An 83,167-nucleotide genomic window follows, 5' to 3' on the forward strand; every position below is an offset into this window, starting at 1 on the left:
GAACGTTATATGAGAAATATATGTACTTGCGAACTTTAAAAAGAAATTTAGACTTATTGTTGAATGATGAAAATAAAAAAGATCGTCAAAGTTATTTATAATTTAATATCATTAGTTTACTAATAGATGAACAATTACCATCACATCTGGCTTTAGAAGGAATCAAACTTAAAACTGAAGAGGATAAGTACCTAAGAGAAGCAAATAAAACATACGAATTGATATACAAAGAATTCGTAGAAAGCAAGGAAATAATTAGCGATGAGGAAATTAAAAAAATGAGTTCCGAATTGCTTAAGACCTCAACAAATCTTCTTACTGTTACTAATAAAATTTAAGTATGAATAACAAGTGAATTGGTAAATCTTAATGGTAAGTAGAAAACAATAAGAAAGGCGATTTTATGTGGACGAGTTTGCTCACTATAAATTGAAGATTGATGCTAAACCCAGTATGTTTCATGGCAAGACAGTTAGAAAAAATCTAACTGATACTCTATGGCGTAAAAAAATCAGGGCTGCAATTCTTGAAAGAAAGAAACACAGGTGCGTGATTTGTAATTATACTCCTCACATCAACGATTTACGAAGACTTCATGTACATGAGGTAGAAGAATATGATTTTGAAAATGGGGTTGTTAAGTTACTAGATCTAAACTTGATATGCGTAGACTGTCATTCATTTCAACACTTCAAACGATCTCAATTGGTTCTAACTAAAGATCAGTTAGCTAATCTAGCCAAACATTTTTGTAATGTGAATAATTGCACGATGGAGGATTACAAACAATATAGGCAAAGTCTAAAAGAAAAACGTTTCAATGAGATTCAGGAAGAGATAAGACGAGAATTGCAACATAAAAAGCCGGTAGGGAAAAAACATAGTACTGATATAAGGTTCGCAATCCTAGGTGATATCCCATATAAAGATTTAGTTATTGAACGCTTAAAGTATAAAGGCGTATATTACAACCTACAAGTTAAAGACAAGGGTTTATCCTAGGAACTCTTGTCTAAATAAAATAGGAATTTTAAAGAGAATACAAATACAAAAAATATGCATAAAATTATTGACTCATAATGTGATCTATAGTATTATTAAGTTAACCAATAAAGACAACAAAAAGAAATGAGGGGAAATAATGGAGTTAGTAAGGATAGCTATGAAGAAAGACTTGGAAAATGACAACTCTTTAATGAATAAATGGGCAACAGTAGCTGGCCTTAAAAACCCCAATCCTCTTTATGACTTCTTAAACCATGATGGGAAAACTTTTAATGAATTTTCTTCAATAGTCAACATTGTTAAGAGTCAGTATCCAGACCGTGAATATGAATTAATGAAAGATTACTGTTTAAACCTAGATGTTAAGACAAAGGCAGCAAGAAGTGCATTGGAGTACGCCGATGCAAATATGTTTTTTGAAATAGAAGATGTTTTAATAGATTCTATGATTTCTTGCAGTAATATGAAAAGTAAAGAATATGGAAAAGTGTATAAAATACATAGAGATCTGTCTAACTGTGATATTACTGAATTTGAGGCAGTGAAAAGACTCGGTAAATTAAATATTAAAACACCTGAAATGAATTCTTTCTCAAGACTCTTGCTGCTTTATCATTATTTAAGCACTGGTAACTTTTCTCCGATGGCCCAACTTATAAAACAAATTGACCTAAGTGAGATTTCTGAAAACATGTACATTAGAAATACATATCAAACAAGAGTTCTTGTTCTAATGTCTAATATAAAGCTAAATGAAAATTTATTAGAGGAGTGCAGAGAGTACTCTGAAATGGCTTTGGAAAGTACAAATATCCAGAGGTTTCAGGTTTTCAGCTATTTAACAATTGGTAACTCTCTTTTATTTTCGAATTATGAATTGGCTCAAGAAAACTTTTTAAAAGGGCTAAGCGTTTCTGCTCAAAATGAAAATTACAACACGATTTTCCAACAGGCACTCTGCTTCTTAAATAATGTTTGGCGCAAAGAAAATAAGTGGATTAATTTCGATTCTGAGTCAATTATGGATTTGCAGGAACAAGCTCATTGTTTTATCAACTTTAATGAAAATTCCAAAGCAAAAAAAGTTTTGGATAAACTAGACCTTTTACATCATAACGATAATGAGATTGCAATGCATTATTATTTGAAAGGGAGACTTGAACAAAATAAAGCAAGTTTCTATTCTTCAATCGAGTATTTTAAAAAGTCTAATGACAAATTCCTTATTAGGCTGCCGTTGTTAGAACTGCAAAAAGGTGAAAATCAAAAACTTTTAGAATTACTTTTACTTTAAAGGAGGTGAGACAATGAAAAAACTTATTATGGCTTTAGTTATCTTAGGCGCACTAGGCACTTCTTACATAAGTGCAGATTCTTCAATCCAACAAGCTTCAGGTGATTATGAGGTTGCTGGAATGCCACGTGGAGCATAAAATCCATTGACACATAAAGTTATTAGTATTATCATTTTACTTAATTAAATTAATCAGAGAAAAGGAAGACGTTTGGCTCTTTTGAGCTAAGCGTCTTTTGTAGTTTTAAGGCCATCACTTAAATATTAAGTTTTTATAACATCTAGTGATCAACTCCAGGTACATACACCCTAACTAAAAATGAAATGCATTACAAAGCAGCACATTCGCAAAAAAAATTGCGTGGAATGTGCTATTTGTCGTTAAAAAAATCTTTACTTCCCTTATGTAATGCATTACAATTGCTATAGATGCAAAAGATAAAAAATATGTATATAGGAGGTTGGTGGTATGTCCGCAATTAGTTACTTAAAAAACAGTATGACAATGCATAAAACCATTTACCAAAAGAAAGTTGAAAGCTTAGTTAAAAATGATCTATTCTTTCAAGAAAAAAGCATTGAAAAGTCAAAAATAATGAAGAATGAAAATGTTAGAAAACAACTAACTAAAGGATACATGAAATTGCTAAGTGAATACAAGGAGGATTAATGATGCATGTTGTAGAACTTAGGTCTACAAATCATAAAGATATTGATGCCGATTTTGTTTTAAATGCAAAACAAACTTACATAGAGAGTGTACTAAACATAAGAAAAATGATTGTTAATGCAAAAACTGAAGATGATCTACATGGTGCAAAAATAGAGATAGCAGCGTTATTAAAAGATCTAAATAGAGTATTATTAGGTGGAGATGGATTAAAAAGAAGCATTGAAAATAATCCACATTTTATATCCCTAATACATTTTGCTAAGAATTTAAAACGACACATTGTAATTGAATTTGAAGAGTTTATTTATCAACCATAACATATACGCACTGCAGTCTATAGTATACATAAAAAATAGGAGGTTGACATGTCAGAGCGAATAAAACAGCTAATGGTCAAACGTGGCATCACAATAGAGGAATTGTCAGGGGAGACAATGATTGATATTCAGACATTAAACAAAATCATTGAAATGCCAGATGAATCAGATGTTACAACCATAAAGCTTATCGCTCTGGTATTGAATGTCTCTATTGATGAGTTATTGGATGAGAAAGGAGGAGAAGATAATGCAAAATAAAGTTAAACAATTAAAAAATTATGCGGTTTACGATGATATCGAAGGCTTTTTAATCAATAAAGATATAAGAAGTAGCTCTGGGAATTCTAACTATATGATGCCTTCCTCAACTACAAGAGTGTCTAATACCAGAAAGAATTATGAAGGGGATATTAAGCAGTTCTTTAGTGTGATTAAAGGGAAAGATGTCAAAAGTCTAGTTCCGGACGATTTAGTTGTAAGTAAAAGCGAATTGAGCAACTATGTTAAGTATCTTCAGGAAAAGGGATTAGTTAATAATAGTATTAACAGAAAAATGACCTCTTTGAAGATGCTCTATACATATTTAGAGCATGATTATAAAGACTATATTGATCTGTCGGTGTTCAATACTGTTGAAAGGCTTAAAACAGTAACTAAAAACTGGGATAAAACAACCCAGACAGAAGCGGAAAGAATTGCCCAGGATATGTATATAAATGAAAGACAGAAGCCTTTAATGAAAAAGCTGTTTGTTAAATTCGCCATCAGAACTTCTTTTCGTGTAAGTGCGATTTTGCGCGTAAGATGGAAAGACATACAGCTTGATGAAAGTACAGGCCATTATATAGTAACAGTTATTGATAAAGGATCTCAGGTTGTGTCTACAGGCATTAACCAGGTATTTTATGAGGAATTGTTGCAGCTGAAGGAAGAGGATGACAGCGAAACTGAATTGGTTTTTCAGGGGCTTTCGGAACAATCTTTACGACACTCCTTGAAAAGGTCGAAAAAAAGGTTAGGTATACCTCCTGAAAGAGAATTAGTCTTACACTCATTTAAGGGGGTAGGAATTGACTATGTCTATGAGAATTCTGGTCACGATTTACTTGCAGCAAAAGAACAAGGAAATCATAAAAACACATTAACGACAGAGAGATATATGAGCAGAAAGATTAACATAGCGAACTCTGCTGGTGTAACAATGGATGAAAAAATCGATATAAAACCACTATATGAAGCAACTCAAGAGGATTTTATTAGTTTTTTTGAAAACGCTGATCTTGTTACATTAAAAAAGTTTATAAAGCATGTAAATGAGCGATAATCATTTTTTCGGCATATTACTCAGTTCAAATGATAATTCTTCTTGATTAACCAGATTGCCTTTGGTAACTTTAAATTTAGCAACATGACATGAGGTGAAAGGCTATATGACAGTGATCTTTGATCAGTCTGCAAATGAGAAACTGCTTTCAGAAATGAAAGATGCTATCTCGAAAAATAAACACATAAGATCTTTTATTAACGATATTCAATTAGAGATGGCTAAAAATAAAATTACTCCAGGGACAACACAAAAATTAATTTACGATATAGAAAATCCAGAAGTCGAAATTTCTAAAGAATATATGTACTTTTTAGCCAAGTCACTATACTCAGTTCTGGAAAGTGAAAGATTTAATCCACGAAATTACTTCACAGAAACGGATATGAGAGAAATTGAAACGTTATGGGAAGGATCTGTGGAGGAAGATGTAAAATTTCCGTATACATTCAAACAAGTTGTAAAGTATTCGGATGATAATTATTTCTTCCCAATCACTGCTAAAGAGTTGTTTATGCTATTTGAAAATAAGTTATTGCACTATAATCCTAATGCTCAAAGAACGAACAAAACGAAAAAACTAGAGGGCTCAGATATTGAGATACCTGTACCGCAGCTCAATAAACAATCGGTTGAAGAAATAAAGGAACTGTTCTTAGAGGGGAAATTAATTAAATCAGTTTTTACCTTTAATGCACGTGTAGGAAGTGCAAGTAGTGGTGAAGAATTAATATATGATGAAGACAGTATGTCACTTACAGTGACTGAAGACACCATTTTAGACGTTTTAGATGGGTATCACCGACTAATAGGCATTACTATGGCTATAAGACAACATCCTGAGTTAGATCATTTGTTTGAAGAAACCTTTAAAGTGGACATCTATAACTACACTCAAAAAAGGGCGAGAGAGCATTTTGGGCAACAAAACACAATAAATCCAGTGAAGAAATCTAAAGTAGCTGAGATGAGCCAAAATGTTTATTCTAATAAAATTGTTAAGTTCATTCAGGATAATAGCATAATTGGTGATTATATAAAGACAAATGGAGACTGGATAAATCAGAATCAGAACTTACTTATAACTTTTTCTGACTTCAAAAAGGCAATTGAAAGAAGCTATTCTAAAAAAGATTTTTCTACTCAGGCAGACATATTAAAAACTGCAAGATACCTTACATCTTTCTTTGATGCTTTAGCTACACAATATGTAGATGAGTTCTTAGGTGATATAGCAAAAGAACGGAAGAGAAGTTTTGTAAACAACTATTTGTTCTTTAATGGTTATGTGGTATTAGCTAAGAAATTGCAATTAGATGGTGTAAGTCTGGACGATTTGGAAAGTAAGATTAATGATGTTTTAAGCTCTATAGACTTTAGTAAGAAAAATAAGTTGTGGGATGAATTAGGTGTAGTAGACAAGAATGGAAACGCTAAGTCACCACAAAAGATATGGAATTTCTTTAACAATTTAAAAATAGACGAGTAATTACTTAGGAGTTGTTTGCTGCAATGTTCAATAGTGAGATTAAGGAAAAATATCTAGATACCTTATCTGAAGGTATGGTTTTGCAGATGAGACCTATTTTTGCAAAAGCAGAGATTACTGAGACTTTATATAATAAGGACATTTATGATTTCACATCAATGCAAATTTTAGAGCTAATACGATCATTCGATCAAACCACTATCGGTAGTGTTCGTAGAACCTTAGCATTATTGTCATTGTATATTGATTGGGCAATTTCATATAAGTTAAGTAAAGGATTAACCAATTTAGCAAGAACTATTTCAGAAGAAGAGCTTTATGAGTGTCTTGGGGATAAAAAATTATATATTACTTATAGTGAATTAGAGGAAATGGAAAGTCAATTAGTTAATTATCAATCTAAGGCTGTATTAAGACTGTTGTTTGAAGGGGTTTCAGGTTTAGCTCATTCTGAATTGCTAAGTTTAACGAAAAAGCAAGTTGAGGATGCAATGCTAAACGGTAACGTTTTAACTCTGTATGACTCAAAACACGGTGAACGAAAACTAAAAGTAAGTAGTGAATGTCTTGTTATTGCCTTAAATGCAGCTCAAGAAACTAAATATAAATTAAAGAATGGGAAGGCAAAAGGCCAAACAAAAGAAGTCTTTTTAGTTGAAAATGATTATGTAGTTAAAACAAAAAGAACGTCCAATAAAGGAGACGGCCAAGCAAGCAAATTTGTCATAACTAATCTAATTACTGATATATCTGAGTTCTTTAAAATTAACTTTTTAACACCAAACACTATTGTTAGATCTGGTCATTTGTATAGAGCATATCAGCTTTATAAAGAGAAAGGGGTTATCGATAACTCTGTAAGGTATCAGATTATAGATGACTTTAATTTAAGAGTGAAATCCAAATATCGAGCAGTGTATTCAATGCAAGATTATATTAATGAGGAAGAAGTTAATAAATATTACGCAGAAGAACTAGGTTTAAAAGAGACGACCATTTAAATATGAAATCCATTTGACTATTTTGGTTAAATGGATTTTTTTTATCTCAAAAAATTGTGAAAAAATTCGCATTTCGACAAAAATAGACAAAATAATCACTTTAAATACATGTTTAAATGTAGTAAGATGGTCATGTAAACCATATGGTTTACTAAGGAGGAGACCAAGACCAAAGTCTTAGTCGTTTCAATGCCTTTCAACCTTGAATTCATAGAGGTCTTCGACATTACAATCTAAAGCAGCAGCAATTCTTTTTGCAGTTCTAATAGACATGTCCACTTTAACCAACCGATTATAGTCGCTCAGCTGCTGTTTCTTGATCCCAGTTATCTCTGAAAGTTCATTGATTGTAATGTCTTTCTTTCTACATAGTTCAGGTATCAAGCATTGCCCGATCTCAACTTTAATCATAATCGGACATCCTCCTGCGTTCTGTTATGGAAAGACATAATACATATCATACCATACGAAGCCGATAAATAACCACTAGCATAACACCTACTTTCTATGTATAATGATTATACAAAACAGAACGCACGTTCCCTTAATGACTTAAGGGTTTATCACAGAAAATTGAACATAGGAGAATGAGGATGGCAGGTTATTTAAACAATATTGCACTGAGTCTGGAGATTGTACTCAAAAACAAAGCAGATAGTCCAGAAGTCTCTGAAACATTGGTAGCCAGGATTTGTGAAAATTTACTTTTATCTAAAGAAGTCTCGTTTTTAAAAGCTGACGGATCAGTTGAAAATTTTAAATTAAATGATATGGAATATGAAATAACAAATACAGAAGAATTGCCTGAGTAAAAATAAAAAAAAGAAAGACTCCGTTAAACATAATGTAAACAGCAGCAAGAGGAGAATGAAGGTATTGTTTTGAATATATTTGTTGATCAAGATAATTACAAAGAGGTTAGTCTAAGACTTACAAAAAAATTGCTGACTTCAGAACATTATCAATTCCTACTTGGTTTCAAGGGGGAGAAATTAGATATTACAATTTCAGTTACACCACAAAGCCTCGTTAAGCTTAGGGATGACATCAATGAATTGATCTTTATGTTCTCAGATTAAAATTAGATTCGGTCACATAAATTGGCCGAATCTAATTGACAGATATTAATTGCTGGGTTATAGTTTATACAAATACAAATAATATGTATAAAGGAGTTGATAAAGAGAGCTATGTTGCTTGATGAAAAGCTCGAAAAATTAATGAAAACGGTTTTGCGATTAAAAGCATATAAAGAAGAGGAAAATTTACGAAGGGTCATCGGAGAATTTCATTCAATAATTGATTATGCTTACGAGGGGATGTATATAGCTGAAGATATGTTAAGAGAAGAAGAAAGTAAGGGTAAAGAAGTAAGTACATATTGAATTGTGTAATTTTCACTCAGGAAACAAAATTAAAATTAGTGTATAAAATGTAAGTTTTATTGAGATTGGAATTATAGGAGAATGCGGAATGAAAATCCCAACAAGGATAGAGAGAGCTATTGAAGAAGCGTCAACTCACTTTGAAATAGCTGTTAAGTACAGTGGAGAAATTCGTGAATGGTTAAGCAGTAGAGGAATAGCAAACGATGCAACATTTGATATGTTAATAGATTGTATCGAAGAAGGAGCGGGGGATGGAGAAGATTTTAAAGTATTTCTTGAAAGCCACACTAAAAAAGAATTGACGCAGGAAAACAGTCTTTTTTAAGAATAAGGAGGGCGCGGAGTGATGAACGTTAAAGTGAAGCGTATTGAATATAAGCTTTGGTACGAAGTTGAGTTCGGTTGGAAGCATTTCAGTTTCGGCGCCAATGATGATAAAACTGCATTGGAATACGCGGAGGAATACGTAAATAATAACAACCTCATAAATTATAAAGTGGAAAAAATAACGAATGAGAGATTGTTTTGGACTGAGGAGGACGTGAAGTGAATCCTGAAGAAAAGAACGAATTGAAGTTCCGAATGATTACGCCAGGGGGAAAGGTATTTCCGGTTAACCCTTCACCCATTGAAAATTGGGATAATGATATTTGGAAAGGATTTAATGAACAGAAACAGGTTTTCGATGCAGAGATTAAAAAGGCATTTGAACACTGTAACGTACCACTGGAAGAAGCAATTAAACGGGCGGAATTAGCCATAGATAAGAACGACAACACTGTTCTGACAATAGACAAAACGATCAGTTTTAATCCATATAAACCTGAATTTTTATATTCAGAAGGAAAAGCAATACAGAGAATCAAACGACTTTATGAGGAGGGTGCAGAGTGAAAAGCACTGAGGATCCAGTACCAATTGATTTTAAAAAATGGAATCAGAAAGATAAGGATAAAAGCAGCACTCACAATCGTTATGATGGTTACGATCATACAAGTCACTTTTAACTCGAAGAAGCTTAAATATTGAAGGGGGAAGGGATATGAAAAATAAATTACAACAGATTAAGGAAAATATTAAATTTGCCGCAGAAACAGAAGGCAATGAATACAGAATTATAAAAGAGGATCTTGACTGGTTGATTCAACAGGCGGAGAAGGTGGAGACACAAAGTAGTTTTTTAGGTCAAAGAAACAATTCAGAAGTGGATGTAATCGAATGTCCTCATTGTCAACATTTGATGGGATATGACGATTATATCGAAGTTGGTGATATGTCTGGTGAGTTTAAAATGGACTGTGAAAAATGTCAAAAGCCTTTCGACGTAGATTTTTGCAGTATGTTTTATTTCACAACTGAAAAGCCGAAGGAAGAGAAATGATTATTGAGCTGGATCCTAATATTAATGGATCCAGTTAAAAGATGCATTTTATTTAAAAAAGGATGGTGATTGAATGGGAATGTTTGATAGCTTTATTGGTCAAATTAAATGTCCTAATTGTAAAAATCAACAGAAAACAGAAGTTCAGTTTAAATGGGGTGAATGCTTACTATTAGACTATGAGTTGGGAGATGTTGTTTCAGGAGCGCCAGAAGGTTTATATGTCGAAGATGATTGGTTTAACGAGCGGTGCTCAAACTGTAAAACAGAATATATGCCGAATGTGGTTTTGAAAAACGGGAAGGTTATTTCATTTATTAGCAAAGAGGAGCTTCAAAGAACAGACATTTCTCAATTAAAAGATATCCCATTAAAACAATGCTAAGACTCAAAGGTATGAGAAAGATAAAATCGTTGCCAAGGGTTTTACTAAAGAATCAGTCGATTTCAATAAGCAGCCATTTAAGGAGAACCAGATTATAATGGCCTTTGAACGTGAATGGAAAGTTGCTAAAGGATGGAGAAAGGACTTCAACCCAGAAAAAAGCAGTGAGTTTATTAAACTTTCCGGTTGTGCAATAAGGAAATCTGATTACTGGTTCGTTTATATAGTTGTAGATGCTACAGGATTAAAACGCTTCGTGGAAGTATCCGACAGAATTAAATATTGGTCAGACAATGATGATAGGTACGGCAATATGCTATTCAGTGAAACCTATGGAATTAAAGATGAACACTTTTTATTTAGCGAAATTTTTTGATAGGGAGGGAACTACATGGAATCTAAACATGGAATGAGTCAATATCGTTTAAATAGAGCAAAATGTTATGCCCAGTCATTTCTAGAAACAGTATCAAAGATTGAATTTATGTACCAACTTTCTCTTCAAAAGGCGATTGATCCAGACATTGCAGAAACTTATATTGCTAGGAATATTAAAGAAATCGATAGGGAATGGGAGGACTTTAAAAGTTATATTGAGCAGCGGGAGGACATGAGGGAATTAGATTAAGTAAAGGAGTGAAAAGATGGAAGTGTTACAACCAAATCAATATTTTGACATGATTAAATCAAAGAAAAATAAGGTTACAGACAAAGAACTTAAAAGATATTACGACAATTGCTTGGTGTTACTCAATAAGTATAAGCAAACCAATCAAATTAAAGCTGCTAAGAAACTGATATTCCACTTAGAATCAATTGAAAAAGAACGGGAGATTGTAAAGCTTGGTATTGATACGTTTGTTTATCGAGATGATATTGAAGAATACATAGATAACATTGCAAAAGATACAGTCAAAATTATTGAGCTTGAAAATTACGAACGTGAAATCCCTGATGATGTCATCATCAAATACAACAAAGTGAAAGACAAATTGGATCGTTTTTACGTGGTGTTTACAGATTATACGGGGAAGGTTGAAAGGCAAATCGAAAAAGAACGAAGAGATAAAGATCCAATTTTATTTGGCACTTTTCAAGATGAATCGAGCGGTACTTTGATTGAACGTTTTTATTTCATAGGTGACTGGGAAGATGAATATTGCGATCTTACTTTAGATAAGATGATTTCAGAAGTACAGGAAGCAAAAGAATCTAATATTGCAATGACCATCAATACACCCCAAGATATCCAGCAATTGAAGAAGCAGTTAAACAACATGGACAAGATAGCAAATGGGTTTAGGATGAATAATCCCAGATTTGCAGTGGTTAACGAAAAGAAAAATTGGTTTAAAAAGCTGTTCAAAAGGACGAAGTGATGAAAAGAACAGTTGACCTTACTGAAAATAGAGAGTTCATGAAGATCGGAAGTAACCAAAGCAAGTCATTATTGAAAAGGTACATAAAGAAGCGAGTATACCCATGGAGTGTAGAAGCAGAAGTAAGACAGAACGACCTTTATAGTAACGGCTTATTGTTAACTGGAAACGGCTCTGAAAGGGAAAAACAAAAGGAGTCAGCAGCCTTTGAAAAGACGTGTCATTGTTGTGGTAAGTGGGATTCATTCCATATGACGATAACTAAATCAACTCTGTGTAAAAGTTGCGAAGAAATGCTTGATTACAGTGTTGTGGGCAATGTTCCTTGGAGGAAGCAGTTTGGATAAAAGTAAAATTTTAAAGAGAGAGGAAGAGGAGAAATGATTAAAGGGATGGTTAAACATGAGCTGCTTAAAACAAATGATGGAGTTTAAAGGTTGGCTGAAGATACCTTGTGTGGCGGTTTTTCTCTTGGTATTAGAACGCCTGAAGGGGCTGACTGGAGATATATCAGTGATGAGCTTGGACAGATGTTAATCAAGGAGCTTTCTGGGGAGAAGGAATAAAATATATAGGAGGTTATCGTTTGTTAAAAGAAATAACAATATTTGACCTAGATAAAATCAAACCAGGAACTGAAGTTAAAGTGATCTGGTATAAAGGGTCAGAAATGGAGTATACGCATCATGGCGAGGTTATCATCAATAATGGAGAAAAGTTCTTCTATAATTACGTTGATAAAGAAGGCCATGTCGGTCATTGTTATGTGAACGCAATTGATTTGAAAAACTATCCTGATAGTTTAATTGTTGAGATTATATCTAAATAAAAAGACTGTTTTAAAGAGAAAGGAGCTGAACTATGGCAATTGATTTTGCAAAGCTAAATGATCCAGAATGGAAAAAGCAGTGGGCTGATGAAAGAAAAGAACGTGAGCGACAATTAGAAAAACAAGAAACACTGAGAAAGAAGACAGTTTGCTTTACCGGTCATAGACCAAATAAATTGGGTGGCTATGATATGAAAAATCCCACAATGCTCAAACTCAAAGATAAGCTGCTTGAAGTGATTGAGGAGTTAATCATAAAAGAAGAGAAGTCCAGGTTTATAACTGGAGGAGCGTTAGGGACTGATCAGGCTGCTTGCTGGTGTGTACATATTCTAAAGAAGAAATATCCCCATATCAAAAACATAATTGCAACACCTTTCAAGGAACAAGATAAAGTTTGGTCTGCAGACCAAAAAATGTGGTACAAACGTATGCTTGATGTGACAGATGAGATTATTAATGTTGAAGAATTAGATAAATATAAAGTTAGCGGAGATAAACCAGGAGAGTTTTCGCCGGCTAAGATGCAAAAACGAAATGAATACATGATTGATCACAGTGAAGCAATAGTAGCTGTTTATGATGGAACTAAAAGTGGTACAAGGAACTGCTTAAATTATGCAAGGAAAACTTACTTAGGACATCAATTATGGAGACTTCATCCTGATTTTAATTTTGAATTAGATATTACTTACATTGCTTAAAACAAGAATAGGAGGATTAAATTGAGAGAAATAAAGTTTCGGATGTATTCAATAAAGAAAAAAGTTATGCACTATTGGGATCATATAAAACAGTTCCAGTTGGCAGTGCTCGATGATAATAATGAAAATGAAAAATACAGCTCTTGGATGCAATATACCGAATTAAAGGATAAGGACGGCCGGGAGATTTATGAGGGGGATTGTTATACCGCAAAACATAAGTCAGGAAAGGTTTATACAGGTAAGGTCAAATATGACTTATCGTTTGTTTTTGATATTGAGGGTTTTGAAGAATTATTCATTAACGGAGTAGGAGCCATGAAAACAAACCGTACCTTTGATATACATTCGTTTATCAAATGGTTTGATGAAGTCGAAGTCACCGGCAACATTTATGAAGATCCTGAGGTTTTGGAGGCGGCAGAATGAAGGAAATTAAATTCCGTTCATGGATTAAAGACAAAAAAGAGATGCTTTATGAATTTACCTTAACACAACCAACGGTTAGCCATTGTAAATCAAACATCCTCATGCAATACACGGGGCTTAAGGATAAGAAAGGGAAGGAAATTTATGAAGAGGATATCATCCAAACATCTTATATGAAAATGAGAGGCTGCGCATACCGATGTGTTTTCTCAGCAGAGTTCGGTGGATACCTATTTGATCCTTTTGTAATTGGAGATAAAGATGCTCCTTTATTGGGCATCGAGGAGTTTGCTCAGCAGTGGGAAGAAGTCAAACATGGTGAAGTTATCGGGAATATTTACGAAAATCCTAAGCTTTTGAGTAATTGAATAAAAGGATTACTTTATGCAGAATGGAGGACAAAAGGATAGGATACATCAAATACGTATTTGAAATCGCCTGGTTTAACTTAGTTTGGTTTAAATGGCACCTTGGAGCGGACATAAGCATTTTTGACAGCTGCGGATGGAATACATATAAATACTTAAAGAATAAAAATAAAATAAATGGAGGTTATAAGGGTGATAAAGAGGAATCTGCTTAGCAACCACGTTGATGAGATTATTGGTGAATATTACGCTGGCAAAGGATATTTAGTCCATAGCATTGACCGCCAGAAAAATGGACAACTAATCGTTGTTACGGAGCGAGTAGCAGAGGAGAAGGAGCCGGCAAAAGTTGATATCGCATTTGATTTTGTACATAAAAGATCGCACAGGAAGAAGCGTTTAGCATAAAAAAGGCAAAGAGGGATTAACACTCTTTACCGTTAGGTTTCTTTTTTAGACGATCACAGATAAATTTCATTATACTGATAGCTATTGCTACAGATCCAATTATTAATGTGATTTGAAGGATGAATATTACTCCGAAATTTATATCCACATTGTCAAATAGGTCACTGGAAAAGGAAAGCAGCTTATGAATACCCAAGGCAAGTACGAAAAATGAGAGGCATATTACGACAAGGGATGCTTTGGAATAAACTTTAGCATGGTCAAAATTATAAATTGCTATTGATACAAATAATAAACCCGTAGCGATCTTGTGGGATAGCGAATCATTCGCCGAAAATGATTGCACTACTATGCTGATGATAAATCCAGTAATACCGATTGCTTTACTCAAGGAATCACCCACTCTTATGTAAGTTAGGTATGAGTTTACCAATTAAAGGGGATTTTCTCAAGATGATACACATTAAAGTTAAATTAAAATCGTGATTTTAAACAGATAGGAGGAAACGGATGAATCAAGATATTCAGTTTTTAAAAGAACTTCAGCAAGAGTTGAAAACTCAAGATACCGACGGTCAAGCTGCACCACGATTTTGGACAGTCGGTGATTATGAATGGGTCGAAGTCCGGGAGGAAAACGCAGAGCGCTATTCTGTTTACCTGCCATATATTGCAGAAGCATATGTTTTAGATGATTATCTAGAAGAAATTGGAGAAGATAGTGAGCTGGCTAAGGAAGCTTTAACAGAGCTGCAAGAAATTGAGGATGACTATGACGAAGCTATTGAGTGGATTAAAAAATACATAGATGAAGAAGCAGAATTAATTCCAGAAAGAAAGGTTCACATTATACATCCAAATACAATGTTTTTGACCAAAGCAGAAGCGAAGAGACATATCAAATTGAATAAGCACCACTATACTTCAGAAGCCCATACTTACGCTATGACAGCTTGGAGAGCGCCGAAAGTTGAAAGGCTGATTACTATTCTTGAAACATTTGATTGGGATTCAATAGAGACTTCTAAATAAAAGATAGTTTTTAACCAGTCTTTTAGTGGGTTCGCTACCCACATAAATATTTATTTTGTAGATAGCGAATGAACTTTAGAATGCCCAGTTAAAGTCTGAAACGCCGTTTATCATGAAAATGGTCGGGATACTCATTTTGTTTTAGATTACATTTAAACACAAAGTAAGTAACTGAAGAAAAGAAACAGTCAAAGATTTTATCTAATGCCCAGTTCATGAAAAAATCCAAGAATAATTCCATTTATTTCACCTCCGAGACAAAAATGTCCAGTCTCTTTTATATGGCAAGCGTATGACAAGCTGCTTGTATTAATAAAGGTGAAATGAAGCTTGGAAATTTAAAAAGGATTGAAGAAAAATCGCATTAAAAATAAAATATTTATTTTATTTAAACCCTTTAGCGCTTAATTCTAGGTGGAATTAAATTAATTAAAAAGAACAAGTATCAAGTACATGCTTATATCCATAAGTTAGGGCTGAGAAAGTTTAAAGGGGAGTAATATTTATGCAAAATAAGGGTTACGCTGAAGATTATATAAAGCCTGATGGATATTATATGTTTTGCAGTGCAGGTAAAGTTATAACTCAACCTTATGTTATTTATTTTGATCCTGAAAGACGTGAATATATTTATCAAGGATTAGGGAATTGGACTGACACGGGATTCCGTTGCTATTAGTTCATTTTCAATCAAAGAACTTCATCAGGAGGAAACTTTTTTAGTTGTATCATCTGCCTGATGTAGTTCTTTTTCGAGGGATACACGTAACTAATTGAATCATGTACTAAATATTCAATTTATATTTAATGGCTAGGCTCTAAGGAATTATGTAACGGAGAGATTATACTCTCCAGGAGTCGAAGGAAGGTATGCGGAGTTTGCCGTGCTTAGTCTTAAATCTGTGTTTAACCTTACATAAAATAGGCTCAATAAATACATATTCATCAGATTCAGACTTTACTTGCTTCATAGAATGAAACTTGCCACGTTCTGCATGTGGCATGAATTCCATAAAACCAGCTGCAGTTCCATCGGGGTAGGATAGAAGGAATTTTATATCCTTTTTGGTGTAGCCGGTAATAAGAACTTCGGTGTAATCGTAATTGATCACTTTAAGCCAATTATGTGAACGTTTATTGATCTCATAAGGGGAGTCAGCTTTTTTGATTACGATTCCCTCTAAATTCTTTTCTTTGGCCAGGTTGAAGTAAGCTAGTCCGTTACCTTGAATTCCTTCTATTACAAAGGCATTAGGATGATTTAGCTCAAGTGAGTTCAGAACTGCTTTACGCTCAGTGATTGGCTTGGCTGCAATTGACTGGCCGTCTTTGTAAATAACATCAAAGACACAGTAAACAATCTTATGGGCTGATTTTTTGGACACGAATCGTTCCATTACAGCCTCAAAGTCAGGAGCGCCACCTGGGGCAGCTACAATAACTTCACCATCGAGCACCGTTCCATCTGGGATATCTAAATCCAAGAGTTCAGGAAACTTGCTTGTTACTTCATTATTGTGACGAGTATATAGCTTAATCTGATTATCAAATTTAGAAAGGATGAGTCTGATTCCATCAAATTTGAGCTCAGTGATATAGTTCTCGTCGTCAAATGGCTCTTTTATTGAATGCAATAGCATTGGCGATACAAACAAAATATCACCTCCTACTTAGAACATATTAGCTAAGAGAAGGTGATATATAAAGCGATATGGCAGTGGTACTTAATGGGATTCAATGAGCTCAGGTGAATTGTTTTTAGGTGAATTCACTAATGATGAAACCTGGTAAGCTTCCATGTCATCAGCATCATAAGGCTGCAGTAAGCTTTGAAGATAGTCAGGATCAGTATTTTTAGGATTCAGCCATTCCTTTTCATTGTCATCAGTAAGGATAACTGGCATCCGATCATGAATGTCTTCCATAAGCTCATTTGGCTTTGTTGTGATGATTGTGCAAGTGTACAACGGATTGCCTTCTGGCGTGTTCCACTTTTCATATAATCCGGCAAAAGCAAAGAGATTGGACGATTTAAGTTTAATCCGCATAGGAATCTTAGTCTTTGGATCAAGGCGTTTCCATTCATAAAAACTGTCAGCTGGGATGATACAACGTTTGCTTACGAGTGGTTTTCGAAAGCTTGGTTTCTCGGCCAATGTTTCGGCACGAGCATTAATCATTTTATAACCGATCTTTTCGTCTTTAGCCCAAGGAGGGATAAGACCCCATCTAAGTTTGCCCAGCCGGTTGTTTGATCCGTCGTTAATGATTGTCAGGATGTTTTGTGAAGGAGCGACATTATAGCTTGGGTGATATTCACCTTCAGGTAAGAATTGATCTATGTTGAATTGCTCAATGATGTCATCAAACTCAGAAAATAAAGTGAACCTGCCACACATGTTCATCATCCTTTAGGGTTTTTGAATATTGTACAGGCTTGATACACGAAAATCAAAAAGGAGGAATGTGATGCAGCAGCAAACAGTTGAGGTTAAGGAAGTTGAAGTGTTGATCAGGGGAATATGGAGAAAGAAAAAGTTCACTGATATTCAAAAGGGGCAAACCTTTAAGATTGAGGAGAACGGAAGAACAAAGAAGTACATAGCAAGGACAGATCCTTATTGGGATGACATGTATGAGACTTACATAATTGATTTGTTGGATAAAAATAAAATTAGAAGATCTAGATAAAACAGAGATTTTATAAAGATAAAAATAAAATTAAAAAAGGGGAATTTTAATGAGTTATCAATTTGAAAAGAATAAGCTATACGCATATTTAGGTGAAGAGTTAGTTGAAGCACTTAAAAGGAATGAAGCTATTATTGCAGGTGGGGCAATTACAAGTCTATTTAATAATAAAGAGATAAATGATGTGGATATCTATTTTAGAAGTGATAAAAAAGCATGTTCATTCTTAGAAGAGTGTTGGAATAGCAATGTCTATGTAACATCACACACTAAAAAAGCCACGTTATTTATCAAAAAAAGACTAAAGCTACAAATGATCCACTTTAAATTTTTCTCTGATGCTGAGTCAATTTTCAATACATTTGATTTTACAGTCTGCATGGGAGCTTTTGATTTTAAGACCGAAGCTTTTACTCTACATGAAGATTTTTTGAAACATAACTCGCAGAGAATTTTAAAGTTTAATAGCCAAACTGCTTTTCCAATTGTCTCATTGTTAAGAGTGCAAAAATACATAGATAAAGAATACACAATTTCTAAGCCAGAATTCATTCGTATTGTGCTAACATGCATGGACTTAACCATTAATACATATGAAGAATTGAAAGATCAAATGGGAGGTATGTATGGGATAAACTATGATAAATTGTTCGAAGACGAAAAAGATGAAGACTTTAACCTACGAGAAGCTGTAGACAAAATTGCTGACATGGTTTTAGACGAAGACTACTTTAAAGAGCCGGTTAATTTAGAGTTTAATGACTTAGACGATCTTTTAAATGACATTAATAAGAGTCCAGTTATGACGCTGAAGATTAATAATGATCAGTATAGAATTGGTCTTGATGGGTTTCTAAAAGAATCTGTATCAGCGCCATGTACTGAAATTAAATTAGATACAAAGGATTTCTTTGATAAAACTAATTTCTATAAATTTGTAAGAAAACAGAACGGGAAATTAACGAGCTTTTATGATAAGAACTTTGAGTATGTGATAGGAGAAGAAGCTAAGGCTGAAGGAGTAATAGATAGTTGGTCGAACTGCGGAAGGTTATTTTTTAATGAAAAGGCAGCGATCGAACAATCAACTTACTATGGAAAGGAAGACGGAGTACTTATTGAGGTGAAGATTAAAGAAAAGGATTTTGTAGATGCGGATAGTGGTAAAGTTGAGGCCACAGCATGTCAAGTAATTAGAGAAGTTTCAAAAGACGAGTGGAAAGAATACATAAGTGCCAATAAGTCTAAATAAAAACGATATTTTATACGGATAAGGGGGTGGTACTAATGTGACTGCTTATAAGATGAAAATAGAGAATAAAAATAAAATTATATAAGGAGAGTTGTTAATTGTTGAAGTTTAAAAACAGAATAGAGGAAAAAGAGGTTAAGGGGGCAGAGAAGGCGAGCTTTGGCGGGCCTAACCTTCTCTACCTGACACTTCGCAAGGTTACGAAGCTATATAAGTATATCACAGACAAGAAGTCTTTTCCAATCATAGTTACTTCATTGTTTGCATTGTTTAATCCCAATTCAGTTCTAGCTGCAGATAAGTATAGTAATTTTGAAGAGTTGAAAGCAAATGAGTCACCTTTGAGCTATAACATTTTAACTTCCGATGTTGATAGGCGTGTGCTTATTTTGGCTCCTCATGGTGGAGGTATTGAAGGAGGGACTAGCGAGCTTGCAAAAGAACTGAGTAAGTCTTACTCTACCTATCTATTTGAAGGTTTAAGGATACCAGTAGCTTCTGAACTACATATTACAAGTACAAATTTTGATGAGCCCAGAGCTTTAGACTTATTAAACAAGCATGATTTAACAATCTCAATTCATGGGTACGCATCAAGTGAAAAACACACATTAGTCGGTGGGACAGACAGAGCACTAGCAGCAAAGATTACATCATTACTTATCGATGCCGGCTTTTCTGCAGAATTGTTGGCTGAGGGCTCCCGTTTAGCCGGTACGAATGAACAGAACATTGCTAATAAAAGTAGCACTGGTATGAGTATTCAACTTGAAATAAGCACTGAACAGCGAAGAGAAATGTTTAATACTTTTACACTGGCTGGACGGAATGGGACGCAGAATCAAGTTTTTTATGACTATATTGCTGTTCTAACTAAATTCATTAATGAAAATGTGTATTGTATGGCTGGCGTAGCACCATGACATTGTTGAACAAATCCATGCGCTACTATGTTGACTTTGATCAGTGGGGAATAAATGTCTTTAACTCGAATCCAATTGAAACAACTAAAGGATTTAATGAAGCTCTTAATTATGCATCAAAAAATAACTTTCCTATTGTTGAAATTCCAAAAGGGAATTTCATTATTGATTCTGTTAATACATTAAATCAACGCAATCCTGAGATTGGTGGAGGAATTAAAATCCCATCAAATATGGAGCTTCTTTTAGATCCAGAAGCAGTATTTCGAGTTAATCCTAATGGATATCAGGGCTATTCTTGTTTTTATATTGGGCTTGCAGAGAACGTAATAATTAGAGGAGGTCGAATTATAGGTGACCGATATCAACATGACTATTCACTAATTGATACCAATAGAAAAACACATGAATGGGGGTTTGGGATACATGTTCATGGGAGCAAAAATGTTTTAATTGAAAATGTTAAGATCTCAGATTGTATAGGAGACAACGTTTGGATTGCGGCACACGGAATGATGAATTACCCAGGGGTGGTTTATACACCTTCCAAAAGTGTGACCGTAAGAAAATGCGAACTGAAAAGAGGGAGACGGAACAATTTAGCTACTAATGGTTGCGAAGGATTATTGGTTGAAGACAGTGATATAGAGGAAGCTGGAGGGGATACAATTGGCCCTCAACTAGGTATTGATTTAGAGGGCTATGGAGAAAACGGAAAGAAGTATGATCATCCTTACGAGTTAACGATTACTGATTGCAGGTTTAGAAAAAATGGTCGAGGTTCGGTTACTGCTCATACAAGCGGTAAAGTTTCCATCAAAGATAATTACTGTGACAATGTTATTTCATATGGCTACAGTACGGATGTGAGTATTAAGGGTAACAAGATAATAAATGAAGGAGACTCTAAAGAGTATGGAATAGACTCTGTAGGCGTTTCGAGCACTGAGACTGGCAACAGAATTCAAATAACTGACAACAATATTCAAGGATTTAAAATAGGCATGATGATTAGAGGGAAAGGGGTATCGATTGATAATAATACTGTAAAGAATGCTTCAAATTGTGCAATAGCAACACATATGGCCGAAGATGTTTCCATTTCAAACAATAGAATACAGGAAAGCGACTGTATTCAGATCCAGGTGAGAAATTCATCAGATATTAAAGTTAACAATAATAAAGGCAAAGGCACAACTTCATCATATGCAATTAAAGTGATGGATTCTAATGATGTCACATTCTTAAATAATACGTTCTCGAATCTATATGGAGGTCTATATTGTGAAAGGTCTCAATCTGTCAGAATAAAGCTAAATGATTTCTTATTAAGTGGAAAAGGTTACGGGATATATTGGGATAAAGATTCAGAAGTCTTCCTGACAAGGAATGAGATATTTGAACCAAGAAATGTTGCAATTATGGGAGCAACTGATATGTACAATATCAGAATAAGTGATAACCAGATATATAATTGCAAAGCAATCATTGCAATCCACTTAATAGGTGGTTCTGAGCATATGTTAAGAGGAAATGAAATCATGTTTAACAGAGATTCAGATCAAGGTTATGGGATATATTTAAACGGGACAAAAAAGGTTCGTTTAATTAGAAATGATGTTCAAGGTATTGGTTCAAGAATTCTTTCGCATCCATATGCAACGTTTAATGCTTCAGGTACAACTTTAATACATAATACATATGATACCGGCACACTTAGATTAGCATTAGACGATACAGTAATTGATTATAAATAAAAAACACAAATAAGAACACTTGTTCCCTTTTATGGTTTGGTATATAATTTAGTAGTACCAAAAAATTCAAAACAGGGGATGAGAGTATGAGTGAACAGAAACTTAGAATCGGAGAAATACGGTATGAGGTTTATAATGATTATGATCCATTCACTGAGGAGTATTTAGGGAAAAATCTAGGAAATGCTTATTTTATTGCTGAAATTGAAAAGGAAAATGTGGCGCAAGTAGGTAACAGGAAAATTAATTATTCAAATGAAGTTGAAATTGGTTTTGGTGCTTTTGGAGAAGAAACACAAGAGAAAATAAAAGAGCATCTTCTAGCTGCATATAGTTTAATAGCAGAAGGTGCAAAAGACTATGGTCTAGAAGAATTTTAATTAGAGTCAAGCTGGGCTAGTCTAAGATTAGCCCAGTTATCATACGAATAAAGGGGTTAACTGAATGCCAAACATCATTTCTAAAGAGCAAGATGAAGCAATTAAATACTTTAGAAACAAATTGAATTTGTCAGACAAAGACTTATACATACCGTTGATTAATTTTGAACTACTTAGAGACAAGAACGAACAATATGCCAATGTCCTTTACGAGCTGTATAAAAATGACCCTTATTTGTTTATCAGAGCATTAAAAGAGGGGTATGTGGTTAATCAACCTATTGAATTTGATGAGGCCATTGTACGTTTCTTTAATGGAGAAGAGTTAGCTATTGTACATAAAACAACCGGTAGAAGATACAATGTAAATGTGAAAATGAAGCAGCTACCCGACGGATTTACATTCCAAACAATGGATATGTGGTTATGGAGTGAAATTGTGTAGCCTAAATAAAATATTATGAGTTAATTTCTTAGTAATAGTTTATAATCATTTCATGAAATAGAATTTCATGGAGGGATCTTATGTATAAAAGGGTTTTGGTAATAGGAAGTGTTGTTTCAATTTTTCTAGGACTAATCGGATTTCTTTCGGATTTTGTTACTTTAACGGAAATCAGTTTGGTTAATTGGATACAACACAACCTGATTGAATCGATAATAATGATTATTTTAATAGTAGGAATTGTCTATTTATTTGGCAAAGTAAATGGCCTAATAAAAGAAAATGACAACCTCGTAAACGAAGTAAATAGATTAAATAGTTATATGGCAGGAAATCTAAGCGATACTGATAAAAAACTCTTAAAGCAATTTAATGAATCCTTCTCTGACCAAATGTTTTATTTTTTTGAACTGTTACAAGATAGTCGGCAAATAATATTTGATCAAGTAAATGACTTTGAAAATAATATAAAATGGTTTTCCTCTCCGCAAAATAAATTTATGAATGATCAAATTGAAAAATCAAAAAATAATTTTTTGAAATCATTTTCTGACTTCTTGGATTATTTTTTCGTTGGTACTATTGTTACTGGAAACAATGGATTTGCTAGATTTAAAGCAGCTTCTGAAAAAGAAGAGCAGACTTACAAAGATAAATTAGAAAACCTCTATAATAATTGGGCTGAATTTTGTACTATTGTTAAACAAGAAGCACCTAAGTTTGATATTCATCGAGAAAAAGAAGAACACACCGGCTAGGGATTCCCCTAGCTTTATAAAATGATAATTTTATTCATATTAGAAAGATTACAAATGAGATACAAAAATAAAAAATATAAAAGTTTATAAAACATGTAGACAAAGATAAAAAATATGTATATAATAAAATCAAGTTAGAGGGAAGGAGGCGAATTACTTGGAGGTACTTGGGATAACAGAGAAGGCATTAAGCTATTACAGAGAAAACGTTAAAGGCAATAAGACTATTACTCCTGATCAGGCACTGTTAAAGATGATAAGGAATGTCACACTTGTCAAAGAAACTCATCCTGAGCGAGTTAAAAAACGTTTATTTTACAAAGAGTATGCTTACGGAAATATGACAATCAAGGTTAACAGAAAAAAGCAAGTGTTTGAAATTGTAAATAAGTCAGGATGCTTTTCTGACCAAAATGATTGGAAGTTCCCAAAAAGAAGGTATATAGAACTTAGTAAAGAACTTGGAATCAAAGACTGTAAGTTTAGTAAAATTACATATTCAAAGAAAAATCACAATAGACAAAAATAAAAATAGAGGATGATAAAAATATATGACAGAAAACAAAACGGTATTACGCGAAGCAAATAACATTGTAACAATTGAAGGAACTTTAGCTGAAGTACGACACACTGAATGGAAAAATGGAAATGGACTAAATATTGAATTAGACATTGAGGTTGCACCTAACGAAGTACATACAGTTAAAGGCTTTTCCAAGTATAAGAAAGATGATGGTACTGATAATGCAGTTGCAAAGGGGTATCAGACTATTGTAAGTGAGTATAAGTCAATCGCAAAACACGGTAGAGATGAAGCTGACAAAGTAAGAATTACTCAAGGTAAAATTAGCTTAAATGAGTATTATTCACATGGGAATTTTAAATCATATCCACAATTAATGGCTAACTTTGTGAACAGACTGGATGCTAATGAAGAATTCAATCCCAGAGCAGAATTTGATGTTGAGGTGTTTGTAAAGAATGTAACCGAAGAAAAAGTAAAAGGGGAAGAAACAGGTAGAGTTAATTTAAATGGCTATATCCCTGTGTACAACGGAAAAGTAATTCCTTTTACATTTGTAGTCACAAAAGAAGGCTCACAATATGTTGAAAATAATTATGAAAAGGGAAGTACCGTTAACGTTTTTGGGAAGATCATTAATTATAAAGAACAAAAAGTAACAACCAAAGTAGCGGCATTTGGAGAAGATAAGAAAGAAATTACTTCAATTACAAGAAGAGAGTATCTAATCACAGGTGGTAATGATCCTTATGATGAGGATAGTAAGAATGCTTTTAATGCAGATGCAATTAAAAAAGCGTTGACTGAAAGAGAGATTTATCTAGACGAGCTTAAGAAAGAAGGTAGTAAAGAAAACAATAAAAAGTCTGGGTTTGGTGGAAGTGCTCCTAATAACAAGCCTTCAAAGCCGGTTGAAATTTCAGATGATGATCTACCTTTTTAAAAATAAATAAATAAATCGTTATTCTAATACATAGCTGGGGTGAGCTCCGACTCACCCAACAAATTTAAAATAAAAGGAGAACTAAAATGGCAATCGATATTTTCAACCCACAAGTTTCTGTAGTAGCAAAAGGATTAGAAGGAAAAGTTATCACAATCTACGGTTCTAACAACTTAGGTAAAACTAAGCAAAGCACTCGGATGAAGAAACCGTTATATCTGCCATTCGAAAAAGGATTAAATGCCATTGCCGGTGTCCAATTCATGCCTATCAATAGTTGGGCTGATTTTAAAAAGGTAAACAAACAGTTAACTAAAAATGCTGAAAAGGCCAAAGAAATGTATCAGACAATCATTGTAGATGAAGTAGACGCTTTTGCTAAATATGCGACTAGATATGTCTGCGAGCAATATGATGTAGAACGGATTAAAGATGGTAATGATGGGTTTGGCCTTTGGAAAGAGTATGAAACTGAAGTATGGGAAGAAATCAATAAATTAATTGGCGTAGGATTTACGGTTATCTTTATTGCTCATGCTGCTGAAGACAAAAAAGGCAAAGTATATCCGAAGGGGGATAAACGAGTTTTAGCTCCAGTAATTGATAACAGTGATATTGTTCTCTATCTAAGTTCTAATGGTGTTGATGAAGATAGAAAGGTAATTAAATCAAGCGCCTGGTTGGCTGAAACTGCAGAGCATTTTGCTCGTAGCCGATTTGATTACATTGACACATACTTACCTGAATTTACTGCAGAAAACTTAGAAAAAGCAATTATTGAGGCAGTCGAGAGACAGGAGCAAGCAGAAGGAATTGTTGCTGTTACATACGAAGAGCAAAAACAAAACAACGCTTCAGAAGAACTTGATTTCAACTCATTAATGGATCAAATTAAAGAAATTGGCATGAAGCTTAATGAAGAAGGTCGTTTAGAAGAAGTTAATGAGATTACAGAAAAACATTTAGGTAAGGGTGTAAAAGTTACTGAGTGCAGCCGTAAGCAAGTAGGTGTCATGTCTGTAATTCTAGATGATCTAAAAGACCTTCTAGCTGAATAAAAGAGGAGGGATTATTCTCTCCTCCTTATTAGGAGTGATTATTTGGGGAGACAAGTTAAATGTCCATATTGCGAGACCAAGTTAGACAAAGACTCAGCCATTCCTTATAAAAAAAGATATTACCATGAAAAGTGTCTCAATACCTGGAAGAAAGAAGCAGATCATAGAAAAGAGTTAATTCAATACATATGCAATTTATATGGTCTTACATCTCCAACTGGCATGATGTTGAAACAAATTAAAGAGTATCAAGAGGAATATGGGTATAAGCTTAAAGGCATTGAACTAGCGCTTAGATACTTTTATGAAACTTTGGACAATCAACCCAGAGAAGGAGATGGCATTGGAATCGTTCCTTTTGTATATGACGAGGCAAAGCGGCATTACATTAGACAAAAAGCCATACGAAGATCAGCTGAAGACCCAAAGAATCATAAAAGAGAAGAAATTACTTTGGTCATAAAAAAAGGAATGAGAAAGAAAAGAGGGTTAGTTGATATCTCAACGCTATAGGAAGGAGAGTCCATTTGCTACAAGACAAACAGGCAATAATTCAAGTTTTAGGGAGCATTTTAAAAGATCCCACAATCTTGTCAGAGAGCAATAAATATAAGATAACTTCGGATGATTTTCCTTCAAGGTTTCATTCAATATTATTTTTTGCCATGAGCAACCTATTTCATCAAGGAACTGAAGTATTGAATGAGGTTGAAATAGATGGATATCTAAAGGATTACGATATTCAATATAAAATTTTCCATGATAATAACGGTCTTGAATATATAGAAAGAATTCAAGAGTTGGCAGTTGTCGAAAACTTTGATTACCACTATAAAAGATTAAAAAAGTTTAGTCTGCTTAGAGAAATGGATGGCTTGGGATTCGATATTAAGGAAATATATGATGAATCTCTGATTGACCCAAAAGAACAGGAAAAGATGCAAGAACAGTTTGATAAGAAGTCGATTGATGAAATTTTGACAGCTTATGAAATGAAGATTGTAGACATAAAAGAAAAATTCAGAACTTCATCTGAAAGTGTAGGAATCCAGGGCGGAGAAGGTATTAATGAATTATTGGATTCATTCGAAGAGTCGCCGGATATTGGAGTTCCATTAAATAGCGAAATGCTCACCTCAATTTTTCGCGGATCACGGAAGAAGAAGTTCTATCTGCGCTCAAGTATTACAGGTGGCGGTAAAACAAGAAACATGGTCGCTGACGCTTGTCGCTTAAGTGCAACCGAACTTTATGATCCTAAAAAGAAGGAATGGGTATCAAACCCATGGAGTGAAAGTTCTACGGTTATTTCAACAGAAATGATGGCCGAAGAATTGCAAAGCTTAGCACTTGCCTACATTAGTGGTGTAGAAGAGAAAAAAATCCTTAGAAACACAATCAATGAACAAGAAAAACAACTTGTGCGTAAGGCTGCTAAAGTTCTTCAAGAGTCTAACATATGGTTCGAACATCTGCCTGATTTTAATATTCAGGAGATTGAAAGAACCATTGAAAAGAACGTCATTAAAAACAATGTAGAGTACGTTTATTTCGATTATATTCATTCATCAGTAACAATTTTTTCAGAGATGAGCAAAAAAAGTGGGGTCAACTTAAGAGAAGACCAAATTCTTTTACTTATGTCGGATAAGTTAAAGGGCTTATGTAACAAATACGATGTCTATATGATGAGTGCAACTCAGTTGAATGGTGATTGGAAAGAAGCATGGTTAAAAGGACAAGTAATAGATGCTTCTTACTTGAGAGGAAGTAAGGCCATCGCAGATAAAACAGATGCTGCAATGATAATTCTTCCTTTAAGTAAAAAAGAGAAGGATGCAATTGATCCAATCTTAAAAGAAGGATTTTATCCAGAGCCAAATTTTGTTACACATGTATTTAAAAATAGGGGGAATGAGTATGACAAAGTTAAAGTCTTCTCCCATATCAATATGGGCAACATGCGGATTAAGGACTGTTTCACAACAAATCTTGACAATGAACTAATCACAGTTGAGAAATTGAATATAAAAGTAGGATGAGGGGTGTAGCGCCCTTTGAAGTATGATAAAGACAGAGTAAAAGAAAGCCTGACCATCGAGGATATACATAAGATTTTAAAAGATTTAGGTAGTGAGAACAATCAGTGGGATCAACAAGGAAACCCTATTTACAGAACCGTTTGTCACAATGCTTCTGGTGGGAGCTATAAGCTGTATTACTATCATGAAGCAAAACAGTTTCACTGTTATACAGAGTGTGGAGATAATTTTGATGTCTTTGAACTTGTAATAAGAGCAAAAAGCCAAAAAGGAATTAATATCTCTTTTAATCAGGCTATCGAATATGTTGCTAAAATAGCGGGAAGAACGTTTGGATTCGGGAATAGAGAGACATACATAAACAATGATTTGATTGATGACTGGGAATGGATGGGGAAGTTCAAAAAAAAGAAAAAAATACATATTGAGCTCCCCAGCTTTAATGAAACGGTTCTAGATGTATTTGTGCCTCATCCTCACCAATTGTGGCTAGGTGAGGGAATAAGTCACAAGACATTAAAAGAGTTTGAGATTGGGTACTATTTTAGACCACATACAGAAGGGATTACCATACCTCATCGGGATTTAAATAATAGATTGATTGGTATACGTAGGCGCTCAATGATTAAAGAAGAAGTTGATGCAGGCTATAAATATATGCCTTTAAAAGTTGGAAATACCTTATATAATCATCAAACGATGATGAATCTATATGGATTACATAAAACAAAAAGTTCGATTGAAAGGTTTAAAAAAGCACTAATTTTTGAATCAGAAAAGTCAGTATTAAAATGCCAGGACTTTTATGGAGAAGCAAATTTCACGTGTGCAGTCTGTTCAAGCAATATTTCTAATTTTCACCGGGATATTTTATTGTCTCTTGGTGTTGAAGAAGTTTTTATTGCTCTAGATAAATACCGACCACCAAAAGAACATGAAACAGAGGAGAAATATCAAGCAAAACTGGTTGAATATCAGAAAAAAATTCTTAAACTCGCAGCAAAATTTACTCCTTATGTTCGTGTGTATGTTTTGTGGGATTATGAAGACTTACTGGATTATAAGGACAGCCCAGCTGATAAGGGAAAGGAAACTCTAGAGGAGCTAATGAAAAGGAAAATTGAGATTGGCACAGATGAAGGGGGAATTTAATGGAGTATAGACTAATTGGCGACAACGATTATAATTTCGATCCTTTGGCTACTATCTTGAAAAATAGAGGCATAGAAGATCCAAAGCTGTTTGTTAATGTTGATCAAAGTTCAGTTATTCATTATTCAAAATTAAATAATATCGATAAAGCTGCAGATTGTCTGATTAAGCATTTAAAGAATAAAAATAAATTGTTTGTTCAGGTAGACAGTGATGTTGATGGATATACATCCAGCTCAATCATTATAAATTACATAAAGAAGATTTGTCCGAAAGCTAATATACATTACAGAATTCAAGATGGGAAAGAACATGGAATTTTTATTGATACAGTTCCTGATGATGTTGACTTAGTCATAATCCCAGATGCAGGCTCAAGTCAATTTGAGGAACATGAAACTCTTAATAAGAGAGGCGCAGATATAATCATTATTGATCACCATGAATGTGAACGAGTGTCTGAACATGCGATCGTAGTAAATAATCAACTTTCACCTAATTATTCAAATAAAACCCTGACAGGTGCAGGGATGGCCTTAAAATTTTGCCAAGCAGTAGATGAAAAGCTAAATAAAAATGAAGCTGAACAATTCTTAGACCTTGTATCTATTGGTAACATTGCAGATTCGGCTGATTCAAGAAACCTTGAAACCAGGTATTTTATGTATGAAGGCTTGAAGAAAATTAAGCATCCATTATTAAAGAAGCTATTTAAGAAGCAAGAGTTTTCAACCAAGGGTGACAAGAACATACAGAATACACAATTCTTTATTAACCCCTTAATTAACGCTGCCATTAGGGTTGGAAGCAGTGAAGAAAAAGATCAAATGATGAGAGCATTCTTACTTTCTAAAGAAAAGGTTCCCTACAAAAAACGTGGACAAAATGGTACTGAGCTTGTGTCAATTCATGATGACACGGTTAGGATTCTAGGAAATCTAAAGGCAAAGCAGAAACGAATTGTTGATGCAGCTGGAGCTGAAATTAAAAATAGAATAGAGGAGAAAAATTTAACAGCGAATAAAGTACTCATTGTTTACATTGAAGGGATTCTAGATAAAAGCCTAACTGGACTGGTGGCCAATCAGCTTGCAGAAGAATATAAAAAGCCGGTCTTGTTAGCTAGGAACGATCCAAAAAAAGGTAAAGAGATCTTGAGTGGCTCTATACGAGGATATGACAAAGGGTTTATAAAGGATTTTAAGAAAGTGCTTATAGATACTGGATTATTTGAGTTTGTTGAAGGTCATCCAAATGCAGCTGGTTTTGCAATTAGACGAGAGAACTTAATCCTGGTAAACGAAGCGCTAAATGAAAAATTTAAAGACATAGATATCGAAGAAGATATTCAGAATGTTGATTTTGAGATACCAGCAAAACGATTGAGAAAAGAATTTATCCTTCAACTTGATGGTTACAAAGACTATTGGGGTTACAAAGTAGAAGAACCATTAATAGCAATAACGGATCTTGAAATTGATGTCGAACAAATTGAACATTTAGGAAAAAAGAATAAGACAACAGTTAAATTCAAGCATGGTGATATTGAATACATAAGATTTAAAAGCGATGAGAACTACTTTAATCAGCTTACAGAATCAAATGGAACGTTAGTCATAAATGTAATTGGTAAAGCAAAGGCAAATGAATACAAAGGCAAGAAAACACCTCAAATCGAGATTTATGAATTGGAGGTGGTTCGCACAAAACAAAAAGAACTTGTGTTTTAAGGGGGAGAAAAGTTGATAGGATGTCACTGTCACACTGATAAAAGTAACATAAGACTACTTGATTCAACAAACTCAGTTGAAGAATTGCTTAAGACAGCGGTTCAGATGAATTATAAAGGGTTAGCTATTACTGATCATGAGGTTCTTTCAGCACACTTAGAAGCAATTAAGACTGTCAGAGAAATGAAGAAGAAAGGGGATATGCCTGCAGATTTTAAACTCATATTGGGGAATGAAGCATATTTAGTCGATTCAATAGAAGAAGTCCGCGATAACTATAAGTCAGGACAGACAAAGTTTCCTCACTTTTTAATGTTGGCAATTGACCCTATAGGACATGAGCAGCTAAGAATACTGTCTTCACTAGCCTGGGAAAATTCATTTTACACAGGAACGATGGAAAGAGTGCCAACAGTTAAAAAGGATGTAGAAGAGCTGCTTAGCAAAAATCCAGGACACATTATCGCTACAACAGCTTGTCTCGGCTCTGAGGTGAATATCAATTTACTCAGAATCAAAGAATGCGAAGAAAGCGGAGATATTCAGTCAATCAAGCAGCACAAATTAAAAATTCATGAGTTTATTACATGGTGTATTAAAGTCTTTGGGGAAGATAAGTTTTTTATTGAGCTTCAGCCAGCTTTAAGTGAAGAGCAAATTTATTGTAATAAGAAACTTGTTGATATAGCCAACGGCTATGGATTGAAAATGATTGTCACAACTGATGCACACTTTCTTAGACCGGAAGACAGGGCAATTCATCAAGCCTTTTTAAACGCCAAGGATGGAGAGAGAGAGGTCGACTCTTTTTATGAGGCATGTTTTGTTCAGAATGTTGATGAAATTCATGAGAGAATGGGCTACATGGACAAAGAAATCATCAATGAGGCCATTGAAAACACATTACTAATTGGAGAGATGATTGAAGACTATACTATTGAGCACGAACCAATTATTCCAAAAATGGCTTTACCTGAGTTTGAATTATCCCATTTGTTCAAGCCGGCTTATGAGAAATATAAATATATAAAATTAATGGCAGAATCTGATGAAGAACAGGACAGGTATTTGTTAAAGCTAATTGAAGATGGTTTTAAGGCAAAGTTAATGAAAAAGGATATGTCTAAAAAAGAGTTGTACTCAATTTTAAAACGGATTGATTTAGAATTGGGTGAGCTATGGGAAATTAGTGAGAAACTAAAACAGGCCATGTCATCTTATTATGTTACCGTCCGAGAAATCATCAATACAATTTGGGATGATGAATGTGGAGGGGACAGCTTAGTTGGAGCAGCAAGGGGGAGCGCAGCAGGTTTCTTAGTAAATTACTTGTTAGACATTACGCAAATTAACCCAATGCAGTACAACCTTCCTCATTGGCGCCACATACATAAATCGAGACCAGATTTGCCAGATATCGATATTGATACTGAAGGATCTAAGCGTCCAAGAATCTTAAAAGCATTAAGGGACAAGTTTGGAGTAAAAAGAGTACTGCAGATTTGCACTTTTGGAACTGAGAAATCTAAATCTGCACTTCAAACTGCTTGCAGAGGCTTAGGGATTGATAACGATATTTCTCAATATTTAAGTGGAATGATTCCATTTGAAAGAGGAGCCAACTGGACTCTCTCCGATTGCTTCTTTGGCAATGAAGAATTAGGAAGAAAGCCTATTAAGGAATTTATTAGAGAGGTTGAGGGATATCCTAATTTGAAAGAAACCTGTCTTAAAATTGAAGGTTTAACTAACAAACGATCTTCTCATGCAGCTGGTGTTCTAATATTCAATGATGAATATACCAAATCAAACGCAATGATGAGGACACCAAAAGGAGCATATATCACACAGTTCAATATGGGCGACAGTGAAGCAATGGGTTCAGTTAAATATGATTTATTGACTATTGAAGGCTTAGATAAAATTCGAGTAGCTTTAGATCAGCTTATTGAAGACAATCAAATAGAATCTCAAGGAACTTTGAAAAGAACTTATAATAAGTATCTGCATCCAGATACTTTGGAGTACAACTCTAAGAGAATATGGGAAATGGCTGGCGAAGGAGAAATAATGGATTTGTTTCAGTTTGATACAGAAGTGGGCAACCAATCCGTTGTTAAAGTTAAGCCGAAAAATTTATTGGAAACAGCTGTAACGAATTCTTTAATGAGACTGATGTCAGAAGGAGAAGAACAACTTGTAGATACATATGTAAGATTTAAAAAAGACATCAACCAATGGTATCAAGAAATGAGAGATCACAATTTAAGTTCAAAAGAAATAGATGTACTAAAAAAACATCTATATAAACCAGAAGAAGGTTTATACGGGATAGCAGATACACAGGAATCAGTTATGATGCTATCCATGGATAAAGAAATTGCTGGATTTAGCATTGAAGAGTCTAATAAGCTAAGAAAAGGGATAGCCAAAAAAATCAAAAAAATGATTGATGAAATAAAGAAAATGTTATTTGAGAAAGGGCGAAGCTTAGGAACATCTGAAAACATGTTGAAATATGTTTGGGATGTCCAATTTAAAAGACAATTCGGATACTCGTTCAGCACTCTTCATACTCTTGCTTACTCTATTATCGCTCTTCAAGAATTAAACCTTAACTATAAATACAACCCATTGTACTGGAGTACAGCGTGTCTAACTGTAAATAGCGGTGGTATTGAAAGCGAAGAAGATCAGGCTACTAAAAAATCAGCGGCTACAAACTATGGGAAAGTGGCCGCAGCTATAGGGAATATTAGAAAAAGAGGAATCAAAGTTGATTTACCTGATATTAATAACGCAAATTTTGGTTTTAAAGCAGATATAGAAAGTAATTCTATTGTATTTGGATTAAAAGGAATGAATGGAATCGGAGACGATGTTGTTCATCAGTTAATTGCGAATAGGCCATACAGTGACTTTAACGACTTCATGGAAAGAATGTTTAGAAGTCGTATCCTTAAAAAGGGACAAGTAATTCAACTAATAAAAGGCGGTTGTTTTGACTCTTTTGGTAATAGACAAGAAATAATGAAATCTTTTATTGGACAGATATCTGAGCCTAAAACCAGGCTTACTTTATCAAATTTAAAAATGCTAATTGAAAATGATATTGTTCCCCAAGAGTATGCCTTAGAAGTTAGATTCTTTCGTTTCAAAGATTACATTAGCAAAAAGATATACAAGACAGTGAAATCTCCAAAAGACAGGCTTTTCTTATTAGATGATATGTCATCCAACTTTTATAATCAGCATTTCAGTGAGAGCGGAATTGTTGACATGATTAATGGACAGCTAGTTGTATCAGAAAGAGTGTTTAGAAAAGAATATGACAGCAAAATGTCCAAAATCAAAGACTGGATAACAACAGAAGAGCCACTGAAGAAATTGAATGATTGTTTATTAATAAAAGAGTGGGAAAAATATGCCGATGGATCATTAGGTAAGTGGGAAATGGATTCATTGAGCTATTATTATAATGACCATGAGCTTTCTGGAGTTAACTTTGCCAAGTATGATATTGCTGACTTTTATAAACTGCCAGAAGATCCGGTCAAAGGTAAACCTTATCAATGGAGAGGGAAAACTCTATATGAATATGAGACCACACGGATTATAGGCACTGTTTTAGATAGGGATAAAAACAAACATACAATTACTCTTCTAACACCTACAGGGGTGGTTACAGTTAAACAGTGGTCGGGCAGCTTTAGTCATTACAATAAACAGATTTCTAGATCCATTGGTGGCGGAAAGAAAGAGGTAGTCGAGAAATCTTGGTATACCAGAGGAACATTGCTCATGTTTACTGGTTTCAGAAGAGGTAACAATTTTATTCCGAAGGTCTATAAAGATAGCATATATAATCACACTGTCTGCAGAATCGATTTTGTTGATAATGAAGGCAATATGAGCTTGACAACTAAAAGGGCAGAAATATAAATTTTAACTGATGAGATGATAGGAGAGATGAAAATTTTCAAAAAACTTATAGACAAAAATAAAAAATATGTATATTATAGAATTAACGAAATAACACTTTTTGCTACAATTGGTTTGTTAGGAGTAGGGCTCGTATATAGCACTAAAAACTTGTATACACATCAAGCCAATCAAGTCTCAATAAAAGAGTCATTTTATTCAGATAAAAAAGAGGTGAGACAAAAACTTCTTCACGAAATTGACGTTCCAAGAATCCTTCCCAGGCTAAAAAGTGAGGAAGAAAAGCAGGCTGAAAGTAGAAAAAAGTATCTAAATGCGACGATTACATATCTAACAGAAGAAAATAAAAAAGCAGCAAAACATACAAAAACAAAAAATGTGCAAAAAACTAATAAAAAGAGAAGTAAAGATAAATCAGCTTCAAAAAGTACTTATGCCAAGGCAATGAAGAGTCATGAAGTTGTAGCCACTGCTTACACAGCGTTTTGTTCTACAGGGTGCACAGGGAAAACAAGAACCGGCTATGATGTATCAAACACATCCTATTACAATGGAAAAAGAATAATCGCTGTTGATCCAGAAGTAATTCCTTTGTATTCATTAGTTCAAGTTTCATATGAAGGGAATAGCTTTCAAGCATATGCAATAGATACAGGAGGGGACATAAAAAACAATCGTATTGATATTCTGATGGACAGTGAAAAAGAAGCCAACGCATTTGGTCGTAAAACTGTCAGAGTTAGCTGGTAAATCGATCCAAATGACTGAAAGGTATAAACATTTTAAAAATTCGTTCGATGCAATACATAACATGAAATATATCCCAAGGAAAACTATTACATAGAGAGAGTGAAGAGGATGTTCATTTTAGATAAAGAGGCCAGGGTCAAATCAACTGGGGAGTGTGGGGTTATTGAAGCCATTTACCCTGAAACAAAGACAGTGGAACTTTGTTATTATGATGGAACTTATGATGAAAGGAGTTTTGATGATGTTGTTATGGCAACAAGTAGTTAAAATTTCAAGACAAAATTAAAAAATAGGGTGAGATAAATGAAGTGTATTCAAATTGAAATGTCATTTACAGACGAATATGGACAGGTAACCAAATTAAATAAGACTTATAAACCGTCCATTATCGAAGAACATAAGGGCGAAATTCCAGGATTATTGTTAGATGATTTCAAGAGGTTTTTGTCGTCACTTGGATTTAATGAAAAACAGGTATCTAGAATAATAATAGAATATTAAGAGGTTTTTTATTGAAGGGAGGTGGTATTAAATTGCCTAAATACTGGAGTTATCCTGTTGGACTAGCTGTAGAGATTAACAATAATGCACGTTATGGATGCCCACATCATGTTGGGAGAAAAGGAAAGATTATCGAGCATTTACATTCAGTTACATATGACTATGCAGTTAGCGATGAAACAGGTGACATTACTTACTTTAAAGAACATGAATTAACACCACTAAAGGGAGGTTTAACTTATGTTTAAAAAAGGTCAAAAGGTGATTGTTGATTTTACAGATGAGATTGGAGCTGTTGCGAAAGTTGATTATCGATACAATCAGGTGGAAGTGAAGTATCCTGATGGTACTTACCAGGTTGTTGGATTTCATAAAATAAGAAAGGTGGAGGATTAATGGCATTAATTATCTTGGAGGGGCCTGACTGCTGCTTTAAATCAACAGTTGCATCAAAGCTAAGCAAAGAAATGAAGTATCCAATTATCAAAGGTTCAAGCTTTGAGTTGGCCACAAGTGGAAATGAGAAGTTATTTGAGCACTTCAACAAATTAGCTGACGAAGACAATGTGATTATTGACCGGTTTGTTTATTCTAACTTAGTTTATGCAAAGAAATTCAAAGATTATTCGATCCTTACAGAGCAACAGCTTAGATTTATTGAGGATAAAATTAAAATAAAAGCGAAGGTTGTATACTTACATGCTGATCCAGGCGTTATTAAGAAAAGGTTGAGTATACGTGGAGATGAGTACATAGAAGGAAAAGATATAGATTCAATTTTGGGGTTATATAGAGAAGTTATGAGCAATGCGGGATTACATACATATTCATGGGATACTGGACAATGGTCAAGTGACGAAATTGCTAAAGACATAATCTTTTTAGTGGAATAGGGGAATTTATGAAAAAAGTAATTGCGATTGACATGGATCAGGTATTAGCTGATTTACTTAGTGATTGGGTAGCTTACATTAACACACACGATGATCCTTTTCTCAAAGAAGAAGACATCTTTTGTTGGGATATAAAAAAATATACAAATACCAACAATAATGTTTATAGACATTTAGATTACGATTTGTTCCGAAATCTTGATGTTATAGAAGGCAGCCAAAGAGTAGTAAAAGAGCTGATGAAGAAATATGAAGTATATATTGTGACTACTGCAACAAACCATCCAGAGTCCCTTAAAGCAAAGCTTGAATGGCTCACTGAGCATTTTTCATTTATCCCACATAGCAATGTAGTGCTTTGTGGCAATAAAAGCATAATTAAAGCAGACATCATGATAGATGATGGAATACATAACTTGGAATCATTTGAAGGAATGAAGATTCTATTTGATGCTCCCCATAACAGGAATGATAACAGATTTATTCGTGTTATGAACTGGGAAGAGATTGAACGAAAATTACTTTAAAATATCTCATTTAGCCAGAAAGGAAAAAACAGTGGAACGTTTTATTAAAAGATTGTCAGCTTCTTGTGAGTTAACAATTCATCACAAGATATATCAAATTATGAACGAAGCAAAAACAGAGTTTGAAAAAGTGCTAAAGAAATTAAAATAAAAGATCAATTTTATTTAGAATGAAAATAAAATATATGGAGTGGTTAGATGAATGTATTGAGTTTATTTGATGGAATGAGCTGTGGACAGATTGCGCTGAATAAGTTAGGGATTGTCGTAGACAACTATTTTGCTAGCGAAATAAAAGAAAATGCTATTAAGGTTACTCAGTATAATTACCCCAATACAATTCAACTTGGAGATGTAAAGTCGTTAACTGATGAAAAACTTGAATCCCTCCCAAAAATTGATTTATTGATTGGTGGAAGTCCATGCCAGGATTTAAGTCCGGCAATGAAAAAAAGGAAGGGGCTAAAAGGCAGCAAATCTCAACTTTTTTGGGAATACATTAGGGTTCTAAATAAAATTCAACCAAAGTACTTCTTGTTAGAAAATGTAGCTAGAATGAAAAATGAAGATAAAGAGGTCATAAACGAGACTCTTGGAGTAAAGCCAATTAGGATTAATTCAAAACTTGTTTCGGCTCAGTTAAGGGATAGATTGTATTGGACAAACCTACCTAACGTGTCACTTCCAAAAGACAGGGGCATTAAATTAGAACATGTCTTAGAAACTGGGTTTACTGATCGAGAAAAATCGAGGGCATTGTTAGCTAGTGATTCAAGGCCTTTAAAATCAAAGGAAAAAATGTGGCATAGATATAAAAACACAGGCTTTACAACCATTGTGTTTGAAAATGGAATAGAAGATACACATAATATTAGGTACTTGAATCAAGTTGAACTCGAAAGGTTGCAAACTGTACCATCTGGTTACACGAAAATTCTTAACAGAAATCAAGCAGCAGATATCTTGGGAGATGGTTGGACGGTAGATGTTATTGCGCACTTATTTAAAGGACTCAAAGAGGAATACATAATGAAGGAAGTTAACTTGGATTCAGCACAAAATATAGAGCTTGATGAATTATACATTGAACAAATAACTGTATAAAATTTGTCTTTTATACAAATTTAAAATTAGAGGAGTAGATCGATTGGATAGTTACCCAGAGTCCCTAAAAAAAGAGACAGAGGAGATTAAAGAGCGTGTTAGGAATGGAAATATCAAAGAAGACAGGATTAAAGAAATTGCAGAAACGACAGTTGAGTTTTTGAAATCAGAGGAGAAAAGACATAAATACTTTTCTGAAGTTGCTGCAGCTATGGCTGATAACTTAAGTGAGTTTTTCAAATCGTATCTAAAAGGAGAGTGAATATGCTAACTGATCAAGAAAAAATTGACTTGGTAAACGCTCTTGATTTTGTAGTTATTGAACCACATACACAATGCATTTACGTACATAACGATGAAAAGACCAATGGAGTATTAGCTAAGGTTTTGCACACTATTTCAGTAGATGAGTATATTGAGAGCTTTAAGAAAGGGAGTCTAATTGATATCTTTCCAGCAGCAATGCAAGAAGCCGGTGCGGAAGGATTTAAAGATGGCCAGTTTGTGATTATGCCAAAGAAATTTTATGTTGATCAATGTTATGCGATGAGTAAGGAAATCGAGCGGTTAACTAACCTAATCGATCTACACAATATCAAACCAAAAACATATCGAGGCTTGATTCATTAAATTGTTTCAAGAAAAAACGAAAGGATAAAGGGATGTTTATTGAAAAAGTATTATGTAAGGTGTAAAGACAGCAAAGGTGAAAATGCGTCTCTAGTTATTGAGGCGCTATCACCTGAACATGCAAAAGAACAAGCATACGAAGTACATAAGGTAAGGGATATTTATAATATAAGCCTGGGAGAAGGAAAGTCAAGGAATTACCTAGAGCGAAAATATTCCCCATACATAAAAAATGACAACGGCAAGGCTATAACTATCTTTTCATAAGGGAGGGCGGCTCCATGCGAATATCTGATCCAATAAAAGAAACTCTCGTACAAAATATGGATCAACTTAGTAGTAAAATCGATGAGTTGTTCATATACCTTGAAAATGAGTTACCTTCAACAACTGAAAGGCAATGGAAAACTATAGACAAAAAATTCGGTGAGGTTTTTACTAAATCTAACGAATTACAAAATTACATAAGTTGTTTATAAAGGTGAGCAATATCCCTTTGAGTTAATGACATCTGTGATACTTATTATTCAAAATCGCCTTTGTTTCTTAACAATTATTTATATGATTGGTAGCATTTATTAAAGAAAGAAGGTGATTTATGAGATTGTCTGTTTGATAAGTATTGGTGCCAGATGAGAATTATATTTTTACAAAGGGGTTATTTTAATGAACAAGTCTTTTTATCGAACGATTATAGCATTAGTTGCCGTATTTGTGCTGGCCTTTGCAACATTTCCTCAAAATAGTGATGCAAAGAGTACAATCTCAACAGATAATATTGACAAGGATAAGGTAAAATCAGAAGCAGAATTTATTGCAGATCACACTATTGATGTGAGCAAAAAGACTAAGGAAAAACTTCTTTCAAAGGCAAATAAGGCAATTGAAGACGGAGACATTAAGTATCATAAATCAAACGAAAAAGTATTTGATAATGCATCAGTTAGGGCTATCAAGTATGATGATGGTACAGTAACTTATTCAGTTTCTTATTTATACATGGACACTGAAAAAGTAGATAGAGTTAGTTCATTCAATATTTCATTTGATAGCGAAATGAATATAGAAGAATACTATGAAGTTGATATGAAGAAAATAAGCAGCACTCAAAACGAAATGACTTATTGGGTTAATGGCGTTAAGGATGAAGACAAGTCTGGTGTTTTTGAAACAGAAAAATCTTCAGAAGATCAAACAAGCTCATCTAACATGATGAGTACTCAAAGTTGGACTGGATGTGTATCAGATTGCTTAGGTGATAAGAATATTAGTCAATGGGCAATCACTGGTTTAGCTATTTTATGTGGAGCTGCATGCACAGCTGGTGTTCCAGCAACAGCAGGAACTGCTTGCTATGCTTGTGTAAATACTGCTGGTATTATTGGTGTAAATGCATTCTTTGATTGTATGGAGAAGTGTAAATGATCAATATCTTAAGTAAAATACTATTTATTTTGTCTGGTTGTGCATTGTTGATCTTTGGGATAATTTTAAATAATGGATCAATGGCTTTTGGATTGTTTGCCTTATTCTTCATAGCGGCAATAATTGTTCGTGTATTTCATAAACGAACTCAAGACCATTAGCAGCAGCCGTATTGTACTGTAGGGGAGGAAACTCTCCTACTCTTGAAAAATAGTTAAAAAAACAATAGACAAATACAAATAATATGTATATAATTAAAATAAATTAAAGGCAAAGGGAGAGGGTTAATGAATCATATATGTGAAATCTGTAAAGAGTACATAAACGGAAAAACAATTTGTCTAAGGATCAAAGATGATAAAACTTATGAAGATTTCAATTGCTGTGAAGATTGTGCCAAAGTGTATTTCGAAAGAGTGAAGAAGGAATGCAGCAATTTAAGCGTTAAAAAGACATTAGAATATTTAAGGCTAAACAACAAATACAAAATAAGTGGATAAAATATCCCTTTTATCGTGATTTGTTTTCAAAAGTAAAAACGCCATAAAAAATTCTTATGGCGTCTGTCGAACAGGGAGGTGCTTATACCAAACTAGATTGGAACCCCCTCTGGATAACCACCAAAGAAAGAAGCTCCAACAATGATTAACAAAATGAATAGCACCACGATCAAAGCGAAGGAGCTGCCATAACCGTTTGAGTAACCGTTATTTCCGTTAGAGTATCCACCGAAGAATCCCATATTTCCACCTCCTTTAGGGAGATAGAACATGATATGCGGAACGATATATTTCGACATGGATTTAAGTCTATATAAGAAAAAATGAAGTTTTTGTCTAAAATTCAGCTCAATTGATAAGAAAGGGATGATCAAATGAAAAATACATGGTTCATCAGTGATCCACACTTCGGCCATAAGAATATCATCAAATATGAAGGTGATAAACGATCATTTAAAGATACTGAGCATATGGACAATGTGATCATTGAGAATTTCAATAAAACAGTTAGCGAAGGTGACAAAGTCTTTTGGCTTGGAGACATGTTCTTCTGTAATTCTAAAAGAATCGAGTACATAGTAAGTCGGTTAAAGAAAACTAGAAACATCCTTATTAGAGGAAATCATGATAAAGGAATTTCAGATACAAAGTTTAGAAGATTTGGTTTTGATCCACATAGGATGTATCTCTATGAGGATTACATCCTTACTCATGAACCAATTTCCCAGGAGAATATGAGCAGATTAATTGAGGATTTTAAAGTTTGCTGCAATGTGCATGGGCATACGCACAGTGAGGAAACTGGTCTAGAAAAGCTAAGTCATGTATGTGTAAGTGTTGAGAATACCGACTTTAAACCAGTTACGATGGATTGGATAAATACAAAAAGGTGGGAGGGTGTAAGAAATCCTTATTGGAAATAGAAATTAATTTCCCGGGTAAGCGCAGTAAACGACAAATCCAAACAGAAAACGAGGAGTTGCTAACAGTAAAGTCTGAATAAAATTCAATTTTTAAAGAGACTTATAAGGAGGTGAATATGTGGGCAGACATCAAGCCAAATTTGAAGGCAAGATAATCAATAAATCATATGGATTGGATGTACTTGGTCGTTTTTCTGAAAACGAGAAGATAGAATTCAACTGTTTCTTCGAAGGGATTATTGATTTAGACCCAATTGAAGTTGGCGGCAAAGTATATATCCCTGGTTTTAATGAGTACGTAGTTGTTACTGACAGACAACGCAACACAAAGAATGAATGGACGTATCAGACTGATAAGATTATTAAAACAATTGAAGACAAAGAAAGCTTTGAAAAGGCGATTCAAGAGCAAGCAAAACTTGAAGAAGAATGGCAACAGCGTGTCAGACAAGAGAATCAATTTGTTAAAGAACAAAATGATAATCGCAAAACTTCCTGGTGGAAGAGACTAATCACTAAAAATTAAGGGAGAGACTTTTATTGAATAAGGATACAAAAGATATTTGGAACGGTTTCTTTATTGGATCAGGTTCGTTAATCGTAGTTGGATTACTTATTTTTGTTGAAGCGTTGACTATGTCACTAATTGTTTATTACGGATTAAATCATGTGCTAAATCCCTTACTCATCGATACATACAACATTCAAAATGTTCATGTCACATTACCTCATGCATTTGTTATTGGTGTTTTACTCAATGTATTTGTCAAAGGTGTAAGGTCAAACCAGGAAAATGAGGAGAACATCTTCAAGAAAGCCGGTAAGTCTTTACTTCATTCAGCTTTAGCATTGATTGTTCTGTATGTGAGCACTTTGTTTATCTAAGGAGGCCTCAAGATGAGTGATGATAATGCTGCAAAGATTATTTCAAAAAGAAATCAACTGGTGAAATAGTCGGCGAAATGAAAGTTACAACTTTACCTGCTGAAACCATTTTGTAAAACGACAACAAATCTAAATAAAAGTTTTATTTTAAACCAATTTTGCCAAAGGAGAGTTAGATATGATCTTAAAAGAAATTGCTGTTTATGAAGAAAAATTGAATAATTATTTACCGAAGGAAACGAGAATGGTGCTTCATTACAAGAACATTGAAGCTGTTGAGAATGAGGACTTGATTACAATAAACACTGGTAAGAATTCAACGGCGTATAAGGTGTTTGATTTAGACGAGTTGCAAAAAGACCCACTAAAAATGAAATTGACAAGCTATGAGGGAGAAACAAAAGTGGTTAGTGTGAACATTAATAAAATTCATTTCAACATAGCTGGAGACCAGGCAGTTAAATTAGAATTCAAAGTGCTCAAATCAGTAGTTACAGTTACTAGTGTCGGCGAACCAGGAATTTATTCATTACTTTAAAAGGATGATTTTAAAGAGAAAGGAAACAATTTTGATGGATACATACGAAGTAGTTGGTTGCCGGTTTAGACATTATAAAGGGGGTCTATATAAGGTTATTGGAGAGGTAATTCATACTGAGACAGAAGAGAAGCTTGTTACAAATGAAGACATGGATGGCATTCAGTGGGCAAGGCCTAAAGACATGTTCTTTGGAAAAATTGTTGTTGATGGAAAAGAGGTAAATAGGTTTACAAAAATCAATTAGGAGATGATGTAATAAGATGAAATTCTTTGAGGCGTGTGACCCATATTACGCTTTAATTAAAGCAAATACAAAGGAAAAGGCAATAAAGCTATATACAAAAGAAGTTGCAGATGATGACGGTAACTTAAGAGATGAGATCAAAGAAGTTGGTATGGTGTACGCAGCTGTTAAACATAGTCGAACAGTAACCGAGAATCAAGAGCTATCTCCAATATCAGATGTTCTCGAAGAACTCCAAAGTAATGAAGAAAGAGTTTTGATCATAGACGGAAGTTTACTATAAAGAATAAAAATAAATTAAAGGATGATGAAAATGAAATATGGACTTTATTGTATGGGATCACTTGTTAATACGTATGATGATGCAATTGAGGCTCATAATGATGCTGTTTATGCTCAAGAAGAAAGCGGAGTACCGCATGAAGTAAGAGAAATTCTCTAAATTAAGAGGAGGACATTAAATGATTCAAGGATTTTATAAAGATCAGAAACTTCACCTTTTGGAAGATCCTATGCAGCAGTACACTGTCATGAAAGTTGAAGAAAATGCAGTATGTGTTTACCGATGGATCGATGACTATAGACACAAAATTGAGAGATTTACAGATGTTGAAGAGGCTAAAAAGCTCCTTGGGGAAGGATGGCCTAAACAATAACAAAGGAAGATACAGAAATTTATTCAGAAACAATTGGAGGACGAATAGATGTCGGAAAATAACTATAGGCCGTCAGTTCCTAGATGGGTTGGCGATATACTAGAGCTAGACAAGAAAAGAAGACAAAATCAGTACAGAGGCTCACTAACGTCAGGGCAAGAGAAGAAGGACTGGGATGAGTGGAAAAGTAGGTATTCAAGGAAATTAAAGTATGCAAGATTGAACGGATGGACGATCGAAGAAGAGTAACGATTTTTTAGGGAGGACGAATAGATACAGCTCGATTTTAGATAAAATCAAAGCTTTATTCAAAATAAAAACAAAAAATAAGGAGATGTAAAATGGGGGCAGCTAGACGTATTGATCCAACTCAACCATATGTAAAAAAGAAGAACATTATTAGCTTTACAATAGCCACTGAGAACACTCATATTCATTTAGCTGATGGACAATCTTTTCCTGTATTAGAAGGAGAGATTATTGCGACTGACCAACAGGGAAATCAATTTGTTGAATTAGAAAAGAATCTAGATGATTACGTTCCTGTTGTTGAGAAAAAGAAGAGTTCCTTATATGAAAGTATGGCACAGGGCTACATGGAAATGGGCGACATTAATCGTGAAATATCTGAAGCATTCAATCTTGTTGAAAATGAAGCTGAAACAGTGACTACAGATTTAATTACAGGGGCATATAACGATAAGTGATCATTACATATGAGAGTAAAACTGGCAATGTAAGAAGGTTTGTAAAAGCGCTGCAACACAAATTAGATATTGAGACCATTGAAATAACTGATGATACGATCATCAATCAAGAGTTCATACATATTACATATACGATAGGCTTTGGGGAAGTACCTGAAAGGACTTTGAGTTTTATCAATAAGAATAAAAATAAAATAAGAGGAGTTGCTGTTAGTGGTAACAAGGTTTGGGGTGTTAACTATGGTTTAGCTGGAGACAAGCTTTCAGCTAAGTTCCACACACCATTGTTATTAAAGTTTGAACTTAGTGGAACGAGAAAAGACTTACAGAAGATCATTCAGGAGGTACAACTTATTGACAAACACAATACCAAAATGGATCAAGCTCAATAATGAGATCATGATTCATAAAGATGGGAAGTATCAATTCGAAAAGGATAAGGAGGCAGTACATAGTTACTTTGTTGATTACATAAATCAAAACACAGTCTTTTTCCATGATCTAAAAGAGAAACTTGATTATTTGATTAAAAATGATTATTACGAAGAAGAATTCTTAGGCAAATATACTTTTGAACAGATTAAATCAATTTATAAGATTGCTTACAGTTACAAATTCAGATTTCCATCTTTTATGAGTGCGTTTAAGTTCTACAATGACTACGCATTGAAGACAAATGATAAAACAAAGATCCTGGAGAGGTATGAGGATCGTGTCTCAATTGTAGCTTTGTATTGTGCTGATGGTGATTACGAGAAAGCAGTTGAGGAAGTACATACTATGATGAAACAAGAATATCAGCCGGCAACACCTACTTTCCTTAATGCTGGACGTAAGCGAAGAGGTGAAATGGTGAGCTGCTTCTTACTTGAAGTAGGCGACAGTTTGAATGATATTTCACGTGCTATTGATATCTCCATGCAGCTTTCTAAGCTAGGCGGTGGTGTAGCGCTAAATCTAAACAAATTAAGAGCTAAGGGTGAAGCGATTAAAGACGTAGAGAATGCGACCAAAGGTGTAGTAGGTGTTATGAAACTTCTAGATAATGCTTTCAGATATGCCGACCAAATGGGTTGATTTGGCCCCTTTCATCAGTAATGGTGATCGAAAACCTCTTTAATTCATGGGAACTCCTACAGGGACAATCATGAGCGAAGCAAGACTAAGTCTTGAACGTGCAACGACTAGCCGAAAGGCGTAGGCTGCAAGCTATTGGCAGTCGAAACAGGAGGCGCCCTTAGAGGGTGAAGATATAGTCTAACCTTCATGGTAACATGAAGCAGCCGTATGGCGGGGCGTGCTTAGCGAACACGTTTGAATGGTCTGCAAAGACAAGGATCAGGAGCAGTTTATCTAAGTGTATTCCATCCAGACATTACAGACTTCCTGGATACCAAAAAAATAAGTGCTGATGAAGATGTTCGAGTTAAAACACTGTCTATTGGTGTAGTTGTTCCTGATAAATTTATTGAACTTGCAAGGGAAGACAAGGATTATTACATGTTCTATCCGCATTCAGTATACAAGGAATATGGACAGTATCTTGATGAGATGAGCATCAATGAAATGTATGATGAGCTTGTCGAAAACCCTAGGGTTAGAAAAGCTAAAGGGAATACACGGAAGCTGTTAGAGCAATTGGCCATTCTAAGAAGCGAATCTGGTTATCCGTATATTATGTTCGCTGACAATGTAAATAAAGTGCATCCAAATGAACATATTTCAAAAGTGAAGTTTTCAAATTTGTGCGTTACTGGAGAAACACTTCTTTTAACTGAGAATGGATATGAAAAAGCAGCCGATCTTTACAAAAAGCAGAATGATCTTAAAGTGGTCATTGATAACAGAACAAAAGATTTTGCAGTCGGTAGCAAAGGTACTTCAATTGTAGATGCAATTCCGATGCAACTGACCAAAAAAGATGCGGAAATATTTAAAGTCAAAACGAAGCAAGGATATGAAATTAGGGCAACTGAGTGGCACAAATTCTATGTGAAAAGAGATGGTGCAATTCAAAAGCTCCAATTGAATCAACTGAAAACGGGCGATAAATTATTAGTCCAATCAGGTGAAGGGGCATACGGTGACATTCATGAGCCTGATCTTGCTTATATCATGGGTATTATTGCTGGTGATGGAACTATTACCGATAAAACCGCCAAGATTTATTTATATGACAATAAAAAAGTCCTTGAGCAGAAAGTTACTCATGCTGTACACCGGGTTATTCAAAAGCACAAACTTGATCGTGTATATAAACACAATACATCACTGGCTCCAACATTTAATATGTCCAATCCAGAAAAACAAGATTTGCTCTACATGAATAGTACTGTCTTATTTGACATCTTGAAGAAGTTCGGTATGAACAAAGAAACAAAAACAAGAGTCCCAGAATTCATTTTTCAAGCTAATAAGGAAACGCAAGCAGCTTATTTATCGGGTCTATTCCAGACTGATGGTTGCGTAAATGCAAATCATAAAGCCAAAGCATTAACTATTGAGTTAACATCCATCAACTATGAGAGCCTTCAGGACGTTCAGAAGCTATTACTGAACATGGGTGTCTATACAACGATTTATTCTAACAACAAGCGCTCACAAGAACTCCTTCCTGATGGAAAAGGTGGTTCCAAGCTTTACAATGTAAAACCAATACACAAAATCAGTATTCAAGATAGGAACTCGAGAGAATTATTTATGGGTATTGTTGAAATGAAAGAATACGATATTTATAAATTCAATTTGCTAACTGAGACACTACGACATAAATCAAGAAAGCCAAAGCATGATTTTACAGCTGAAATTGTTAGCATTGAAGAAGACGGGATCGAGGATGTTTATGATACAACACAAGAAGACTACCACTCTTTAATCTTCAATGGGATTGTTACAGGCAACTGTTCTGAAGTCCTTCAAGCATCACAAGTGTCAGTTTATACGGATTACGATAAAGAGGATGAAATTGGCTTAGATATCTCCTGCAATCTTGGCTCAATGAACATTGTAAATGTAATGAGTAATCAATCAATTGCTTCAACAGTCAGAATAGCAATTGACTCACTGACAACTATCACAAGGAAAACAAACATTGTAAATGCTCCAGCAGTTGCGAGAGCAAATACACTAATGAGATCAATTGGTCTAGGGCAGATGAACCTCCATGGATTTCTAGCTCAAAATAATATTGCTTATGAAAGTGAAGAAGCTAAGGATTTTGTTAATACATACTTTATGATGGTTAACTTCTACTCTCTGCAGCGTTCAATGGAAATTGCACGAGAAACAGGGGAGACATACTACAAGTTTGATGGTTCGACTTATAAATCAGGTGAGTATTTCGAAAAGTATGTAACAAATGATTATAGCCCTCAGTATGAAAAGGTTAAAAAGCTATTTGGAGATCAACATATTCCTAATATTGAAGATTGGATGAAGCTTAAAGAAGATGTGATGAAATATGGTCTGTATCATTCGTATAGACTTGCTATTGCACCTACTGGAAGCATCTCATATGTTCAATCATCTACAGCAGGTGTAATGCCAATTATGGAGAGAATTGAGGAACGTACATACGGAAACAGTAAGACATATTATCCAATGCCAGGTTTATCGGCTCAGAATTGGTTCTTCTATAAGGAAGCATACGACATGGATATGTTTAAGGTAGTTGATCTTATTGCAACAATTCAGCAGCACGTTGACCAAGGAATTTCATTTACGTTGTTCCTGAAAGATACGATGACAACGAGAGACCTGAATAGAATAGATCTCTACGCTCATCATAAGGGAATTAAGACTTTGTACTATGCGAGAACAAAAGATACAGGGCAGGAAGGGTGTCTGTCTTGTGTAGTTTAAATAGTAGAGGAGTCGGCACTCTGTAATGCTGCCTGACTCCTGGGTTCTAAATTAAAGTCCTCTTGCTTTAACAAATGCTTGGATATCTTCACCATCTTTATTTGTTACACGGACTTTATAAGTACCTTCTATATCTTTTACGTAAAAGGTTGTTTCTTTGAACTTTCCTGGTTTCACTGTAATACCGTCTGCTATTCTCTTGCCGTCAGGGTTCGTAATTTTGTACTCAAAAGGGTAGTCTCCATCATTTGCAATGTAAACTCTGATTTTGTCTTCTTCACTACCAAAATAATCGAAATATAAGTTTCCTGCAGCTGTAAAATAACCAGTTTCACAAATTAAAGTACCACGGTCACATCTAGGATCTTCTAAAGGATTTATGACTTTCACAGGATTTTGAATCGACTTCGCTGAAACAGCAGTACTACCAATAGTAGGTATTAGACCTAAAGCTAAAGCACCAGCAATAAATTTCTTTTTCATTTTTTATTCCTCCCTTAATAGTGAATATGTTGCATTATAAAATTTACAACATTTATAAAATATTCCCTTCTTTTTACAAGTATTGAGGGAGGAAAAATATTTAGGAGGTCACATTTTTGTCACAACTAAACAATAACAAGCAGTATACAGCAGCAAACTGGTCAAAGCATGAAGACGATTTTACCCAAATGTTCTATAACCAAAACGTGAAACAGTTCTGGCTTCCAGAAGAGATTGCTTTAAACGGCGATCTCCTCACATGGAAGTACCTCGGAAAAAATGAGCAGGACACTTATATGAAGGTACTTGCCGGACTTACGCTTCTTGATACAGAGCAGGGGAATACGGGGATGCCGATCGTGGCTGAACACGTAGACGGCCACCAGCGGAAAGCGGTGCTGAACTTTATGGCAATGATGGAGAACGCTGTCCATGCGAAGTCGTACTCTAATATCTTTCTTACATTAGCCCCAACCGAGCAGATCAACGAAGTGTTTGAATGGGTTAAAAACAATAAATTTCTTCAAAAGAAAGCAAGAACAATTGTTTCAATTTATAAAGCAGTTGAGAAAAACGATGAAATTTCTTTATTCAAAGCAATGGTTGCATCTGTGTTTCTGGAGAGCTTTCTTTTCTACTCAGGGTTTTATTATCCACTTTACTTTTACGGGCAAGGGAAGCTTATGCAAAGTGGAGAAATAGTCAACCTTATTATCCGTGACGAGGCGATACACGGAACATATGTTGGTTTGTTGGCTCAGGAAATTTATAAGAAGCAAACACCAGAGAAGCAAAAGGAATTGTACGAATGGGCTCTAAGCTTACTGCAGGAGCTTTATGAAAATGAATTAGAGTATACAGAAGATGTCTATGATCAAGTTGGCTTAGCTCCGGATGTGAAAAAATTCATCAGATACAACGCAAATAAAGCTTTAAACAATCTGGGCTTTGATCATTGGTTTGAAGAAGAGGATGTTAATCCAATCGTTATTAATGGATTGAGTACTAAAACTAAGTCGCATGACTTCTTCAGCCAAAAAGGGAATGGGTACAAAAAAGCAACGGTGGAGCCATTAAAGGATTCAGATTTCATTTTTACTGAGAAAGGGTGTATTCAATGAGATTGATTAAATTAGAGCAGTCTAATTGCAATCCATGTAAAATGGTGTCCAATTACTTAGAGCAAGCAAATATTCAATTTGAAACAGTTGACGTTACACAGGAACCAGAAGTGGCAGCTAGATTTGGTGTTATGGGAGTACCGGTAACCGTTTTGCTGAGTGATCAAGGAGAGGAAGTAAACCGAAGTATTGGTTTTAAGCCTGATGAACTTGATGAGTTTTTAAAGGAATTACGATAAAAGGGTAATTTTAAACAAACTTAAATTAAAAGGAGCTAATACATAATGCAAATTAAAATCAAATATCTAGATGAATCACAAACAAGAATCAGCAAAATCGAACAGGGAGATTGGATTGATCTTCGAGCAGCTGAGGATGTAACGATCAAGAAAGATGAATCTAAACTTGTCCCATTAGGTGTTGCAATGGAGCTGCCTGAAGGTTACGAAGCACATGTCGTCCCTCGTTCAAGTACATATAAGAACTTTGGCGTTATTCAAACAAATTCAATGGGTGTTATCGATGAGTCATATAAGGGAGACAACGATTTCTGGTTCTTTCCTGCTTATGCCTTGCGTGATACTGAAATTAAGAAGGGTGATCGTATCTGTCAGTTTAGAATCATGAAGAAAATGCCGGCGGTTGAATTGGTTGAAGTTGAGCGTTTGGAGAATGAAGACCGTGGTGGGATTGGATCAACCGGTACGAAGTGAACAAAATAAAACCTTGGCTGTCTTCATGTTGGAATTGTCCAATGTGGCTACAGCCAAGGTAATACACTCCTTAACAGGTTTTAAAAAACACCTATTTTTTTATTAGATATATAGAGAGAGTACAACTCGTCGTCTATAAAACCTGTGTATTCCTCAAGATTGACATCATAAGCCTGTATATCGAGAATATTCACATCTTCATTTGTTGATTCTGTGTAACAAATGATTTTATTTATTTTGATATTGTTTGAGGATTTAAAGTGACTAACCAAACCATATGATGCACTGCTAACAAGCGATTTAAACGATGTTCCAGGTTCTTTGTTGGAATCATAAACATGAAGAATGTTTTTATCAATTTCTAAAGTGTATGTAAAAGTCCTACTATGTTCAGAAGAATTGTAAGAAAGGTCGGTAATTGTTCCTTGAACGACGGGTTTTTGGGTAATATTCATTCAACATCATCTCCATCTATAATAATTTGTACATAAAAAATTATACCAAATCATTGGAAAAATAGATAATAATTACTCTTGATATTTAAATAAAAGAATACTTTTATCTAAAATCAATAAGGAGGAAAGAGATCATTAACAACAAAGAAAGAGCTTTACAAGCAAAATATGATGACATGCTGTATAGGAACGGTCTTTGTTTTGGATTTCTTCAGTTACAAGGACTTGAAGATGAATTTATTGAGCATATGAGACAAGTTGCTGAGTATGAAAAAGATCTTAGATACAAAAGTGCAGCAACTAATTTTCTGAAGATGATTGACCAAAATAAAATAGGCGGGTGATTAATTGTTAAAGGATAAAAATAAAATAATAAAGAGTATTGAAAAGATCAATAAACTTGAAGAGGGATTGGCACTATTTGAAGAAGGCGACGAAGAATATTTAAGTGTATTAGTGAAAATTCAGGGGCTATATGATGAAATCTCAGATACTGCTTTAGAGTGTTTTAAAGATATGACTACAAAAATCAGGAAAACTGGTCAGAAACGAATTGAAAAGGGGATAGATCAGTTGCCACATGCAATTAAAGAAAGTATTGCTGGTCAAGTGAATGGTTTTAAAGGGGAGCTATTCGAATAAAAGCAAGTATTAATGGTGTTGAATTTGAGGGTGAGTAATAGCTAATCAAACACAAATATAAAATTAGGAGATGTTTATTATAACATATGTAACTTTATTTCTAGCAGTTTATCTATTTGTATTAAACCTTAATGAGGTCAGGTTGATTATTCGAGGGGAAAGCAATACTTATATAAAAGTAAATAGTGTACTCGATAATTCAACTTCAGAAGATGCAAAACGAAATAAGAATTTAATTTACCTGTTTACTTTGCTTAAGGGGATTTCTTTAATCATCCCCTCGGCATATAACGGTTTAATTATGCATGAAAATATCCTTATACTCTGTTGGACAGCATTTTCAGTTATATACACAGTCCTAAGCATGTTTAAGGTTTTAGACGTGTTGGAGGGCGAAGCAGTAAGCCGAAGTAAATATATTTATCTGTTCTACGTCTTCGGAAACATTATCTTTGCTTTGTGTATTATTTATCATATAATGTGAAATTGTGTTTAGCTGCACTCATTATACGGCTCAAGTCCTTTTAGCATAGGTCTTGAAGGATGTCTTGGAGAGTTTTTCACAGTTAAAAGCTTGTCAAAATGAGTTTTTATTACATAAACCTGATTCTGATTCGCTTCTTTAAGCAACAACATAAAGTCATTGCATTGTTTAATATGGAATTGCTTATCAAATAAATCAGGGCAATCTCCCCAAGCCAAGACGACTTTTTTTGAATCTTTTACAAGGGAGCTCAATACCTGCCGATTAGTTGCCATTACTGTATCAAATAAATTTTTGTTTTCGTTTTGTAAGTTTTTAATTAGAGAAGATAACAACATAGAATTAGTTTCATAAAAAGGATAAAGATTGGCAATATGAATTGTGCCTACTTCGTTTAGGGAGTGGCTGAATTTACAAAGCTTGTTTATGGTTAGGTCAGAAACATCCCTACCTGCCATACTTGGATTTAGCATTATATAAACAAAAGAGGAGTCTAAAGAGTTGTTTAACTTTATCGATAAACAGTACCTAGCTTCAATGGAATCTGTTAATCTTTCAGTTTTACACTCAATAACTTTGCTAACAAACTCCGGCTTATACTTATAAACAGGCATAACTGACCATCCCTTTCCAATTTATAACTAAGAATATCTTACCAAAGTGTGTAAATGAAAGGAAGTTAATTTTAAATGACTCAATTCGATAAACAATACAACTCAATCATAAATGACATTATAAATAATGGAATCTCAGACGAAGAATTTCAAGTAAGAACAAAGTGGGATTCTGATGGAACACCGGCTCATACACTAAGCGTGATCAGTAAACAAATGAGATTCGACAACTCAGAAGTTCCTATTTTAACGACAAAAAAGGTTGCCTGGAAAACAGCCATTAAAGAGTTACTCTGGATTTGGCAGCTAAAATCTAACGATGTTAATGATTTAAACAAGATGGGTGTACATATCTGGGATCAATGGAAACAAGAAGATGGCACCATTGGACATGCATATGGATTCCAGCTGGCCAAGAAAAACAGAAATCTAAATGGAGAAAAGGTTGATCAGGTTGATTATCTTCTGCATCAATTGAAGAACAACCCATCTTCACGGAGACACATTACAATGCTTTGGAATCCTGATGAATTAGACTCAATGGCCTTAACACCATGTGTATACGAGACGCAATGGTACGTTAAACAAGGAAAACTCCATCTGGAGGTAAGAGCACGGAGCAATGATATGGCGTTGGGAAATCCATTCAATGTATTTCAGTATAATGTGTTGCAGCGCATGATTGCTCAAGTCACAGGTTATGAGCTTGGTGAATATATCTTTAACATTGGTGATTGCCATGTGTACACACGTCATATAGACAATTTGAAAATCCAAATGGGAAGAGAACAATTTGAAGCGCCTGAATTATGGATCAATCCCGAAGTCAAAGATTTTTATGATTTTACAATTGATGATTTCAAGTTAATCAACTATAAACATGGGGACAAGCTTTTATTTGAGGTAGCGGTTTAATGCTATCTCTTATTGCTTGCTGTGATAAAACTCTAGCCATTGGATATCAAAACAAATTACTGTATCATTTGCCTGCTGACATGAAACACTTCAAAGAAAAAACTGAGGGGAAAATATGTATTCAAGGAAGATCAACATACGAATCAATTATCAGCATGACAGGTAAGCCTCTACAGAATAGAAGGAATATTATACTTACTAGGGATCAGAACTTTAAGCCAGATTATTCGTCCTTTGTTTATCATTCAATTGAGGAGGTCTTAAAGCTCATTCAAGGGCAAGTTAACACTGATGAGGAAGTGATGGTGATAGGGGGAAGTATGATTTACAAAGCATTCTTGCCCTACGCTGATAAAGTGTATTTGACAATTGTTGACTCAGCGTCAATAGAAGCAGATTCATATTTTCCTATGTTAGATGATCGTTGGAAATTGACTAATAAATTGCATAATAAAACCGATGAAAAGAACAAATACAATTATTCCTTTCTAACTTTTGAAAATAATTATAGACAAAGATAAAAAATATGTATAATATGATTATGGGAGGGTGATGAGACAACAGTTTTTTATTTAAATCATAAAAACAAAAAATATGTATTTTGATAAAAATATATTTTATTCAAACTTTAAGGAGGTGATTCATTGGAGGTAGGAGACAAAATACATAGCACAAACGAACAGATAAGAGCCTTGGAGGAAAAGAAATATCAAATTGAAACAACTTTACTTGAAAAACAGAGGGATCTTTTAAGGCTTGAAACACAGCAAAACAAAGAGAAGCTTGAATTGTTATTCGAGCTAAGCGAAGTCTTAACCCAATTGGAAGATGAAGAATGGGTAAGCTGCACAATTGCTTTACGTATTATTAGAAGAAATAAAAGAAAGTACTTGGAGCTTTTTGAACTGGTTAACGAAATAGCATACATAAATAGGGATAAATTTAAAGTTCTTCATGATGAATTCTTTGATCTGAAACAACAATTAAATGATATCTGAGGAGTTGACGGAATGGAAAATAAATTGCTGATCAATAATGCAAATACGGTATTCGAAAAGAAGGGCGATAAATATTTCGGTTATAAATCCCGTTTTGGAGATATCGTTATTGGCGGAGCATATTCTTATAGATTTGTAGTTCACTACGCAAAAACGAATCAAGACGTTGTTATTATACCTGGCGATGTGAATACGGTAACGACTCCGGTCTGTACGACGCTAGAGCAACGTTTATGGCAGCCAGAGAAAAGCACACAAATATGCCGCGATGAGATCGTTGAGCAGGCAAAGGAGGACGAATAAATGAAACCAGAAAATTTACGGATTATTAAGGGGCATGGATGGTATAAAAATTTTGTAGGCCATGTTTATGAAATAGTAGAAGAGGACTTTATACAAGAAGCATATTTGGTTAAAACTTGCTACACAACTGAAGACGACATAAGAATGAAATTGTGCATAGTTTTTAAGGAAGACTGTGAAATTGAAATAAGTGAAAAAGTTGTTCAGTAAAGTGATTATTAAATAAAATCTGTATTTTATGGAAAGGAGTAGCGAGCTATGGAGAAAATCAATGACAGGTATAGGATTAAAATACCTTGTCCAAAGGGAATTTCAGGGTGTGCGGTTTGTCATTATGTGTGGATAGACGAAGAAATATATGACCAGATTCACGATTGTTATTATGATTACTATGGCAAAAAGCCAGACCCAACATCTGTGGTTCAATTACATAAACAACTGCCGAGAGATATTCATTTGTTAGCTAAAGAATGGGGATGGAATGACACAGAGGTCGGAGAAAAAATTTATAAATGGCTGAGAGAAGAATGTTGTAGGCTTTAGATTGATGATCGAGGTAATTTTATGAGAGTTTCTGAGGTGAATACAATGCCATTAGTTCTGTACGGGTTTGGAAGAGAAGTATAAAAAGGGAGGGGATTAACCCCTCATAAAAATTAATGGAATTGCCCGCCCATATTTTGTTGCGCTAAGCGAACTAAGCGTTTAGTGATTTCTCCACCAACTGAACCGTTTGCACGAGATGTAGTCTCAGCACCTAATTGAACACCAAACTCAGAAGCTATCTCAAGTTTCATTTGTTCAATAGCTGAAGCTGCTTGAGGAATTAGTAAATCATTATTGTTGTTTGATCTTGATCTGCTTTGTTGAGCCATCTTATTCATCTCCTAAAGTGTAATGAAAACAAGCTTGTTTGAATCATATTATGGAGACTTTTTCAGGGATTATACACGTTTTTACAAAGAGAGGGTGATTTTAATGTCTATTGGCCATGGAGCATAAATGAGCACGTACTTTATCATAGGTTTAGATAGGGGGGATACATATTGTCACATTCATTTTCGTTAGTTCTTAGCAACAAACTTCCCTTAAGAATGTTAATTAAACGTTGTGAAATTGACTTCAAAATGCAATTAGGTAAACCAGTATTGGGATTCTCCTCTGGGGTACAGGAAGACATCGGTTTATTTCTAACTGTAAGCTCAAGACAAATCGAATTTCGCTTTTTGCGTAAAGGAAATTTTAGAGCGGCACTCAAGAAGGTTGAAGATTTCATTGGTAAGCAATTTCAAGGTGAAACTGTTGGAGTTGTTTACCATGATAGCTTATCAAGGTTAAGAGACATACCAAAAGTTGATGTTATTAATCTGAGGTAAGAGGAATTAAAATTCTAATTTTATTCAGGGAGGGCTATGAATGATAAAGTTTAGTGGTAAATCAGTGCGGTTTGGTAGTGAAGATGATCTTGAAATTACGGGTGACTGTAAGAAAGATTGCATTTCTATTAGTCACGAAACGGATGGAGTAGGTGGATTAACAACGATATACGTAAATGGTAACTATATCTGCGTAGATACAAACACTTTAAAATGTGAAGTAGTTTCTGAATAAAATGTTGATTTTATTTAGAAAAAGGAGCTGTATTACATCAATTTGGAATGGAATTATCGTCTTTTCATAAACGATGTTTTCTGGAAGGGATATGGAGGATATCCGACAGTGCAACAAATCGAGACGGAAAGAAGATCATATAAAAATTCAGGGTTTTATAAGAGTGAAGAAATTAAGATTGAGATTGTCTGACTTTATAAAGGGGATACATATATGGAAAACACAGTTGAGCGGTTTGATTGGTGGGGAGTGACTTTAACCGGTAAGTATAAAGCAGTTAAGACTTTATACCAATTGATGGACATCAACAAAACATTGTTCGAGAATCTCTACAAAGTGCAAGCAAACACAATTGAAGAGCTTGTAAACAAATTATATGAACGTGTTCCTGAGTATGAGAAGAAGTTTTTGGAGTTTATCAATTCGCAGCTACCTAATCTGAGGGAATGCTTACAGTTCGAGCTGCCTTATAATCCTCAACTAATATCCAGCATTGAATACGAAATCTACATATCTAGTGCTGAAATTGATTGCGAATACCCCTTTGATGCTAGAGATTGCATAATTACTTTCTTTCAACGTGTACCAGAAATAATCGATTTGCACAAGGAGGGGTTTAAGTGCAGAAGAAATTAACCTGGTTTGATTTAAATTATAGAACTGATTCAGAGTCTAGAATTAGCTGTTGTTTACTGCGACTGTTTGACCTTATAAAAGAGAGCTTGCACATATACTTCAATATAAAGAATTCTAAAGATATTATGATTTTTTGTCCCAGGCTAAAAGACAAAGCAAGGATAACCTTTTTGTTGAATGGTTTATAAATAAAGGAATTCCTAAATTAAAGAGTATTAACTTTAACAACTTGCCAAAAGATGACCGTTTTCTTGCAATGTTGGAACTTGATGAGTATATCTTAAAAAGCGAAATGGACTTTGCAGATCTAGAAGAAATAAGAAGCTGCATAATTTCATTTGTGAGCAGTCTTCAACAATACATTGACCTATGTAAGGAGGAGTTAAATGAAGAATACAGAGTTTAAGATAACAAGTTTCTTAGATGAATATAAACGAAGAGACGAGATGCGAAGAGATTTTATTATTCATGAAGGCTACACTGCTATCAAAGAGATCATTAAAGAAGTTAATAAAAGGGGATCGCTAAATGAGGCCGATATTTATTATGGAACACCTAAACCACAGCTAAGTTTCTCGGATGTTGAATTAGGTTACATGCTTACTTCAATGATGGAATATGCAACAAATCATGTAGGAAATCCAGTTGATGAGGAATGTGAATTTGAAAATAAACTGGCTTACTTTGAGTATAAGGACGAGATAATTCAGATTTTTGAAGTGTATGGGCAAGGTACTGACAGCTGGTTTTCGAAACCAAGTGACGGTACCATTGATAAACTGAATAACACAGCTTACGGAGTGTATTTGATTCAGTTCGATGATTTCATTAATTACATTAAAAATAAAGCTAGTGAGAGCAACAAACTTTCTTCAAGTAGCACAATCTTAAATGACATTACTGACAGATATGCAGTCGAAAGAGGTTCAAAGTAGATGATTGTTACAGCATGGGTTTTGTTGATTATGTTTGGTCTATTCGCTTTATCAGATTTGAACTTAAATGAAGATGAAACAAAGCATATCAAATTCTTCATTATAATGAAATTTGTTTCTGTCTTTATAGCTGCGATCGCTGCAGGGGTAATTTGGGGAGGGTTGTTTCAATGAATAAGCCAGTACTGACGTTAACCTATGGTCTTGGTATTGTAGAAGCGTTTATTATGGGTTTTACCATCGCTCAGAAGTATTTTGTTCCGGCCATCATAAGTGGGGTTTTGACTTTTATCATCGGTTATTTCCATGTATGTAAAGGCTCAAAAACTGAATAAAACCGGTCTTTTATTTAGAGTAAAAATAAAATTAGTGGAGGTGGAGAAAATTAACGAGGTATATTATTCAATTCATACACTGTATAACAAAATGGATAGACAAATGAAAACAGTAAAGGAGGCCATTGAAGAAAAAGATTTGCAAAGAGCGCATCGTAACTTAATTAACTTAGCTGACAATAATGAGGAATTAATGCAGGAAATCAGGTGGATCAAAAAGGGAACCACCGTGTAAGTTAATTGATCAATTGTCTGCGCTCTTTAAAGTTCCATACATACAGCTCTTCAATAGAGCAACCTATAGCATCAGCAAATGTCATTGCTGTTCCAATATTCATATTTGATTTAACACCACTTACATAATCATTAATACGTTGTTTAGGTAATCCAGTACGTTCAACAAGGTCTTCAATTGAAACGCTATATTCATGCATAAGCTCATTGAGTCTTGAATCAACTGGTTTCCATTGTTTTTTCACTATGTACACCTCTTTCAGCAACGATTTTAGCACATACATAATTTACCTTCAATATAGATTAGGAGAGTGATTGATTGGGAGCAAACAATCAAGGGAAAGTTTTTGAAGCGAACATTGAAAAATCTGCAATAGATCAGAAGTTATTCTTCTACCGGATTAAAGACGTTAATCCAATGTTCTTGAAAAGGGGAGCAGCAGTATCGAAAAACAAATATGACTGTTTTTTGCATTTTAACGGGTACTTGTTTCCTTTTGAACTTAAATCAACAAAAGACAAGTCTATTTCCTTCAGCGAGAAGATCATAAAGCCTCAGCAGATTAAATATTTAAAGGAAGCAACACAATACCCAAACATAATCCCTGGTTTTCTGTTTCAGTTTAGAGAGCCGGAAAACAAAGTTTATTTCGTACATATTAATGATTTCCTTGCATATAAGAACATAGCTGAAAAACAGTTGAAACATACATATAAGAATAAAGTAAACAAAGCCAGTATCCCGATTGCAATTTGTGAAGAGATCGGTACAGAAGTGCAATGGATGAAAAAGAAAGTGAATTATACATATTATCTAAACAAACTTTGCGATGATTTGATAAAGAAATCCAAGTTATTGGACAACCCACTTAATTCATACATTGATGACAAGTCATCTATGGGAGTGGTGCATCAATGAGCAAACGAAGAGAATGCCCAGAAAACTATAAAGTAACCACAGACATTACTAAGGATGTAGAAAATTGGGTGAATGAGGTGATATCATCTAAGGAATTTTATGATTTTGCAGCTACATTAATGTACAAGTATAAAAAAGCATAAGGTGAAACAAGTATACCTGTTTTTCCCATGGTATACTTGTGCTTATATACAGGCATAAAAGATAAAGCAATATGGAGGTTATGATCTATTGCTTATATTAAAGGGAGATCAAAAGCTAAGCACGGACAATATAATGCATTTGATTGGCAAAATTAACGCATTAATTTATGCCAGAGTATCAACAACAGATCAAGCTAATAAGGGTTTCTCAATTGAGTCACAAATAGAAAGGTGTAAAGAAAGAGCAATCTCTAAATTTGGATACAAGGAAAGTGAAATAATTGCGTTGGTTGAACCGGGGGGCATGGGTGATGATCCAAATCGACCAGCTCTTAATCACGCTTTATATTTATTAGAAAAAGGACTAGGGAAAAAATTCATTGTATTACACCCAGATCGTCTAACTAGAGATAACACCTTACAGGGTGTGGTATCAAGAAGAATATGGGGTATGGGTGTTGATATCGAGTTTATTGAATTTGAAGTTAATCCTCATGATCCTGAATCAATGCTGATGTACAACATTCAAGGTTCAATTGCACAGTACAATAAGGCGAAAATTCATGCTAACTCAAAGCGAGGAAGATTGGCTAAAGCAAAGAAAGGTGAGTTCCCTTCATTTAAAAGGTTGTACGGATACAAATTTAACACAGTGACAGATCTTCCTGAGTACAACGAAGAAGAAAAAGAAATTTTGCTTGAAATGAAGGATATGCTCTTAAACAAAAAAATGTCTTCGAATGAAATTGCTAAAGAGCTTTCAAGAAGGGGGGTTGCTGCTCCTAATGGAAAGACTTGGTATCAGGCAACTGTAAGTAGAATGTTGCAGAATGAAGATTACACAGGTGATTTTTATTATGGAAAGTCAAAAGTTGTTCAAATTAACGGTAAGAAGAAACAGGTGCCAACAAACAAAGACGAATGGATATTGATAAAGATTCCTCCGATGTGGGATAAAGCTACACGAGAGCAAATCATTGAGCGGTTGAAGAGCAACTTTAAGGGAAGAAGTCGAGCTACTAAAGACTATTTGCTGAAAAACAAGGCGAAATGCGGTCGTTGTGGAGGGGCATGCGGCTCAGGAATAACTTCTAAGACTAAATCAGGCGTATATAAGTATTATTCTTGTAGAGCAAAGACTGCAAAAGGATACCAAAATGGCAAGAAAGTTGTTTCATGCGAAGGTAAGAACTGGAGAGTTGATATCGTTGATGAAGTTTTTTGGAATTGGTTTATAAAACTCATGAAGAACCCAGAGAAATTTTTAGAATCATTTTTAGAGGAAGCCTCTGATCAAAAGAAAATCGATGAGCTTAAAGCAAAAGCAAGTCGATTAGAAAAACAACTTGGTGAGATAGATGAAGAAATTGCAAATTATGTGATTCTTTTTGGAAAAGGGAAAATTAAAGAGAGTATGTTCGACCAACTGTCTCAGCCATTGGAACAGAACAAAGAGCATATTGAGAATGAGATTAAAATAATTAATTCACAATTGGTTGCAAATAAACAAACTGAAGACAAAAAACAAAAAATGATTGAGTATATCGGCTCGTTCTCTAAAATGATTAAAAATGAAATTACAATAGAAGAAAAACGGCAATTCCTTGATTTCTTCATTGAAAAAGTAACTCTGTTTGATGATGATCACATGGAAGTTGTATGGAAAAGTTCTTCACTTAATAATGAAAACAGCCATGTGGATTTTCTTAACGGCGAGCAGGGAGGGGAGTTTATAAACTCGCATAAAAGATTAAACCATATTCAAGCATATGGAAGACAAACAGCATGAGTTTATTTTGATACTCGCCGGATATTCTCGGGAAATGGATCATTTTCTCTCGCTAAACCCGGGTCTCCAATCAAGATTTCCCATCTCCATTGATTTTCCGGATTATTCTGTGACCCAGCTCATGGAGATTGCGAAACGAATGATCGATGAAAGGGAATACCAGCTCAGTCAAGAAGCGGAATGGAAATTGAAAGATTACTTAATGACAGTGAAAAGCACGACAAGTCCCATTAAATTCAGCAATGGACGTTTTGTCAGAAATGTGATCGAAAAATCGATCAGAGCACAAGCCATGAGGCTTTTAATGGGAGACCAATACTTAAAAAGCGACTTGATGACAATCAAAAGCCAAGATCTTTCCATTAAAGAAGAAGCATCTGGATCTGCATAGACCTCTCAGTTTTTGAGAGGTCTGTTTTTTGCTTGTATTTCTGCTTTTCAAAGCAATCGATTTGTGGTATACACATGCAGGGTTTGGTATGATAATACTACTGCCCAATATGCAAAAGAAAGGAACATCCATTTGAACGAACAAGAAACGATTCAGGAGAAAGCCATTTTAGTCGGATGTCAGCTGCCACATATCACAGATGAGCATTTTGAAAATTCTATGGAAGAGCTAGCATCTCTGACAAAAACAGCAGACGGAAAAGTATTGACCAGCGTCACGCAAAAACGGAACAGGGCTGACGCCGCTACATATATAGGAAAAGGGAAGGTAGAAGAGCTGAAGGCGCTGGTGGAAGAGCTTGAAGCTGATCTCCTCATTTTTAATGATGAACTGTCGCCAAGCCAGCTGAAGTCATTAGCAACAGCAATCGAAGTGAAGATGATTGACCGCACGCAATTGATATTAGATATTTTCGCAAAGCGGGCGAGAACAAGAGAAGGCAAACTTCAAATTGAGCTGGCTCAACTCCAATATGCACTGCCGCGTCTGACGGGACAAGGGATCAACCTCTCCCGGCAAGGCGGAGGAATTGGTGCGAGAGGTCCCGGAGAAACGAAATTGGAAACCGACCGCCGCCATATCAGAAATCGCATTCATGAAATCAACACACAGCTTTCAACTGTCATTCGTCATAGAAGCCGATACCGAGAAAGAAGAAAGAAAAACGGTGTGCTTCAAATTGCGCTTGTCGGCTATACAAACGCGGGGAAATCAACATGGTTCAACCGCCTGACGAGTGCTGACAGCTATGAAGAAGACCTCCTGTTTGCCACGCTGGACCCGATGACCAGAAAAATGGTCCTGCCAAGCGGCTACAGTGTTCTTCTTTCAGATACAGTAGGATTTATTCAGGATCTTCCAACGACATTGATTGCTGCATTCCGGTCAACGCTTGAGGAAGTTAAAGAAGCGGATTTGATCCTGCATTTAATTGATTCTTCAAATGAGGATTATGCGGGACATGAAAAAACAGTCCTTCGGCTGCTTGAGGAACTTGAAGCAGACGATATCCCGATGCTCACGGCTTACAATAAACGTGATCAAAGACTGCCTGATTTTATACCGTCCGCCGGAAGGGATCACATTATGGTCAGTGCGAAATTTGAGGACGACGCTGAAACCTTTAAAGAAGCGATTCAGCACTATTTGCGCAAAGAGCTGTTAACGTCTTTTGAAGCACATGTGCCGGCAAGTGAAGGGAAACTCCTTTCCAGAATCAAATCGGAAACAATGGTAGACCGTTTCTATTTTAATGAAGAAAATGAACGGTATGACATATCGGGCTATGTCCAAGAAGAGCAAAGTATCATCGGTGAATTAAAGAAGTATATGTAGGAAGGAAATATAAAGACATGTTTGACACATTAACACACGGAGAATTACTGAAAAAAACGGCAATGGAAGTGGAAGCGGACATTGCCGGCGTTCATAAACAAATAGAAGAAATCAGCGAGCGAAATGAATGGAGAGTGCTTCAAAGCTATAGAAAACACAAAGTAAGCGACACTCATTTCACGCCGTCTACTGGATACGGCTACGATGATATCGGAAGAGACACGCTTGAAAGCATATATGCGGATGTGTTTGGCGGAGAAGCGGGGCTTGTAAGGCCGCAAATCATTTCAGGCACACATGCCATCTCGATTGCTTTGTTCGGTGTCCTCAGACCGGGGGACGAGCTCCTTTATATAACGGGCAAGCCGTATGATACGCTAGAGGAAATTGTGGGCGTCAGAGGCGGAGAAAACGCTGGATCATTAAAGGATTTTCAAATCGGCTACAATGCTGTTGATCTGACGGAAGACGGAAAGATAGACTATGATGCAGTCGCCGCTGCGATTAATCCGAAGACCAAAGTAATCGGCATTCAGCGCTCAAAAGGGTATGCGAATCGCCCTTCTTTCTTAATTAGTGAAATAAAAGAAATGATCCGTTTTGTAAAAGAAATCAATGAAAACCTGATCGTCTTTGTGGACAACTGTTACGGAGAATTTGTGGAAGAGCTTGAGCCTTGCCATGTCGGAGCAGACCTGATGGCGGGATCTCTTATTAAAAATCCCGGCGGCGGTCTTGCGAAAACAGGCGGTTACCTCGTTGGAAAAGCGAAATGGATTGAAGCTTGCTCATACCGTATGACGTCACCTGGCATCGGCAGAGAAGCAGGGGCGTCTCTTTACTCGCTCCAAGAAATGTACCAAGGCTTCTTTTTGGCGCCTCACGTTGTGTCTCAAAGTCTAAAGGGAGCGGTGTTTACAGCGAGATTCCTTGAAAAACTCGGCTTCACTTCAAACCCGAAATGGGATGAGAAAAGAACGGATTTAATACAATCCGTTGAGTTTTCTGACAGAGAAAAGATGATTGCTTTTTGCCAGGCTATTCAATTTGCATCGCCAATCAATGCTCATGTGACGCCTTATCCGGCCTATATGCCAGGATACGAGGATGATGTCATTATGGCAGCAGGCACATTTATTCAAGGAGCAAGCATTGAATTATCAGCTGATGGCCCTATCCGCCCGCCGTATGTAGCGTATGTTCAGGGAGGATTAACCTATTCGCATGTGAAGAATGCCATATGCAGTGCAGTGGATTCATTGATGGAAAAGCAATTAATTTAAATTTTTTAAAAATTTCTCTAGATTTGATGTTAAGAATCCTTACATCTTATTGACACAAAATATAACATCACCTATAATGAAACTAAGTTAAGAAAAGGAGGAAATTGAGATGAGTGATAATATTCGCCGCTCAATGCCTTTATTTCCAATAGGAATTGTCATGCAGTTAACGGAGTTATCAGCAAGACAAATTCGATATTATGAGGAAAATGGACTGATATTTCCAGCCAGAAGTGAAGGGAATAGACGATTATTTTCATTTCATGATGTAGATAAACTGTTAGAAATCAAGCACCTGATAGAACAAGGTGTAAACATGGCAGGAATTAAACAGATTCTGGCGAAGGCGGAAGCCGAGCCGGAGCAAAAACAAAATGAGAAGACGAAAAAACCAATGAAACATGATCTGTCTGATGACGAACTGAGACAGCTCCTGAAAAACGAGCTTATGCAAGCCGGCCGTTTTCAAAGAGGGAATACATTCCGTCAAGGCGACATGTCCCGCTTCTTTCATTAATCCGTTAGCAACTGTTTTGCTATATACATTTACCTTTTAAGAGGAGGAATTTTACCAAATGGCAAAGTACACTAGAGAAGATATCGAAAAATTAGTAAAAGAAGAAAACGTGAAGTATATCCGCCTTCAATTTACTGACATTCTTGGAACAATCAAGAATGTTGAGATTCCTGTAAGCCAGCTTGGAAAAGCGCTTGATAATAAAGTCATGTTTGACGGTTCTTCTATTGAGGGATTCGTTCGTATCGAAGAGTCAGACATGTACCTGTATCCAGATCTAAATACATTTGTTATCTTCCCATGGACAGCTGAAAAAGGTAAAGTAGCACGTTTCATCTGTGATATTTACAATCCAGATGGCACACCTTTCGAAGGTGACCCGCGAAACAACTTAAAACGGATTCTGAAAGAAATGGAAGACCTCGGCTTCAGTGATTTCAACCTTGGACCGGAGCCTGAATTCTTCTTATTCAAATTGGACGAAAAAGGCGAGCCGACGCTTGAACTAAACGACAAAGGCGGATATTTCGACTTAGCTCCAACTGATTTAGGAGAAAACTGCCGCCGCGATATCGTACTTGAGCTTGAAGAGATGGGCTTTGAAATCGAAGCATCTCACCACGAAGTAGCACCTGGTCAGCACGAAATCGACTTTAAATATGCTGGAGCAGTCCGCTCTTGTGATGACATCCAAACATTTAAACTAGTTGTCAAAACAATTGCCCGCAAACACGGCCTGCATGCGACATTTATGCCAAAACCATTGTTCGGCGTGAACGGTTCAGGTATGCACTGCAATCTATCACTCTTCAAAAATGGTGTTAACGCATTCTTTGATGAAAGCGCAGATCTTCAGTTAAGTGAAACAGCAAAACACTTCATTGCAGGTATCGTGAAGCACGCAACAAGCTTTACAGCAGTAACAAACCCGACAGTAAACTCTTACAAACGTCTCGTTCCTGGCTATGAAGCACCTTGTTATGTAGCATGGAGCGCGCAAAACAGAAGCCCGCTTATCCGTATCCCGGCTTCCCGCGGCATCAGCACACGTGTTGAAGTACGCAGCGTAGACCCAGCTGCTAACCCGTACCTTGCACTTAGCGTATTGCTTGCTGCAGGATTAGACGGAATCAAAAACAAACTGGAAGCGCCAGCTCCAATCGACCGCAACATCTATGTGATGAGCAAAGAGGAGCGCATGGAAAACGGAATCGTTGACCTTCCAGCAACACTTGCGGAAGCGCTAGAAGAATTCAAATCAAACGAAGTCATGGTCAAAGCGCTGGGCGAGCACCTATTCGAACACTTCATCGAAGCAAAAGAAATCGAATGGGATATGTTCCGCACGCAAGTACATCCTTGGGAACGCGAACAGTATATGTCTCAGTATTAATCTTTCAATCCCTTGGCACTATTGGTGTCAGGGGATTTTTAAATTTTGGTCAAAAGATTAAGAGAACAATATTTTTGGTCCTTGACCAAAATATGACCAAAAAAATTTGAAGTTATGAATCTAACTCCACAATTGAGGACACGTATTTCTCGTAATCCTTTATTCGATTTTGGTCAAGCTTCTTACTAATATGTGAATAAACATCGGCAGTTACCATCATGCTTTTATGTCCTAAGCGTTCTTGAATGTATTTCATATCAGCGCCTGACTCTAAAAGTAAAACAGCATGTGTATGCCGTAATGCGTGGATAGGCATTTTATTTATGTCAGCTCGCTTTAAAATACGATTAAACGCATTAAAAAGGGTGGACTTAGGTAAAAAATTCCCGTCAACTCTGCAAAATACTAAATTGAGATCATGTTTATAATCATCCTGTAACATTTGTTTATTCTCAAATTGCCACTTCTTATGTTTTTGTAAAGCAGCAGAAAGGGAAGCACCAATTGATATTCTTCTTTTGGATTCATAAGTTTTAGTTTCGCCGAAGAGTTCAGCAGCTGTTTTTGCAGAAAAATCTAGGGTGTTTTTAATGTCTATGTAATTCTCTCTTAAGTTGATATCTGTCCATTGAAGAGCAGCAGCTTCACCTTTACGCATACCGGTCTCTATGAGCGTTCTAAAAAAGATGTAATATATATAGTTATACTTATATGCTTCCTGAAGAAATTTCGGAATATCCTCAGAAAGCATGTATTCGAGTGTACCTTTTTTCTTTTCATTCTTATTTGATATTGTGGCCCCGTAACAAGGGTTTTTTTCTAATTTTCCTATGATGACAGCTTTACTAAAAGCATTAAACATTGTACCGTGTATAATTTCCACAGTGCGTTTGCTGTACCCCTGATCAGTTAAAAAGTTAAGGAATTTTTGATACATAATAGGTTTAATATCTGTAATCTTGATGTTTTTGAAGTAAGGAAGAATATGATTCTTGATGTTTCGTTCGTGGAGTTCATATGTATTCTTTCTAACGGTGTCTTTTTTGTATTCATGTAGCCAACTAAATAAAAATTGCTCAAGCGACATGGTTTCTGTATCAAATTCAAATCCTGCAGCTATTTGCTTTTCTTGTTCTGCAGCAGCTTTTTGAGCTTCTTTCTTTGTCTTAAAACCACTCTTTGATTTTATTTTATATTTTAAAGTAAAAGGGTCCTTGAAGGAGACACGATATTCCCACTTGTCTCCTCTTTTTCTGAATGTAGCCATATTTACCTCCTGAGAGAATTTTAAGTATTATTATAATTAACTGTAAAAGGAAATGGGTTCGAATTATTTTCGTAATTTTGTTTTTCTTCAATCCAGTCTTGCAACAGTCCTTGACGATAGAACGTAGATTCATTACCACACTTTGAACAATAACGAGCATTACCGTCTAGTATTGATTCACAACTTTGTTGAACAAAGTTCCATCCTGTGTCATCTGTTTGATATGTGTCGGCGCATTTATTAATTAAATATGCACTGCAAATTTTACATATATCACCTTCGTGATTCACTTGTTCGTTTTGGCATTTAGGACAAATAAGTGCTCTTCCATTTTTGTCTAATTGGTAACCACTATATATCAACTCTGTTTTCTCCTTTTTATTTATTAGTTTGTTATTTCCACAAATAGGACAATATTTTGCTGATTTATTAACAAAAGAATGAGCACAATTACGGCAAAATATTGAATTTTTTATAGTTGAAATAAATTGTTTAAAACATTTTAATTGAAGGTTAATCATTGGCATAAACGTATTGTATAAATCAAAACTTAATGATTTTAATCTTACCTTTGCAGCTCGCTTAGATATTTTGAAATAGTTAATTAATTCAGCTTCCGTTTTTATGTCTAAATGTTTAACTAATACAGCAGGAGCGAGTACATTTCTAGCAAATGAGTTCACCTCGTTTTCTAATACTCTATACTTTGATTCAGTCATTTTACTTCTTCTTAGTATAGTTTCCTCGAGTTCAACAAGATGGTTCATATATATATGGCCTATTTCATGCATTAAAGTAAAACGGATTCTTTCTGGTATCATAATTGTATCGTTATAAGCAATTGTGTGGTTTATCCCATCATAAATGGTGTAACCATCTTTACTTTGAAATGCCTCTATTATTTCAGGGATGCTCATTTCGTGTATTTCTGCTAATTCAGAATACGAAATTAATCCCCATTTATTTCTTTTGATAATTTGGAATGGGTCTATTGGAAAGTCAGAAATATTTTCGTTAGCAAAAAAATAACTAACTTTCTGCATCACTTTAGTGTACCGAGCTTTTTTAGGAAATTTCATTCATCCATCGCTTCTTTTCCTCGTTGTTGCATTGTTTTTATTAATGCTTTTAAAGCATCCTTTTGTCCAGTATTCAAATTGTTTATATCTCTTGCAATTGTTCTTACTTCTTCATCAAATTCATTTAAAGTAGATTCGTTATTATCTCTTCCAAGAAGAAAATCAATCCCCACGTTATAAAAATCAGCTATCTTCTTTAACATTTCGACGCTAGGTTTTGCTATATCATTTTCCCATGAATTATATCTTCCACGTTGAATTTCCAACTTATCTGCCACTTGGTACTGACTCAACCCTCTTTGTGATCTAAGTTTTTTTAGATTTTTACCTAAACTCATAATTGTCCTCCAGAAAAAAATTTTCCATTCGGGGTTGACGGATAATTAAATTATCCATTATAATCAGAACTACCGAAAGGAAGGTGGTGGATAAAGTGACCAAAAAACGCCAATACTTTTCTAAGTGTCGCAAAGCCAAAGGCACACAAGAGTATGTGGCAAAAGAAAACGGTATTTCAACTGTCTATCTGCGTATGATTGAAAATGGAACATTTACTCCTGGCAGAGATCTAATGTTTCGATTATGTTATTATTTTGATCAACCGGCAGATAAATTATTTCCGGATTACTTTTGTAATACGTCTCTTAAGTATGCCAAAAGCGATAATTAAATTATCCATATTTGGATTATAGATAATTTAATCGCACTAGTCAACGGTTTTCTATTTTTTTTACTACTTTGGATAATTAAATTATCCGTTATGGAGGGGAAATGAATTGCATTTAAAAATAATTAATAACAATGGAGATTTGATGGTAGAGAGTCGACAGGTAGCCAAATTGACAGGGAAACGACATACAGACTTAATTAGGGCTATCAAAAGTTATTTAGATATTTTAACCGACGCAAAATTGCGTCCGTTAGAATTCTTCGTTCCTTCAACTTATGAAGACAATAAGGGAGAAACACGATTATGTTATCTTTTGACTCGTAAAGGCTGCGACATGGTTGCAAACAAAATGACAGGTGAAAAAGGTGTTTTGTTCACAGCTGCTTATGTAACAAAGTTTGAAGAAATGGAAAACAAACTTAAGCCCAACATTCCTCAGTCATTACCAGAAGCTTTACGGCTTGCTGCTGACCTAGCAGAAAAGAATGAATATCTTCTTTTGGAAAATGCTCAGAAAAATCAAATGATAAATGAGCTACAACCTAAAGCATCTTACTATGATTTGGTTTTACAGAATAAATCCTTACTTTCAATCAGCAAGATAGCTAAAGACTATGGGATGAGTGGAACTAAGATGAACAAACTTCTCCATGAGTTAGGAATTCAATATAAGCAGGGCGACTGTTGGCTGCTATATCAGAAATACGCTGATAAAGGTTACACACAAAGTAAGACTCATGCAATCGACTCTGATAAAAGCAAGCTTCACACTTATTGGACTCAGAAAGGCCGGTTGTTTATCTATGAAACCCTAAAAAATAAAAAAGGTATACTTCCGATAATTGAACGAGAAGAACGTGCATCGTAAGGAGGTGAATAAGAATGATCGAATTAACGATGAAAGCTGATTCTGATTTATTTAGAAACAATTTATATGATTTGCTTCAAGAAGTAGCAGCTTCAATAATCGAGGACAATCGAAAAGAACATGAACTTCCTTATATGATCAGTAAAGCTCAACTAGCTAAATACATTTTTAACGTCAGTTCACAAACGCTTGACGCACATGTCATTTACAGGGAGGACTTTCCTAAATTTAAAGTAGGGGAAAGAATACTATTTCCTCGAGACATGGTTTTAGAATGGATTCGAAAAAATATGGAAGCTGTTGACTCTATAAAGACGAGAGATTAAAGGAGGACCAAAATGAAAGAACTACCCGCACATGTTGAAGAAAGACTTTACGAATTTTTCATGAAGTACTCTGTACCACGGATTCTTAAAAAGGAGGCTAAGATGAAAAATGCTCTTAAGCTTGCTGCTTTCTTTGCAGAATTTGAGCAAAAAATGATTAAAAAGAACCGATTAAAGGTTGCTAATTTCTCTAATAGACAAATGGTGAGACAATGTCATGTCTACTTAGAACTGAAAGGATTTGAAGAATGAATCTAAATCAATTTCTTAAATCAGATAAGGAAAAAGCTAAACGTAAATTGGCATCCACACAGTTTCTGCTGAACGAATTGCTTCCAGATGAAATAGAGGACAACAATTTCGATGAATGTATTGATCTCTGTTTGTCAGCTGCTGAAATGTTCAAGGAAATCAAACGGATGCATCATCCTGAACAAGTCGTTCAGCTACATGAAGTTGCAACTCAATTTCTTAGTAAAGGTCTTGATGTCTCAATTGTAAAGAGGCCTGTATATGAATCTTGAGCATCCGATCATAGAGGATGCCGATGAAGAAGTAAATAAAAAAAGCCCACACGGCAATGTGGACTAAAAACAAACAAGCAACTCCATTTTAAATGGATCTCTCAACAAAATCAAATAGAGGAAGGTGTCTCATATGAATCCTTTACAGGACTTTGAACTAAATGAAATTAACAACGGCGAACTGTCGGGAGACCGTCCACAGTTTGAAATTACTGATATGAACAGCCTGAACTGGGCTTTCCGGAAAATAGCTGCACTGAAGTCGCAGGAAAAGGAAATCAAAGCACTGGCAGCCACAGAAAAGCAACGTATTGAAGAATGGGAAAGGCAGGAGCTTAAGCCTTTAGCTGACAGTCTTTCATTTTTTGAAAACCTGGTTAGTGTCTATCATACAAAGCAACTGCAGGAAGATCCGAAGGCAAAAACACTTTCCACACCTTATGGGAGATCTAAAAGCCGGACAACCAAAGCAACGCCTAAAGAAGTGGACAAGGAAAAACTTCTGCAGCATGTGAAGGATGCCGGTATGGAAGAGTTTATAAAAGAGTCTGTGGCGTGGGGTGATCTTAAAAAGACACTCACTGTCACCGAGCTTGAAGGTAAACCAATAGTAATAGATTCAAATGGACAAGCTGTCCCGGGCGTAGAAGTGCAGCCGGAAACAGTCAGCTTCAAAGTGGAGGTGTAAGGGATGTTTCAAGTAACAGACGCGCAGCGTGAAAAGGAAAAAGCAATTGTGGGCTTTATCGGTCCGAGTGGTTCCGGTAAAACAGCCGGCGCCCTGCTGGTAGCTTACGGAATGATGCGTGAAGCATACCCAGAAGCAAACGATGAGGAAATCTGGTCAAAGATTGGTGTCGTTGATACCGAGCACCGACGTGCAAAACTATACGCTAATTTGCAGTTTGATGAAATTCGCATCGGCAGCTTTAAGCATATTGATTTTACGCCGCCCTATACAACAGAACGTTATCAAATGGCTGTAGAGGCGATTAAAAACGCCGGTGCTGAGGTTGTCGTGATTGATTCACTTTCACACAACTGGCAGGGTGAAGGCGGAATAGTTGAAACCCATGGCAGCATGTCCGGGAACTCGTTTCAAAACTGGGGCAAGCTTGCGCCGGAAACAACCAAACTTATTAAGACATTGACGCAAAATGATGTCCACATCTTGGCGACATTGAGAACAAAAACGGAGTATGTAGTGGAGCCTGATAGTAACGGCAAAATGGCTCCGCGTAAGGTTGGGACAAAACCTGTACAGAAAGATGAAATGGAATACGAGTTTATGCTCAATTTCAATATCGACATTGATCATATGGCTGAGACGTCAAAAGACAATACGAGGATGTTTGAAGGCTCTTCAATAAAGCTAAACCCAGAAGTCGGCCGCAAACTTTATCAGTGGCTTGAGCTTGGCATTGACGTAAAGGCGGAGGAAGAAACAGAGCGCGTGGGCTTAATTTCTCAGATCAAAACGATGATCACTGAAAATGAAAAGGCTGCGCAAATGATTGAGGAGTTCCAAATCAAAGCCAACCAGAAGCTTGATCAATGGAATATCAAACTTGCAAGGGCTGCTATTGAAAGAATAAACAGCGTACTTGGAGGTGAGCCAAGTGAAAAATGATTCAAAGCTCGAAGAGATTCGAGGGCATGCAACTATATCTGATGTGCCCTGGTTAATTTCAGAGATTGATAGATTGAATAGTGGCATAGACAGTGTAATTTATGATTTGCGAAATGAAGACATCACCGATCCGCATGTAGTGGATTCAATTACTCAAAATCTTTTAGCTGTACTAAACGGCAAATAAAATTAACGAAAAATTGGAGGAATTAAATATGTTCACAGTAGACCACAGCAAAGGCGAAGCATTTGAACCAATTAAACCAGGAGAATATGAGGCGACGGTTATTAACTTTGAAGCAAAAACGGCTGCATCTGGTAATGAGCGTCTTGTCGTAGATTATGAAATTCGCTCTGACGTTGAGCAGGCATGCCAGGGCCAGAAAATCCTATACGACAATTTCACTGTTACAGATAATGCAATGTGGAGATTTCATCAAGCATCAAAGGCCGCAGGCTTCCCGAACGGAATGAAATTTAAGGATCATATTGAATGGGCCAATGCATTCCTCAATAAACCGATCCGCCTAGTTGTCGGAGAAAGAGAGCATAACGGCAAGAAATATCCAGAAGTCAAAGCGTTTAAGCCGTCAGAAGCGCCGGCGCCAGATACCGGCTCAATTACAGTGAGCGATGACGATGTACCATTTTGATCTCAAGAAATACATTTGAGGGAGTGTATAGCTCCCTCGTTTTTAAAGGGGAGTTAATACATGTACGATTTTAAAAATATACCGCAAGAGCTAAAAAACGCCCCTCAGTGGATTCTATGGCGTTCGGAAGAGCGTAACGGCAAAAAAACGAAAGTGCCATATCAGATTGACGGCAGCATGGCTCAATCAAGCAATAAGAGAACCTGGTCCACCTTTGCCACTATCATGAAGTTTTTCAATGAACAGGAGTATGACGGCATCGGCTTCATGTTTTCTAAAGATGATCCGTTCATCGGAATAGATATAGATCACTGTGTAAATGACGGTGTTCTATCTCCTTTCGCTCAGGAAATCATCCGGACGATCAGCAGCTATACTGAATACTCTCCGAGTGGTGAGGGTGTTCATATTATCGCGAAAGGTAAGCTCCCATTACGCGGACCGGGCACAGGGAGAAAAAATATAGATAAAGGCCTGGAAGTATACAGGCATGGCCGTTATTTCACATTCACCGGAAACAGCCTTGATGTTGGACCTGTTCAGGAACGATCAGAAGAAATCAAAACTATCTTTGATAAGTACCTGACAGAGAAGGAAGAAGCAAAAACGGTCAGTACCCGAACACAATCCGTAAGTGATATGAGTAATCTTTCAAACAAAGAAATTTGGGAAAGAATGTTCAACAGTAAAAATGGAAAAAGCATTCAGGACCTGTTTAACGGCCAGCTGATTAATGGCGATCATTCTTCCACGGATATGGCTTTATGTAATCACCTGGCATTCTGGACGGACAAGGACGCATCAAAAATGGATTCTATGTTTCGTGAATCAAATTTGTTTCGCGAAAAGTGGGACCGGCAGCATTCAGCCGACGGAGCTACATATGGAGAAATGACTATTGCTGCAGCTATCTACTCGACCGGCCCCACAATATCCGACCTGATGGAGCAGCAAGAGCAGCCGTATGAAGTGTATTTCTCGCAGCCGCAGGCCTCACAGGTTGCTGACACAGAGGAAATCATAGACACGCCACCGGTCTTTCATCTGACTGAGCTAGGGAACGCTGAAAGGCTTGTATATTACCATGGCAAGAATATCAGATACTGTAACGAGCTGGACTGGTTAATCTGGAACGGGAAGATGTGGGAGGAAGACAGCAAGAGGCAGATTGAGGCATTAACTGCCCAAACTCTCCGGGCCATTTACGGGGAAGCGAAGGCCACGGAAGACGGCTATAGAAAAAAGCAGCTTAACGATTGGGCTAAAAAATGTGAGCGTCGCAATATTCGAATGAACACCATCCTGGATACCCGGCCAATGGTTGCTGTAAGAAAACAAGAACTCGACTCTCATAAATATCTGTTTAATTGTGAGAATGGTGTGATCGATTTAAAGACTGGTGAATTGTTGCCGCATGATCGTGATTTTCTGTTCACTAAAATTTCATCAGTGGCTTATCAAAAAGATGCCGACTGCCCAAACTGGAAGTCATTCTTAGAAAGTATTTTTATAGATGAACAAGGTCAGCCAAACTATGAAATTATTAATTTTATGCAGAAAGCTATTGGCTATTCATTGACCGGGGATACTACGGAACAAGTCATGTTCTTTCTGTTTGGTAATGGCCGTAACGGTAAATCAACGTTTATCAATACAGTTCAGCAGCTGCTGGGCGACTATGGCCGGCAGACGAACAGCGACACATTCATAAAAAAGAAGAATGATAGCAGCATCAACAATGACATAGCCCGACTCGACGGGGCGCGCTTTGTGTCGGCCGTTGAGAGTGAAGAAGGCCAGCAGCTGTCCGAGTCGTTGGTGAAGCAGATCACCGGGGGCGAAAAGATGTCCGCGCGTTTCTTACGCCAGGAGTATTTTGAGTTTACCCCGGAATTTAAAGTGTTCTTTACGACAAACCATAAACCAATTGTAAAAGGCAGCGATGAAGGTATCTGGCGCCGTATCCGGCTTGTTCCATTCACTGTTACTATTCCGAAAGAAAAAGTGGACAAAAAGCTCCCGCAGAAACTTGCTGCAGAAATGTCTGGCATTCTCAGGTGGGCGGTGGAAGGCTGCTTGAAGTGGCAGAAGGAAGGGCTTAAGGAACCAGAAGTGATCCGAAAAGCAACGGAAGGTTACCGCGAGGATATGGATATTCTCGGACCATACATGGAGGAAAGATGCATCCTGCATCCGACTACAAAAGTAGAAGCTAAGGAGCTTTATAAAGACTACAAAGACTGGTGTTTTGAGAATGATGAGATTGAACTGAAGAATCGTGCGTTTTATCGGCAACTTGAAATCCGTGGATTTAAAAAGTACCGCGGTAACTATAACAAAAATTATTTTGATGGAATTGGCTTAATAAAAGAAAACCGAGATTTATACAAACAATTAAATCTATTCAAACACGATCAGAATAAATCAGATTTAAAAAGTAACAAAAATAACGTCACAAGTATTCAAAGGAAAAGGCTATAAACATTGGTATGACAAGGGTTCTGAGTGTTTTGTTAAATTATGGTGTTACTTTTGTTACTTAAAAACCCTGTTCCTCTCACATGAAAATTAATTAATAAAAAAATAATATATATATACTATATAGCCTTAAATATAAAAATGAGTAACAAAAGTAACAAGAGGGGCTTGATCCCTTGGGAGAGTATGGGTGAGCTGTGTTACTTAAAAAGTAACAAAAAGTATCAAATAAGGTGTGAGCAATTTGCATCCAAAAAAAATATGCTCTGATATGGCGTTTTTGGGATCACCTTTAATACTTGATGGAAACGATCTTTATATTGAGAATCCTGAGAAAGTCTATCCGGAGCTTGAGGCGTTTGTCCAATCTTATAAAAAACGAATTATCCTGTATTTAAAAGGTGAATACTCGGATCATGAACATAATGTGAAACAGACTATAGATAAAATCATTAATTATTTCATGGGCATTGATCAAGATATTAATAGAAAAATAGATGACTGGTTCAATCATGATTATGAATCAGTTATGAAGGTGATGAAATTACTTGTTCTCTTTTGGGAGAACGGCTAGAGGGAGCTAAAGGAATCCGTTTCTAACTTTGAAAGCGAGGAAACGGACCTGCTTTCCGTAGAAATTTATGATCGGGCAATGTCGTATTTTAAGGGGAAGAAAGCATGACAATTATTCACTATAACTATTCGGAAACAGAGTTAAAAGAAATTCTGGACAGCATGATCATTATTGTGGATACAAGAGAACAAAAGAATCAGCATGTTCTTGATTATCTTCGTAAAAAGAAGGTGGCAATCAAGTTCAAAGGAATGAAAACAGGTGATTACTCGGCCATGATTCCCAAAAATGATGAATTGGGAATCAGCCGTGATATGTATTTGAATGCAGCCATTGAACGAAAAAACGGAGTGGACGAGTTGGTGCAGTCGATTAAAGACCGTTCTCGATTTGAAAATGAATTAATTCGGGCGTCCAGGCATCCGTTCACTCTTCTTGTGGAAGACCTGGAAGGGTACCAAAAGATACTCAACGGAAAATATCGTTCAAAGTATGAACCAAAAGCGCTTCTGGGTAGCTTGAAAACATTTGAGGTCCGTTACGGCTTTTCAACTGTTTTTCTTAGCCCTAACGCTACCGGAAATTACATTTACCATCACTTTCATTATATGGCCCGGGAATTACTGAAAGGTGGGCTTGTGTAAATCTTTACTCAATAAAAACCAAAGGGAGGAAGTAACATGGCATTTGTAGGTTTTGAAGAATCGAAGGAAGTACGGCAGCTGGCTGAAAGCATAATTGACGAGCACCACCCGCATTTAAAAGACGCTAAACAGCAGATTGGTTTTTATCTCCGTGAAGGTAACAGCAAATGGGCAGGAAAGGCGAAAAAATGCACCGCGTTTGAACGTCATATGACGGATTACATGCTATTCGTGTTTATCAATAAGGCTGCATGGAAGACGATGCCAGAAGAACAGCGCGCAGCCCTGGTAGATCATGAGCTTTGCCATTTTACTCGAGAAGAATGGGAAGAGCCAGATCCGAAAGACCAAAGTAAATGGGTGACTGTATACGGCGCTGCCACTGATCCAGACAGCTGGGGAATTCGCGAACATGACGTTGAGGAATTCTCTGAAATTATCGAGCGCCATGGTTTATGGGATACCGGTGTTGAAACATTTGCCGAGGCAGTCCGTGAAGCTGATCACCAAATGACCATTTCAGATGTGCAGCGTCTATCGAGGGTGAAATAAATGGGGGTAGTCAGAAACTTTATATTAGGGGATTTTGCATGCATTGGAACCGAACGTGAGTTCGTTTTGGTTATGAAAAATAAAATATATGGTCCTTATGAGAACAGCAAGTTTAAAGCCATGTTATATGCATTGGAATGTGGCTTAAAAAGTGAAAGGACAGCGAAATGATTATATTTATTGGCTCACTATTCGTTATTAATTCAGTGGCTCTTGCCTTATGGATTTGCTTAACAGAACGACGAATACAAAAATGGGAACGCGAAAAATAGAGGAAAGGAGGACGGGTGTGACAGAACAACTTTCATTCCTTCATCCTGTGGATTTGAAGGCAGTCCGAAAAATTGTGATCAAAGAACTCAAAGATTATCGAGCTTTGAAAGTACAGCTTGAGAATAAAAAGGAATCGGTTGACGCTGGCATCAGCCCGTTTCCTTCTATCAGAGATTCTTTCATATTAAATGAACTGAAGGTCAAACAGATGGAAAGGGCGTTAGAAAACAGCCTGGACGATGAAGAACGGATGATCATTGAGAAAAAATACTTAACCGCTAGCCAAACAAAAGACATTCATATATACATGGAACTTGGCATGAAGAAGGACACCTATTATGAAATAAAACAGCGTGCCATTCTACGTATTGCCACAGCACTCGGGATTATCTGAGTGCTCTTTTTAATTAAATTGGGTATAAAGTTTAGTTGAGATGTACTTGATCATGAAATTGTAGGAGTAAATAACCTATTTTATGGAAAATGGTGTTTATTTAATTTTGACTGTGATAGTCTTGAGCCTTGGGAGGGATTAAAAGGTGAAAAGAAAAATCGTAAGCTTGTTTCTTGTATTCAGTTTAGTTTGTGGATTTGCACTACCTTCTTTTGCGAAAACCTCTACGAATAATGAAAATGTACCACCTGTTAATGGAATGAAGATTATTAATCAGTCTGAGGATGCTTCAACTTATACAATGGAACTTGACGGCAAGCAATATCTTATTGATCAAAAGACACTTGATAAAGGCACGTCTAAAGAAGCTATCAAGGTCGATCAATATTTATTAACGGAGGGCTCAAAAAAGTTAGTTGATACGGCTACCGTTAGAGTCTCTGAGGTAACCAGAGATGCTTCGGTTATGGCTTGCAGAGGAAAGCAGAGTGTGAGAGTTAAGGTTCCAATCGTACAGGTTAATATGAATTCATGTAAAATCAAAAGCTTTTTAAATATCATTGAAGATGCAGATGGAGCAGCCGGAGCCATTGCTGGTATCGCTGCATTGCTCAGAACGTTACCAGGAATCTCTGTGTATGCAGGTGCTCTTGCTGGAGCATTGTGGGCAAGTAAATGGGCGATAAAGAAGGTTTCCGATAATGGTAAGTACGGGATCTCATATCATTGGTTAATTGGCACAACAGTTATTGTTCCATGGAGAAATGCATAAACGAGGTGTTAAATAATAAATGAATCGTATATTAGTTTCAATTGCTATAATCATATTCATAATTGAATATTTTATAGCTCCACTCACACATTTAGACACAGGGAAGTACGGTACGTTTATTGGTTTGATCTTATTGAGCATTGCTGTTCTAAGATTAGATGATAATAATAAGAAATGAATCAAAAAGGACAGGATAAAACCTGTTCTTTTTTTGTTTTGAATCATTAATCGCCGACAAATTCCCGACAAAACAGGGGACATTTTAGGGGACAAAAAGGGGGACTATTTATGTTTGAAATCTCGATAAACTTAACATATCAACGAAATACGATAAATAAAACTTATCGAAATACACGGGAGAAGCGTCTTTCCCTTATCAAGACGAATTCGGATACGGAACAAAGGTGTTGAGGAATGAAGCCAAAACGAGAGGAACATTCTGAGCCTGGATAGCAGCTAGTCTGAGGCGTCCGTATCGGGAGGATAGTAATATCGTATTTCATTGATCGGTCTTACTATACTTGGCTTCCTCTCGGAGTATGTGTGAGATCAATTCAATTAAGCTATTAGCATAAGGGGGTAAAGATTAGCTGGCTTGATGAGGATTTTTTGCCAAATGGTTAAAACTTCTAAAAAAGTGGACGCTTTCGTTCGACAAATTCTGCAAATAGTTCCATTGTAATGCATTTTGGGAGATAATTAGGCGAGGGGGTGAGGATATGGCGTTTACTGAAGAATTAGATCAGAAAATTAAACAAGCAATAACTTCAAAAGTAAAGGGTCCTTGCGATAAATGCGGCAACTTTGGATTTGAACTTCTAGATGGTACGGTAAGATTAGATTTACAAAACAAACCAAACGTAATAGAAGTTGGTGGACCTAGTGTTCCAACCATTGCTCTTGCTTGCAATAATTGCGGAAAAATCGATCTTTATGCAGCAAAAATATTAGTCCCGTCTGAATTTTAATTTTAAAAGCATCCTACGGGGTGCTTTTTTGTCATAATAGTGCCACTCATTTGTGAAGGATGCTTTTGTTCGACAAATTTCGCAAATTGTTCCTTTGTCTTTTTCTTTCACCGATAATAAGGTGGGAGGAGATTAAATGAGTTTCGAAACAAAATATCTTATTAGATGGGGTATTCCTGGATGGATGTTTCTTTTTTGGATAGTATTAAATCTTTTTATACAAGACCACAATTTAGTTATAAATAAAATCAATTTTGATCAACTTAGCAAAATAATTGGGATTTTAATATCTTTTGGGGTTGTAGGTGTAGTAATAGGATATGTCTTTCATCAATTATATTTTTTATTACTTTGGATTCTTAACAAAGATATTGATAAAACTGTAAACATGGTCAGAAACTATCCAAAGCCAAGGAGCTGGGGCAAGAATCAAACCAATGATTACTTCCATTTGGAATACACTTGGCATAAACAGCTATTGAAGGTAAACGATGAGGCGAGGGTCTATATCACTGATCGATACAGATATTTATTATCAACTGTTCATGGACATGGAACAATGTTAATATCACAATTCATTTCTAGTGCTGTTACAATGTTACCTGGTTATATTAAATATGGCTTTCATGTCTGGCTTCACTTCGAAGCTCTGTTATATGTTGTTCAAATACTTATATCCATTGTGTTCATATTTAGTTTTAAATATTACACAAAGAATTTAAGGAGCTTTCAAGGGTTTGTTTTAAATGACTTAATAAATAACAATTTACCAGAGATAAAAAAATAGAAGGTTGTTGACGTTCCTGATAGATGGAACGTCTTTTTATATTCTCTGTAAACTGCTTCCGATAAATCTCAGGATAGACAATTGGCGGTTAACGGCTTGAGTACGGTGACAGTTTAGAAAGAATATATACAATCATTTTTTAATTCGAACACCGAAAAATCTTTCGACAAATTTCGCAAACAGTATCAAATAAATTACTTTTAACCGATAATAATATGTGAAGCCAAGAATGCATTGTCGAAACAAAATTAAATAAAGCACTTATGTTTAGAGTTTAACTGAAGTATAAGCGAGACATAGTAGAGCATATATTAAAGAGTGGTGAGATTTATGGTTGTTACAGGAGACTATCAGTGTAATGTATGTAAAAGTATTACTCGTATAAAGGTTCAGCTAGGTTGGCTAGATAAATATCCAGTGAGAATCAGGTGTGGAAATTGCAAAATTTCTATATATGGAAATGTATATTTAGACCAAAAAAACGCAGGGTTTTCTATTAAATTGAAAAATGTCAATCCTCTTGAGCCAGGTGAATTACCTGATTATATAGTGGAAGTTTCAGGTGAGCTTTTAACAGAAAAGATACGTTTATATACTGAATCGAAGAGTGACGTTTTCAGCCCCTTTTTTAAAAATGGTGTTTTTGTTATGGGTGAGAATATAGAACAGTTCAAGCGAAGCACCCTTTTATTTCTTTATAAAATAGATAATGAATGGCCTATAGTTAAACGGATTAATGAATTATGGTTCAATGATAGCCATGTATATTTGAGAAAAGAACTTCATGATGTATTAGATAAAACAACGTTTCCGGCAGATAACGAATTAGAATTGTTGAGAGCGGTCCATTTTTTAAATACCCGGTTTATTGAAACTTTTGCGGGAGAATATTTTAAGAAAATAACGGATCATATATTTAACGAATTTAAAGATACAAACTCGGCACAATTGTTATTAATTGCACAACATTTTGAGAATACCTTAGGATCATACGAGAAAAAATTATTCAATATCCTTGATAAGTTTGTCCAAAAATTCCATATGTTTATTCCCATTTTTGGATTAGATTTTTATTCAGACATAAAACATAGAGAGGAATCAATACAACAACTAGGATTGACAACGGTTGATTTTGAAGATATCAAGGATTTTTATAAAGACACTTTTGAAGATATAAGTGATGTTTTAAATTTAGTCATTGCTTACAATAATTTAAAACATCGTGGTAATTTTAAAGAAATGAAAAG

General features: G+C 35.5%; 127 protein-coding genes and 5 pseudogenes. 119 read left to right on the plus strand and 13 right to left on the minus strand.

What is annotated here, in order from left to right; all coding sequences use genetic code 11:
- Positions 1-405 precede the first annotated feature (405 nt).
- The 9 genes from BLL41_RS18340 (at position 406) to BLL41_RS18380 (ending at position 7,106) form a co-directional block, all read left to right on the plus strand.
- A complete protein-coding gene (locus tag BLL41_RS18340) occupies positions 406-1,002 on the plus strand; it encodes a hypothetical protein (protein WP_071578952.1) in 597 nt (198 codons plus the stop codon).
- A 139-nt stretch (positions 1,003-1,141) separates the two neighbouring features.
- Complete coding sequence (locus tag BLL41_RS18345; protein ID WP_071578953.1) at positions 1,142-2,299, plus strand: AimR family lysis-lysogeny pheromone receptor; 1,158 nt, start codon at positions 1,142-1,144, stop codon at positions 2,297-2,299.
- A 13-nt stretch (positions 2,300-2,312) separates the two neighbouring features.
- Positions 2,313-2,438, plus strand: a complete 126-nt coding sequence (gene aimP / locus BLL41_RS18350) for a lysogeny pheromone peptide AimP (RefSeq protein ID WP_009967508.1) — start codon at positions 2,313-2,315, stop codon at positions 2,436-2,438.
- A gap of 330 nt (positions 2,439-2,768) precedes the next feature.
- Complete coding sequence (locus BLL41_RS18355; protein WP_071578954.1) at positions 2,769-2,969, plus strand: hypothetical protein; 201 nt, start codon at positions 2,769-2,771, stop codon at positions 2,967-2,969.
- A gap of 2 nt (positions 2,970-2,971) precedes the next feature.
- The gene (locus BLL41_RS18360) at positions 2,972-3,289 is read left to right on the plus strand and encodes a hypothetical protein (RefSeq protein WP_071578955.1); all 318 of its coding nucleotides are present in this window, start codon (positions 2,972-2,974) and stop codon (positions 3,287-3,289) included.
- A gap of 48 nt (positions 3,290-3,337) precedes the next feature.
- Complete coding sequence (locus BLL41_RS18365; RefSeq protein WP_071578956.1) at positions 3,338-3,550, plus strand: helix-turn-helix domain-containing protein; 213 nt, start codon at positions 3,338-3,340, stop codon at positions 3,548-3,550.
- Positions 3,540-4,616 carry a tyrosine-type recombinase/integrase gene (locus tag BLL41_RS18370; protein ID WP_071578957.1) on the plus strand — a complete coding sequence of 359 codons (1,077 nt, stop codon included), beginning with the start codon at positions 3,540-3,542 and terminating at the stop codon, positions 4,614-4,616. Before BLL41_RS18365 ends, BLL41_RS18370 begins: the two co-directional genes overlap by 11 nt.
- A 106-nt stretch (positions 4,617-4,722) precedes the next feature.
- Positions 4,723-6,105 carry a DNA sulfur modification protein DndB gene (locus tag BLL41_RS18375; protein WP_071578958.1) on the plus strand — a complete coding sequence of 461 codons (1,383 nt, stop codon included), beginning with the start codon at positions 4,723-4,725 and terminating at the stop codon, positions 6,103-6,105.
- Positions 6,106-6,128: 23 nt separating this feature from the next.
- Positions 6,129-7,106, plus strand: coding sequence for a phage lytic cycle repressor MrpR family protein (locus tag BLL41_RS18380; RefSeq protein WP_032721688.1), 978 nt, complete (start codon positions 6,129-6,131; stop codon positions 7,104-7,106).
- A gap of 186 nt (positions 7,107-7,292) precedes the next feature.
- Here the strand turns inward: BLL41_RS18380 and BLL41_RS18385 are convergent, their stop codons facing one another.
- Positions 7,293-7,517: a helix-turn-helix domain-containing protein gene (locus BLL41_RS18385; protein ID WP_004399410.1), complete on the minus strand. Its 225-nt coding sequence runs from the start codon at positions 7,515-7,517 to the stop codon at positions 7,293-7,295.
- Between the two features lie 182 nt (positions 7,518-7,699).
- On the opposite strand from BLL41_RS18385, the gene BLL41_RS18390 reads away from it, so the two are divergent.
- The 18 genes from BLL41_RS18390 (at position 7,700) to BLL41_RS18480 (ending at position 14,377) form a co-directional block, all read left to right on the plus strand.
- Positions 7,700-7,918, plus strand: a complete 219-nt coding sequence (locus BLL41_RS18390; RefSeq protein ID WP_071578959.1) for a YopT family protein — start codon at positions 7,700-7,702, stop codon at positions 7,916-7,918.
- A 69-nt stretch (positions 7,919-7,987) separates the two neighbouring features.
- Positions 7,988-8,185 carry a hypothetical protein gene (locus BLL41_RS18395; protein WP_010330351.1) on the plus strand — a complete coding sequence of 66 codons (198 nt, stop codon included), beginning with the start codon at positions 7,988-7,990 and terminating at the stop codon, positions 8,183-8,185.
- A 111-nt stretch (positions 8,186-8,296) separates the two neighbouring features.
- Positions 8,297-8,491: a hypothetical protein gene (locus tag BLL41_RS18400; RefSeq protein WP_071578960.1), complete on the plus strand. Its 195-nt coding sequence runs from the start codon at positions 8,297-8,299 to the stop codon at positions 8,489-8,491.
- Positions 8,492-8,579: 88 nt separating this feature from the next.
- Positions 8,580-8,819 carry a hypothetical protein gene (locus BLL41_RS18405; RefSeq protein ID WP_071578961.1) on the plus strand — a complete coding sequence of 80 codons (240 nt, stop codon included), beginning with the start codon at positions 8,580-8,582 and terminating at the stop codon, positions 8,817-8,819.
- 18 nt (positions 8,820-8,837) lie between these two features.
- A complete protein-coding gene (locus BLL41_RS18410; protein WP_141770214.1) occupies positions 8,838-9,044 on the plus strand; it encodes a hypothetical protein in 207 nt (68 codons plus the stop codon).
- 32 nt (positions 9,045-9,076) lie between these two features.
- Positions 9,077-9,388, plus strand: a complete 312-nt coding sequence (locus BLL41_RS18415) for a hypothetical protein (protein WP_071579062.1) — start codon at positions 9,077-9,079, stop codon at positions 9,386-9,388.
- A gap of 148 nt (positions 9,389-9,536) precedes the next feature.
- The gene (locus BLL41_RS18420) at positions 9,537-9,875 is read left to right on the plus strand and encodes a hypothetical protein (protein WP_071578963.1); all 339 of its coding nucleotides are present in this window, start codon (positions 9,537-9,539) and stop codon (positions 9,873-9,875) included.
- A 73-nt stretch (positions 9,876-9,948) separates the two neighbouring features.
- On the plus strand, positions 9,949-10,260 hold the full coding sequence (locus BLL41_RS18425; RefSeq protein WP_071578964.1) for a hypothetical protein: 312 nt from the start codon (positions 9,949-9,951) through the stop codon (positions 10,258-10,260).
- 97 nt (positions 10,261-10,357) lie between these two features.
- Entirely contained in the window at positions 10,358-10,636 is a 279-nt protein-coding gene (locus BLL41_RS18430) for a hypothetical protein (protein ID WP_071578965.1), read from the plus strand.
- 15 nt (positions 10,637-10,651) lie between these two features.
- The gene (locus tag BLL41_RS18435) at positions 10,652-10,888 is read left to right on the plus strand and encodes a hypothetical protein (RefSeq protein ID WP_071578966.1); all 237 of its coding nucleotides are present in this window, start codon (positions 10,652-10,654) and stop codon (positions 10,886-10,888) included.
- 16 nt (positions 10,889-10,904) lie between these two features.
- On the plus strand, positions 10,905-11,639 hold the full coding sequence (locus BLL41_RS18440) for a hypothetical protein (RefSeq protein ID WP_071578967.1): 735 nt from the start codon (positions 10,905-10,907) through the stop codon (positions 11,637-11,639).
- A complete protein-coding gene (locus BLL41_RS18445; protein WP_071578968.1) occupies positions 11,639-11,986 on the plus strand; it encodes a hypothetical protein in 348 nt (115 codons plus the stop codon). Before BLL41_RS18440 ends, BLL41_RS18445 begins: the two co-directional genes overlap by 1 nt.
- Positions 11,987-12,076: 90 nt before the next feature.
- Complete coding sequence (locus tag BLL41_RS18450; protein WP_256252463.1) at positions 12,077-12,205, plus strand: hypothetical protein; 129 nt, start codon at positions 12,077-12,079, stop codon at positions 12,203-12,205.
- 5 nt (positions 12,206-12,210) lie between these two features.
- Positions 12,211-12,468, plus strand: coding sequence for a hypothetical protein (locus BLL41_RS18455; RefSeq protein ID WP_083428069.1), 258 nt, complete (start codon positions 12,211-12,213; stop codon positions 12,466-12,468).
- Between the two features lie 32 nt (positions 12,469-12,500).
- Complete coding sequence (locus BLL41_RS18460; RefSeq protein WP_071578970.1) at positions 12,501-13,172, plus strand: SLOG family protein; 672 nt, start codon at positions 12,501-12,503, stop codon at positions 13,170-13,172.
- A 21-nt stretch (positions 13,173-13,193) separates the two neighbouring features.
- The gene (locus BLL41_RS18465; protein ID WP_071578971.1) at positions 13,194-13,601 is read left to right on the plus strand and encodes a YopX family protein; all 408 of its coding nucleotides are present in this window, start codon (positions 13,194-13,196) and stop codon (positions 13,599-13,601) included.
- Positions 13,598-13,969: a YopX family protein gene (locus tag BLL41_RS18470; protein ID WP_071578972.1), complete on the plus strand. Its 372-nt coding sequence runs from the start codon at positions 13,598-13,600 to the stop codon at positions 13,967-13,969. The genes BLL41_RS18465 and BLL41_RS18470 overlap by 4 nt, the downstream gene beginning before the upstream one ends.
- Positions 13,970-14,146: 177 nt before the next feature.
- Positions 14,147-14,377 carry a hypothetical protein gene (locus BLL41_RS18480; protein ID WP_083428070.1) on the plus strand — a complete coding sequence of 77 codons (231 nt, stop codon included), beginning with the start codon at positions 14,147-14,149 and terminating at the stop codon, positions 14,375-14,377.
- A 16-nt stretch (positions 14,378-14,393) separates the two neighbouring features.
- On the opposite strand, the gene BLL41_RS18485 is transcribed toward BLL41_RS18480, so the two are convergent.
- Positions 14,394-14,768 (minus strand): YoqO family protein, encoded by a 375-nt coding sequence (locus BLL41_RS18485; protein ID WP_071578975.1) that lies wholly within the window; start codon positions 14,766-14,768, stop codon positions 14,394-14,396.
- Between the two features lie 119 nt (positions 14,769-14,887).
- Between BLL41_RS18485 and BLL41_RS18490 the strand changes: the two genes are divergently transcribed.
- Both BLL41_RS18490 and BLL41_RS22835 read left to right on the plus strand, forming a co-directional pair.
- Positions 14,888-15,409 (plus strand): hypothetical protein, encoded by a 522-nt coding sequence (locus BLL41_RS18490; RefSeq protein ID WP_071578976.1) that lies wholly within the window; start codon positions 14,888-14,890, stop codon positions 15,407-15,409.
- A 505-nt stretch (positions 15,410-15,914) separates the two neighbouring features.
- Positions 15,915-16,088, plus strand: a complete 174-nt coding sequence (locus BLL41_RS22835; protein WP_177230641.1) for a hypothetical protein — start codon at positions 15,915-15,917, stop codon at positions 16,086-16,088.
- A 163-nt stretch (positions 16,089-16,251) separates the two neighbouring features.
- Here the strand turns inward: BLL41_RS22835 and BLL41_RS18500 are convergent, their stop codons facing one another.
- On the minus strand, positions 16,252-17,064 hold the full coding sequence (locus tag BLL41_RS18500) for an ATP-dependent DNA ligase (RefSeq protein WP_071578978.1): 813 nt from the start codon (positions 17,062-17,064) through the stop codon (positions 16,252-16,254).
- A 69-nt stretch (positions 17,065-17,133) separates the two neighbouring features.
- On the minus strand, positions 17,134-17,808 hold the full coding sequence (locus BLL41_RS18505; protein WP_071578979.1) for an SOS response-associated peptidase: 675 nt from the start codon (positions 17,806-17,808) through the stop codon (positions 17,134-17,136).
- Between the two features lie 70 nt (positions 17,809-17,878).
- Here BLL41_RS18505 and BLL41_RS18510 point away from each other — a divergent pair, with 70 nt between their 5' ends.
- From BLL41_RS18510 to BLL41_RS18655, 30 genes are all read left to right on the plus strand, one after another.
- Positions 17,879-18,100 (plus strand): hypothetical protein, encoded by a 222-nt coding sequence (locus BLL41_RS18510; RefSeq protein WP_071578980.1) that lies wholly within the window; start codon positions 17,879-17,881, stop codon positions 18,098-18,100.
- A gap of 49 nt (positions 18,101-18,149) precedes the next feature.
- The gene (locus tag BLL41_RS18515; RefSeq protein WP_071578981.1) at positions 18,150-19,352 is read left to right on the plus strand and encodes a Gabija anti-defense Gad2 family protein; all 1,203 of its coding nucleotides are present in this window, start codon (positions 18,150-18,152) and stop codon (positions 19,350-19,352) included.
- Between the two features lie 98 nt (positions 19,353-19,450).
- Positions 19,451-20,275 carry a poly-gamma-glutamate hydrolase family protein gene (locus BLL41_RS18520; RefSeq protein ID WP_083428071.1) on the plus strand — a complete coding sequence of 275 codons (825 nt, stop codon included), beginning with the start codon at positions 19,451-19,453 and terminating at the stop codon, positions 20,273-20,275.
- Positions 20,272-22,032, plus strand: a complete 1,761-nt coding sequence (locus tag BLL41_RS18525; protein ID WP_071578982.1) for a right-handed parallel beta-helix repeat-containing protein — start codon at positions 20,272-20,274, stop codon at positions 22,030-22,032. Before BLL41_RS18520 ends, BLL41_RS18525 begins: the two co-directional genes overlap by 4 nt.
- Before the next feature lie 86 nt (positions 22,033-22,118).
- The gene (locus BLL41_RS18530; RefSeq protein ID WP_071578983.1) at positions 22,119-22,412 is read left to right on the plus strand and encodes a hypothetical protein; all 294 of its coding nucleotides are present in this window, start codon (positions 22,119-22,121) and stop codon (positions 22,410-22,412) included.
- A 64-nt stretch (positions 22,413-22,476) separates the two neighbouring features.
- Complete coding sequence (locus BLL41_RS18535) at positions 22,477-22,857, plus strand: hypothetical protein (protein ID WP_071578984.1); 381 nt, start codon at positions 22,477-22,479, stop codon at positions 22,855-22,857.
- Positions 22,858-22,937: 80 nt separating this feature from the next.
- Entirely contained in the window at positions 22,938-23,615 is a 678-nt protein-coding gene (locus tag BLL41_RS18540) for a hypothetical protein (protein ID WP_071578985.1), read from the plus strand.
- A gap of 157 nt (positions 23,616-23,772) precedes the next feature.
- The gene (locus BLL41_RS18545; protein WP_071578986.1) at positions 23,773-24,144 is read left to right on the plus strand and encodes a hypothetical protein; all 372 of its coding nucleotides are present in this window, start codon (positions 23,773-23,775) and stop codon (positions 24,142-24,144) included.
- A gap of 22 nt (positions 24,145-24,166) precedes the next feature.
- Positions 24,167-25,081, plus strand: coding sequence for a hypothetical protein (locus tag BLL41_RS18550; RefSeq protein WP_071578987.1), 915 nt, complete (start codon positions 24,167-24,169; stop codon positions 25,079-25,081).
- A gap of 86 nt (positions 25,082-25,167) precedes the next feature.
- Positions 25,168-26,139, plus strand: a complete 972-nt coding sequence (locus BLL41_RS18555) for an ATP-binding protein (RefSeq protein WP_071578988.1) — start codon at positions 25,168-25,170, stop codon at positions 26,137-26,139.
- Positions 26,140-26,181: 42 nt separating this feature from the next.
- Entirely contained in the window at positions 26,182-26,652 is a 471-nt protein-coding gene (locus BLL41_RS18560; RefSeq protein ID WP_071578989.1) for a hypothetical protein, read from the plus strand.
- A 14-nt stretch (positions 26,653-26,666) separates the two neighbouring features.
- Positions 26,667-28,181 carry a replicative DNA helicase gene (locus tag BLL41_RS18565; RefSeq protein WP_071578990.1) on the plus strand — a complete coding sequence of 505 codons (1,515 nt, stop codon included), beginning with the start codon at positions 26,667-26,669 and terminating at the stop codon, positions 28,179-28,181.
- A gap of 15 nt (positions 28,182-28,196) precedes the next feature.
- Positions 28,197-29,333 (plus strand): hypothetical protein, encoded by a 1,137-nt coding sequence (locus tag BLL41_RS18570; protein WP_071578991.1) that lies wholly within the window; start codon positions 28,197-28,199, stop codon positions 29,331-29,333.
- Positions 29,333-31,063, plus strand: coding sequence for a single-stranded-DNA-specific exonuclease RecJ (gene recJ, locus BLL41_RS18575; RefSeq protein WP_071578992.1), 1,731 nt, complete (start codon positions 29,333-29,335; stop codon positions 31,061-31,063). The genes BLL41_RS18570 and recJ overlap by 1 nt, the downstream gene beginning before the upstream one ends.
- A gap of 12 nt (positions 31,064-31,075) precedes the next feature.
- A complete protein-coding gene (locus tag BLL41_RS18580; RefSeq protein WP_071578993.1) occupies positions 31,076-35,005 on the plus strand; it encodes a PHP domain-containing protein in 3,930 nt (1,309 codons plus the stop codon).
- Between the two features lie 33 nt (positions 35,006-35,038).
- Entirely contained in the window at positions 35,039-35,755 is a 717-nt protein-coding gene (locus BLL41_RS18585; protein ID WP_083428075.1) for a 3D domain-containing protein, read from the plus strand.
- Positions 35,756-35,863: 108 nt separating this feature from the next.
- Positions 35,864-36,022, plus strand: a complete 159-nt coding sequence (locus BLL41_RS18590) for a hypothetical protein (RefSeq protein ID WP_033885423.1) — start codon at positions 35,864-35,866, stop codon at positions 36,020-36,022.
- A 36-nt stretch (positions 36,023-36,058) separates the two neighbouring features.
- Positions 36,059-36,256, plus strand: coding sequence for a hypothetical protein (locus tag BLL41_RS18595; RefSeq protein WP_071578995.1), 198 nt, complete (start codon positions 36,059-36,061; stop codon positions 36,254-36,256).
- Positions 36,257-36,288: 32 nt separating this feature from the next.
- Positions 36,289-36,504: a YorP family protein gene (locus BLL41_RS18600; RefSeq protein WP_071579064.1), complete on the plus strand. Its 216-nt coding sequence runs from the start codon at positions 36,289-36,291 to the stop codon at positions 36,502-36,504.
- Complete coding sequence (locus BLL41_RS18605) at positions 36,497-36,652, plus strand: hypothetical protein (RefSeq protein WP_010331040.1); 156 nt, start codon at positions 36,497-36,499, stop codon at positions 36,650-36,652. The genes BLL41_RS18600 and BLL41_RS18605 overlap by 8 nt, the downstream gene beginning before the upstream one ends.
- Positions 36,652-37,149 carry a nucleoside/nucleotide kinase family protein gene (locus BLL41_RS18610; protein WP_071578996.1) on the plus strand — a complete coding sequence of 166 codons (498 nt, stop codon included), beginning with the start codon at positions 36,652-36,654 and terminating at the stop codon, positions 37,147-37,149. Before BLL41_RS18605 ends, BLL41_RS18610 begins: the two co-directional genes overlap by 1 nt.
- 8 nt (positions 37,150-37,157) lie before the next feature.
- Positions 37,158-37,676, plus strand: a complete 519-nt coding sequence (locus BLL41_RS18615) for a 5' nucleotidase, NT5C type (RefSeq protein ID WP_071578997.1) — start codon at positions 37,158-37,160, stop codon at positions 37,674-37,676.
- A gap of 31 nt (positions 37,677-37,707) precedes the next feature.
- Complete coding sequence (locus BLL41_RS18620; protein ID WP_071579065.1) at positions 37,708-37,827, plus strand: hypothetical protein; 120 nt, start codon at positions 37,708-37,710, stop codon at positions 37,825-37,827.
- 47 nt (positions 37,828-37,874) lie between these two features.
- Positions 37,875-38,780 (plus strand): DNA (cytosine-5-)-methyltransferase, encoded by a 906-nt coding sequence (gene dcm / locus BLL41_RS18625; protein ID WP_071578998.1) that lies wholly within the window; start codon positions 37,875-37,877, stop codon positions 38,778-38,780.
- 43 nt (positions 38,781-38,823) lie between these two features.
- Positions 38,824-39,042, plus strand: a complete 219-nt coding sequence (locus tag BLL41_RS18630; RefSeq protein WP_003231092.1) for a hypothetical protein — start codon at positions 38,824-38,826, stop codon at positions 39,040-39,042.
- Positions 39,043-39,044: 2 nt separating this feature from the next.
- The gene (locus tag BLL41_RS18635; protein ID WP_071578999.1) at positions 39,045-39,410 is read left to right on the plus strand and encodes a hypothetical protein; all 366 of its coding nucleotides are present in this window, start codon (positions 39,045-39,047) and stop codon (positions 39,408-39,410) included.
- Positions 39,411-39,449: 39 nt separating this feature from the next.
- Complete coding sequence (locus BLL41_RS18640; RefSeq protein WP_071579000.1) at positions 39,450-39,677, plus strand: hypothetical protein; 228 nt, start codon at positions 39,450-39,452, stop codon at positions 39,675-39,677.
- A gap of 14 nt (positions 39,678-39,691) precedes the next feature.
- A complete protein-coding gene (locus tag BLL41_RS18645; RefSeq protein ID WP_010331048.1) occupies positions 39,692-39,889 on the plus strand; it encodes a hypothetical protein in 198 nt (65 codons plus the stop codon).
- A 187-nt stretch (positions 39,890-40,076) separates the two neighbouring features.
- Complete coding sequence (locus BLL41_RS18650) at positions 40,077-40,835, plus strand: hypothetical protein (RefSeq protein WP_071579001.1); 759 nt, start codon at positions 40,077-40,079, stop codon at positions 40,833-40,835.
- A gap of 287 nt (positions 40,836-41,122) precedes the next feature.
- The gene (locus BLL41_RS18655; protein WP_071579002.1) at positions 41,123-41,335 is read left to right on the plus strand and encodes a hypothetical protein; all 213 of its coding nucleotides are present in this window, start codon (positions 41,123-41,125) and stop codon (positions 41,333-41,335) included.
- A gap of 92 nt (positions 41,336-41,427) precedes the next feature.
- Here BLL41_RS18655 and BLL41_RS18660 read toward each other — a convergent pair whose 3' ends face one another.
- Positions 41,428-41,577, minus strand: coding sequence for a YjcZ family sporulation protein (locus tag BLL41_RS18660; RefSeq protein WP_071579003.1), 150 nt, complete (start codon positions 41,575-41,577; stop codon positions 41,428-41,430).
- A 132-nt stretch (positions 41,578-41,709) separates the two neighbouring features.
- Here BLL41_RS18660 and BLL41_RS18665 point away from each other — a divergent pair, with 132 nt between their 5' ends.
- The 14 genes and pseudogenes from BLL41_RS18665 to BLL41_RS18730 form a co-directional block, all read left to right on the plus strand.
- Entirely contained in the window at positions 41,710-42,258 is a 549-nt protein-coding gene (locus tag BLL41_RS18665; RefSeq protein WP_071579004.1) for a metallophosphoesterase, read from the plus strand.
- A gap of 172 nt (positions 42,259-42,430) precedes the next feature.
- Positions 42,431-42,784 (plus strand): hypothetical protein, encoded by a 354-nt coding sequence (locus BLL41_RS18670; RefSeq protein ID WP_371261923.1) that lies wholly within the window; start codon positions 42,431-42,433, stop codon positions 42,782-42,784.
- A 14-nt stretch (positions 42,785-42,798) separates the two neighbouring features.
- Complete coding sequence (locus tag BLL41_RS18675; protein ID WP_071579006.1) at positions 42,799-43,143, plus strand: hypothetical protein; 345 nt, start codon at positions 42,799-42,801, stop codon at positions 43,141-43,143.
- 12 nt (positions 43,144-43,155) lie between these two features.
- Positions 43,156-43,259 (plus strand): annotated as a pseudogene (locus BLL41_RS18680) (hypothetical protein).
- Between the two features lie 62 nt (positions 43,260-43,321).
- Positions 43,322-43,681 (plus strand): hypothetical protein, encoded by a 360-nt coding sequence (locus tag BLL41_RS18685; protein ID WP_071579007.1) that lies wholly within the window; start codon positions 43,322-43,324, stop codon positions 43,679-43,681.
- Between the two features lie 34 nt (positions 43,682-43,715).
- Positions 43,716-43,928, plus strand: coding sequence for a DUF1653 domain-containing protein (locus tag BLL41_RS18690; RefSeq protein ID WP_071579008.1), 213 nt, complete (start codon positions 43,716-43,718; stop codon positions 43,926-43,928).
- A 16-nt stretch (positions 43,929-43,944) separates the two neighbouring features.
- Positions 43,945-44,211 (plus strand): hypothetical protein, encoded by a 267-nt coding sequence (locus tag BLL41_RS18695; protein ID WP_071579009.1) that lies wholly within the window; start codon positions 43,945-43,947, stop codon positions 44,209-44,211.
- A 24-nt stretch (positions 44,212-44,235) separates the two neighbouring features.
- Positions 44,236-44,370 carry a hypothetical protein gene (locus BLL41_RS18700; protein ID WP_071579011.1) on the plus strand — a complete coding sequence of 45 codons (135 nt, stop codon included), beginning with the start codon at positions 44,236-44,238 and terminating at the stop codon, positions 44,368-44,370.
- Positions 44,371-44,389: 19 nt separating this feature from the next.
- A complete protein-coding gene (locus tag BLL41_RS18705) occupies positions 44,390-44,584 on the plus strand; it encodes a hypothetical protein (RefSeq protein WP_004399360.1) in 195 nt (64 codons plus the stop codon).
- Positions 44,585-44,632: 48 nt separating this feature from the next.
- The gene (locus BLL41_RS18710; protein ID WP_071579013.1) at positions 44,633-44,833 is read left to right on the plus strand and encodes a hypothetical protein; all 201 of its coding nucleotides are present in this window, start codon (positions 44,633-44,635) and stop codon (positions 44,831-44,833) included.
- A 92-nt stretch (positions 44,834-44,925) separates the two neighbouring features.
- Complete coding sequence (locus BLL41_RS18715; RefSeq protein WP_071579015.1) at positions 44,926-45,291, plus strand: hypothetical protein; 366 nt, start codon at positions 44,926-44,928, stop codon at positions 45,289-45,291.
- Complete coding sequence (gene nrdI, locus BLL41_RS18720; RefSeq protein ID WP_071579016.1) at positions 45,288-45,683, plus strand: class Ib ribonucleoside-diphosphate reductase assembly flavoprotein NrdI; 396 nt, start codon at positions 45,288-45,290, stop codon at positions 45,681-45,683. The genes BLL41_RS18715 and nrdI overlap by 4 nt, the downstream gene beginning before the upstream one ends.
- Positions 45,646-46,365, plus strand: a pseudogene (locus BLL41_RS18725) (ribonucleotide reductase N-terminal alpha domain-containing protein); the annotation flags it as partial. The gene nrdI and the pseudogene BLL41_RS18725, both read left to right, overlap by 38 nt.
- A 252-nt stretch (positions 46,366-46,617) precedes the next feature.
- Positions 46,618-49,152: pseudogene (locus BLL41_RS18730) on the plus strand (LAGLIDADG family homing endonuclease); the annotation flags it as partial.
- A 51-nt stretch (positions 49,153-49,203) separates the two neighbouring features.
- Here the strand turns inward: BLL41_RS18730 and BLL41_RS18735 are convergent.
- Positions 49,204-49,635, minus strand: coding sequence for a hypothetical protein (locus BLL41_RS18735; protein WP_071579018.1), 432 nt, complete (start codon positions 49,633-49,635; stop codon positions 49,204-49,206).
- A 116-nt stretch (positions 49,636-49,751) separates the two neighbouring features.
- On the opposite strand from BLL41_RS18735, the gene nrdF reads away from it, so the two are divergent.
- Genes nrdF through dutA form a run of 3 tightly spaced genes read left to right on the plus strand, consistent with a single transcriptional unit; the run spans position 49,752 to position 51,469 of the window.
- Entirely contained in the window at positions 49,752-50,756 is a 1,005-nt protein-coding gene (nrdF, locus tag BLL41_RS18740) for a class 1b ribonucleoside-diphosphate reductase subunit beta (protein ID WP_071579019.1), read from the plus strand.
- On the plus strand, positions 50,753-50,995 hold the full coding sequence (locus BLL41_RS18745) for a thioredoxin family protein (protein WP_071579020.1): 243 nt from the start codon (positions 50,753-50,755) through the stop codon (positions 50,993-50,995). Before nrdF ends, BLL41_RS18745 begins: the two co-directional genes overlap by 4 nt.
- Before the next feature lie 45 nt (positions 50,996-51,040).
- Positions 51,041-51,469: a dUTP diphosphatase DutA gene (gene dutA, locus BLL41_RS18750; RefSeq protein ID WP_071579022.1), complete on the plus strand. Its 429-nt coding sequence runs from the start codon at positions 51,041-51,043 to the stop codon at positions 51,467-51,469.
- An 80-nt stretch (positions 51,470-51,549) separates the two neighbouring features.
- Here dutA and BLL41_RS18755 read toward each other — a convergent pair whose 3' ends face one another.
- Positions 51,550-51,924, minus strand: coding sequence for a hypothetical protein (locus tag BLL41_RS18755; protein WP_071579023.1), 375 nt, complete (start codon positions 51,922-51,924; stop codon positions 51,550-51,552).
- A 176-nt stretch (positions 51,925-52,100) separates the two neighbouring features.
- Here BLL41_RS18755 and BLL41_RS18760 point away from each other — a divergent pair, with 176 nt between their 5' ends.
- From BLL41_RS18760 to BLL41_RS18770, 3 genes are all read left to right on the plus strand, one after another.
- Positions 52,101-52,268 carry a hypothetical protein gene (locus BLL41_RS18760; protein WP_071579025.1) on the plus strand — a complete coding sequence of 56 codons (168 nt, stop codon included), beginning with the start codon at positions 52,101-52,103 and terminating at the stop codon, positions 52,266-52,268.
- A gap of 4 nt (positions 52,269-52,272) precedes the next feature.
- The gene (locus tag BLL41_RS18765; RefSeq protein ID WP_071579026.1) at positions 52,273-52,566 is read left to right on the plus strand and encodes a hypothetical protein; all 294 of its coding nucleotides are present in this window, start codon (positions 52,273-52,275) and stop codon (positions 52,564-52,566) included.
- Between the two features lie 142 nt (positions 52,567-52,708).
- Positions 52,709-53,050 carry a hypothetical protein gene (locus BLL41_RS18770; protein ID WP_083428073.1) on the plus strand — a complete coding sequence of 114 codons (342 nt, stop codon included), beginning with the start codon at positions 52,709-52,711 and terminating at the stop codon, positions 53,048-53,050.
- 8 nt (positions 53,051-53,058) lie between these two features.
- Here BLL41_RS18770 and BLL41_RS18775 read toward each other — a convergent pair whose 3' ends face one another.
- The gene (locus tag BLL41_RS18775; RefSeq protein WP_071579027.1) at positions 53,059-53,664 is read right to left on the minus strand and encodes a DUF1643 domain-containing protein; all 606 of its coding nucleotides are present in this window, start codon (positions 53,662-53,664) and stop codon (positions 53,059-53,061) included.
- A 75-nt stretch (positions 53,665-53,739) separates the two neighbouring features.
- Here BLL41_RS18775 and BLL41_RS18780 point away from each other — a divergent pair, with 75 nt between their 5' ends.
- The 6 genes from BLL41_RS18780 to BLL41_RS18805 all read left to right on the plus strand — a co-directional run bounded on the left by BLL41_RS18780 (position 53,740) and on the right by BLL41_RS18805 (position 56,423).
- Positions 53,740-54,579, plus strand: coding sequence for a thymidylate synthase (locus tag BLL41_RS18780; protein WP_071579029.1), 840 nt, complete (start codon positions 53,740-53,742; stop codon positions 54,577-54,579).
- Complete coding sequence (locus BLL41_RS18785) at positions 54,579-55,100, plus strand: dihydrofolate reductase (RefSeq protein ID WP_071579030.1); 522 nt, start codon at positions 54,579-54,581, stop codon at positions 55,098-55,100. Before BLL41_RS18780 ends, BLL41_RS18785 begins: the two co-directional genes overlap by 1 nt.
- 123 nt (positions 55,101-55,223) lie before the next feature.
- Positions 55,224-55,577 carry a hypothetical protein gene (locus BLL41_RS18790; protein WP_071579031.1) on the plus strand — a complete coding sequence of 118 codons (354 nt, stop codon included), beginning with the start codon at positions 55,224-55,226 and terminating at the stop codon, positions 55,575-55,577.
- A 12-nt stretch (positions 55,578-55,589) separates the two neighbouring features.
- Positions 55,590-55,880 (plus strand): hypothetical protein, encoded by a 291-nt coding sequence (locus BLL41_RS18795; RefSeq protein WP_071579032.1) that lies wholly within the window; start codon positions 55,590-55,592, stop codon positions 55,878-55,880.
- Positions 55,881-56,090 (plus strand): hypothetical protein, encoded by a 210-nt coding sequence (locus BLL41_RS18800; protein WP_071579033.1) that lies wholly within the window; start codon positions 55,881-55,883, stop codon positions 56,088-56,090. It abuts the gene before it with no gap.
- A 48-nt stretch (positions 56,091-56,138) separates the two neighbouring features.
- Positions 56,139-56,423, plus strand: a complete 285-nt coding sequence (locus tag BLL41_RS18805; protein WP_071579035.1) for a hypothetical protein — start codon at positions 56,139-56,141, stop codon at positions 56,421-56,423.
- Positions 56,424-56,536: 113 nt separating this feature from the next.
- On the opposite strand, the gene sspC is transcribed toward BLL41_RS18805, so the two are convergent.
- Complete coding sequence (gene sspC, locus BLL41_RS18810) at positions 56,537-56,755, minus strand: acid-soluble spore protein SspC (RefSeq protein WP_009967454.1); 219 nt, start codon at positions 56,753-56,755, stop codon at positions 56,537-56,539.
- Between the two features lie 171 nt (positions 56,756-56,926).
- Here sspC and BLL41_RS18815 point away from each other — a divergent pair, with 171 nt between their 5' ends.
- The 8 genes from BLL41_RS18815 to BLL41_RS18845 all read left to right on the plus strand — a co-directional run bounded on the left by BLL41_RS18815 (position 56,927) and on the right by BLL41_RS18845 (position 59,632).
- The gene (locus BLL41_RS18815) at positions 56,927-57,256 is read left to right on the plus strand and encodes a hypothetical protein (RefSeq protein WP_071579036.1); all 330 of its coding nucleotides are present in this window, start codon (positions 56,927-56,929) and stop codon (positions 57,254-57,256) included.
- 40 nt (positions 57,257-57,296) lie between these two features.
- Positions 57,297-57,491: a hypothetical protein gene (locus tag BLL41_RS18820; RefSeq protein WP_071579037.1), complete on the plus strand. Its 195-nt coding sequence runs from the start codon at positions 57,297-57,299 to the stop codon at positions 57,489-57,491.
- A gap of 213 nt (positions 57,492-57,704) precedes the next feature.
- Positions 57,705-58,127 (plus strand): hypothetical protein, encoded by a 423-nt coding sequence (locus tag BLL41_RS18825; RefSeq protein WP_071579038.1) that lies wholly within the window; start codon positions 57,705-57,707, stop codon positions 58,125-58,127.
- 133 nt (positions 58,128-58,260) lie between these two features.
- On the plus strand, positions 58,261-58,533 hold the full coding sequence (locus tag BLL41_RS18830) for a hypothetical protein (protein WP_256252464.1): 273 nt from the start codon (positions 58,261-58,263) through the stop codon (positions 58,531-58,533).
- A complete protein-coding gene (locus tag BLL41_RS18835) occupies positions 58,514-59,062 on the plus strand; it encodes a hypothetical protein (RefSeq protein WP_071579039.1) in 549 nt (182 codons plus the stop codon). Before BLL41_RS18830 ends, BLL41_RS18835 begins: the two co-directional genes overlap by 20 nt.
- Positions 59,063-59,236: a hypothetical protein gene (locus BLL41_RS18840; RefSeq protein WP_071579040.1), complete on the plus strand. Its 174-nt coding sequence runs from the start codon at positions 59,063-59,065 to the stop codon at positions 59,234-59,236.
- Positions 59,233-59,397, plus strand: a complete 165-nt coding sequence (locus BLL41_RS22840) for a hypothetical protein (protein ID WP_177230642.1) — start codon at positions 59,233-59,235, stop codon at positions 59,395-59,397. Before BLL41_RS18840 ends, BLL41_RS22840 begins: the two co-directional genes overlap by 4 nt.
- A 49-nt stretch (positions 59,398-59,446) precedes the next feature.
- Positions 59,447-59,632 (plus strand): hypothetical protein, encoded by a 186-nt coding sequence (locus tag BLL41_RS18845; RefSeq protein WP_083428077.1) that lies wholly within the window; start codon positions 59,447-59,449, stop codon positions 59,630-59,632.
- A gap of 1 nt (position 59,633) precedes the next feature.
- Here the strand turns inward: BLL41_RS18845 and BLL41_RS18850 are convergent, their stop codons facing one another.
- Positions 59,634-59,876 carry a helix-turn-helix domain-containing protein gene (locus BLL41_RS18850; RefSeq protein WP_083428078.1) on the minus strand — a complete coding sequence of 81 codons (243 nt, stop codon included), beginning with the start codon at positions 59,874-59,876 and terminating at the stop codon, positions 59,634-59,636.
- A 74-nt stretch (positions 59,877-59,950) separates the two neighbouring features.
- Between BLL41_RS18850 and BLL41_RS18855 the strand changes: the two genes are divergently transcribed.
- The 8 genes and pseudogenes from BLL41_RS18855 (at position 59,951) to glnA (ending at position 67,461) form a co-directional block, all read left to right on the plus strand.
- The gene (locus BLL41_RS18855; RefSeq protein ID WP_071579042.1) at positions 59,951-60,550 is read left to right on the plus strand and encodes a Holliday junction resolvase RecU; all 600 of its coding nucleotides are present in this window, start codon (positions 59,951-59,953) and stop codon (positions 60,548-60,550) included.
- Entirely contained in the window at positions 60,547-60,693 is a 147-nt protein-coding gene (locus BLL41_RS22845; protein ID WP_177230643.1) for a hypothetical protein, read from the plus strand. Before BLL41_RS18855 ends, BLL41_RS22845 begins: the two co-directional genes overlap by 4 nt.
- Before the next feature lie 88 nt (positions 60,694-60,781).
- On the plus strand, positions 60,782-62,482 hold the full coding sequence (locus BLL41_RS18860; RefSeq protein ID WP_071579043.1) for a recombinase family protein: 1,701 nt from the start codon (positions 60,782-60,784) through the stop codon (positions 62,480-62,482).
- Positions 62,448-62,873, plus strand: a pseudogene (locus BLL41_RS18865) (stage V sporulation protein K); the annotation flags it as partial. The gene BLL41_RS18860 and the pseudogene BLL41_RS18865, both read left to right, overlap by 35 nt.
- 132 nt (positions 62,874-63,005) lie before the next feature.
- Positions 63,006-64,268 (plus strand): GTPase HflX, encoded by a 1,263-nt coding sequence (gene hflX, locus BLL41_RS18875; protein WP_071579044.1) that lies wholly within the window; start codon positions 63,006-63,008, stop codon positions 64,266-64,268.
- Positions 64,269-64,285: 17 nt separating this feature from the next.
- Positions 64,286-65,551, plus strand: coding sequence for a methionine gamma-lyase family protein (locus BLL41_RS18880; protein ID WP_071579045.1), 1,266 nt, complete (start codon positions 64,286-64,288; stop codon positions 65,549-65,551).
- A gap of 109 nt (positions 65,552-65,660) precedes the next feature.
- On the plus strand, positions 65,661-66,068 hold the full coding sequence (gene glnR, locus BLL41_RS18885) for a transcriptional repressor GlnR (protein ID WP_003238341.1): 408 nt from the start codon (positions 65,661-65,663) through the stop codon (positions 66,066-66,068).
- 58 nt (positions 66,069-66,126) lie between these two features.
- Positions 66,127-67,461, plus strand: a complete 1,335-nt coding sequence (gene glnA / locus BLL41_RS18890; RefSeq protein WP_015252037.1) for a type I glutamate--ammonia ligase — start codon at positions 66,127-66,129, stop codon at positions 67,459-67,461.
- Positions 67,462-67,573: 112 nt separating this feature from the next.
- On the opposite strand, the gene BLL41_RS18895 is transcribed toward glnA, so the two are convergent.
- From BLL41_RS18895 to BLL41_RS18905, 3 genes are read right to left on the minus strand one after another with little or no spacing between them, the layout of a single operon-like run.
- Positions 67,574-68,728 carry a site-specific integrase gene (locus BLL41_RS18895; protein ID WP_071579046.1) on the minus strand — a complete coding sequence of 385 codons (1,155 nt, stop codon included), beginning with the start codon at positions 68,726-68,728 and terminating at the stop codon, positions 67,574-67,576.
- Between the two features lie 20 nt (positions 68,729-68,748).
- Positions 68,749-69,807 carry an ImmA/IrrE family metallo-endopeptidase gene (locus tag BLL41_RS18900; protein ID WP_071579047.1) on the minus strand — a complete coding sequence of 353 codons (1,059 nt, stop codon included), beginning with the start codon at positions 69,805-69,807 and terminating at the stop codon, positions 68,749-68,751.
- Positions 69,804-70,145, minus strand: a complete 342-nt coding sequence (locus BLL41_RS18905) for a helix-turn-helix domain-containing protein (RefSeq protein ID WP_071579048.1) — start codon at positions 70,143-70,145, stop codon at positions 69,804-69,806. Before BLL41_RS18905 ends, BLL41_RS18900 begins: the two co-directional genes overlap by 4 nt.
- A 95-nt stretch (positions 70,146-70,240) precedes the next feature.
- Between BLL41_RS18905 and BLL41_RS18910 the strand changes: the two genes are divergently transcribed.
- From BLL41_RS18910 to BLL41_RS18995, 18 genes and pseudogenes are all read left to right on the plus strand, one after another.
- Positions 70,241-70,477: a helix-turn-helix transcriptional regulator gene (locus BLL41_RS18910; protein ID WP_059335915.1), complete on the plus strand. Its 237-nt coding sequence runs from the start codon at positions 70,241-70,243 to the stop codon at positions 70,475-70,477.
- 106 nt (positions 70,478-70,583) lie between these two features.
- Positions 70,584-71,345 carry a Rha family transcriptional regulator gene (locus BLL41_RS18915; protein ID WP_141770216.1) on the plus strand — a complete coding sequence of 254 codons (762 nt, stop codon included), beginning with the start codon at positions 70,584-70,586 and terminating at the stop codon, positions 71,343-71,345.
- A 14-nt stretch (positions 71,346-71,359) separates the two neighbouring features.
- Positions 71,360-71,671: a MerR family transcriptional regulator gene (locus BLL41_RS18920; protein WP_071579049.1), complete on the plus strand. Its 312-nt coding sequence runs from the start codon at positions 71,360-71,362 to the stop codon at positions 71,669-71,671.
- Between the two features lie 12 nt (positions 71,672-71,683).
- Positions 71,684-71,923: a hypothetical protein gene (locus BLL41_RS18925; RefSeq protein WP_033881116.1), complete on the plus strand. Its 240-nt coding sequence runs from the start codon at positions 71,684-71,686 to the stop codon at positions 71,921-71,923.
- Complete coding sequence (locus BLL41_RS18930) at positions 71,920-72,195, plus strand: YqaH family protein (protein WP_071579050.1); 276 nt, start codon at positions 71,920-71,922, stop codon at positions 72,193-72,195. The genes BLL41_RS18925 and BLL41_RS18930 overlap by 4 nt, the downstream gene beginning before the upstream one ends.
- A 133-nt stretch (positions 72,196-72,328) precedes the next feature.
- The gene (locus BLL41_RS18935) at positions 72,329-72,883 is read left to right on the plus strand and encodes a host-nuclease inhibitor Gam family protein (protein WP_071579051.1); all 555 of its coding nucleotides are present in this window, start codon (positions 72,329-72,331) and stop codon (positions 72,881-72,883) included.
- Between the two features lie 3 nt (positions 72,884-72,886).
- Positions 72,887-73,825, plus strand: coding sequence for an AAA family ATPase (locus BLL41_RS18940; protein ID WP_071579052.1), 939 nt, complete (start codon positions 72,887-72,889; stop codon positions 73,823-73,825).
- Entirely contained in the window at positions 73,815-74,012 is a 198-nt protein-coding gene (locus BLL41_RS18945) for a hypothetical protein (protein WP_071579053.1), read from the plus strand. Before BLL41_RS18940 ends, BLL41_RS18945 begins: the two co-directional genes overlap by 11 nt.
- Positions 74,013-74,040: 28 nt before the next feature.
- Positions 74,041-74,478, plus strand: coding sequence for a DUF669 domain-containing protein (locus BLL41_RS18950; RefSeq protein ID WP_071579054.1), 438 nt, complete (start codon positions 74,041-74,043; stop codon positions 74,476-74,478).
- A 60-nt stretch (positions 74,479-74,538) separates the two neighbouring features.
- Positions 74,539-76,959: a phage/plasmid primase, P4 family gene (locus tag BLL41_RS18955; RefSeq protein ID WP_071579055.1), complete on the plus strand. Its 2,421-nt coding sequence runs from the start codon at positions 74,539-74,541 to the stop codon at positions 76,957-76,959.
- A 241-nt stretch (positions 76,960-77,200) separates the two neighbouring features.
- Positions 77,201-77,638: pseudogene (locus BLL41_RS18960) on the plus strand (hypothetical protein).
- A complete protein-coding gene (locus tag BLL41_RS18965) occupies positions 77,635-78,174 on the plus strand; it encodes an ERCC4 domain-containing protein (protein WP_071579056.1) in 540 nt (179 codons plus the stop codon). Before BLL41_RS18960 ends, BLL41_RS18965 begins: the two are co-directional and overlap by 4 nt.
- A gap of 36 nt (positions 78,175-78,210) precedes the next feature.
- On the plus strand, positions 78,211-78,726 hold the full coding sequence (locus tag BLL41_RS18970; RefSeq protein ID WP_071579057.1) for a putative metallopeptidase: 516 nt from the start codon (positions 78,211-78,213) through the stop codon (positions 78,724-78,726).
- Positions 78,727-78,979: 253 nt separating this feature from the next.
- The gene (locus BLL41_RS18975; protein WP_060399192.1) at positions 78,980-79,393 is read left to right on the plus strand and encodes an ArpU family phage packaging/lysis transcriptional regulator; all 414 of its coding nucleotides are present in this window, start codon (positions 78,980-78,982) and stop codon (positions 79,391-79,393) included.
- 145 nt (positions 79,394-79,538) lie between these two features.
- Complete coding sequence (locus BLL41_RS18980; RefSeq protein WP_071579058.1) at positions 79,539-80,165, plus strand: hypothetical protein; 627 nt, start codon at positions 79,539-79,541, stop codon at positions 80,163-80,165.
- 719 nt (positions 80,166-80,884) lie between these two features.
- Positions 80,885-81,133: a hypothetical protein gene (locus BLL41_RS18985; protein WP_071579059.1), complete on the plus strand. Its 249-nt coding sequence runs from the start codon at positions 80,885-80,887 to the stop codon at positions 81,131-81,133.
- A 136-nt stretch (positions 81,134-81,269) separates the two neighbouring features.
- Positions 81,270-81,920 (plus strand): BA5345 family protein, encoded by a 651-nt coding sequence (locus tag BLL41_RS18990; RefSeq protein WP_071579060.1) that lies wholly within the window; start codon positions 81,270-81,272, stop codon positions 81,918-81,920.
- Between the two features lie 330 nt (positions 81,921-82,250).
- Positions 82,251-83,167: metal-binding protein (locus BLL41_RS18995; RefSeq protein WP_071579061.1), on the plus strand; the 917-nt coding region annotated here is incomplete at its 3' end.

The organism is Bacillus sp. FMQ74 (genome assembly GCF_001875785.1).
In the GTDB taxonomy this organism is placed as follows: Bacteria; Bacillota; Bacilli; order Bacillales; family Bacillaceae; genus Bacillus; species Bacillus stercoris.

Coding starts and splice junctions, on each gene's coding strand:
- BLL41_RS18345 (WP_071578953.1), top strand. CDS start 1,142: ATGGAGTTAGTAAGGATAGCTATGAAGAAAGACTTGGAAAATGACAAC.
- aimP (WP_009967508.1), top strand. CDS start 2,313: ATGAAAAAACTTATTATGGCTTTAGTTATCTTAGGCGCACTAGGCACT.
- BLL41_RS18355 (WP_071578954.1), top strand. CDS start 2,769: ATGTCCGCAATTAGTTACTTAAAAAACAGTATGACAATGCATAAAACC.
- BLL41_RS18360 (WP_071578955.1), top strand. CDS start 2,972: ATGCATGTTGTAGAACTTAGGTCTACAAATCATAAAGATATTGATGCC.
- BLL41_RS18365 (WP_071578956.1), top strand. CDS start 3,338: ATGTCAGAGCGAATAAAACAGCTAATGGTCAAACGTGGCATCACAATA.
- BLL41_RS18370 (WP_071578957.1), top strand. CDS start 3,540: ATGCAAAATAAAGTTAAACAATTAAAAAATTATGCGGTTTACGATGAT.
- BLL41_RS18375 (WP_071578958.1), top strand. CDS start 4,723: ATGACAGTGATCTTTGATCAGTCTGCAAATGAGAAACTGCTTTCAGAA.
- BLL41_RS18380 (WP_032721688.1), top strand. CDS start 6,129: ATGTTCAATAGTGAGATTAAGGAAAAATATCTAGATACCTTATCTGAA.
- BLL41_RS18385 (WP_004399410.1), bottom strand. CDS start 7,517: ATGATTAAAGTTGAGATCGGGCAATGCTTGATACCTGAACTATGTAGA.
- BLL41_RS18390 (WP_071578959.1), top strand. CDS start 7,700: ATGGCAGGTTATTTAAACAATATTGCACTGAGTCTGGAGATTGTACTC.
- BLL41_RS18400 (WP_071578960.1), top strand. CDS start 8,297: ATGTTGCTTGATGAAAAGCTCGAAAAATTAATGAAAACGGTTTTGCGA.
- BLL41_RS18405 (WP_071578961.1), top strand. CDS start 8,580: ATGAAAATCCCAACAAGGATAGAGAGAGCTATTGAAGAAGCGTCAACT.
- BLL41_RS18415 (WP_071579062.1), top strand. CDS start 9,077: ATGATTACGCCAGGGGGAAAGGTATTTCCGGTTAACCCTTCACCCATT.
- BLL41_RS18420 (WP_071578963.1), top strand. CDS start 9,537: ATGAAAAATAAATTACAACAGATTAAGGAAAATATTAAATTTGCCGCA.
- BLL41_RS18425 (WP_071578964.1), top strand. CDS start 9,949: ATGGGAATGTTTGATAGCTTTATTGGTCAAATTAAATGTCCTAATTGT.
- BLL41_RS18430 (WP_071578965.1), top strand. CDS start 10,358: ATGGCCTTTGAACGTGAATGGAAAGTTGCTAAAGGATGGAGAAAGGAC.
- BLL41_RS18435 (WP_071578966.1), top strand. CDS start 10,652: ATGGAATCTAAACATGGAATGAGTCAATATCGTTTAAATAGAGCAAAA.
- BLL41_RS18440 (WP_071578967.1), top strand. CDS start 10,905: ATGGAAGTGTTACAACCAAATCAATATTTTGACATGATTAAATCAAAG.
- BLL41_RS18445 (WP_071578968.1), top strand. CDS start 11,639: ATGAAAAGAACAGTTGACCTTACTGAAAATAGAGAGTTCATGAAGATC.
- BLL41_RS18460 (WP_071578970.1), top strand. CDS start 12,501: ATGGCAATTGATTTTGCAAAGCTAAATGATCCAGAATGGAAAAAGCAG.
- BLL41_RS18470 (WP_071578972.1), top strand. CDS start 13,598: ATGAAGGAAATTAAATTCCGTTCATGGATTAAAGACAAAAAAGAGATG.
- BLL41_RS18480 (WP_083428070.1), top strand. CDS start 14,147: ATGGAGGTTATAAGGGTGATAAAGAGGAATCTGCTTAGCAACCACGTT.
- BLL41_RS18490 (WP_071578976.1), top strand. CDS start 14,888: ATGAATCAAGATATTCAGTTTTTAAAAGAACTTCAGCAAGAGTTGAAA.
- BLL41_RS22835 (WP_177230641.1), top strand. CDS start 15,915: ATGCAAAATAAGGGTTACGCTGAAGATTATATAAAGCCTGATGGATAT.
- BLL41_RS18505 (WP_071578979.1), bottom strand. CDS start 17,808: ATGTGTGGCAGGTTCACTTTATTTTCTGAGTTTGATGACATCATTGAG.
- BLL41_RS18510 (WP_071578980.1), top strand. CDS start 17,879: ATGCAGCAGCAAACAGTTGAGGTTAAGGAAGTTGAAGTGTTGATCAGG.
- BLL41_RS18515 (WP_071578981.1), top strand. CDS start 18,150: ATGAGTTATCAATTTGAAAAGAATAAGCTATACGCATATTTAGGTGAA.
- BLL41_RS18525 (WP_071578982.1), top strand. CDS start 20,272: ATGACATTGTTGAACAAATCCATGCGCTACTATGTTGACTTTGATCAG.
- BLL41_RS18530 (WP_071578983.1), top strand. CDS start 22,119: ATGAGTGAACAGAAACTTAGAATCGGAGAAATACGGTATGAGGTTTAT.
- BLL41_RS18535 (WP_071578984.1), top strand. CDS start 22,477: ATGCCAAACATCATTTCTAAAGAGCAAGATGAAGCAATTAAATACTTT.
- BLL41_RS18540 (WP_071578985.1), top strand. CDS start 22,938: ATGTATAAAAGGGTTTTGGTAATAGGAAGTGTTGTTTCAATTTTTCTA.
- BLL41_RS18550 (WP_071578987.1), top strand. CDS start 24,167: ATGACAGAAAACAAAACGGTATTACGCGAAGCAAATAACATTGTAACA.
- BLL41_RS18555 (WP_071578988.1), top strand. CDS start 25,168: ATGGCAATCGATATTTTCAACCCACAAGTTTCTGTAGTAGCAAAAGGA.
- recJ (WP_071578992.1), top strand. CDS start 29,333: ATGGAGTATAGACTAATTGGCGACAACGATTATAATTTCGATCCTTTG.
- BLL41_RS18590 (WP_033885423.1), top strand. CDS start 35,864: ATGTTCATTTTAGATAAAGAGGCCAGGGTCAAATCAACTGGGGAGTGT.
- BLL41_RS18595 (WP_071578995.1), top strand. CDS start 36,059: ATGAAGTGTATTCAAATTGAAATGTCATTTACAGACGAATATGGACAG.
- BLL41_RS18605 (WP_010331040.1), top strand. CDS start 36,497: ATGTTTAAAAAAGGTCAAAAGGTGATTGTTGATTTTACAGATGAGATT.
- BLL41_RS18610 (WP_071578996.1), top strand. CDS start 36,652: ATGGCATTAATTATCTTGGAGGGGCCTGACTGCTGCTTTAAATCAACA.
- BLL41_RS18615 (WP_071578997.1), top strand. CDS start 37,158: ATGAAAAAAGTAATTGCGATTGACATGGATCAGGTATTAGCTGATTTA.
- dcm (WP_071578998.1), top strand. CDS start 37,875: ATGAATGTATTGAGTTTATTTGATGGAATGAGCTGTGGACAGATTGCG.
- BLL41_RS18635 (WP_071578999.1), top strand. CDS start 39,045: ATGCTAACTGATCAAGAAAAAATTGACTTGGTAAACGCTCTTGATTTT.
- BLL41_RS18645 (WP_010331048.1), top strand. CDS start 39,692: ATGCGAATATCTGATCCAATAAAAGAAACTCTCGTACAAAATATGGAT.
- BLL41_RS18650 (WP_071579001.1), top strand. CDS start 40,077: ATGAACAAGTCTTTTTATCGAACGATTATAGCATTAGTTGCCGTATTT.
- BLL41_RS18655 (WP_071579002.1), top strand. CDS start 41,123: ATGAATCATATATGTGAAATCTGTAAAGAGTACATAAACGGAAAAACA.
- BLL41_RS18660 (WP_071579003.1), bottom strand. CDS start 41,577: ATGGGATTCTTCGGTGGATACTCTAACGGAAATAACGGTTACTCAAAC.
- BLL41_RS18665 (WP_071579004.1), top strand. CDS start 41,710: ATGAAAAATACATGGTTCATCAGTGATCCACACTTCGGCCATAAGAAT.
- BLL41_RS18685 (WP_071579007.1), top strand. CDS start 43,322: ATGATCTTAAAAGAAATTGCTGTTTATGAAGAAAAATTGAATAATTAT.
- BLL41_RS18690 (WP_071579008.1), top strand. CDS start 43,716: ATGGATACATACGAAGTAGTTGGTTGCCGGTTTAGACATTATAAAGGG.
- BLL41_RS18695 (WP_071579009.1), top strand. CDS start 43,945: ATGAAATTCTTTGAGGCGTGTGACCCATATTACGCTTTAATTAAAGCA.
- BLL41_RS18700 (WP_071579011.1), top strand. CDS start 44,236: ATGAAAATGAAATATGGACTTTATTGTATGGGATCACTTGTTAATACG.
- BLL41_RS18705 (WP_004399360.1), top strand. CDS start 44,390: ATGATTCAAGGATTTTATAAAGATCAGAAACTTCACCTTTTGGAAGAT.
- BLL41_RS18710 (WP_071579013.1), top strand. CDS start 44,633: ATGTCGGAAAATAACTATAGGCCGTCAGTTCCTAGATGGGTTGGCGAT.
- BLL41_RS18715 (WP_071579015.1), top strand. CDS start 44,926: ATGGGGGCAGCTAGACGTATTGATCCAACTCAACCATATGTAAAAAAG.
- BLL41_RS18735 (WP_071579018.1), bottom strand. CDS start 49,635: ATGAAAAAGAAATTTATTGCTGGTGCTTTAGCTTTAGGTCTAATACCT.
- BLL41_RS18745 (WP_071579020.1), top strand. CDS start 50,753: ATGAGATTGATTAAATTAGAGCAGTCTAATTGCAATCCATGTAAAATG.
- dutA (WP_071579022.1), top strand. CDS start 51,041: ATGCAAATTAAAATCAAATATCTAGATGAATCACAAACAAGAATCAGC.
- BLL41_RS18755 (WP_071579023.1), bottom strand. CDS start 51,924: ATGAATATTACCCAAAAACCCGTCGTTCAAGGAACAATTACCGACCTT.
- BLL41_RS18760 (WP_071579025.1), top strand. CDS start 52,101: ATGCTGTATAGGAACGGTCTTTGTTTTGGATTTCTTCAGTTACAAGGA.
- BLL41_RS18775 (WP_071579027.1), bottom strand. CDS start 53,664: ATGCCTGTTTATAAGTATAAGCCGGAGTTTGTTAGCAAAGTTATTGAG.
- BLL41_RS18780 (WP_071579029.1), top strand. CDS start 53,740: ATGACTCAATTCGATAAACAATACAACTCAATCATAAATGACATTATA.
- BLL41_RS18785 (WP_071579030.1), top strand. CDS start 54,579: ATGCTATCTCTTATTGCTTGCTGTGATAAAACTCTAGCCATTGGATAT.
- BLL41_RS18795 (WP_071579032.1), top strand. CDS start 55,590: ATGGAAAATAAATTGCTGATCAATAATGCAAATACGGTATTCGAAAAG.
- BLL41_RS18800 (WP_071579033.1), top strand. CDS start 55,881: ATGAAACCAGAAAATTTACGGATTATTAAGGGGCATGGATGGTATAAA.
- BLL41_RS18805 (WP_071579035.1), top strand. CDS start 56,139: ATGGAGAAAATCAATGACAGGTATAGGATTAAAATACCTTGTCCAAAG.
- sspC (WP_009967454.1), bottom strand. CDS start 56,755: ATGGCTCAACAAAGCAGATCAAGATCAAACAACAATAATGATTTACTA.
- BLL41_RS18820 (WP_071579037.1), top strand. CDS start 57,297: ATGATAAAGTTTAGTGGTAAATCAGTGCGGTTTGGTAGTGAAGATGAT.
- BLL41_RS18825 (WP_071579038.1), top strand. CDS start 57,705: ATGGAAAACACAGTTGAGCGGTTTGATTGGTGGGGAGTGACTTTAACC.
- BLL41_RS18835 (WP_071579039.1), top strand. CDS start 58,514: ATGAAGAATACAGAGTTTAAGATAACAAGTTTCTTAGATGAATATAAA.
- BLL41_RS18840 (WP_071579040.1), top strand. CDS start 59,063: ATGATTGTTACAGCATGGGTTTTGTTGATTATGTTTGGTCTATTCGCT.
- BLL41_RS22840 (WP_177230642.1), top strand. CDS start 59,233: ATGAATAAGCCAGTACTGACGTTAACCTATGGTCTTGGTATTGTAGAA.
- BLL41_RS22845 (WP_177230643.1), top strand. CDS start 60,547: ATGAGCAAACGAAGAGAATGCCCAGAAAACTATAAAGTAACCACAGAC.
- BLL41_RS18880 (WP_071579045.1), top strand. CDS start 64,286: ATGTTTGACACATTAACACACGGAGAATTACTGAAAAAAACGGCAATG.
- glnR (WP_003238341.1), top strand. CDS start 65,661: ATGAGTGATAATATTCGCCGCTCAATGCCTTTATTTCCAATAGGAATT.
- glnA (WP_015252037.1), top strand. CDS start 66,127: ATGGCAAAGTACACTAGAGAAGATATCGAAAAATTAGTAAAAGAAGAA.
- BLL41_RS18895 (WP_071579046.1), bottom strand. CDS start 68,728: ATGGCTACATTCAGAAAAAGAGGAGACAAGTGGGAATATCGTGTCTCC.
- BLL41_RS18900 (WP_071579047.1), bottom strand. CDS start 69,807: ATGAAATTTCCTAAAAAAGCTCGGTACACTAAAGTGATGCAGAAAGTT.
- BLL41_RS18905 (WP_071579048.1), bottom strand. CDS start 70,145: ATGAGTTTAGGTAAAAATCTAAAAAAACTTAGATCACAAAGAGGGTTG.
- BLL41_RS18920 (WP_071579049.1), top strand. CDS start 71,360: ATGATCGAATTAACGATGAAAGCTGATTCTGATTTATTTAGAAACAAT.
- BLL41_RS18925 (WP_033881116.1), top strand. CDS start 71,684: ATGAAAGAACTACCCGCACATGTTGAAGAAAGACTTTACGAATTTTTC.
- BLL41_RS18930 (WP_071579050.1), top strand. CDS start 71,920: ATGAATCTAAATCAATTTCTTAAATCAGATAAGGAAAAAGCTAAACGT.
- BLL41_RS18935 (WP_071579051.1), top strand. CDS start 72,329: ATGAATCCTTTACAGGACTTTGAACTAAATGAAATTAACAACGGCGAA.
- BLL41_RS18940 (WP_071579052.1), top strand. CDS start 72,887: ATGTTTCAAGTAACAGACGCGCAGCGTGAAAAGGAAAAAGCAATTGTG.
- BLL41_RS18950 (WP_071579054.1), top strand. CDS start 74,041: ATGTTCACAGTAGACCACAGCAAAGGCGAAGCATTTGAACCAATTAAA.
- BLL41_RS18955 (WP_071579055.1), top strand. CDS start 74,539: ATGTACGATTTTAAAAATATACCGCAAGAGCTAAAAAACGCCCCTCAG.
- BLL41_RS18965 (WP_071579056.1), top strand. CDS start 77,635: ATGACAATTATTCACTATAACTATTCGGAAACAGAGTTAAAAGAAATT.
- BLL41_RS18970 (WP_071579057.1), top strand. CDS start 78,211: ATGGCATTTGTAGGTTTTGAAGAATCGAAGGAAGTACGGCAGCTGGCT.
- BLL41_RS18975 (WP_060399192.1), top strand. CDS start 78,980: ATGGGAACGCGAAAAATAGAGGAAAGGAGGACGGGTGTGACAGAACAA.
- BLL41_RS18985 (WP_071579059.1), top strand. CDS start 80,885: ATGGCGTTTACTGAAGAATTAGATCAGAAAATTAAACAAGCAATAACT.
- BLL41_RS18990 (WP_071579060.1), top strand. CDS start 81,270: ATGAGTTTCGAAACAAAATATCTTATTAGATGGGGTATTCCTGGATGG.